General features: G+C 71.6%; 88 protein-coding genes and 3 pseudogenes (1 of these 91 running past the window's edge). 58 read left to right on the forward strand and 33 right to left on the reverse strand.

The window, feature by feature from the left end:
- Positions 1-4,703: type I polyketide synthase (locus P3T27_RS19560; protein WP_280680342.1), on the reverse strand; the 4,703-nt coding region annotated here is incomplete at its 3' end.
- 400 nt (positions 4,704-5,103) lie between these two features.
- On the opposite strand from P3T27_RS19560, the gene P3T27_RS19565 reads away from it, so the two are divergent.
- Together P3T27_RS19565 and P3T27_RS19570 are read left to right on the forward strand one after the other, a co-directional pair.
- Entirely contained in the window at positions 5,104-5,310 is a 207-nt protein-coding gene (locus P3T27_RS19565; RefSeq protein ID WP_280680344.1) for a ferredoxin, read from the forward strand.
- Between the two features lie 79 nt (positions 5,311-5,389).
- Entirely contained in the window at positions 5,390-6,877 is a 1,488-nt protein-coding gene (locus P3T27_RS19570; RefSeq protein WP_280680346.1) for an MFS transporter, read from the forward strand.
- 75 nt (positions 6,878-6,952) lie between these two features.
- On the opposite strand, the gene P3T27_RS19575 is transcribed toward P3T27_RS19570, so the two are convergent.
- Positions 6,953-7,762: a class I SAM-dependent methyltransferase gene (locus P3T27_RS19575; RefSeq protein ID WP_348534114.1), complete on the reverse strand. Its 810-nt coding sequence runs from the start codon at positions 7,760-7,762 to the stop codon at positions 6,953-6,955.
- Between the two features lie 374 nt (positions 7,763-8,136).
- Here P3T27_RS19575 and P3T27_RS19580 point away from each other — a divergent pair, with 374 nt between their 5' ends.
- On the forward strand, positions 8,137-9,261 hold the full coding sequence (locus tag P3T27_RS19580) for a cytochrome P450 (RefSeq protein WP_280680348.1): 1,125 nt from the start codon (positions 8,137-8,139) through the stop codon (positions 9,259-9,261).
- Between the two features lie 36 nt (positions 9,262-9,297).
- Positions 9,298-10,071 (forward strand): alpha/beta fold hydrolase, encoded by a 774-nt coding sequence (locus P3T27_RS19585; protein WP_280680350.1) that lies wholly within the window; start codon positions 9,298-9,300, stop codon positions 10,069-10,071.
- A gap of 323 nt (positions 10,072-10,394) precedes the next feature.
- Here P3T27_RS19585 and P3T27_RS19590 read toward each other — a convergent pair whose 3' ends face one another.
- On the reverse strand, positions 10,395-11,390 hold the full coding sequence (locus P3T27_RS19590) for a TauD/TfdA family dioxygenase (RefSeq protein WP_280680352.1): 996 nt from the start codon (positions 11,388-11,390) through the stop codon (positions 10,395-10,397).
- A gap of 964 nt (positions 11,391-12,354) precedes the next feature.
- On the opposite strand from P3T27_RS19590, the gene P3T27_RS19595 reads away from it, so the two are divergent.
- Positions 12,355-13,254, forward strand: a complete 900-nt coding sequence (locus tag P3T27_RS19595; RefSeq protein ID WP_280680354.1) for a nuclear transport factor 2 family protein — start codon at positions 12,355-12,357, stop codon at positions 13,252-13,254.
- A 76-nt stretch (positions 13,255-13,330) separates the two neighbouring features.
- Here P3T27_RS19595 and P3T27_RS19600 read toward each other — a convergent pair whose 3' ends face one another.
- From P3T27_RS19600 to P3T27_RS19625, 6 genes are all read right to left on the reverse strand, one after another.
- Positions 13,331-14,593 (reverse strand): MFS transporter, encoded by a 1,263-nt coding sequence (locus P3T27_RS19600; RefSeq protein ID WP_280680356.1) that lies wholly within the window; start codon positions 14,591-14,593, stop codon positions 13,331-13,333.
- 170 nt (positions 14,594-14,763) lie between these two features.
- Positions 14,764-16,176, reverse strand: a complete 1,413-nt coding sequence (locus tag P3T27_RS19605) for an MmgE/PrpD family protein (protein ID WP_280680358.1) — start codon at positions 16,174-16,176, stop codon at positions 14,764-14,766.
- A complete protein-coding gene (locus tag P3T27_RS19610) occupies positions 16,173-17,006 on the reverse strand; it encodes a CoA ester lyase (RefSeq protein WP_280680360.1) in 834 nt (277 codons plus the stop codon). Before P3T27_RS19610 ends, P3T27_RS19605 begins: the two co-directional genes overlap by 4 nt.
- Before the next feature lie 156 nt (positions 17,007-17,162).
- Positions 17,163-18,338: a cytochrome P450 gene (locus tag P3T27_RS19615; RefSeq protein ID WP_280680362.1), complete on the reverse strand. Its 1,176-nt coding sequence runs from the start codon at positions 18,336-18,338 to the stop codon at positions 17,163-17,165.
- A gap of 8 nt (positions 18,339-18,346) precedes the next feature.
- Complete coding sequence (locus P3T27_RS19620; RefSeq protein WP_280680364.1) at positions 18,347-19,177, reverse strand: cyclase family protein; 831 nt, start codon at positions 19,175-19,177, stop codon at positions 18,347-18,349.
- On the reverse strand, positions 19,174-20,079 hold the full coding sequence (locus tag P3T27_RS19625; RefSeq protein WP_280680366.1) for a CoA ester lyase: 906 nt from the start codon (positions 20,077-20,079) through the stop codon (positions 19,174-19,176). Before P3T27_RS19625 ends, P3T27_RS19620 begins: the two co-directional genes overlap by 4 nt.
- A gap of 240 nt (positions 20,080-20,319) precedes the next feature.
- On the opposite strand from P3T27_RS19625, the gene P3T27_RS19630 reads away from it, so the two are divergent.
- The 5 genes from P3T27_RS19630 (at position 20,320) to P3T27_RS19650 (ending at position 24,725) form a co-directional block, all read left to right on the forward strand.
- Positions 20,320-21,078 (forward strand): class I SAM-dependent methyltransferase, encoded by a 759-nt coding sequence (locus P3T27_RS19630; protein ID WP_280680369.1) that lies wholly within the window; start codon positions 20,320-20,322, stop codon positions 21,076-21,078.
- A 286-nt stretch (positions 21,079-21,364) separates the two neighbouring features.
- Positions 21,365-22,570: a cytochrome P450 gene (locus P3T27_RS19635; protein WP_280680372.1), complete on the forward strand. Its 1,206-nt coding sequence runs from the start codon at positions 21,365-21,367 to the stop codon at positions 22,568-22,570.
- Between the two features lie 23 nt (positions 22,571-22,593).
- Positions 22,594-22,788 (forward strand): ferredoxin, encoded by a 195-nt coding sequence (locus tag P3T27_RS19640; protein ID WP_280680374.1) that lies wholly within the window; start codon positions 22,594-22,596, stop codon positions 22,786-22,788.
- Between the two features lie 4 nt (positions 22,789-22,792).
- The gene (locus P3T27_RS19645) at positions 22,793-23,665 is read left to right on the forward strand and encodes an aminoglycoside phosphotransferase (RefSeq protein ID WP_280680376.1); all 873 of its coding nucleotides are present in this window, start codon (positions 22,793-22,795) and stop codon (positions 23,663-23,665) included.
- 10 nt (positions 23,666-23,675) lie between these two features.
- The gene (locus P3T27_RS19650; RefSeq protein ID WP_280680378.1) at positions 23,676-24,725 is read left to right on the forward strand and encodes an aldo/keto reductase; all 1,050 of its coding nucleotides are present in this window, start codon (positions 23,676-23,678) and stop codon (positions 24,723-24,725) included.
- Positions 24,726-24,739: 14 nt separating this feature from the next.
- Here the strand turns inward: P3T27_RS19650 and P3T27_RS19655 are convergent, their stop codons facing one another.
- Positions 24,740-25,585, reverse strand: a complete 846-nt coding sequence (locus P3T27_RS19655) for a methyltransferase domain-containing protein (protein WP_280680379.1) — start codon at positions 25,583-25,585, stop codon at positions 24,740-24,742.
- A gap of 187 nt (positions 25,586-25,772) precedes the next feature.
- On the opposite strand from P3T27_RS19655, the gene P3T27_RS19660 reads away from it, so the two are divergent.
- From P3T27_RS19660 to P3T27_RS19670, 3 genes are read left to right on the forward strand one after another with little or no spacing between them, the layout of a single operon-like run.
- Positions 25,773-27,041, forward strand: a complete 1,269-nt coding sequence (locus tag P3T27_RS19660; protein WP_280680380.1) for a cytochrome P450 — start codon at positions 25,773-25,775, stop codon at positions 27,039-27,041.
- A gap of 29 nt (positions 27,042-27,070) precedes the next feature.
- On the forward strand, positions 27,071-28,336 hold the full coding sequence (locus tag P3T27_RS19665) for an LLM class flavin-dependent oxidoreductase (protein WP_280680381.1): 1,266 nt from the start codon (positions 27,071-27,073) through the stop codon (positions 28,334-28,336).
- A complete protein-coding gene (locus P3T27_RS19670; protein ID WP_280680382.1) occupies positions 28,333-29,280 on the forward strand; it encodes an LLM class flavin-dependent oxidoreductase in 948 nt (315 codons plus the stop codon). Before P3T27_RS19665 ends, P3T27_RS19670 begins: the two co-directional genes overlap by 4 nt.
- Positions 29,281-29,347: 67 nt before the next feature.
- On the opposite strand, the gene P3T27_RS19675 is transcribed toward P3T27_RS19670, so the two are convergent.
- From P3T27_RS19675 to P3T27_RS19685, 3 genes are read right to left on the reverse strand one after another with little or no spacing between them, the layout of a single operon-like run.
- Entirely contained in the window at positions 29,348-30,148 is an 801-nt protein-coding gene (locus tag P3T27_RS19675; protein WP_280680383.1) for a tyrosine-protein phosphatase, read from the reverse strand.
- Positions 30,145-31,569, reverse strand: coding sequence for a carboxylesterase family protein (locus tag P3T27_RS19680; protein WP_280680384.1), 1,425 nt, complete (start codon positions 31,567-31,569; stop codon positions 30,145-30,147). Before P3T27_RS19680 ends, P3T27_RS19675 begins: the two co-directional genes overlap by 4 nt.
- 22 nt (positions 31,570-31,591) lie before the next feature.
- Positions 31,592-32,353 (reverse strand): class I SAM-dependent methyltransferase, encoded by a 762-nt coding sequence (locus P3T27_RS19685; protein ID WP_280680385.1) that lies wholly within the window; start codon positions 32,351-32,353, stop codon positions 31,592-31,594.
- A gap of 206 nt (positions 32,354-32,559) precedes the next feature.
- On the opposite strand from P3T27_RS19685, the gene P3T27_RS19690 reads away from it, so the two are divergent.
- From P3T27_RS19690 to P3T27_RS19700, 3 genes are all read left to right on the forward strand, one after another.
- Positions 32,560-33,732, forward strand: coding sequence for a CoA transferase (locus tag P3T27_RS19690; RefSeq protein WP_280680386.1), 1,173 nt, complete (start codon positions 32,560-32,562; stop codon positions 33,730-33,732).
- Positions 33,729-34,835 (forward strand): phenazine antibiotic biosynthesis protein, encoded by a 1,107-nt coding sequence (locus P3T27_RS19695; protein ID WP_280680387.1) that lies wholly within the window; start codon positions 33,729-33,731, stop codon positions 34,833-34,835. Before P3T27_RS19690 ends, P3T27_RS19695 begins: the two co-directional genes overlap by 4 nt.
- Positions 34,836-34,956: 121 nt before the next feature.
- On the forward strand, positions 34,957-35,718 hold the full coding sequence (locus P3T27_RS19700) for an alpha/beta fold hydrolase (protein ID WP_280680388.1): 762 nt from the start codon (positions 34,957-34,959) through the stop codon (positions 35,716-35,718).
- Here the strand turns inward: P3T27_RS19700 and P3T27_RS19705 are convergent.
- Both P3T27_RS19705 and P3T27_RS19710 read right to left on the reverse strand, forming a co-directional pair.
- Positions 35,712-36,170: a nuclear transport factor 2 family protein gene (locus P3T27_RS19705; protein WP_280680389.1), complete on the reverse strand. Its 459-nt coding sequence runs from the start codon at positions 36,168-36,170 to the stop codon at positions 35,712-35,714. The genes P3T27_RS19700 and P3T27_RS19705 overlap by 7 nt on opposite strands.
- A 419-nt stretch (positions 36,171-36,589) precedes the next feature.
- The gene (locus P3T27_RS19710) at positions 36,590-37,237 is read right to left on the reverse strand and encodes a LuxR C-terminal-related transcriptional regulator (protein WP_280680390.1); all 648 of its coding nucleotides are present in this window, start codon (positions 37,235-37,237) and stop codon (positions 36,590-36,592) included.
- 657 nt (positions 37,238-37,894) lie between these two features.
- Here P3T27_RS19710 and dnaE point away from each other — a divergent pair.
- Both dnaE and P3T27_RS19720 read left to right on the forward strand, forming a co-directional pair.
- Positions 37,895-41,497, forward strand: a complete 3,603-nt coding sequence (dnaE, locus tag P3T27_RS19715; RefSeq protein ID WP_280680391.1) for a DNA polymerase III subunit alpha — start codon at positions 37,895-37,897, stop codon at positions 41,495-41,497.
- Positions 41,494-41,877, forward strand: a complete 384-nt coding sequence (locus P3T27_RS19720) for a DUF6300 family protein (protein ID WP_280680392.1) — start codon at positions 41,494-41,496, stop codon at positions 41,875-41,877. Before dnaE ends, P3T27_RS19720 begins: the two co-directional genes overlap by 4 nt.
- 139 nt (positions 41,878-42,016) lie before the next feature.
- Here P3T27_RS19720 and P3T27_RS19725 read toward each other — a convergent pair whose 3' ends face one another.
- The gene (locus tag P3T27_RS19725; protein WP_280680393.1) at positions 42,017-44,134 is read right to left on the reverse strand and encodes an alpha-galactosidase; all 2,118 of its coding nucleotides are present in this window, start codon (positions 44,132-44,134) and stop codon (positions 42,017-42,019) included.
- 171 nt (positions 44,135-44,305) lie between these two features.
- On the opposite strand from P3T27_RS19725, the gene P3T27_RS19730 reads away from it, so the two are divergent.
- The 6 genes from P3T27_RS19730 to P3T27_RS19755 all read left to right on the forward strand — a co-directional run bounded on the left by P3T27_RS19730 (position 44,306) and on the right by P3T27_RS19755 (position 52,598).
- Positions 44,306-45,463: an ROK family transcriptional regulator gene (locus P3T27_RS19730; protein ID WP_280680394.1), complete on the forward strand. Its 1,158-nt coding sequence runs from the start codon at positions 44,306-44,308 to the stop codon at positions 45,461-45,463.
- Between the two features lie 175 nt (positions 45,464-45,638).
- Entirely contained in the window at positions 45,639-46,910 is a 1,272-nt protein-coding gene (locus P3T27_RS19735) for a sugar ABC transporter substrate-binding protein (RefSeq protein WP_280680395.1), read from the forward strand.
- Positions 46,910-47,896 (forward strand): sugar ABC transporter permease, encoded by a 987-nt coding sequence (locus P3T27_RS19740; protein ID WP_280680396.1) that lies wholly within the window; start codon positions 46,910-46,912, stop codon positions 47,894-47,896. The genes P3T27_RS19735 and P3T27_RS19740 overlap by 1 nt, the downstream gene beginning before the upstream one ends.
- A gap of 5 nt (positions 47,897-47,901) precedes the next feature.
- Complete coding sequence (locus tag P3T27_RS19745) at positions 47,902-48,747, forward strand: carbohydrate ABC transporter permease (protein ID WP_280680397.1); 846 nt, start codon at positions 47,902-47,904, stop codon at positions 48,745-48,747.
- Positions 48,748-48,844: 97 nt separating this feature from the next.
- The gene (locus P3T27_RS19750) at positions 48,845-50,806 is read left to right on the forward strand and encodes a cellulase family glycosylhydrolase (RefSeq protein ID WP_280680398.1); all 1,962 of its coding nucleotides are present in this window, start codon (positions 48,845-48,847) and stop codon (positions 50,804-50,806) included.
- Positions 50,807-50,843: 37 nt separating this feature from the next.
- Positions 50,844-52,598 carry a beta-galactosidase gene (locus tag P3T27_RS19755; RefSeq protein ID WP_280680399.1) on the forward strand — a complete coding sequence of 585 codons (1,755 nt, stop codon included), beginning with the start codon at positions 50,844-50,846 and terminating at the stop codon, positions 52,596-52,598.
- A 111-nt stretch (positions 52,599-52,709) separates the two neighbouring features.
- Here P3T27_RS19755 and P3T27_RS19760 read toward each other — a convergent pair whose 3' ends face one another.
- Positions 52,710-53,132, reverse strand: coding sequence for a hypothetical protein (locus P3T27_RS19760; protein ID WP_280680552.1), 423 nt, complete (start codon positions 53,130-53,132; stop codon positions 52,710-52,712).
- 756 nt (positions 53,133-53,888) lie between these two features.
- On the opposite strand from P3T27_RS19760, the gene P3T27_RS19765 reads away from it, so the two are divergent.
- Positions 53,889-56,561 carry a glycosyl hydrolase gene (locus P3T27_RS19765; protein ID WP_280680400.1) on the forward strand — a complete coding sequence of 891 codons (2,673 nt, stop codon included), beginning with the start codon at positions 53,889-53,891 and terminating at the stop codon, positions 56,559-56,561.
- A gap of 199 nt (positions 56,562-56,760) precedes the next feature.
- Here the strand turns inward: P3T27_RS19765 and P3T27_RS19770 are convergent, their stop codons facing one another.
- The 4 genes from P3T27_RS19770 to P3T27_RS19785 all read right to left on the reverse strand — a co-directional run bounded on the left by P3T27_RS19770 (position 56,761) and on the right by P3T27_RS19785 (position 63,027).
- On the reverse strand, positions 56,761-58,200 hold the full coding sequence (locus P3T27_RS19770; RefSeq protein WP_280680401.1) for an NAD(P)-binding protein: 1,440 nt from the start codon (positions 58,198-58,200) through the stop codon (positions 56,761-56,763).
- Between the two features lie 318 nt (positions 58,201-58,518).
- Complete coding sequence (locus P3T27_RS19775) at positions 58,519-59,190, reverse strand: TetR/AcrR family transcriptional regulator (RefSeq protein ID WP_280680402.1); 672 nt, start codon at positions 59,188-59,190, stop codon at positions 58,519-58,521.
- A gap of 292 nt (positions 59,191-59,482) precedes the next feature.
- On the reverse strand, positions 59,483-61,576 hold the full coding sequence (locus P3T27_RS19780; protein ID WP_280680403.1) for an alpha-galactosidase: 2,094 nt from the start codon (positions 61,574-61,576) through the stop codon (positions 59,483-59,485).
- Positions 61,577-61,995: 419 nt separating this feature from the next.
- Positions 61,996-63,027 carry a substrate-binding domain-containing protein gene (locus P3T27_RS19785; protein WP_280680404.1) on the reverse strand — a complete coding sequence of 344 codons (1,032 nt, stop codon included), beginning with the start codon at positions 63,025-63,027 and terminating at the stop codon, positions 61,996-61,998.
- Positions 63,028-63,345: 318 nt separating this feature from the next.
- Here P3T27_RS19785 and P3T27_RS19790 point away from each other — a divergent pair, with 318 nt between their 5' ends.
- The 6 genes from P3T27_RS19790 (at position 63,346) to P3T27_RS19815 (ending at position 71,955) form a co-directional block, all read left to right on the forward strand.
- Entirely contained in the window at positions 63,346-65,439 is a 2,094-nt protein-coding gene (locus tag P3T27_RS19790; protein ID WP_280680405.1) for an RICIN domain-containing protein, read from the forward strand.
- Between the two features lie 222 nt (positions 65,440-65,661).
- Positions 65,662-66,468 carry a DeoR/GlpR family DNA-binding transcription regulator gene (locus tag P3T27_RS19795; RefSeq protein ID WP_280680406.1) on the forward strand — a complete coding sequence of 269 codons (807 nt, stop codon included), beginning with the start codon at positions 65,662-65,664 and terminating at the stop codon, positions 66,466-66,468.
- A 275-nt stretch (positions 66,469-66,743) separates the two neighbouring features.
- Entirely contained in the window at positions 66,744-67,787 is a 1,044-nt protein-coding gene (locus P3T27_RS19800; protein ID WP_280680407.1) for a substrate-binding domain-containing protein, read from the forward strand.
- Between the two features lie 47 nt (positions 67,788-67,834).
- Positions 67,835-69,430 carry a sugar ABC transporter ATP-binding protein gene (locus P3T27_RS19805; RefSeq protein ID WP_280680408.1) on the forward strand — a complete coding sequence of 532 codons (1,596 nt, stop codon included), beginning with the start codon at positions 67,835-67,837 and terminating at the stop codon, positions 69,428-69,430.
- Positions 69,427-70,467 (forward strand): ABC transporter permease, encoded by a 1,041-nt coding sequence (locus tag P3T27_RS19810; protein WP_280680409.1) that lies wholly within the window; start codon positions 69,427-69,429, stop codon positions 70,465-70,467. The genes P3T27_RS19805 and P3T27_RS19810 overlap by 4 nt, the downstream gene beginning before the upstream one ends.
- Positions 70,468-70,770: 303 nt before the next feature.
- Positions 70,771-71,955, forward strand: coding sequence for an MFS transporter (locus tag P3T27_RS19815; RefSeq protein ID WP_280680410.1), 1,185 nt, complete (start codon positions 70,771-70,773; stop codon positions 71,953-71,955).
- A 144-nt stretch (positions 71,956-72,099) separates the two neighbouring features.
- Here P3T27_RS19815 and P3T27_RS19820 read toward each other — a convergent pair whose 3' ends face one another.
- A complete protein-coding gene (locus P3T27_RS19820) occupies positions 72,100-72,858 on the reverse strand; it encodes a DeoR/GlpR family DNA-binding transcription regulator (protein WP_280680411.1) in 759 nt (252 codons plus the stop codon).
- 49 nt (positions 72,859-72,907) lie between these two features.
- On the opposite strand from P3T27_RS19820, the gene P3T27_RS19825 reads away from it, so the two are divergent.
- Positions 72,908-73,297 carry a DUF4406 domain-containing protein gene (locus P3T27_RS19825; RefSeq protein ID WP_280680412.1) on the forward strand — a complete coding sequence of 130 codons (390 nt, stop codon included), beginning with the start codon at positions 72,908-72,910 and terminating at the stop codon, positions 73,295-73,297.
- On the forward strand, positions 73,294-73,971 hold the full coding sequence (locus P3T27_RS19830) for an NUDIX domain-containing protein (protein ID WP_280680413.1): 678 nt from the start codon (positions 73,294-73,296) through the stop codon (positions 73,969-73,971). The genes P3T27_RS19825 and P3T27_RS19830 overlap by 4 nt, the downstream gene beginning before the upstream one ends.
- Positions 73,972-74,168: 197 nt before the next feature.
- Here P3T27_RS19830 and P3T27_RS19835 read toward each other — a convergent pair whose 3' ends face one another.
- Positions 74,169-76,664 carry an ABC transporter permease gene (locus tag P3T27_RS19835; RefSeq protein ID WP_280680414.1) on the reverse strand — a complete coding sequence of 832 codons (2,496 nt, stop codon included), beginning with the start codon at positions 76,662-76,664 and terminating at the stop codon, positions 74,169-74,171.
- Positions 76,665-76,998: 334 nt separating this feature from the next.
- Here P3T27_RS19835 and P3T27_RS19840 point away from each other — a divergent pair, with 334 nt between their 5' ends.
- Positions 76,999-79,188: a DUF4157 domain-containing protein gene (locus P3T27_RS19840; RefSeq protein ID WP_280680415.1), complete on the forward strand. Its 2,190-nt coding sequence runs from the start codon at positions 76,999-77,001 to the stop codon at positions 79,186-79,188.
- A gap of 99 nt (positions 79,189-79,287) precedes the next feature.
- Entirely contained in the window at positions 79,288-79,851 is a 564-nt protein-coding gene (locus tag P3T27_RS19845; protein ID WP_280680416.1) for a YbaK/EbsC family protein, read from the forward strand.
- Positions 79,852-79,882: 31 nt separating this feature from the next.
- On the opposite strand, the gene P3T27_RS19850 is transcribed toward P3T27_RS19845, so the two are convergent.
- Positions 79,883-80,725, reverse strand: coding sequence for a LuxR C-terminal-related transcriptional regulator (locus P3T27_RS19850; protein ID WP_280680417.1), 843 nt, complete (start codon positions 80,723-80,725; stop codon positions 79,883-79,885).
- Positions 80,726-81,109: 384 nt separating this feature from the next.
- Here P3T27_RS19850 and P3T27_RS19855 point away from each other — a divergent pair, with 384 nt between their 5' ends.
- From P3T27_RS19855 to P3T27_RS19910, 12 genes are all read left to right on the forward strand, one after another.
- A complete protein-coding gene (locus P3T27_RS19855) occupies positions 81,110-82,738 on the forward strand; it encodes a nitroreductase family protein (protein WP_280680418.1) in 1,629 nt (542 codons plus the stop codon).
- A 45-nt stretch (positions 82,739-82,783) separates the two neighbouring features.
- The gene (locus P3T27_RS19860; RefSeq protein ID WP_280680419.1) at positions 82,784-83,977 is read left to right on the forward strand and encodes an acyl-CoA dehydrogenase family protein; all 1,194 of its coding nucleotides are present in this window, start codon (positions 82,784-82,786) and stop codon (positions 83,975-83,977) included.
- On the forward strand, positions 83,970-85,466 hold the full coding sequence (locus P3T27_RS19865; protein ID WP_280680420.1) for a class I adenylate-forming enzyme family protein: 1,497 nt from the start codon (positions 83,970-83,972) through the stop codon (positions 85,464-85,466). Before P3T27_RS19860 ends, P3T27_RS19865 begins: the two co-directional genes overlap by 8 nt.
- A complete protein-coding gene (locus P3T27_RS19870; RefSeq protein ID WP_280680421.1) occupies positions 85,463-85,771 on the forward strand; it encodes a phosphopantetheine-binding protein in 309 nt (102 codons plus the stop codon). Before P3T27_RS19865 ends, P3T27_RS19870 begins: the two co-directional genes overlap by 4 nt.
- Positions 85,768-86,835, forward strand: a complete 1,068-nt coding sequence (locus tag P3T27_RS19875) for a hypothetical protein (protein ID WP_280680422.1) — start codon at positions 85,768-85,770, stop codon at positions 86,833-86,835. Before P3T27_RS19870 ends, P3T27_RS19875 begins: the two co-directional genes overlap by 4 nt.
- Entirely contained in the window at positions 86,832-87,590 is a 759-nt protein-coding gene (locus tag P3T27_RS19880; RefSeq protein ID WP_280680423.1) for a dihydrodipicolinate reductase C-terminal domain-containing protein, read from the forward strand. Before P3T27_RS19875 ends, P3T27_RS19880 begins: the two co-directional genes overlap by 4 nt.
- A complete protein-coding gene (locus tag P3T27_RS19885) occupies positions 87,587-88,321 on the forward strand; it encodes a 4'-phosphopantetheinyl transferase superfamily protein (RefSeq protein WP_280680424.1) in 735 nt (244 codons plus the stop codon). Before P3T27_RS19880 ends, P3T27_RS19885 begins: the two co-directional genes overlap by 4 nt.
- 56 nt (positions 88,322-88,377) lie before the next feature.
- Positions 88,378-90,318: an AMP-binding protein gene (locus tag P3T27_RS19890; protein WP_280680425.1), complete on the forward strand. Its 1,941-nt coding sequence runs from the start codon at positions 88,378-88,380 to the stop codon at positions 90,316-90,318.
- Positions 90,318-96,077, forward strand: a complete 5,760-nt coding sequence (locus P3T27_RS19895; RefSeq protein WP_280680426.1) for a type I polyketide synthase — start codon at positions 90,318-90,320, stop codon at positions 96,075-96,077. The genes P3T27_RS19890 and P3T27_RS19895 overlap by 1 nt, the downstream gene beginning before the upstream one ends.
- On the forward strand, positions 96,070-96,993 hold the full coding sequence (locus P3T27_RS19900; RefSeq protein WP_280680427.1) for a 3-hydroxyacyl-CoA dehydrogenase family protein: 924 nt from the start codon (positions 96,070-96,072) through the stop codon (positions 96,991-96,993). The genes P3T27_RS19895 and P3T27_RS19900 overlap by 8 nt, the downstream gene beginning before the upstream one ends.
- Before the next feature lie 77 nt (positions 96,994-97,070).
- A complete protein-coding gene (locus tag P3T27_RS19905; RefSeq protein WP_280680428.1) occupies positions 97,071-97,337 on the forward strand; it encodes an acyl carrier protein in 267 nt (88 codons plus the stop codon).
- A 25-nt stretch (positions 97,338-97,362) separates the two neighbouring features.
- A complete protein-coding gene (locus P3T27_RS19910) occupies positions 97,363-98,547 on the forward strand; it encodes an acyl-CoA dehydrogenase family protein (protein WP_280680429.1) in 1,185 nt (394 codons plus the stop codon).
- 34 nt (positions 98,548-98,581) lie between these two features.
- Here the strand turns inward: P3T27_RS19910 and P3T27_RS19915 are convergent, their stop codons facing one another.
- Entirely contained in the window at positions 98,582-99,802 is a 1,221-nt protein-coding gene (locus P3T27_RS19915) for an RNA-guided endonuclease TnpB family protein (RefSeq protein ID WP_280680430.1), read from the reverse strand.
- Between the two features lie 155 nt (positions 99,803-99,957).
- Here P3T27_RS19915 and P3T27_RS19920 point away from each other — a divergent pair, with 155 nt between their 5' ends.
- The 3 genes from P3T27_RS19920 (at position 99,958) to P3T27_RS19930 (ending at position 102,647) form a co-directional block, all read left to right on the forward strand.
- Positions 99,958-101,037 (forward strand): HAD-IIIC family phosphatase, encoded by a 1,080-nt coding sequence (locus tag P3T27_RS19920; RefSeq protein ID WP_280680431.1) that lies wholly within the window; start codon positions 99,958-99,960, stop codon positions 101,035-101,037.
- Positions 101,034-101,888 carry an alpha/beta fold hydrolase gene (locus P3T27_RS19925; RefSeq protein WP_280680432.1) on the forward strand — a complete coding sequence of 285 codons (855 nt, stop codon included), beginning with the start codon at positions 101,034-101,036 and terminating at the stop codon, positions 101,886-101,888. Before P3T27_RS19920 ends, P3T27_RS19925 begins: the two co-directional genes overlap by 4 nt.
- A gap of 105 nt (positions 101,889-101,993) precedes the next feature.
- Complete coding sequence (locus P3T27_RS19930; protein WP_280680433.1) at positions 101,994-102,647, forward strand: LysE family translocator; 654 nt, start codon at positions 101,994-101,996, stop codon at positions 102,645-102,647.
- A 144-nt stretch (positions 102,648-102,791) separates the two neighbouring features.
- Here P3T27_RS19930 and P3T27_RS19935 read toward each other — a convergent pair whose 3' ends face one another.
- On the reverse strand, positions 102,792-103,820 hold the full coding sequence (locus P3T27_RS19935; RefSeq protein ID WP_280680434.1) for a LuxR family transcriptional regulator: 1,029 nt from the start codon (positions 103,818-103,820) through the stop codon (positions 102,792-102,794).
- 210 nt (positions 103,821-104,030) lie between these two features.
- On the opposite strand from P3T27_RS19935, the gene P3T27_RS19940 reads away from it, so the two are divergent.
- Positions 104,031-104,729: a G1 family glutamic endopeptidase gene (locus tag P3T27_RS19940; protein WP_280680435.1), complete on the forward strand. Its 699-nt coding sequence runs from the start codon at positions 104,031-104,033 to the stop codon at positions 104,727-104,729.
- Here the strand turns inward: P3T27_RS19940 and P3T27_RS19945 are convergent.
- Positions 104,726-105,844, reverse strand: a complete 1,119-nt coding sequence (locus tag P3T27_RS19945) for a bile acid:sodium symporter family protein (RefSeq protein WP_280680436.1) — start codon at positions 105,842-105,844, stop codon at positions 104,726-104,728. The genes P3T27_RS19940 and P3T27_RS19945 overlap by 4 nt on opposite strands.
- A 127-nt stretch (positions 105,845-105,971) precedes the next feature.
- Between P3T27_RS19945 and P3T27_RS19950 the strand changes: the two genes are divergently transcribed.
- The 3 genes from P3T27_RS19950 to gndA all read left to right on the forward strand — a co-directional run bounded on the left by P3T27_RS19950 (position 105,972) and on the right by gndA (position 108,791).
- Complete coding sequence (locus P3T27_RS19950; protein WP_280680437.1) at positions 105,972-106,850, forward strand: LysR substrate-binding domain-containing protein; 879 nt, start codon at positions 105,972-105,974, stop codon at positions 106,848-106,850.
- Between the two features lie 146 nt (positions 106,851-106,996).
- Positions 106,997-107,260 carry a co-chaperone GroES gene (locus tag P3T27_RS19955; protein WP_280680438.1) on the forward strand — a complete coding sequence of 88 codons (264 nt, stop codon included), beginning with the start codon at positions 106,997-106,999 and terminating at the stop codon, positions 107,258-107,260.
- A gap of 85 nt (positions 107,261-107,345) precedes the next feature.
- Positions 107,346-108,791 carry an NADP-dependent phosphogluconate dehydrogenase gene (gene gndA / locus P3T27_RS19960; protein WP_280680439.1) on the forward strand — a complete coding sequence of 482 codons (1,446 nt, stop codon included), beginning with the start codon at positions 107,346-107,348 and terminating at the stop codon, positions 108,789-108,791.
- A 67-nt stretch (positions 108,792-108,858) separates the two neighbouring features.
- On the opposite strand, the gene P3T27_RS19965 is transcribed toward gndA, so the two are convergent.
- A complete protein-coding gene (locus P3T27_RS19965; RefSeq protein ID WP_280680440.1) occupies positions 108,859-109,962 on the reverse strand; it encodes an NADH:flavin oxidoreductase/NADH oxidase in 1,104 nt (367 codons plus the stop codon).
- Positions 109,963-110,138: 176 nt separating this feature from the next.
- Here P3T27_RS19965 and P3T27_RS19970 point away from each other — a divergent pair.
- Positions 110,139-110,609, forward strand: a pseudogene (locus P3T27_RS19970) (5-methyltetrahydropteroyltriglutamate--homocysteine S-methyltransferase); the annotation flags it as partial.
- Between the two features lie 523 nt (positions 110,610-111,132).
- Positions 111,133-111,303 carry a hypothetical protein gene (locus P3T27_RS19975; protein WP_280680441.1) on the forward strand — a complete coding sequence of 57 codons (171 nt, stop codon included), beginning with the start codon at positions 111,133-111,135 and terminating at the stop codon, positions 111,301-111,303.
- A 7-nt stretch (positions 111,304-111,310) separates the two neighbouring features.
- Here the strand turns inward: P3T27_RS19975 and P3T27_RS19980 are convergent, their stop codons facing one another.
- Together P3T27_RS19980 and P3T27_RS19985 are read right to left on the reverse strand one after the other, a co-directional pair.
- Complete coding sequence (locus P3T27_RS19980) at positions 111,311-111,730, reverse strand: VOC family protein (protein ID WP_280680442.1); 420 nt, start codon at positions 111,728-111,730, stop codon at positions 111,311-111,313.
- Between the two features lie 10 nt (positions 111,731-111,740).
- On the reverse strand, positions 111,741-112,160 hold the full coding sequence (locus P3T27_RS19985) for a helix-turn-helix transcriptional regulator (protein ID WP_280680443.1): 420 nt from the start codon (positions 112,158-112,160) through the stop codon (positions 111,741-111,743).
- 134 nt (positions 112,161-112,294) lie between these two features.
- Between P3T27_RS19985 and P3T27_RS19990 the strand changes: the two genes are divergently transcribed.
- Positions 112,295-112,876 (forward strand): hypothetical protein, encoded by a 582-nt coding sequence (locus P3T27_RS19990; protein ID WP_280680444.1) that lies wholly within the window; start codon positions 112,295-112,297, stop codon positions 112,874-112,876.
- A gap of 345 nt (positions 112,877-113,221) precedes the next feature.
- On the opposite strand, the gene P3T27_RS19995 is transcribed toward P3T27_RS19990, so the two are convergent.
- Together P3T27_RS19995 and P3T27_RS20000 are read right to left on the reverse strand one after the other, a co-directional pair.
- Positions 113,222-114,448, reverse strand: a complete 1,227-nt coding sequence (locus tag P3T27_RS19995; protein ID WP_280680445.1) for a cytochrome P450 — start codon at positions 114,446-114,448, stop codon at positions 113,222-113,224.
- A 131-nt stretch (positions 114,449-114,579) separates the two neighbouring features.
- A pseudogene (locus P3T27_RS20000) lies at positions 114,580-114,717 on the reverse strand (TetR/AcrR family transcriptional regulator); the annotation flags it as partial.
- Here P3T27_RS20000 and P3T27_RS20005 point away from each other — a divergent pair.
- Positions 114,715-115,101 (forward strand): annotated as a pseudogene (locus P3T27_RS20005) (elongation factor Tu); the annotation flags it as partial. The pseudogenes P3T27_RS20000 and P3T27_RS20005 sit on opposite strands and share 3 nt — an antisense overlap.
- A gap of 114 nt (positions 115,102-115,215) precedes the next feature.
- Here the strand turns inward: P3T27_RS20005 and P3T27_RS20010 are convergent.
- Positions 115,216-115,343 carry the 3' portion of an FAD-dependent oxidoreductase gene (locus P3T27_RS20010; protein WP_280680446.1) on the reverse strand. The gene runs 1,483 nt beyond the window's last position, so only the last 128 of its 1,611 coding nucleotides appear in the window; the start codon falls outside the window, past its right edge; its stop codon occupies positions 115,216-115,218.

Raw genomic sequence — 115,343 nt, forward strand, 5'->3', positions numbered from 1 at the left:
TCGCGTAGGACGTCGGTGAGTGACCAGTCGACGAACGGGGCGAGGGCTTGCTCGCAGCGGTCGATCCATTGGGTGAACACCGCGGAGGTGCCGAGGAGTTCGGCTCCCATGCCGGGCCACTGCGAGCCCTGTCCGGGGAACACGAACACCACCTTGCCCGGAGCGGCGGCGGTGTCGCGGACGACGGCGGGATGCGCCGTGCCGTCGGCGAGCGCTGCCAACGCCTCGGTGCGTTCCGCGACGCTCGCACCGAAGACCCCGGCCCGGACCCCGAAGTGGTCCCGGGCCACCGCGAGCGTGTAGCCCACATCAGCGGGATCCGCGTCCGGTTGCGCGTTCAGCTGTTCGCGCAGGCGCCGTGCCTGATCCCGCAGCGCGCGCTCGTCGAGGGCCGACAGCAGCCACGGGGCGTCGAGGTGCTGTTCCTCCGTCACCTGGTTCCGGGTGTCGGTGGGGGGTTGTTCGAGGATGACGTGGGCGTTGGTGCCGCTGATGCCGAAGGAGGAGACGGCGGCGCTGCGGGGGCGGTCGTGGGCGGGCCAGGGCTGCTGTTCGGTGAGGAGGGAGACGGCGCCGGCGGTCCAGTCGACGTGCGGGGTGGGTTCGTCGACGTGGAGGGTGCGCGGGAGGATCCCGTGCTGCATGGCGAGGATCATCTTGATGATGCCGGCGGCGCCGGCGGCGGCCTGGGTGTGGCCGATGTTGGACTTCACCGAGCCGAGCCAGAGCGGCTGTTCGCGGTCCTGTCCGTAGGTGGCCAGCAGCGCCTGCGCTTCGATGGGGTCGCCGAGGCGGGTGCCGGTGCCGTGGGCTTCGACGGCGTCCACCTCCCAGGGCCGCAGCCCCGCGTTGGCGAGGGCCTGGCGGATGACGCGTTGTTGGGAGGGGCCGTTGGGGGCGGTGAGGCCGTTGGAGGCGCCGTCCTGGTTGACGGCCGAGCCGCGCAGCACCGCGAGGACCGGGTGGCCCAGGCGCCGGGCATCCGAGAGTCGTTCCAGGACGAGCAGGCCGACGCCCTCGCCCCAGCCGGTCCCGTCCGCGCCGGCGGAGAACGCCTTGCAGCGGCCGTCGGGGGAGAGCCCGCCCTGTCGGCTGAACTCCACGAAGATGCCGGGGGTGGACATGACCGTGACGCCGCCCGCCAGCGCCATGCCGCACTCGCCGCGCCGCACCGCCTCGGCGGCCAGGTGCACCGCGACCAGGGAGGAGGAGCAGGCGGTGTCGATCGTGACGGCGGGGCCCTCCAGCCCCAGGGCGTAGGCCACCCGGCCCGACGCGACACTCGTCGTGGCACCGGTCAGCCGGTACCCGTCGGTCCCGTCCGAGGGTTCGTGCAGCCGCGGGCCGTAGTCCTGGGCCATCGCGCCGACGAACACCCCGGTGGCGCTGCCGCGCAGGCCCCGGGGATCGATCCCGGCCCGTTCGAGCGCCTCCCACGAGGTCTCCAGCAGCAGCCGCTGCTGCGGGTCCATCGCCTGCGCCTCGCGCGGGGAGATGCCGAAGAACGCCGCGTCGAAGTCGGCCACGTCGTAGAGGAACCCGCCCCGGGACGTCGCCGAAGCGGTCATCAGGTCCGGGTCCCAGCCGCGGTCGGCAGGGAACGCCCCGACCACGTCGCGGTCGTCGAGGAGCAGCTGCCACAACTGTTCCGGCGTCGACACACCACCGGGAAGACGGCAGGAGAGCCCGACGACCACCACCGGATCGTCGTCGCGCGTCGCCGGCCGGTGGACCCGCACCGGCTCGGTGACCGTCGTGCCCCGCATGCGCTGCGCCAGGTGCTCGGCCAACGCGACGGGCGTCGGATGGTCGAACACCGCCGTCGCGGGCAGCGCCAGGCCAGTGGCCTTGGCCAGGCCGGCACACACCTCCGCGCCGCCGACCGAGGTCAGCCGCTGCTCCCGGAACGGCGTCGTGTCCTCGACCTCCGCCGGGGTGTCCAGGCCCAGCACCACCGCGGTGTGCCTGCGCACCAGGTCGAGCAGGACCTCGCGCAGATCCGCGTCGCCCTCCTGCCGCAACCGCAGCGCCAGCGCGGACTCCGCGCCGGCCGCCTGCGCGTCCACGGTGTCGAGCCAGTGCCGAACGCGCTGGAACGGATAGGTCGGCACGGGCACCCGGCGTGCGCCGGTGCCGTCGAACAGCGTGGTCCAGTCGACGGTCGTCCCCGCGGTCCAGGCCTCCGCGACCGAGGCCGTCAGCCGCGCGAGCGAGCCGTCGTCGCGGCGCAGCGTCCCGATCGCGGTGACCGCCGCCCCGGACCGGTCGGCGGCGTCCTGGACGTGCACGGTGAGCACCGGATGCGGGCTCGGTTCGATGAACACCTCGTGGCGGCCCATCAGCGCCTCGACGGTCGGATGGAACCGCACCGTGTGACGCAGGTTCCGGCACCAGTACGCGGCGGTGAGTTCGGTGCCCGCCAGCTCGGTACCCGTCACCGTGGAATGGAAGGCGAGCTCGCCCTCGCGCGGAGCGATCGGGGCCAGGGCCTCGATCAGCTCGTCGGTGATGGTGTCGACGGAGGCCGAGTGCGAGGCGTAGTCGACCGGCACGCGGCGTACCCGTACTCCGTCGCCCTCCAGCTGGGCGAGCACCCGCTCAAGCGGTTCGGAGGGGCCGCTGATCACGGTGGACCGCGGACCGTTGAGCGCGGCCAGGCTGACCTCGGGGTACCCGGCGAGGAGGTCGCGCAGATCGTCGGCCGGCAGTGCGACCGACGCCATGCCGCCCTTGCCGGCGAGGTGACGGGCGATGATCAGGCTGCGCAGCGCCACGACCCGGGCCCCGTCGGAACGGGACAGGATGCCCGCCACGGTCGCGGCGGCGATCTCGCCCTGGGAGTGGCCGACGACCGCGGCCGGCCGGACGCCCAGCGCGGCCCACACGTCCGACAGTGCGACCATCACCGCCCACAGGGCCGGCTGCACCACGTCGACCCGCTCCAGGTCGGCGGGGCGCCCGTCGCGCAGCACCCGGTCGAGCGACCAGTCCACGAACGGCGCCAGCGCATCCTCGCACCGGGAGATCGATTCGGCGAAGACGGGCGAGCTGTCGAGCAGTTCGGCGGCCATGCCGGCCCACTGCGACCCCTGGCCGGGGAAGACGAACACCGGACCGGCGGTGCCCGAGGCCCGCCCGGTCACCACCGACCCCGAGGGCATCCCGGACGCGATCGCGACCAGCCCGTCGCGCACCGGGCCGACGGCGGCGCGGTCCGTCCCGAGCACGACGGCGCGGTGCTCGAACTCCGAACGCGTGGTGACCAGCGACCACGCCACGTCGAGCAGGCCCGGGTCGCCGTCGAGGGCGGACGCGAGCCGTGCCGCCTGGGCACGGAGCGCGCCGGCGTCCGCGGCGGAGAGCACCACGGGCGTCGGGGACGGGCCTGCGCCCGGGCCCTGCTCGTCCCGACGCGGCTGCGGCGGCGCCGCTACCGCGATGTGGCAGTTGGTGCCCCCGAGGCCGAAGGAGCTGACGCCGTACACCGCGTCGGCGGGCGCCGCCTCGACCGAGGTCTGCACGCGGAGGTTCAGTTCCGCCAGCGCGATCCGCGGGTTCGGGGTCCGGAACCCGGGGGTGGGGACGAGGGTCTTAGCCCGCGCGCACAGCGCGGTCTTGATGAAGCCGGCGATGCCCGCCGCGGCCTCCAGATGACCGATGTTCGACTTGATGGATCCGACCCGCAGTGGATCGTCCGCCGCTCGTGCCGTGCCGAGCACCGAGCCGAGCGCGGTGGCCTCCACCGGGTCGCCCGTCGGCGTGCCCGTTCCGTGCAGTTCGACGTGCACGACCGCCGCGGGGTCCACGTGCGCCCGGCGGTACGCCGCCCGGATGGTCTCCGCCTGGCCGTCAGCGGTCGGTGTCACCAGCTGGTCGCCGCCGCCGTCGTTGGTGACGGCGCTACCGCGGATCACGCAGTAGACGTCGTCGCCGTCGGCGAGTGCGGCCGCCAGCGGCTTCAGCACGACGGCGCCGCCGCCCTCACCCTGGGCGAACCCGTTCGCGCGCGCGTCGAAGACGTGGCACCGCCCGTCCGGCGACAGGGCTCCGAGCCGGTTGGCGGCGATGGCGTGATGCGGGGTCAGCCGAAGTGCGACACCGCCGGCGATGGCGATGTCGGATTCGCCGCGGCGCAGGCTCTCGGCGGCGAGGTGGACCGCGACCAGTGACGAGGACTGCCCGGCGTCGACGATGAGGCTGGGCCCCTTCGCCTTCAGGAAGTAGGACACGCGGTTGGCCACGATCGAGCGCAGGGAGCCGGTGAACGTGTGCGCGGTGATCGCCTCGGCGCCCCGGGTACGGACGAGCGTGCTGTAGTCGTCCGTGGCGACGCCGAGGAACACGCCGGTGCGGCTTCCCGCCACCGACCGTCCGGTGAGCCCGGCGTCCTCAAGCGCCTCCCAGCTCAGCTCCAGCATCAGCCGCTGCTGAGGGTCCATCATCGCGGCTTCCCGGGCCGGCACCCGGAAGAATCCGGCATCGAAGCCGGCGACATCGTCCAGGAACGCGCCGCGCCGGATGACGTGGGCCTCTGCCTCCGACAGGCCCGCCAGGGCGTCGGGCTCCCAGCGTCCGTCGGGCAGCGGTGCCTCGACGGTGGTCCCGGCCGTCAGCAGTGACCACAGGGCGCCGGGGCCGTCCGCTCCGGGAAATCGGCAGGAGATGCCGACCACCGCGATGTCACCTTCGTGGCGCAGCGACATCCACATCCTCCTTCATAGGGCACCGCGCACATCGGACCGAGTGCGTGAACCGGTCAGCGGGCGTGCGGGCGAGCCCGCATGAACGGTGATTTCGACGGCGTAGCCGGGACCGGGGCGGTCGGCGTTTCGTGCCATTCACGGATCGACCTGAGCCGAAGGTCGGGATTGCCTCTGCGCACTATGCCCCGCACCTATTGTTTCTACAAAATCGACTCTGATATGTGAAGTGAACCTTGGTACACGGACGGCGGATGACCTGGGGAATCGTCTCGTACCAAGGTTCACTTGACGCCTGCGCGAAATATCGCGTAGAACAAATTTCAACATCGACCGAGTGCGTCGGAGGAGTCCGACGTGAGCGTCTTCACACGTGCGCATTCGATGGACATGGGGGTGCTGAGTGCGCATTGAGCTGGACACCGACAAGTGCCAGGGGCATCTGCGCTGCATGGACCTGGCTCCGGAGCTGTTCGACTGCAATGACCTCGGTTACGGAACGCTGCTGTCGACCGGGCCACTGCCCGAGGAGCTGGAGCCGGTCGCGCGTCGCTGCGTTGCCAATTGCCCGGAACGAGCGATCACTCTCCGCCCCGTGGATATCCGGTGATGGCCGTGCGAGTGGAGAGATCCGGCTGGCGGTCGGGACGAAGAAGCAAATCTGACAGTGTCGGGAAGGGGTCGGTGTGATGCCGAATCTGGAGAAGACGGGCGACAGACCGGAATCAGAGGTCCGGGACAGCGTGGTCCGGGGCCCGCTGTGGTACGTCGCGGCGATATCCTCTGTCGCGTACTTCATGGTTCAATTCGACAATTCGGTCGTGAGTATCGCGCTGCCGTCGATCCAGCGCAGTCTCAGCCTGGATGTCAGCGGACTCCAGTGGGTCGTGAACTCCTACAGCCTGGCGCTCGCCGGGCTGCTGCTGCTGAGCGGTCGCCTCAGCGACCTGTTCGGCCGGCGGGAGGTCTTCCTCGCGGGGCTCTGGCTGTTCACCTTCGGCAGCGTGCTGGGCGGGTTCGCGCAGAACGGCTGGGAACTGGTGGCGGCGAGGGCGTCGCACGGAGTCAGCAGCGCGATCCTGCTACCGTCCTCGCTCGGCTTGATCATCGCCGCCTACCCGGAGAAGCACCGGCGGAACCGCGCGATCTCGATCTGGGGCGCGGCCAGCATCATCGGCGGGGTCACCGGTGCGGTGCTCGGCGGTGTGCTCACCCACCACTGGGGTTGGCGTTCGACCCTGTTCTTCTGCCTGCCGATCGGCTGCGTGCTGCTGGCCTTCGGTACCCGGACGCTGACGCGCCAGGTGGTGGCGGCGCGCGCCGGGATTCCTTCCCTGGACCTGCCGGGAGCGCTCTGCGTGGTGAGCTCGGTGACCGCTGCCGTGTACGCCACCATCGGTCTCAAGGACCACGCGTGGCTGTCCGCCCACACGATCCTCTCGTTCGCCGTCTCGATCGTCTTCCTGGTCGCCTTCCTGCTGATCGAGTCGCGGTCGAAGCACCCGATGGTGCCGCTGGGCATCTTCCGCTCGCGGACGATCTCGATGGCGAACCTGGTGTCGTTCGTGGCCACCGTCGCGATGGCCTCCCAGGTCATCCTCGTCGTGCTCTACATTCAGAAGGTGCTGGGCTACGACCCGCAGGAGGCGGGACTGGCCGAACTCCCCGGCGGTCTGACCACGTTCCTCGTCGCCATCCTGACCGCACGGTTCGTGAAGCGGATCGGTGCGCGACCGATGCTGATCGTCGGGCTGCTGGTGTACGCCGCCGGTGTCGTGTGGATCGCCCGCGTGCCCGTTCACGGTGACTACTGGGGCGCCATCTTCTTCCCGATGGAACTGTTGTGCCTCGGCATGGGTCTCACCATGCCGTGCCTGACGATCACGGCCACCGCCGGAGCCCCCAAGGACAGCGCGGGCCTCTACTCGGGGGTGGCCACGACGACGCGTCAGATCGGCAGCGCCATCGGTGTCGCGATGTTCACGAGCATCGCCGCGACGGTCAGCATGAGCGCCACCGGAAGCAAGCAGACCGTGCTCGCCTCCGGATACCGCACGGCACTGCTCGGTTGCGCCGGGGTTGCCGTCGTCGCCGCCGTGCTGGCGCTCGCGATCCCCGGCGAACGCCGGCAGACGGCCCAGGCGGACGCCCGGGTGGACGTCCAGGCGAACGCCTAGCAGTGATCGACCCGCAGGGCCCACGACCTGGTCGTGGGCCCTGCGGGCGCTACGGCGACCCGGCCGGCCGCAGGGCTACCGGGGCGCCGTGGCGGAGAACAGGTAGGTGGCGAACGTCATGTCGAACGCTCCGCCGAAGCGGTCGATGGTGCTGCCGATCTCGTCGAACAGGTTCTGCCGCACCTCGGCCGGCAACGCCGTGTGGTCGGTGTGCGTGTAGAGCTCGTCGAGCCACTGGTCCCGGGTGTAGGTCGCACTCCACGGAACCGACCTGGCCGGCTCCTCCGTCATGTGCTGGAACGCGCGGGGGGACCCGGTCACCACGCTGAAGTCGAGCGGCAGGTCGCTGGACCGGCTCACGGCGTAACCGAGGGTCAGCTTGGGGGAGCCGGGCGGGAGGACCCGCCGGTAGGCGTCCGCCAGGGCGTCCGCGAGATCATCCGCAGGGAACCCCGCACTCCAGAACAGGCAGAGCCGGCCGCCCGGCCGGAGCACGGAAGCCGCCTTCGCCGCGCTGCTGAACGGATCCATCCAGTGCCAGGCCTGCGCGCAGGTGACCCGGTCGAACTCCCGGCCGGCCGGGTCCCAGGTCTCGAACGGGACGACTTCGGTGGAAATGCCGTGCCGTTCGGCGACGGTGCTCATCCCGACGCTCATGTCGAGTCCGAGGACCTGGGCGCCCCGCTTCGCCATCTGGCGCGAGGCGATTCCGGTTCCGGACCCCACGTCGAGCACCGAAAGGGTGTCCGCGGAGTCGCCCAGGATATCGTCGATGATGTCATCGGGATAGCTCGGCCGTGATCGATCGTACGCATCCGCCATCTGGTCGTACAGCTTTACCCGTTCCCGACGGTCCATTGATTTCCTCGCATCTCTATCGGGCATTCGACTATACGCCTAATTCACTCATATCAAATTGCATTCCATGATGTACATTGCACCTTGGTCCACTGGTGCGTTGCGCGCGGCGCGGGCACGATCGCCGTGTGTGCCTCCCCCGGAGGGTGCGATCCCTGCTTCGGAAATGTCCCTGTACGAATCCGAGGAAGATTGTCCAAAGCCGGGGGCGGCCGTGGTCGTGGTCGAGATTACGACGGAATGTCCGGATGCGGACGGAGTCCTGCGGCCCGCCTCGAAAAACCAGCGACGTGGACCGGGAGTAAGTGGTGACGGAAGCCAGCCAGGTAGTACCGGGTTCGGAAAGCGAAGAGGAATACTCCGCGCCGACGTCGGTCCGCGAGTTCTGGAGGGAGGCCCCCGTGCGGGAGGTGACCACCGCGGACGGCGGCAAGGCCTGGCTGATCAGCGGCATGGCGGAGGTGCGGACCGTGCTGTCCGACCCCCGGTTCAGCCGGGCCGAGGCGCACCGCCGGGGCTCGGTGACCGGCCGTGCCGCGGTCTTCTCCCGGCCCGGGATGCACGACCTCGACCCGCCCGAGCACACCCGGCTGCGCCAGGCCGTGGCATCGGCGTTCAGCGTCCGGCGGATCCGCGCGCTGCGGCCGCGGGTCGAACAGCTCACCGGCGAACTGCTCGCCGGGGTACATGACTCCGGGCCCCCCGCGGACCTCAGCGCCGCCCTGTGCTTCCCGCTGCCGGTCGCGGTGATCTGCGAGATCCTGGGCGTGCCCTTCGAGGACCGGCACCTGTTCCGCCCGTGGTCGGAACAGATCACCTCGACCAACGCCTACCCGCCGGAGCAGGCGATGGCGGCCCGGCGGGCGCTGGTCGCGTACATCGGCGACCTGGCCGCCGACGCGCACCGCTGCCCGGAGGGCAGCCTGTTGCGGGACCTGGTCACCGCGCGCGACGTGGAGGGCCGGCTGAACGCGGAGGAGGTCGTCCAGATCGTCTTCGGCGTGCTGGTCGCCGGGCACGAGACGACCGCCAACATGCTGGGCAAGGGCCTGGTGGCCCTGCTGGACCACCCGGACCAGTTCGCGGCGGTGCGCGCCGACCCCTCGTTGGTGCCCTCCGTCATCGACGAGGTGCTGCGGTACGTGGTCCTGAGCCCGACCACCGATCCGCAGGAGGGCCTGCACCTGGTGACGACGACCGAGGTCGAGCTGGGCGGTTTCACCATTCCCGCCCAGAGCGTGATCCTCGCCAGCCCCACCGCCGCCAACCTGGACCCGCGGGCCTTCCCGGAGCCGGACCGGTTCGACCTCGGTCGGGCCAACGCCGACGACCACGTGGCGTTCGGGCACGGCCCGCACCGCTGCCTGGGCGCCCAACTCGCCCGGCTGGAGCTGGAGGTGGCCTACACCGCGTTGCTCCGCGAGTTCCCCGGGCTGCGCCTGGCCGTACCGGTCGACGAGCTCGCCTACACGAGCGGGATGCTGCTCAAGGGACTGCGGGCGCTGCCCATCACCTGGGACGTCTGAGGCGTGTCCGACCCGACCCGAACCGGAGTGCCCCACGTGACCACGCGCGGTGCGGACCGGGATCTGTGGATCCGCCGCTACCACCCGGCCGACGAAGCGCGGGTACGGCTGCTCTGCCTGCCGCACGCGGGAGGCTCGGCAAGCTTCTACTTCCCGGTCTCCCGGGCCCTCTCGCCGCGGATCGAGGTGCTCGCCGCGCAGTACCCCGGCCGTCAGGACCGGCGGCTGGAACCCTGCATCGACAACATCCCCGAACTGGCGGACCGGCTGCTGCCGTTGCTCGTCGGGGAGTGGACCGACCGGCCGCTGGCCCTCTTCGGGCACAGCATGGGTGCGTCGCTGGCGTTCGAACTGGCCGGCCTGCTGGAGCAGCGGGCCGGGATCGTTCCGGTGATGCTGTTCGCGTCGGGTCGCCGGGCGCCGTCCCGGTTCCGGCCGGAGGACGACGTGCACCACCGGGGCGACGAGGCGCTGCTCCGCGACGTCAGGCAACTGGCCGGCACGGACAGCCGGGTCCTCGGTGACGACGAGGTGCTTCGCATGGTGTTGCCCGCGATCCGCAGTGACTACCGGGCGGCCGAGCTGTACCGCCCGGAGCGGGTGCACCGGGTGAGCTGTGCGGTGACGGCACTGGTGGGCGACGACGACCCCAAGGCGCCGGTGGACGACGTCCGGGCGTGGCAGGAGCACACGAGCGGTGCTTTCGCCCTGGAGGTGTTCCCCGGTGGCCACTTCTACCTCACCGAGCAGGCACCCCGGCTGATCAGGCGGATCGGGGACGTGCTGGCCGACGCGCCGGCGGACCGCTGACGGGACGGTACGACAGGAGCCGCGGGCCGACAACGGCCCGCGGCTCCTTGCGCTGTGCGGATCGGCCGAGGGTGAACCCCCACGGCCCCGGCCCCGACGGGACCGGTTCCCGGTCGCCAGGGACGTGGCCTGAACGGTCGGCGGGGCCGGAGTCCGCGCCCGGGGCGTGACCGGAACACCCGGGCGCCCAGCCGCGTCGCCACATGCCGCTGCCCCTGCCGGGAGACCGACAGGGGCAGCAGGCGTACCGTCACGGTGACCGCGCCGGCATCAGCGATGCCGGCGGGCGGGCGGTCGTTCGGGTCGGGTGGTCCGACCCCGGCTCAGGCCATCTGTTCCTTGGCCGCCCGGTCCCGACGGTCGAAGAACGTCGAGTTGAACACCGGCTCCGACCCGAGGCGGGGACCTTCGAGCGCCTCCGACTCACGGCCGTCCGGGCCCACCGGCACCTCGCCGACCAGCGTGACCCGGTGCAGCACCCGCTCCACGTCGAGGTGGTCGAGGTCGCGCGGCGGGATGTGGCAGGTGGCCCGGTTGTCCCAGAAGATGACGCTGCCCGGGGCCCAGCGGAACCGCACGGTGTACTCGGGACGGGCGATCTCGTCGAAGAGGTAGCCGAGGACGAGGCGGCTCTCGATGGGCGACAGGCCGACGATGTGGTCGGTGTAGATCGGGTTCACGAACAGGGCCTTCTGCCCGGTCCGCGGGTGCACCCGGACGAGCGGGTGGTGGGAGACGAGGGCGTTCTCCTCGACGCGCTTCTGGAAGCCGGCCACGCTGGGCTGCGGCATGCCGGACCAGTTGGCGCCGTACCGGTGCTCCGCGCGCAGCCCGTCCACGAACTCCTTGAACGGCTCGGACAGGCCATCGTAGGCGGCCACCAGGTTCGTGTACTGGGTGTCGCCGCCGTAGTTCGGCAGCACCTCGGCACGGAGGATGGCACCGGCCGGCGGGTTGATGAACGGGGTGAGGTCGGAGTGCCAGCCGTTGTTGCCGGCGTAGGCGTACTTGCGCAGCTCCCGGGTGGCGTCGCCGCCGAGCTGCTTCTCGAAGCGGCGGTGCTGGATCGTGTAGATCTCCGGCGCGTCCTTGGGCGGCTCGTGGTGGGGGTGACCGTAGGTCAGCTCGCCGAACTGGCGGCCGAACGCGATCTGCGTCGCGTGGTCGAGCTGCTGGTTCCGGAAGATCACGACCTTCCACTCGTCAAGCGCCTGCTGGATGGTGCTGATCTGGTCGGCGTCGAGCGGGCGGGAGATGTCCACGCCCTCGATCTCGGCGCCGATGCGCCCGGCGGCAGGGTTGACGGTGATGCCAGTCATTCTGCGGTACCTCCGTGAGTGTGGCGGCGAGACGGGTCTCCGCTGCCGCGCTGTAGAGCGGGACGGCACTGTCGCCCGGACGGACGCCCACACCGGCCTTCGGCTGGGAGATCGCGGTGGCACCCAGACCCGGTCGGCGGAGATTCCGAGGTGTCGACGCGCAGCCGAAGCGAGGTCCCGCTCCTGGCCGCCGAAGTCAAGGGATGCAGAATGCGATGTCGGGAACCGAATTCGGTTCTTCTCTGCGGACAGTGAGTTCCCCGGAGGCCGGGGAATCGCTGCGCGCGCGTCCGAACCGGAGCCGGTGCGCCTTCCCGCGTTGAGCCGGTGACCTCCATATTCCCGCCCTATGGAATTCACCGTACAAAACCACAGCGTACGGCGTCCGGGGATACGGCGGGAATGGAACCTTCGTACATGTGACGTGCGGTGACATCGGTCGGAGGGGCGCCGAGCGGGAGCGGTCCCGGGCAGGGGGAAGACGGTCGTCCGGTCTGGCTTGAACAGGTACCCGTCAAGCGAGGAGTAGCGGCTGGGTCGGGCTCAGAAGGGCGCCACCGAGCCGGAGTTCGCGAGAGACGGGATCGCGGGCCCGGGATTTTCCGGCGGCTCGCTCCCGCTGTGCGGTGACTCCCATCAGCGGAAATGCCGACGGTGGGCCGTTCGTTCGGGTGGGGACGGTCCGTCGGGTCCGAGCTCGGCGGAGTTTACCGTCGACGTCTTTCGCACAAACGCTCCATTCGGCCAGCTTGCCGACTACGCTGCTACGCACCGAACTTCGGCTGGATCCCGCCGGTTGGGGGGAAACCGCCGCCGGGATCCGTCGCGTCCTGAAGCGCACCCGATCAGCCGAGGTACGCCCAACCGTTTCCTCATTCCAGAGATTGAGATCGTCATGCCGAGAACGACTTCGCTGGCCCGGAGAACCGCTGTCGCTCTGCTGGCCGCAGCGAGCTTCGCGACGGTGTCCGGAATCACGCCGGCTTCCGCCGCCACCGTCTCCGCGCCGTCCCGCGACGGTCTGACCGCCGTTGACGTCCAGCGTTCAAGTGTCGCCCTGGAGCGCAACAAGCGCATCGCCGTCGACGTCCTCACCCAGCTCTTCGAGAAGGGCGACGTCAAGGTCGCGGACCAGCATGTCCGCGCCGACTTCATCCAGCACAGCCCCACCGTCCCCGACGGCCGCGACGCGCTCAAGGGCCTCGCCCGTGACCTGCACGCGCGCTACCCGGGGCTCACGTACAACGTCAAGCGGGTCCTCGCCCAGGGCGACCTGGTCCTGGTGCACTCCAATCCCATCCAGGAGCCCGGGACCCGCGGCGACGACGTGATGGACATCTTCCGTTTCGACGGGAACGGCAGGATCGCCGAGCACTGGGACACCCGCGAGGGCGTGCCGGCGACCACGGTCAACGGCAACGACATGTTCGGCACGGTCAGCAACCCGAACACGAACCAGCCGAGCGGGCCCTGCTGGGAGACGCCCCTCAGCCAGAAGGTCGTCCTCGACTACTTCAACACGCTCCTCGTCGAGAAGAACCCCGACGCCGTCAGCTACCTCATGCCGGAGTACTACCAGCACAACCCCTCCGTTCCCAACGGAACGGTCGGCATGCGCGAGGGATTCGCCGAGTTCTTCCGACAGTTCCCGAACGTGACCGCGGATCTGAAGCGCACCATCGCCGACCGGGACTATGTCGCCGTGCACTTCCGCTACCGCCTCCACCCCGAGGACAGCGGGCAGGCGATCATGGGCATCTTCCGCGTGGAGAAGCAGGCGAACGGAGAGCTGAAGATCATCGAGCACTGGGACGTCATAGAGAACATCCCGGCCACCTCCGCCAACAACAACACCATGTTCTGACCCCTCCCCGGATCCCGCCGGGGGTCCTGCGCGTGGCCCGCCTCCGGTCCGGTGGCGGGCCACGGGCTCGTGGCGCCTACTGACGATGCGTCAGATTCGCCACCTGGCCGTCCTGTTCGACGGCCGTCGCCGGCGGAGTGTCCGGCTTTCGGGGCAGGAGGAGCGGGCTGGTGAGGATGGCGAGTCCGGCGACCGCGAGCGCGATGCGCGGGCTGGTGGCGTCGGCGAGCAGCCCGGCCAGCGCGGTGAAGACCGCGATCCCCGCCTGCTGGCCGATCAACCATGCCGAGAGCGTACGGGCGACGCGTTGTGGGGGAGTGTGTTCGAGCCGGTAGGTGGCGACCACCGGCGTGAAGAGACTCATGTTCAGGATGATCGCCAGCTCCACGGCGATCACCGTCACGAGGCCGACGGTACCGGGGCGGACGAGGACGAGGCCGATCAGCCAGACCACACGCAGGGTGCCGGCGACGCGCAGGACGCGGTGCTGGCCGTACCGGGCCACGACACGGGGCGCCAGCCGGGAGCCGATCAGCCCGCCGACGCAGGGGGCGGCGAAGGCGAGGCCGTACTGCCAGGGGGCGAACCCGAGGTCGCGCAGCAGGATCACGGCCAGCAGCGGCTCGGTGGCCATGATGAGCCCGGAGACGAGCATGTTGTTGAGGAAGAGCGCGCGCAGACCGGGATGGGCCATGATGTGCCGCCAGCCGTCCAGCAGGTCGCCGGAGCGCAGCTGTTTCCCGCCGGACCTGTGCGGGGGCTCCTCCCGGCCGCGGATCGCGGTGATGCCGAGCGCGGAGAGCAGGTAGCCGGCCGCGTCGGCGACGACGGTGGCGACCGGTCCGAAGATGCCGATCGCCGCGCCGCCCAGCGGCGGCCCGATCGCGATGGAGCTCCAGTTCGTGGACTCGAACCGCGCGTTCGCCACGAGCAGGTGCTCCGGCCGGACGATGGTCTGGAGGTAGGCGCCGCTGGCCGAGTTGAAGGCGATCTTGGCGGCGGCGACGATGGCCGAGGTGATGAGCAGTTGGGCGAAACTGAGCCAGCCGAAGGCGTAGCACACCGGGACGGTCAGGATGACCGCGCACCGGGTCAGGTTCATGGCGATCATGACCGGCCGCTTGCGGTGGTACTCCACCCAGGGCGCGAGCGGCACCGCGATCAGCGCGCCCACGGTCGGCGCCACCGCGGAGAGCGCGGACACCTCCGAGGTGCTGGCGTGCAGCGCCAGCACGGCGATCAGCGGGAACGCGCCGAACCCCAACCCGGACCCGTAGGCACTCACCGCATAAGACGCCCACAGCCAGCCGAACGGCCGGCCCAGGGATCGTTTCGTCATGGAGCCTCGTGCCCTCTCCTTCCCGTGGCGGCCGTCGCCGCGGGATCTCCGGGCATCAAATCAAGGCTGCGGAAGGAGGAGCAAACAACCGATCAGACAGGGAACCCCAACCATGCGTTGTGTCTTCGGCGGAGGGTGAACCGTCAGTTGGGCGGCGCGCGACCCGGTGATCAGACCGGCCGGCTGCGCAGGGCCGTGGTCAGCGCGGTGAGATCCGGTGCGCTCGGCAGTCCGGCCGTCAGTTCGGCGACCTGCTCGGCCTGCACGGGGGAGATCGTCCGTTCGGCGTTGATCCGAAACTTGGTGATCAGTTCCGCGGGCGTGAGCGGGTTCTCCGGGCCGCCCCGGTTCACCTCGACCCGTTCGACGTGCCGGGAGCCGTCGACGAGTTCGGCCGTCAGCACCGCGGGGAACTGGTGCGGAAAGATGCTGGTGCACCGCGCGTCCGGGACCACCCGGACCTTCTCGGCAAGGGCCAGCCGGTCCGCCGACCGCACGGCGGCATCGGTGAAGTCCGCATGGGACACGCCCAGCCCGCCTCCGCCCAGCAGCGCCGCCGCGATCGTGAACGGACCGCTGAACGCGCCGTGGTACCCCGATCGCGGCCGGATCTTGGCCGCGTGGGGTTCCCCGATGGTGTGCACGACCGGCGCCGGAACCCCGAGGGTGAGTGCCGTGACGGCGCCCGGATCGACCCCCTTCGCCCGCAGCCGCAGGGCGGCGTCGATGCCGGCATGGGTGAAGTGGTTGCACGGGTAGGGCTTGACGAACAGTCGTCGGGCCTCCCAGCGCGTCCCGAGACCGTCGGTGAGCTGGCCGGCGTCGGCGCGATCACCGCAGAACGCGGTGAGGAAGCCGAACCGTCCCTCCAGCGCCGTCGTCGGCCCGGTGATCCCGTGCCGGGCCAGCTCGGCGGCGACGACCCCGGCATGGGCCGACCAGCCGCAGTGCGTGCGCTTGACGGTGCCACCGGTCCGGTTCGCCTCGATGATCCCGGAGCCCATGCTGCAGGCGATGCCGATGACCGAGGTCAGTTCCTCCTCGTCGAGCCCGTACAGCATTCCGGCGGCGACGGCGGCGCCGACCGTGCCGCAGATCGCGGTGGCGTGCAGGCCGCGGTCGAAGAAGATCGAGTTGTTCGCCGCCGGGTCGTACCCGGCCATGCCGAGCCGGCAGGTGACCTCGACGCCGATCGCGGCGGCGTCGAGCAGCGCTGCGCCGGACGCCCCCACGGTCTCGGCGACGGCGAGCGCGGCCGGCAGCACCGCCGCGGACGGGTGCAGCACCGAGGGCAGGTGGGTGTCGTCGAAGTCCAGGCCGTGCGCGAGCGTTCCGTTGACCAGCGCTGCCGCGGGAGCGGGCAGCCGCCGGTCGGCCGCGATCGCCGTGGCCTGCGGTGCACCGCCCCAGGATCCGGCCATGGCGGCCACCGCCGCGGCGACACCGGTCGGCACGGCGGCGAGGCTGTTCCCGAGGAGGTCCAGGACCCGCCCGGCCATCTCCTCGCGGAAATCCCGGGGCAGACCGGTGTGGGCGGTGGTGTGGGCCAGCTGTGCCAGCCGTTGCGCGGGAGTGGGGGTCATGCGCCGGCCTCCCTTCGGGCGAGCGCATCGGCGAGGTCGACCAGCCACCTCGCGTTGGCCAGGAGCGCGGCGTCGACGAACCGGCCCTGGTCGTCGAGCCACGCGGCGGCGCCCCGCCCCACCTGGTCGGCAAGGCGTGCCAGGGCCGCGGCCACCTCGTCGGGATCCGGTGTGAAGATCCGGTTCACCACGCTCACCTGTGTGGGATGCAGGACCGATCGGCCGAAGAAGCCGCGCTTTCCGGCGGCGAGGGTGTCAGCGCTGAGGCCGGCCACGTCCGCGACGTCAGTCCAGGCGGACAGCGGCGGACTGGGCAGCCCCGCGGCTCGGGCGGCGTTGACGATGCGCTGGCGTGCCCAGTCCAGTGCGCCGATGTCGCCGAGCCGGAGATCCGCCATGAGGTCGGCCTCACCGAGGGAGAGCAGGGCGACACCGGAGTGGGCAGTGGCGATCCGGTACGCGTTCTCCACGCCCAGTGCCGATTCGATGATCGCGTGCACGGGCAGACCGGTCTCCACCGCCGCTGCCCGGACGAGCTCCGGATCCTCGACCTTGGGCAGTCGAAGTCCGGCCGCGGCGGTTCCGGTCAGGGCCGCCAGATCGGCCTCACCCCACGGTGACTCGAGCGAGTTGACGCGCACCCAGACCGGCTTGGGCCAGTGCTCCGTCAGGGCCTCGATCACCTGGTCGCGGGCAAGCCGCTTCGCGTCCGCGGGCACCGCGTCCTCCAGGTCCAGCACAACGGCGTCGGTCTGCCCGGCCATGGCCTTGCCGAGCAGATCGATCCGGTGGGCGGGAACGTAGAGCCAGCTGCGAATCGGTTCCATCATCACCACTCCCCAGGGGGACGTCCGGTGCTCAGCGGCCTTTCGCGACCGCCGAGCACCCGTCCCCGTCGTCGATGCCCGCGCGCCGACCGGCCGGGGCGGCGTTGCCCGGCGTCGGGCAACGTGGATCTCCGGAGGCGATCCCGGTCCTCGCCTTCCTTACGCCTCGGCCGCTCCGAGCAGCAGGTCCAGCCGGCGCGGCCCCCAGACGTGCCCGGTCGACCACTTCACGGCGTCGCCGGGTGCGAGCGTGAACTCCGGGATCGCACGAAGCCATTCCTCCAGGGCGATGCGCATCTCCATCCGGGCCATGGAGGAACCGATGCACCGGTGGATGCCGACCCCGAAGGCCAGGTGACGGTTGACCTCCCGGCCGATGTCGACCCGGTCCGCGGACGGGAACTCCGCGCTGTCCCGGTTGGCCGACGGCATCCCCAGCAGGATGGAATCACCCGCGCTGAGCTGCGCACCGTGGAACTCGGTGTCCCGGGTGACCACACGGGCGATCTGGACGGGGGAGAAGGCGCGCAGGAACTCCTCGACGGCGGTGGGGATCAGCTCGGGCTCGGCCACGAGCCGCTTGCGGTCCTCCGGGTGACGGGCCAGGTGCCACAGACTGCTGCCGAGGGCGCTCCACGTGGTGTCGATGCCCGCGGTGATGATCAGCACCAGGGACCCGATCAGCTCGGGGCCGGTCAGTTTGCGGCCGTCGATCTCGGCGGACAGCACGCAGCTCACCAGGTCCTCGCCGGGCTCCCGGCGCCGCTGCTCGATCAGGTCGTCGAGGAACGGCTGGGTCTGCGCCATCGCGGCCTGGATCTCCTCCATCTCGTTGGCCTCGAGGAGGGCGCGCATCTGCTCGGCGAACTCGTCCTGACGGTCGTCGTCGCAGCCGATCATCCGCGCCATGAAGCGCGACGGGATCCTCTTGGCGTACTCGGCCGCGGCGTCGCAGCGGTCCCGGCCCGTGATCCCCGCCAGCAGTTCGCGGGCGTGTTCGCGGACCGACGGCTCCAGCGCCTTGATCTGCCGGGGGCTGAAGGCGGGGAGCAGCGTGCGTCGGAACGCGCCGTGCCGCGGCGGGTCCAGGGTGATCGGCGGCCGTTCGGCGAGGTCGTCGCCGAAGGCGTTCTTGGGCACGCTGATCGAGACCGAGGAGAACAGCTCGGGGTCCTTGGCCACGTCGTCGACCGCTTGGTAGCTCGCCGCGATCCAGTAGCCGCCGTGCTTCTCGCTGTGTGCCACCGGACAGCCGCCGCGCATGTCGTCGTACACCGTGAAGGGGTTCTCCGCGACGGGCGGGGAGAACAGGTCGAAATCGTTCTCGTAGGGCATGGTCGTGCTCACCTGCTCAGGAGTGCGAGGGGGCGGACGGGGGATCCGGTGCCGCCGACGATCCGCAGCGGCGCCAGTACGAAGCCGAATTCCACTGCGGCACGACCGGCGAGTCCGTCGAACCGCATGTTCTCCACGATGTGGATGCCGGCGTCGACGAGCATGATCCGGTGTACCGGCATGATCGTGTGACCGCGTCCGGCCGGGATCTGCTCGAAGGCCGTGGTGTCGGTGCCCGCGGCGCGGATTCCCCGCTCCACCAGCCACCGTGCGGCGTCCGGGGTGATTCCGGGGACGCCGGTGTCGAACCCGAGGTAGGCCTGCGGGTCGCTCCACCAGCGGCTCCAGCCGGTGTTGATCAGGCAGACCTCGCCCGCCCCCGGCTCGACCCCGGCCTGCCGCGCCGCGGCGGCCAGCTCCGCGGCGGTGATGCCGTGGCCCGCGGGCAGGCAGTCCGTGCCGTGGAGCGCCGCGATGTCGAGGAAGGTCGCCCGGCACACCATCGGTTCGACGGTGTCGATGCCGTGCACGGAGAACGCACCACCGCGCTGGGCCTCGGCGCTGTCCCGGCCACCGTGCAGGAGGCCGTCCTGGGAGACGTGGGAGAGGGCGTCGATGTGGGTGCCGACGTGACCGCCGGTGGTGATGATCTCGCTGGCCGACGAACCGCCGTCGGAGCGGACCGCGTCGCCGTGCCGTCGCGCCAGCGCCATGCGGAACCCCGGATGGTTCGGCGAGCACGGCATCCCGTTCGCCAGGGGTTGGGCCAGGTCCACGACCTCCACTCCGCTCGACAGTGCGGCGAGCAGGCGGTCGGGGGTGGCGGAGGATTCGGTCATGACACGTCCGGGAGGAGTTCCAGCGCGTGAGCCAGTTCGAGTACCCGGCGCGCGTTGGCGACGATCGGTGGTGCGACCAGCCGTTGACGGTCCGACACCACGACCGAGGTGTCCTGCTGGTCGGCACGGTCGGCCGCCTCGCAGATGTCGACCGCCTCGGCGATCTCGTCGGGCGTCGGCCGGTAGACCTGGTGGATGATCGGCAGTTGGCCGGGGTGAATGGCCATGCGCCCCAGGAAGCCGAGCCGCTTGCCGTGCAGGCAGCTGTCGCGCAGGCCCTCGGGGTCGCGCACCTCGGCGTAGACGCTCTGGCAGGGACTCGGCAGTCCCGCCGCGCGGGAGGCCGTGATCACCCGGATGCGGGCGGCGTCCATCGTCCGTCCGTCCAGTTCGCAGCCCAGGTTCACCCGGAGATCCGATTCACCCAGCCCCAGCATCGTCACGGCGGGCGACGCCGCGGCGAGCGGGTAGGCGACCTCCAGCGCGGCGGCCGATTCGATGAGGAGCTGGACGCCGGCCGGATGGCCGAGCTCGGCGAGCAGCCCCGTGACGTGGGCCAGATCGTCGAGGCCGCGCACCTTCGGCAGCCGCAGCCCGCTCAGCGCGGGGCCGGCGACGGCGAGCACGTCATCGGTGCACAGTCCGCTCGCGACGGAGTTCACCCGCACGAACGTCGGCTTGGCGACGGCGCCCGAGACGACATCGGAAACCAGCTCGCGAGCGTATTGCTTTTTCGAATCCGGTACGCCGTCCTCCAGGTCGAGCACGACTGCGTCAGCGTCGGAGGAATATGCGCTTCCGATTCGCTTCAGGTGGTGACCTGGTACGTAGAGGTAGCTCAGGAACAGTGAGCGGGTGCTCGCGGACTGCCCTGTGGAATGGTGTGGTTTGGAAAGTTGCACTACACCCCCAAGGCGGGTATCGTGGCGGCGTCAAAATTCGACATTCAAAATCCTTTAAATGTCGAATAATTTTTACGCAGGATGCGTCGGGGGAGTAAGTGGACCTTGGTGCAGGGCAAAAATTGTGTACCAAAGTCCACTTCACCTGGATCATCCCGTGTGGTAGGACTCAAGGCTGTCGTGCCGAGTCGTCGGCAAGTGGGTGCGCACAATGCGCGAATGCGGTGAATGGGATGGTTCATGAGTAATTCGGGCGATGAGCAGCAGGGGACGTCGTTCGGGTCGAACGCGGCCGGGTACACCGAGCACCGGCCGGATTACCCGCGCGAGGCCATCGAGTGGGCGCTCGTGCCGGTCGCGGACCGGCCGCAGCTGACGGTCCTCGACCTGGGCGCGGGGACCGGTCAGCTGACCAAGGGGCTGCGGGCCGCCGGGATCGCGGTGGTCGCCGTGGAGCCCGACGCGCGCATGCGGGACGAGCTGGTCCGCAACCACCCCGGGGTCGAGGCTCACATCGGATCGGCGGAGAGCATCCCGCTGCCCGACGCGTCGGTCGACGCGGTCCTGGCCGGCAACGCCTTCCACTGGTTCGACCAGGAGAAGGCCTTCCCGGAGATCGCTCGGGTGCTGCGCCCGGGCGGGGTGGTCGCCGCACTGTGGAACGACGACGACGCGCGCGTCGACTGGATCGCCGGGCTGGCGCGGATCTTCGGCTGGGACAGCACGACGTCGCCCACCGACCGGCTGCGGCAGCACCCGCTGTTCACCGACCTGGAGCACGCCGACTTCCGGCACGGCCAGCGCTGCACCACCGACTCGATGGTCGCCCGGATGGGGACCCTCTCCCCCGTCCTGGCGCTGCCGGAGCAGGAGCGCGGTGAACTGCTGGGCCGCATTCGCCGGCACCTGGACGAGCACCCGGACACGCAGAAGGGCGAGTTCGATCTGCCGATCCGTCTCACGGTGACCCGGGCGGAGCTGCGCGGGGCGGGCGAGTAGCGGATATCCGAGGAATTCTGGCGGCGGCTGCGGACATCCGGCGAACGGGTGTCCGCAGCCGCCGCCATTTAATTCTGCGCGCCGTTTCCTGAGGTCATTTCACGGGGTGTTTTTCCGGTGCCGGCGCGACCGTGTCGGAATGTGCGCCCGAGCCGTGGGAAATGCGCTTCTGGTCGGGTTCGGGTGCCGCGTGTCGTGAATCCGCGGGTAAACCTTCGTGTGAGAAAAAGTGTGATGTACCAAGGTTCACTTTACGCATATCCACCGGCTGGGTGAAACTGAAGGCATGTCAACCCAGCTCGAGGATCCATTTTATCCGATGGACCGGACGCCCGGGTGCCCGCTCGATCTGCCGGTGAAACTCCGTGAACTCGCCAAAACCGCCCCGGTATCCCGGGTGCGGATCTGGGACGGCAGCACCCCCTGGCTGATCACCGGGTACGCCGAGGCCCGGGAGGTGCTGACCGATCCACGGGCCAGCTCCGACCAGAGGCTGCCGGGATACACGTTCGCGGCTCCGCAGGCGAAGGCGTTCCACACCCGCAACCGCTCCATGCCCACCGTCGACGACCCGGAGCACGCGTACCTGCGGCGCATGGTCACCGCGGACTTCTCGAACCGGAAGGCGGAGGCCCTGCGCCCGGTCTTCCAGCGGACCATGGACGAGCTGGTCGACGCCATGCTCGCCGCCGGGAACACCGCGGACCTGTTCGCCGACCTCGCCGTGCCGATGTCGTCCAAGGCGATCTGCGAAGTCCTCGGCGTGCACCACAGCGAGGGCGAGCGGTTCGCCGCGCTCGGCAGGATCATGGCGGTGCCCGGTTCGCCCGACTCGGTGCACGCCCGGGTCGTCGAGGACATGCGCGCGTTGCTGAGTTCGCTCGTGCAGCAGGCCCACACCGATCCGAGCGACGGCGTGATCGGGCACCTGGTGCGTGCCGGCGAACTGCCCGACGAGGAGATCGTCGCCACCGCCCTGCTGGTGATGGCCGCCGGACACGGCGCGACCGCACACATGACCACGCTCGGGACGATGGCCCTGCTGACCCACCCCGACCAGCTTGAGCTCGTCCGGGAATCGCGCGATCCGGTGTTCATCGCGAACGCCGTCGAGGAGCTGCTGCGCTACCTCAGCGTCGCGCACCTGGGCAGGCGCCGGGTGGCCAAGGAGGACCTGGAGGTCGGCGGTGTGCTCATCCGCAAGGGCGAGGGCATCATCGTCGCGACCGACACGGCGAACCACGATCCGCGGGCATTCGACGGGGATCCCGACGCACTCGATCTGCACCGTGACGCCCGGCATCATCTCGCTTTCGGGTTCGGTGTGCACCAGTGCCTCGGACAGCAGCTCTCGCGGGTTCTGCTACAGGTGGTGTACGGAACGCTCTACCGGCGCATTCCGACCCTCGAACTCGCGATCCCGGTGGACCAGATCTCGTACAAACTCGATCTGGCCATCTACGGGGTGAATGAACTTCCGGTGAAGTGGTGACCGTCGACGCGGGGAGAGGCTTCGTGCGCATCAATCTGGACAGGGAAAAATGTATCGGTTCCGGCCAGTGTGTCCTGGCCGCGCCCGATTGGTTCGACCAGGACGAGGACGGAATCGCCATCGTCCTGGAGGGCACGGCATCCGAGGAGGACTCGGAAGACGTGCACCAGGCGGCTTACACCTGCCCGGCGCTGGCCATTTCGTTGGACTCGGAATAACAGGATGACCGTGGAGCCCGTAGCCGGCGATCTCGCCGACCTGTCACCCAGCGCCGTCTCCCTGAGAGGCAGTTGGGAGGACCTGCCCGCGGCCGTCGTCGCCGCGATCGAGTCGAACGTCGGACCCGTCGAGCGGGTTCAGCCGGCACGGGACGGCTACAGCAGCCACGTCGCGGCCACCGTGTGGAGCGGCCGGGACCGCGTGTTCGTCAAAGGGCTGCGCACGGACCACCCGGCGGCGCTCGCCCAGGGCTGCGAAGTGGCGGTCAACCCGTTCGTCGTTCCGCTCGGGCCGCAACTGCTGTGGCGCATCGAGACGGACGGCTGGGACGTGCTCGGCTTCGAGTACCTGGAGGGCCGCCGCGCCGATTACCACGCCGGATCCCGCGACCTGCCGCTGGTGGTCGACGTGATGGCGGAACTCGGCGCGGTCGCCGGCCAGGACGCCCCGGTTCCCCGGGCCGAGCAGCGTTGGGCGCCGTACCTGGACGACCCGGCGTCGGCCCGGATGCTGCACGGGGACACCCTGCTGCACACCGACTGGCACCACACGAACGTGCTCGTCACGCCGTCCGGGCAGGCCCGCCTGGTCGACTGGGCCACCGCCATCCGGGGCGCGGCGTGGATCGACCCGGCCTGCTGGGTCGTGTGGCTCGTCTACGCCGGCAACTCGCCGCGCACAGCGGAACAGTGGGCCGCCCGGGTCCCCGCCTGGCGGTCCGCGGAGCCCGGCGTGCTCGACGCCTTCGCGGGCGTGCTGGCCAGGTACTGGCAGTACGTCGCGGTCCACCATCCGAACCGCATGACCGGCGAGCTCCGCGACGCGAGCGCGCGATGGGCGGCATACCGCCGGTCCGCCGGCCCGGCAGGTCAGTGAGGACGAACCCATGAAGTATGTCCCCCTCGGCGCGAGCGGACTCGCCACCTCGATCTACGCGCTCGGCACCGCGACCTTCGGGGGCAGTACCGACGAGTCCGAGGCGATCCGGATGCTGGACGTCTTCGCCGACGCCGGTGGCCTGCTGATCGACACGGCGGACGCGTACGCCGACGGCCAGGCCGAGGTGCTCGTCGGCCGGTGGCTGCGCACCCAGACGGCGGAGGTGCGCGAGCGGATGCTGCTGTCGACGAAGGGCGGCGGCTTCACGACCACGGCGGGCCGGAACCAGTGGGGCAACACGCGGCACAACCTGACCCGCGCGCTGGAGGCGTCCCTGCGCAACCTCGGCGTCGACTGCGTGACGCTCTACCAGGCGCACACCTGGGACCCCCTGACGCCGCAGGAGGAGACCCTGCGGTTCCTCGACGACGCGGTGCGCGCCGGAAAGATCCGCTACGTCGGCATCTCCAACTACACCGGCTGGCAGCTGCAGAGGGCCGTCGGCCTGGCCGACTCCATGGGGCTGGCCAGGCCGGTCACGTTCCAGGCGCAGTACAGCCTGCTGTGCCGGGAGGTCGAATGGGAGATCGTCCCGGCGGGCCGGGCCAACGGCCTGGGGCTGCTCGCGTGGTCGCCGCTGTCCGGGGGCCTGCTCAGCGGCAAGTACGCACCGCACGCCGCGCCGGACGGCCCGGCGAGGTTCGCCGACCAGCGCGAGCGCGGGAAGATGCACGCCGCCTACGTCAACGCCCTGTACCGCTCGCACGCCGCGAGCGACCGCACGTGGGAGATCCTGAAGATCCTCGACGAGATCGCCGTCGCGCGGAACGTCACCCCGGGCGCCGTGGCGCTGGCGTGGGTGACGGCCCGACCGGGCGTCAGCGGGGCCGTCCTGGGCGCGCGGAACGCGCAGCAGCTCGCGGACAACCTCCAGGCCCGGTGGATCACCCTGGCGGACGACGAGGTCGCTCGCCTCACCGAGGCGAGCGACCCGCGGCCGGCCGGCTACCCCTACGGCGCCTTCGGCGCGATGCAGCGGAGCCGGACGATCGAATGAACCGACCGGACGGGTCAGCCCAGCGTCGCGCAGACGAGGACGTAACCGAACTCCGGAGTGTTGGAGAAGTCGCGGGTCGCCGTGATCAGGGCGTCGACCTTGTCCGAGTTCCCGTCCTCCACCAGCTGTTCCCGCACGTCCTCCCAGGCGTCGGCGAGGAGGTTCCCCGTGCGCGCCACGTTGTCGCTGATGTCCAGGACGTCGAAGCCGGTGAAGCCGTGCGAGGACAGCTGGGCGAGGTAGTCGTCCAGGGGGCCGACCGTGTGCACGCCGAAGGTCTCGCAGATCCGCTGGACGGCCTGCAGGCCCTCCTCGCTGATCGGCGTCCGCAGCACGAAGTCCGCGATCACGAACCGGCTCTTCGGCCGCAGCACCCGCGCCGTCTCGGCCAGCGCCCGGTCCCGGTCCGGGACGTGGAACAGCGATTCCAGCGCCCACGCGGCGTCGAACGAGTCATCCGGGAACGGCATCCGCTGCGCGTCCGCGTACTCGAACGTCGCACGGTCCGCGAGACCCGCCTCGGATACGCCGGCCCGGGCCTGCGCCACCTGGGACTCACTGATCGTGATCCCGACCACGTCCACCGGGTGGGTCCGGAGCAGCCGGGTCGCCGGCTTGCCGATGCCACAGCCGATGTCGAGCACGCGCTGTCCGGGCTGCGGGGCCAGGCGCTCGATCATCAGATCGGTGAGCCGGTCCGTCGCCACCTCCGGGGGCGCGTCGTCGTCATCGTCGTGCCAGTACCCGTTGTGCAGGTTACCGCCCCAGCGGTCTCGTATCTTTCCTGCTACGCGAACTTTTCCACTGCCGTTGTAGAAATTCGCGACGTCGCTGTTCGCGCCGGATGGTCCGACCGTCATGGCGTCACTTCCTTGCGAGATTCGGATACGTCTGAGGTCTCGGTAGAATTTAATGGCCCCGGGGAGCGACCATAAGTGGACCTTCGTACACGCGCACATATATGTACAAAGGTATGATTCACCCCGCCTGTGCGGATCCGATAGAACCGAATGAGTATTCCGGCGTGCCGGGTGGAAGGATGGGGCGATGTCCGAAGAGCGGACTGAAACAGATTTCGATCATCACTCGGCGGAGTACGCCGCCGACCCCTGGGCCGCGAACATCGCGATGAACACCCATTGCCCGGTGTCCTACAGCCGGAAGCACGGCGGCTTCTGGCTGGTCTCCGGATTCGAGCAGGTGTCCCGGGTCGCGCACCAGCCCGAACTGTTCTCATCCGCGCACGAACTTCCCAATGTGCCGGGCCGGCCGCAGGGGACCGTCGTTCCGGCGTCGTCGTTCCGCGGTCTGCCGCTCGAAATCGACCCGCCCGAATACACGGAATGGCGCAAGGCGCTCAACACCTTCTTCTCCCCGCCGGCCGCTCGACGGCTGCGCCCGCGCATCCAGCAGTACGCCACCTGGTGCGTCGACAAGTTCATCGAGAGCGGCGAGATCGACCTGGTGCTCGACCTGTCGAACCCGGTGCCCGCGCTGATCACCCTCGAACTCGTGGGACTGCCGATGGACGACTGGCGGGTCTACGCCGACGTCCTGCACGCGCTGGTCTACACCCACCCGGGAACCCCGGAGTTCGACCGCGTGGAGGCCGACTTCGCGCGGCTGATCGAAGAGGTGCGCGCCCTGGTTCCGAAGCGCCGCGCCCACCCGGGCGACGACTTCATCAGCTTCCTGACCCAGGTCGAGATCGGGGGGGAGAAGCTCTCCGACGAGGACGTCGTCGGAGTCTGCAACGCCGTCATCCCCGGCGGGGTCGACACCACGACCGCCCTGCTCGCCTCAACCCTCGACTACCTCGACCGCAACCGGGACGCCCGGAAGACGCTCGTCGACTCGCCCGAGCGGATCCCCGAGGTGTGCGACGAGTTCCTGCGGTACTTCACCCCGGTCATGGGCGCCGGACGCACCGCGATGGCGGACACCACGGTGGACGGCTGCCCGATTCGCAAGGGCGAACGCGTGCTGCTGTCGTGGGCCGCGGCCAACCTGGACGCCAAGGTGTTCCCGCAGCCGGAGGTCATCGACCTGGACCGGGACGCCGGCCGGCAGGCGGCGTTCGGCGTCGGCATCCACCGGTGCATCGGACGCCACATCGCCCGCATGGACTTCGAGGTCGTGATCGGCGAGGTCCTGGCGCGCATGCCGGACTACCAGATCATCACGGGCGAGGCCGAGAAGTACCCCACCGTGGGCCAGATCCACGGCTACCTGCGGATGCCGGTGCGGTTCACCCCCGGCGAGCGCATCGGCTCGGAATCGGCGAGCAACCCACTGCCGGCGGCACTGTCCGAGTGACCGGCCGGAGAACACCTGCGGGAGGCGACATGGCACGGCAGCCCAGAGTGCTGCGGCTGGGAGCGATCATCGACGGTCCAGGAGGGCACATCGCCGCCTGGCGGCATCCGCTGACCCGACCTGACGCCCAGCTCGACTTCGAATTCCACCGCCGCAACGCGCGCACGCTCGAACGCGCGGTGTTCGACTGCCTCTTCGTCCCCGACGTCGTGGCGTTGTGGGGCACCGACGTGGAGCATCTGAGCAGGACCGCGCGCAACGAGCACTTCGAGCCGCTCTCGCTGCTGTCCGCGTTCGCGGCGGTCACCGACCACATCGGTCTCGCCGCGACCGCGACCACGACGTACAACGAGCCCTACGACATCGCCCGCAAGTTCGCCTCCCTCGACCACCTCAGCGGTGGCCGGGCCGGATGGAACGTGGTGACCTCGGCCGCGCCCTGGGAATCGCGCAACTTCGGCTTCGACGAACACATGGAGCACGATCTGCGCTACGTCCGGGCGGACGAGTTCATCTCGGTGACGAACCGGCTCTGGTCCAACGGTCGCGAACCGGTGGACCACACGGGGCGGTTCTTCAGCGTGCGCGGCCCGCTCGACGTGCCGTCCCCGCCACAGGGCCGACCGGTGATCTTCCAGGCCGGCGCGTCCCCGGTCGGGCGGGACTTCGCCGCCCGGCACGGCGAGGTGCTGTTCACCCGGCACACCAGGCTGGCGGACGCCCAGGAGTTCTACGCCGACCTCAAGCAGCGCGCGGCCGCGTACGGCCGTGATCCCGAGTCGATCCAGATCTGGGTCGGTCTGCAGCCGATCGTCGCCGACACGGAGGCCGCCGCCCGGGACCGGTTGCGGGAGCTGCAGGAGCTGATGCCCGACATCGTCGCGCTGCGGGCGCTCCAGGACCAGCTCGGCGACGTGGACCTGACCGGCTATCCGCTGGACGGACCGGTGCCCGACCTGCCGGTGTCCAACCACTCGCACAGCACCGCGCAGCGCTGGATCGAGCTGGCCCGGCGGGAGAACCTGACGCTGCGTCAACTCTCCCTGCGCACGGCCGGCGACATCGTCGCCGGCACCCCCGAACAGCTCGCGGACCACATGGAGTCCCTGTTCACCCAGGGAGCGGCCGACGGGTTCATCGTCGACTTCCCCTACCTGCCGGGATCGTTGGACGACTTCGTCGACCACGTCGTGCCCGAGCTGCGCCGGCGCGGCCTGGTGCGCACGGCCTACACCGACGGCACCCTGCGGGACAATCTCGGTCTGACCACCGCGTCACGGGTAGGTGTGAAATGACGATCGCGCTGTTCACCCCGCTGCCCGCCGGCCCCAACGGGGACGGCGGATTCGCGCAGGCGCGCGACCGGGCACGCGCCGCGCAGGACGGCGGCATCGACGCCCTGATCCTGCCGGACCGGCGCTCGGTCGGCCCGGACGGCCCGGACGGTTTCGAGGCGGGCACGCTCGCCGCGGCACTGGCGGTGGCGACCGAGGGGATCGGCCTGGTGCCCACGATCGCGACCGAGTACTCGGCGCCGTACCACGTCGCCCGGCTGCTCGCGACGATCGACCAGTTCGCTGGCGGCCGGGCGGGATGGGCGATCGCCCCGCCCGCGGTGGCGGCGGACGCCGCGAACCACCACACCGACGCTCCCGCCCCGCTCCCGTCGCAGCGGGCCCGCGCGGACGAGTTCGCCCAGGTGATGGCCGGGCTCTGGGACAGCTTCCAGGACGACGCCTTCCTCCGGGACCGCGCATCGGGCGTGTACTTCCTGCCCGAGCGGCTGCGCAGCCTGGACCACCGCGGCGAGTACTTCACCGTGGCCGGCCCGCTGAACATCGCCCGCCCGCCGCAGGGACACCCGGTGCTGGTCCGGCGCGTGTCCTGCGCCGAGGACGCCGCCTCCGCCGCCGCGTTCGGCGACCTGGCGATCGTGCCGCTGGAGGTCTCCGATGCCGCGGCGGATGTGGCGCGTGCGTTGAACGACGCGTGCGGTGCGGCCGGGCGGCGCCGGGAGGACGTGCGGCTGCTCCTGGAGCGGAGGGCCGACACCCCCGTGGACGAGCTGCTGCGCGAGGCGGAAGCCGGACCTGCGGACGGATTCGTCCTGGTCCCGTCCGCCGACGCCGGGTTCGAGACTGTCCTGGAGACGGCCCGCGCGGTGCGGCAGGAGTTTCCCCAGGGCTCCGGTACCACGCTGCGTGCCCGCTTGGGACTGCCACGCCCGGCCGGCCGCTGACCGACCGATGATGGGCCTGACCGCCACCGAGGTGGAGGTCAGGCCCATCGCGCAGGTCACCCGTCGCTCAGTCGAGCAGGCGGCCGGCCAGTGCCCGCTGATCGTCCTCCGTCCAGCCGTGGGAGTTGAGCCACGCGCGGACGCCGCCGAACCGGTCGTCGAACGTGTCGAGCAGATCCTGCAGGTAGGCGGGGCGCGGCAGCAGGCTCGTGAACGGCCGGGAGCTGATGTCGGCGGCGTACAGGGGGTTGTCGCGCAGCCGCTCCACGATCTCGGCCATCTGCTCGCCGGAGCGCACGTAGTCCGCGACGACGGCCTCCCTGCTCACCCCGATCGCGTCGAGGGCCAGCGCGCACACCACCCCGGTCCGGTCCTTGCCCATCGCGCAGTGCACCACGGTCGCTCCCGTGCTGTGCGCGATGACGCGCAGCGCCGTCACCACGGAGTCCGGCCGTTCGGCGCAGTAGCGGAGGTAGTGCCCGGTCGAGCCCGCGGGCTTGGACCGACCGTCCGCGCCCGCCCGGTTCCAGGGCATCGCCCGCTCGGTGTCCACCCGGTCCGAGCCCTGGGCCGAGCCCGGGGGAGACTCGGCGAGCAGCGACAGGTTGTGGATCGTGACACCGGGCACCCGGGCCAGCGGCCCGGGTGCCTCGCGCCGTACCTCAGCGGTGCTGCGCAGGTCGATGACCTCGCGGACGCCCAGCGTCCGCGTGAGGTGTTCGACGTCCGCCGGGGTGAGGTCCTGGAGGCCGCCCGACCGGATCAGCCGGCCGAACCGGGTGACGCCGTTCGTCGTGGTGGTCAGTCCGCCCAGGTCACGGACGTTCAGCGCGCCCGCCAACGCGATCCGCCGGGTGCTCGAGCTCATCGCGCAACCTCCGCACTCTCGGTCAGGGGCAACGGCCGCAGGTCGGCGCGGCCCGTGGAACGCGGTCCGATCCAGCGGGCGAGGGGTGCCTGCGAGGTGTACGCCGGCCAGCCCGGATCACCGTCGCGCGCCAGGCGCACGAGCCCGCTCTGCTCCTGGGCCCCGACCGCGCGGTCGGTCTCGGTGCCCTCCGGTCCGTCCGTGTCGCAGAACAGCGCCGCGGTGTCGGCGGCGTGCACGGCGCGGCGGGCGATCCCGGGGTACCCGGCCAGATGCGACGTGGTCGGGTGGTAGTCGAACACCTGGGCCCAGCAGGGCTCGCTGCCGCCCGCACCCGGGTCCGGCGTGTTCAGCGCGGACAGCAGTCGCTCGGCCGGACGGACGTAGAGCTCGTCGGACAGCCGGCTGACCTTCTCCCCGCGGGTCGTGCCGTCGGGGCCGCCGATCAGCCGGGAGTACTTCGCGTCGACGGCCGCCCCCTCCTCGACGATCTCCAGGATTCCCGCTTCCTCCGAGGTGACCGAGACCAGCACGGGAATCGGTTCCGCGCGATCCGCCACCGCCGGAAGCGGCGGCCGCGGGATCAGGTCACCGTCGACCACCGCGTGGTACCGGACCTGTCCGGCGCGCAGGGTCTGCGAATGCGCGTACCGCAGCGCCACGTTCGACAGCTCGGCAAGGGCGCCGGCGTCGTTCGCGAGACTGCCCGCGGCGTTCAGGAAACGCTCCGCGAGCCCGGCCGCTTCCTCCCGCGACTGCGCGAGTTCGGCGTTGCCGCTGTAGATGGCGGCCTTGTGGAACAACCCCACGGCCGAGGGGACGCCCAGCAGGGTCGCCACGTCGGTTCCGCCGGTCGACAGCCCGAAGATCGTCACGTTGCCGGGGTCCCCCCCGAAGGCGGCGATGTTGTCCCGAACCCAGCGCAGGATCAGCAGCTGGTCGCGCACCGCGAGGTTGGTGCTGTCGGCGAATTCCGGGTCGAGGTCGGCCAGTGACAGCCAACCCCACGGCCCCAGGCGGTAGTTGGCCGTCACGATGACCAGGTCGTGCCGGGCCGCGTAGGCCCACGGGTCGACGGTCCGCATCGTTCCGCCGACCATGTGCCGGCCGGGGTGGAACCAGACCAGCACCGGCTGGGGATCGGGGCGTTCCGGCCGCGCGGACCAGATGTTGAGGTTGAGGCAGTCCTCGTGCTGCACGGCGTCCGGGTACAGCGGACTCCAGCGCTGCGGCGTCGGGGACATGGGCACCTGCCAGCTCACCGGGCCCCACCGATCGGCGTCGACGGGGTCCCCGGCCGTGGCCGGGAGGGCGGGGCGGAATCGGCCCGGAATCCGCCCGTACGGTATTCCGCGCCAATTCGGGACGCCGCGATCGAGGAATCCGCGGACAGGTCCGGAGGTGGTCTCGATCGCTAACACGCTGTCTCCTCGTCTGCCGAACTCACACGCGTCGAGCCAACTGAAGGAATGTGCCCGAGGTGGTGCGGACGGTTCCGCCGCGGCTCTCGATCACCTCGCGCACCCTGTCGAACAGGGCGGACCGGTCCGTGGGCGCCATGCGGTGATGGTCGCTGAACGTACTGATCAGCCCGATCCATTCGTCCGCGTTCAGGGCGAGGCTCCACCGGTAATCCCGCTGGGCCACCGCGACGAAGTCCTCGCCGTCCGCCAGCGGATCCCGGACACCGGCCGTGCTCTTCTGCCGGGCGCCGCCCACCTGGACTCCGGGGGCGTGCTTCCGGTAGACCCCGTCGAGTTCCTCGAGTATCGGGTCGTCCAGTACGTGGAAGCTCCAGAAACGGGCGATGTGCCCGCCGGGCGCCAGGATCTGCGCGGCCTTCCGGGCACCCTGCGCCGGGTTCACCCAGTGCCAGGCGTCCGCGCTGATGATCAGGTCGAACCGCCGCCCGCCCGGATGCCAGGCCTCGAACGTCGTGGTCTCGACGGGCAGGCCCCGGCGCCGCGCGACGTGGGCCATGCGGTCGTCAGGCTCGATCCCGGATACGGACAGCCCCCGCGCGGCCAGTGCCGCGGACGCCTTCCCGGTGCCGCACCCGACGTCGAGGACGTCCGTCGCGCGCAGGTGCACGAGGTCGTCCACCAGGTCGACCGGGTACTCGGGGCGGTAACGATCGTAGTCCTCGGCCGTGGCGCCGAACGATTCGGCACGTGCACGGTCGAGATGACGTGTGCTGAAGGACATGGTATTTATTTCCCCCCGCCACTCGGACCGGCTGAAGTTCGGCAGTCAGTATGCCGAGGTTCCCCATGTAACCGGTATCGCTGTGGGAGGTGAAGTGAACCTTCGTGCAGAACCACCGGTGTACCAAGGTCCACTTCACACCGGCGTCGGACGATCGATAGAAGTGGGCAGTGTCCAGTATTCTGCCGATGCCGGAGGATGGTTCAATGCCGGAGCAAGAGTTGGTGCCGGACGGTGCTCCGGCGCCCCTCGCCGATGTGAAGGTCATCGACATCGGGACTTTGCTGGCGGCTCCGTTCGCGGCGGCGATGCTGGGTGATTTCGGTGCCGACGTGATCAAGATCGAGCACCCCACCGGAGATCCGCTCCGCAGGTACGGCTACCAGTGCGACGACGTTCCGCTGCTGTGGAAGGTCGTGAACCGCAACAAGAAGAGCGTCGTCCTGGATCTGAAGGACCCACAGAACCACGACCGCTTCCTCGAGTTGGTGGCGGGTGCCGATGTCCTGATCGAGAACTTCCGGCCCGGCACGCTGGAGCGGTGGGGGTTCTCCCCCGAAGTGCTGCAAAAGGCCAATCCGGACCTGGTCGTGACGCGAGTGACCGGGTTCGGCCAGGACGGCCCGTACGCGAGCAGGCCCGGATTCGGCACCCTCGCGGAGGCGATGAGCGGTCTCGCGGCGATGTCCGGAGACCGCGACGGTCCGCCGCTGCTCCCGGCGTTCCCGCTGGCGGACGTGATGGCCGGTCTGCAGGCCGCCTGCGCGACCTTGATCGCCCTGCACGCCCGGCAGCGGATCGGCCGGGGGCAGGTGGCCGACGTCTCGATCACCGAGGCGATGATCGCTGCGATGGGCGCCCAGGTGACCGCCTACGACAAGCTCGGGGTCAAACCCCGGCGGGTCGGAAGCGGCTCGGACAACAACGCGCCCCGCAACGTCTACCGGTGCGCCGACGGGCGGTGGGTGGCCGTGTCGGCGCCCGCCCAGTCGGTGGCCGAGCGGGTGGTCCGCCTGGTGGGCCGGCCCGAGCTGGCCGACGAGCCGTGGTTCGCCTCCGGTCGTGGCCGGGTGTCACGCCGTGAGGTGCTGGACGACGCACTCGGACAATGGATCGGCGGCTTCCGCCGGGACGAGGTGATCGTCGCGTTCGAGGAGGCCGGGGCCGCGGTCGCGCCGATCTACGAGGTGGACGACGTACTGCAGGACCCGCACTTCCGGGCGAGGCAGGCCACGGTGACCGTACCCGACAGCGAACTCGACAGCGTCTGCATGCCGAACGTGGCATTCCGGCTCTCCGAGACACCGGGGCGGATCCGCTGGCCGGGCCCGCAACTGGGCGAGCACACCGACGACGTCTTGAACGGAGACCACCGATGACCACGACCGTCGAGGACCAGCGCTGGAACGTGCTGGACCCGTCAACCGATCCGACCGACCCCGACGCATACCTGCGGACCGCGGTCCGCTGGCACTTCGGTGCGGAGACCGGGTCCCCGTTCTGGCTGCGGCGCATGGGGCAGCTGGACTTCGATCCGCTGACGGAGGTGCGGACCTACGACGACCTGCAGCGCTTCCCGAACGTGGTGGACGAGCTGCGCAGCGTGCCGGTCGAGGACCTGATACCGCGCGGCTACGGCCCCAACCCGCCCGCCCCACGGGTCTTCGAGAGCGGCGGGACGACCGGCGCGCCGAAGCGGGCGATCTTCATGCCGGACTGGATCGCCGACTCCGTGGACCGGATGCTGAAGGGGCCCCAGTTCGCGGACCGGGAGCCGTCCAACATTCTGGTGCTCACACCGACTGGACCGCACAAGATCGGCTGCATGTACGACTACATCGCCGAACGCCAGAACACGATCAAGTTCTGCATCGACATGGATCCTCGGTGGGTCAAGAAGGTCATCGCGAGCAAGCAGGCGGACCAGGCCGAGGCGTACGTCGAGCACATCCTCGACCAGGCGGAGCACATCCTGGCCACCCAGCGGGTCGGGCTCCTGGTGGTCACCCCGCCGGTGCTGCGCGCGTGCGCGCGCCGGCCGCGGCTGGTCGAGCTCATCAACGCCAAGGTGGAACTGATCTTCTGGGGCGGCGCCCACATGACCGTCGACGAGCGGTTCGTCCTGCGCCACGAGCACTTCCCGAACGTACGCATGATCAGCCGGTACGGCAGTCTGATGATCCTGGAGAGCGCCACCGAGCGCCCGGGGCTCAGCCCGGACGAGGACATCGTGTACGACCCGCGGAGCCCCGTGGTGACCTTCCGGGTCGTCAACCCCGGTACGGGCCAACCGGTGGGGTACGGCGAACGCGGGCAGATCGTGATGAACCACGTCAGCAAGGGCATGTTCCTGCCCAACAACCTCGAACGCGACACGGTGATCCGAGTGCCGGGACGGACCGGACAGATCGGCGATTCGGTGTCCTCCCCGGCTCCGGTCGACACCTTCGCCGGCGAGCAGGTCATCGAGGGTGTCTACTGACCCCTCCCGTGCGCACCGGTCCGGGCGGCCCGACGGCCGATCCGGGGTACCGGACGATACGGCGAGGTCCGCCGCTGCCCGGGCTCGGGCGGTGGCGGACCTTTGGGGTACCGTCGACGACATGGCCGATCTTCCGGTGCGTCACTTCCCCGGCCGGGACGGAACCAGGCTCGCGTACCGGGAGTCGGGCACCGGGCGGCCCTTCGTGCTGCTGCACGGCTTCTTCTCGTCCGGGACCCAGAACTGGGTGCGGTCCGGGTTCTCCGCAGCCCTCGCCGAACGTGGTCACCGGCTGATCATGCCGGACCTGCGGGCCCACGGCGACAGCGCCGCACCCCGCGACGCCGCCCGCTACCCACCTGACGTGCTGACCGACGACGCCTTCGCGTTGATCGAGCACCTGGAACTCACCGACTACGACCTCGGCGGCTACTCCCTGGGCGCCCGCACCGTCGTCCGGATGCTGGTGCGGGGTGCGGTGCCGGGCCGGGCGGTCATCGCCGGGCAGGGGCTGCGCGAGGTCACCGGTCACGGCGGCACGGTGGCCCGGTACCTGCGGCACGTCTTCGGCCATCTCGGCACGTTCGAACCCGGCTCGGCCGAATGGAAGGCCGAGCAGTGGCTGATCTCGACCGGTGGCGATCCCCGGGCGCTGCTGCACGTCCTGGACTCGGTCGTCGACACCAGCGCCGGCACCCTGACCGGGATCAGGGTGCCGGCGCTCGTGGTGGTGGGTGCCGACGACGATCGTGACGGCTCCGCGGACGCCCTGGCCAGGGCCCTGCCCGACGGAACGCACGCGGTGGTGCCCGGGAACCACACAACCGCGATCACCGCGCCGGAGCTGGCGGAGACGGTCGCGGGCTTCCTCGCGGATCAGTAGCGACGCTCTCCGTTGCCGTCGACCGGCGACCACCACTGGGTGTAGTTCGTCCCGCCGTCGCCGAAGATGCCGCCGTACCCCTCGACCACCTTGCCGTTCTCCCACTTGAGCATCTGCACGCCGGAGATGTCGAGCACGTCGAACGGGGAGGTGCTGCCCTCCGGAGCGCCCTCGCGCACGGCGTGGATCTTGTTGGCGTCGACCGAGTAGCCGTCCTCGTCGTTGATGAGCAACGTGACGGGCTGCATGGTCCATGAACCGCCGGACGCCTTGAGCATGTCCTGCACGTAGGACAGGAAGTCGTCAAGCCCCACTCGCCAGCCGGATCCGGCGTGGCTGCCCGGTGCGAAGAAACGCAGGTCCTCGGACCAGTACAGTGCGGTCTTTTCCCGGTCGCCGCACGTCACCGCCTCGTACGCGGCAGCGACCAGTTCCGGAGTAATCTCAGCCATGTATCCTCCGCTTGCGCATAGCAGACTTCACGATTTTCGTCGTTGTGTGATCCGGTCGCACCGTCGAAATCGATTCGCGCGGCGCTGTCGACCGGCAGCCACGTGTAGAGATGCCGCCCATCGGGAGCGGATTCTATCGGACCCATTTCTATGCAGAATCCGCCAGCGGCGAAAGCTGCACCTTCGTACAGGTGAATAGGTGGCGTGTACGAAGGTGCAGTTCCCCGGTCGACTTCCGAATGGTAGAAGGAGTGCGGGGAGTTTTCGGTGAACTTGCTGCGGTCAGGGGTGGGTCGGAATGTCTTCATGCCCGGGCGGACCGGTGCAGTAGCCCGTCCTGCGGCGACCCCTGCGCTTTCGGCCGTGAGGCGTTGCCGGTCCCGGGCTCGGGGATCACCGGCCGAGCGCCGGCGCCACGATCACCTGGAGCGGAGGGCGCCCACGGGAACGGGGTCCATGGTGTTTTCTGCGCGCTCCCCGAATTCGGCCATGCTCCTCACCTGATGCGCATCGGAAGCCGTCGCACCCGGTGAGGCCTTCTGGTAGGCGTACGCGGCCAGCCCGGCCTGGAGCCGGGACTCCACGCCGATCTTGCTCATGATCCGGGCGACATGCGCCTTGACGGTCCGCTCGGTGATCCCCAACTTCGTCGCGATCGTCCGGTTCGAGGATCCCACGCCGAGCAGGAAGAACACTTCGATCTCTCGGGGTGTCAGCAGTACGGCCCTTTCCGTTTCCCTGTCCCAGGTGCGCGGTTTCACGGCTTGCCCGCGGGCCTCTTGCTGAACCTCGGATACCTGCCACACCGTGCAGGACAGCTCCTGCTGAATAGTGGACGCCATCGGGTGCTTGGGTGCACCGCATATTTCGTCCATGCGCTCATCGATGGTCGCGGGTCGGACCGGAGACTGCTCCAGGGTATCGGCCAGGTTGCCGAACCCCCTGCTCCGGCGGACGACGTTCAGGAACTTGGCCAGGGCTTCCTTGTCTTCCCAGAGCTCTTGCACGGTGCTGATGATCAGCGACTTCAGGTAATCCGACTCGGACACTTTCCCGTCCGTGGCCACATCTGTCCCCCTCCTGGCGATCGGAAGGTCAGCCAATCAACCGACGGCCGTGACCCGCAAGACCCATGGTCGGGCCACGTCAGTGATCCACAGGGCCAGATTTGCCGTCATATGACATGACAAACCCTCAATGCCTGCTCGGACGGCAGTGACGGGTCGCACAGCCCTCCGGAGCCGGGATGGCCGAAAACCTGTCCAGGCAACCAGTGTGATGGGGGCTTGATCTGGGAACCGCACTGATCGACTTTCCGGACAGCGGGAGAAGTGCGGTTCGGGCGCTCCGAACGGTCTTCGGAGGGAAGGTCGGGAACGCACGTCCCCCGAGGCGGAAGCGGTCCCACCGCTTCCGCCTCGGGGACGTGGCGGTCCGGTACGGATCCCTTGACCGGTCGAAGTGAACCGTGTCGGCGTCGGCCACGTTCCGGTGCGTGCAGCCGAGGGCGGATGCGGCCGATGTGTTTCGGCCGATCTCGTCCGACCTGCCGGTTTCGGCCCCGGGCCACCCGTTGCACCGCCTGGATCGCCTCGTCGGAACACCCGCTCGTTCGCCGGGTGTTGACCCGGGATCAGCACTGCCCCCGACCGATCTGGCTCGCCGTCAGAAGCTTCGATGGGGCTAAGCTGAGGCCTTCAGCCACGCCCGGAGGTGCCTCAGTCGTGTCGGATTCGTTCGTCCATCTGCACAATCACACCGAGTACTCGATGCTTGACGGTGCGCAGCAGATGAAGCCGATGTTCGAGGAGGTGGCCCGTCAGGGGATGCCGGCCATCGCCATGAGTGACCACGGCAACATGTTCGGTGCCTACGAATTCCAGTCAGTTGCCAAGGGGTTCGACGGAGTCAAGCCGATCATCGGCATCGAGGCGTACGTTGCTCCGTCCTCGCGGGGGATCCGGAAGCAGGAGTTCTGGGGGCCCGGCGGCCAGCGGGCGATGGGTGAGAACGGGGAGGGTTCGAAGGACGTCTCCGGCGGTGGCCGGTTCACCCACATGACGATGTGGGCGGAGAACGTCCAGGGCCTTCGCAACCTCTTCTATCTCTCCACCGAGGCGTCCTACACGGGCCAGTTCCCGTCCGGCAAGCCGCGCATGGACATGGAACTGATCAGTGGCCATGCGCAGGGGATCATCGCCACCACCGGCTGTCCGTCGGGAGCCATCCAGACCCGTCTGCGCCTGGGTCAGTACGACGAAGCCCGCGCGACCGCCGGCGCGTACCAGGAAATCTTCGGCCGGGAGAACTACTTCCTCGAATTGATGGACCACGGCCTCTCCATCGAGCGCGAAGTGCGGGACGGACTGCTCCGGCTCGCCAAGGAACTGAGCATTCCGCTGCTCGCGACCAATGACGCCCACTACGTCCGTCCGACCGATGCGGAGGCCCACGACAACCTTCTGTGCATCGGCGTCGGCAAGAACAAGGACGACCCCAACCGATTCAAGTTCCAAGGCACCGGGTACTACCTGAAGACGGCGGCCGAGATGCGCGAGCTCTTCTCGGAATTGCCGGAGGCGTGCGACAACACCCTGCTGATCGCCGAGCGAATCGGCTCGTATGACGACGTTTTCGACTACGTCGACGAGATGCCGCACTTTCCTGACGTCACCGAGGGCATGACGCAGGAGGCCTTTCTGCGCAAGGAGGTCCTCAAGGGGCTCGCCATGCGCTACGGCGACCCGATCCCCGATCACGCCATGGAACGGTTCGAGACCGAGATGGCCGTCATCGGTCCGATGGGCTTCTCCTCGTACTTCCTCGTCGTCGCGGACATCTGCCGGCACGCACGCGACAACGGCATCCCGGTCGGGCCGGGCCGAGGATCGGCGACCGGCTCCATCGTCGCCTACGCCACGCGGATCACCGAACTGTGCCCCTTGGAGCACGGGTTGCTGTTCGAACGGTTCCTCAACCCGGAGCGCATCAACCCGCCGGACGTCGACCTCGACTTCGACGACCGCCAGCGTGACCAGATGGTCCGCTACGTCACCGAGAAGTACGGCGACCCGTACACCGCCATGGTCAACACATTCGGCAAGATCAAGGCGAAGAACGCGATTAAGGACTCCTCGCGCATCCTCGGCTACCCGTTCTCCCACGGTGAGCGGATCGTGAAGGCACTGCCGCCGGACCAGGGGGGGAAGACCATCCCCCTGTCGGGCATCTGGGACTCCTCCCACCCCCGGTACGGCGAAGCCGGCGAGGTCCGGGCGCTGTACGAGAACGACTCCGATGTGAAGAGGGTCATGGACACCGCCAAGGGTGTCGAAGGCCTGATGCGCGGCACCGGTGTGCACGCGGCTGCGGTGATCCTCTCCAAGACCCGCCTGACAGATCGCATTCCCCTGCACATGCGCGCCTCGGACGGCGTGAAGATCACGGGATTCGACTACCCCAGCTGCGAGTCCATGGGCTTGATCAAGATGGACTTCCTGGGACTGCGGAACCTGGGCGTCATCGATCAGGCGATCCAGAACATCCGGGAGAACCGCGGCATCAAACTGGCGACGGTCGATCCGATGGACGGCGACCCGGAGACGGTCGTCATCCCCCTGGACGACCCCAGGACGTACCAGCTTCTGTCGGACGGCAACACCTTCGGTGTGTTCCAGCTCGACGGCGGCGGCATGCGCGCCCTGCTGAAGCTGATGCAGCCCACCCGATTCGAGGACATCGCCGTAGCGCTCGCGCTCTACCGGCCCGGGCCGATGGCCGCCAACGCCCACACCAACTACGCGCTGCGGCAGAGTGGCAAGCAGGAGCCCGCACCGATCCACCCGGACCTGAAGGAAGCACTCGACCCGATCCTGGGATCCACCCACCACCTGCTGGTCTATCAAGAGCAGATCATGGCCATCGCCCGACAGCTCGCCGGATACACGCTGGGCGGCGCCGACATGCTGCGCCGGGCCATGGGCAAGAAGAAGCCCGAGGTCCTGGCCGCCGAGTGGGACAAGTTCTCGGGCGGCATGCGCACGAACGGCTACGCGGAAGAGGCGATCAAAGCCGTCTGGGACGTCATGCTGCCGTTCTCCGGCTACGCGTTCAACAAGTCCCACACCGCAGGCTACGGTCTGGTCTCCGCCTGGACGGCCTACCTCAAGGCCAACTATCCGGCCGAGTACATGGCGGCGCTGCTGACATCGGTCGGGGACGACAAGGACAAGGCCGCCGTCTACCTGGCCGATGCCCGCGCGAACGGCGTCCGGGTCCTCCAGCCCGACGTCAACGAGTCGACGGCCGAGTTCACCGCCGTCGGCGACGACGTGCGGTTCGGGATGCGGGCCGTGCGCAACGTCGGCGACGCGGTGATCGAGGCGGTCGTCGCCGGACGACGCTCCAAGGGCAAGTTCATCTCCTTCGCCGACATGCTGGACAAGTGCGAGCTGCCGGCCCTGAACAAGCGGGCCATCGAGTCGTTGATCAAGGCTGGTGCCTTCGACTCCCTTGGGCACTCCCGGCGCGGTCTGGTCGAGATCCACGAGGCCGCGATCGACGCCGTCGTGCCCGTCAAGAAGGCCGCCTCCTACGGACAGGACGACCTGTTCGCCGGGTTGGGGGGCAGTGACGACGAAGGCTCCGCGCCCGGGTTCGGTCTCGACTTCTCCGTGGAGGAGCAGGAGTGGCCCCGCTCCCAGCTCCTCGCGGTGGAACGGGAGATGCTGGGCCTCTACGTGTCGGCCCATCCCTTGGACGGCGCCGAGCACATCCTCTCCGGGGCCAGGGACACCACGGTCGCCGAACTCCTGGCATCAGGACGTACGAAGGGCGACGTTCAGCTGGCCGGCCTGATCACCGGCGTCCAGCGGAAGATGACCAAGCAGGGCAACAACTGGGCGATCGTCAACTTCGCGGACCGTGACGGGTCCATCGAAGTGCTGTTCTTCCCGGCGGTCTACCAACTCGTCTCTCATGTGCTGACCGAGGACACCGTCATTTCGGTGAAGGGCAAGATCGAGGACCGTGACGGCACCCTGAACATCTTCGGCAGGGAGCTGTCGGTGCTGGACGTCTCCAGCGCCGAGCACGGTGGCAAGCCTCCGGTGCGCCTGGCTCTGCCCTTCCACCGGGTGTCCGAACAGGCCGTCGCGGATCTGAAGCGCATCCTGCACGCGCACCCCGGCGACAGTCCCGTGCACCTCAGCGTGCGCGGCCCGCAGAAGACGACCGTCTACGCCCTGGCGGCACAGGTCGACGCCTCCTCGCTGGCATCCGACATCAAGGGCACCTTCGGACCGGATGCCTGGAGCGGTGTGGCGTGACGGAGGAGGCCCCGACGACTGTCGCTTTCGAACTCGTCAGTGACGATGAGTTATGCATCGCCATCGCCGATGTGCCGGCATGTCCGGCGTGCGGCACTTCAGGGCTGCTGCTGGTCCGCTATCAGCACTCCTGGAAGAACCAGAGCGGTGACGACGTGGTCGGAATCCGCGAGACCTTGCTCTGTCCTCAGTGCGCTGCCGGCAACAGGGCCGCAGCCGAGTTGATCGCGTTCTTCGCCGTGGAGGAAAGGGCGAGTCCCGAGAACGTCGATGTCTTCGGCGAAATGGTCGCCGCGTGGGTTGAGTCGCTGCGCCGGGCACACGTTGACGAAGAGCTCCTTACCGCTGAGTACGACCGGTGGCTGCGAGGGGTCCTCTGATCGTCTTGGGACCGGACCGACCGGCCAATGGATCATTTGAGGCGGCGGTGGTGGGGCGCGTCGATGCCGACGACCAGGACGCGGGGTGTGGCCATGTGCTCCGGTCCTTCGTGCGGAGGGTGAACGAAGGGGGCGGGGGTCAGATCGTCCGGCGCAGCCGGATCAGGCGGCTGGCGTAGTCGCCGGCGGGCAGCCGGAGGTCGATGCCCCGCCGGGCCAGGACGGCGCCGCTGTGGGTGGTGCCCTCGTCGACGTCGAGGTAGCGGGCCGCCGGGTCCAGGGCCGGCAGGGCGAGGCCAGGGGGCTGGTGGCCGAACCGGGTCGCGGGGCGCCAGGCGAGGACGGCGTGTTCGGCGCCGTCCTGGGACGCGTAGTGCACGGCCGTCACTCCGCCGGGGCCCGTCAGGCGGTGTTGGCGGCCGTGCTGGACCAGCGGGCGGATCTCCTTGTAGCGGGCGACGAATGCGGCGGCCTCGTCGAGTTCCTCCTCGGACCAGGCGGTGAGGTCCGCGCCGAGGCCGAGCGCGCCGGCCATGGCGACGTGGAAGCGGAACCGCAACGGGGTGGTGCGGCCGGTGGCGACGTTGGGGCTGTCGGTCACCCAGGCGGCCATGGCCTGGGCGGGAAAGAGCTGGCTGAAGCCGTGTTGGATGCCGATCCGGTCGACGGGGTCGGTGTTGTCCGAGGTCCAGACCTGGTCGGTGCGGGCGAGGATGCCGAGGTCGGCCCGTCCGCCGCCGCCCGCGCAGGCCTCGATGCGCAGGCCCGGATGGTCGGTGCGGAGGCGGTCCATGATCCGGTGGACGGCGCGGGTGTGGTCGATCCAGAGCCGGTCGGGGTCCGGGTGGCCGGCCCATCCGGCTTCGGTGACGACCCGGTTGGCGTCCCACTTGAGCCAGTCGACGTCGTTCTCGCGCACCAGTCGGTCCAGGGTGCGGTGGGCCCAGGCCTCGACGTCGGGGCGGGCGAAGTTCAGCATGAGCTGGTTGCGCAGCTCGGTGGCGTCCAGGGTGGGGGAGTGGACGACCCAGTCGGGGTGGGCGCGGTGGAGCTCGCTGTCGCGGTTGACCATTTCCGGCTCGACCCACAGTCCGAAGGCCATGCCCAGGCGGTGCACCTCGTCGGCCAGTGGGCGCAGCCCGTCGGGGAACGCCTCGGGCCGGGGTGTCCAGTCGCCGAGGCCGGCGCGGTCACTGGTACGGCCGCCGAACCATCCGTCGTCGAGGACGAAGAGTTCGGCGCCCAGGCGGGCGGCCAGTCGGGCCAGGCGCAGCTGGCCGGCCTGGCCGACGTCGAATCCGGTGGCCTCCCACGAGTTGTAGACGACGGGTCGGTCACGCTCGGGGTCGGGCAGGACGGCGGTGCGGACGTGGGTGTGCCAGGCGCGGCTGGCGGCGCCGAAGCCGTCGCGGGTGTGGAGGCCGGCGAAGACGGGGGTGTGCAGGCGCTCGCCGGGTCCGAGGGTCCAGGTGAGTCCCTCGTGACCGAAGCCGCCGGTCCAGGTGGTCCGGCCGACCGGGTCGCGGTGCACGGTGATGCGCCAGCTTCCGCTCCAGGCCAGGGCGGTGCTCCAGACCTCGCCGTGTTCCTCGTCGGCGGTGCCGTCGTCGAGGGCGAGCCAGGGGTTGGCGTGGTGGCTGGTGATGCCGCGTCGGCTGGTGAGCACGGTCTCGGCGACCGGGAGCCGGTCGCGGTGCAGCTGGAACTCGCTGTTCCAGCCGCCCACGAGGTGGCTGAGCCGGTAGTCGGGCAGTGCCGGCGCCGTCCAGGAGGCCGAGTCCAGCCGGTCGACGCTGATCGGGCCCGAGTCGTCGGCACCGGTGTGGGTGAGTTCCACCCATCGTTCGATGACGTCGCTGTCGGGGCGGACGCGGTAGCAGAGCTCGGCGGCCAGCGGGTGGCGGCGGTCCGCCAGGCGCAGGCGCAGCTCCCCGCCGTGGACCGTGTGCCCGGTGAAGGACCACTGTGCGCCGCGGGTGCCGTCGGCGAATCGCACCTGGAGGCCGGCGGGCCCGAACCGCGCACCGGTCTGCGGGGCCAGCTCGTCCGGCGCGGGGTCTGCCTCGAAGCTGCTCGCGGCGGGTGAGGCGGCCGCCGGCAGTCCACCGAGGGCGTCGGTGTCGAGCGGTGCCCCCCAGTGCAGATGCCGGGGGCTGCCGTCAACGCCGATGCGTACGGCGTAGACGCTGTTCGGGGTCCGTAGGACCGCCAGCCCGCGGGCGGGGTCGAAGGAAGCGGATGAGGGCGTGGTAGGCACAGGAGGTCCTGAGGGGTGTCGAGCGACGCTGGGGGTCAGGCGCGGACCGGAAACAGCCGGTCGCCATGGTGAACGACGCTGGAAGCGCCCGGAGTTGGGCCAGAGCGTAGGACCGCCCGGAAGGGAAATCAATACTGGACGAAGTTATTTATTTACCGGTAGGTTGCCGCCGTGTTTCCAAACCACTCGCGGCCACTGGTCACCGCACCGGCCGAAACCGCCGTCCTCGCCCTGCTGCTGGCCGAGAGCCCGCTCAGCCGGGTGGAGCTGGCCCGCCGGACGGGCCTGTCCTCGACCGCTGTGACCAAGGCCGCGCGACCACTCATCGACGACGGCTACCTGCACGAGCTCCCCCCGGAGCGCACCGCTCCAGGGGCCGGACGTCCCGTCAACCCGCTCGCCGTCACTCCCGACCGGGAGTTCTTCGTCGGTGTGAAGATCAGTGCCGACACCCTCTTCGGCACGGTCTGCGACCTGCGGGCCCGGATGCGCACCACCGCCGTCCGGCCGCTGGGCGAGCGTGACCCTGCCGCCGTGTGCGCGCTACTGACCGACCTCGTCGGTGAACTCCTCGACGCGAGACCCGAGTACCGGGCCCGCACCCGGCACCTGGGCATCGCGGTCTCCGGCGACGTGGACCGCCCCAGGGGGCGCGTCCGCTACTCCGTGCTCCCCGGCTGGCGCGACGTGCCGCTGGCCGAGACCGTCGCCGCGGAAACCGGCCTGATCGTCACCGTGGAGAACGACGTCAAGGCCCTCACCGCCGCCGAGCACTGGTACGGGGAGGGCATCGGCACCGAGTACTTCGCGCTGGTCACCATCGGAGCCGGGATCGGCTCGGGGATCGTCGTCAACGGTGAGCTGGTCACCGGCGCCTACGGTGTCGCCGGCGAGATGGGGCACATCAGCATCGACCCGGTCGGGCCGCGGTGCCACTGCGGCCAGGTCGGCTGCGTCGAGGCGGTCGCCTCCAGCGACGCCATCCTCGCCACCGTCCGCCGCGCCACCGACGACCCGGACCTCGACTTCGACGGCGCCGTCCAGCTCGCCCGCAGCGGAGAACCTGCCGCCCGCGACGCCTTCGCCCGGGCCGGCCACGCGATCGGCACCGGCATCGCCACCCTGGTCAACCTGCTCGGCCCCGAGCGCGTCGTCGTCACCGGCGAAGGACTCGACACCTACGACCTTTTCGGAACGCACATCAAGGAGGCCTACGCCGCACACTGCTTCAAGGCGGCGGCGAGGTGCCCGCTGACCCTGCGTCCACTCCCCTGGGAGGAGTGGGCCCGCGGAGCCGCCGTCGTCGGCATCCAGGCCCTCCTGCCCTGAAGGCCCCTGACGAATCGCCACCACGTCGCCCCCGGGCAACCCGGGATCCGCCGATCACCAACCCGAGCCTCCGGCACGACCGATGTCCGTCACCGCCTGCCAGTCGTGAACGTCGGACACCGGCCACGCCGGACAACCACCCGCACCTCCACACCCTCAGCCCGAAGGATGCGAAGTGAGCGCACAGACATCCCAGCTTAGCCGCAGAGGATTCCTCGGCGGATCCGTCCTGTTCGTCGCCGGAGCAGCGGTCGGCTGCACCAGCAACCCGACCGGCGGGGCCTCCGGCGGGGCGAAGACCACCCTGAACGTCTGGTCCCACGCCTACGGCGAGGCCGGCACCCAGCAGGCCCTCACCCGCTACGCGGCCGAGTTCACCAAAGCCAACCCGGACATCGCGGTCAAGGTCACCTGGACCCCGGGCGACTACGCCGGCAAGCTCAACGCGACCCTGCTCACCGACGCGGCCCCGGACGTCTTCGAGATCGGCGACTTCAACGACAGCCTCGCCTGGCACGGCCAGATAGCCCGGCTGGACGACCTCTACGGCAGCGCCAAGCCCGACTTCAACCAGGGCGACCTCGACACGGCGACCGTCGACGGCAAGCTCTACGGCGTCAAGATGATCGACGACGTCATGATGCTCTACTACCGCAAGAGCGCGCTGTCCAAGGCCGGCATCACCCCGCCCGACACCTTCGACGCACTCGTTGCCGCGGCCAAGGCCCTGACCACCAAGAACACCAAGGGCCTGTTCCTCGGCAACGACGGCCTGGGCGACAGCGCCATCATGGCGGTGTGGTCCAACGGCGGCGACCTGGTCGCCGACGGCAAGGCCGTCTTCGGCTCCCCGCAGGCCGCCGAGGCCGTGGCCGGCCTCAAGCGTCTTCACGACGACCAGTCCCTGCTGCTCGGCTTCACCACCGACTGGTGGGATCCCGCCGCCCTCGTGCAGAACGTCGTTCCGATGCAGTGGGGCGGCCTCTGGTCGATGCCCGCCATCAGGACCGCGCTCGGCGACGACTTCGGCGTCCTGCCCTGGCCCGCCTACAAGCCGGGCGGCACGCCCGTCGTGCGCGTCGGCGGCTGGACCAGCTGCGTCAACGCCAAGGGCAAGAACGTCGACGCGGCCAAGAAGTTCGTCCAGTGGCTCTGGATCCAGCAGACCGACCTGCAGAAGGACTGGTCGGAGAGCTACGGCTTCCATATTCCGCCGCGCAAGTCCGTCGCCGCCTCCGCCGACAAGGTCGCCCAGGGCACCGCCAAGGAGACGGTCGAACTGGCCGCCAAGTACGGCCGGCACAACCCCGGCGCCTGGAACAGCGCGGTGAGCTCCCTGTTCAACGCCGCCGCGGCGAAGATCGTCAGCGGGCAGGGGGATGCGTCCTCGCTTCTGGCCGACGCGGCCAGGCAGGCCCAGAGCGAGATCGACAAGCAGCGCGCCTGATGAAGCCCGTACCCTCGACCACGCTGCACGACGAGCGTGCCCGGCGCCCCACGGCCCGGCCGCGGGGCGCCCCCACCCGCCGGCCCCGCACGGATTGGCGTGCCTGGGGAGCGTTCGCACTCCTCGCCGGGCCCCTGCTGATCGGCGTGGGCCTCTTCAAGTACGTCGCGATCGGCTGGAGCTTCCTGCTCAGCCTCAGCGAGGCCCGCGGCACCATCGCCCTGGGCCACTGGGTCGGCCTGGACAACTACCGGGCGCTGCTCTCCGACGCCGTGTTCCGCACATCGCTCGTCCAGATCCTGCTGTTCACGCTGTTCATCGTGCCGGTGACGTTCGCCGCCTCGCTGGGACTCGCGCTGCTGGTGCACCGGATCCGGCGCGGCCGGGCCCTGCTGCGCACCGCCTTCCTGATCCCGGCCGCCGTCTCCTACGTCGCGGCGTCCCTGGTGTGGAAGATGTGCCTGTTCAACGGTCTGCCGGCCGGGATCGCCAACACCGTCGGCGGATGGTTCGGCATGTCCGCCGTCCCGTGGCTGCAGACCACGTCGCCGCCGCTGTACTGGGTCGTCCTCGTCACCCTCCGCCTCTGGCTCCAGGTCGGCTTCTACATGGTGCTCTTCCTGGCCGGCCTCCAGGGCATCCCCAAGGAGATCCACGAGGCCGCCGCACTCGACGGCGCCACCGGCCTGCGCCTGCTGCGCAGGATCACCCTGCCGATGCTGCGCAACACCTCGGTGGCCGTCCTGATGCTGCAGTTCATCGCCGCCTTCCAGGCGTTCGACGAGTTCTACAACCTGTTCAACAGCGGGCTGTCCGGGGCGGCGACGGCCCCGGTCCGAACCCCGCTGGTCTATCTCTACGACACCGCGATGGGCGCCCAGAACTACGGTCTCGGATCGGCCGGAGCCTTCGTGCTCACCGCCCTCATCGTCGGGGTGACCCTGCTCCAGGGCCGGGTCACCGGCTTCGGCAAGGGTGAGGAGTGAGCGGAATGAGAAGCACGCGAGAGCTGTCGCAGGTACTTCGCCGGTGCGCGCGGGGGGCGCTGGCGGGCCTGCTGACGGCAGCGTTCCTGGCCCCCTTCTACCTGATGCTGCGCAACGCGCTGATGGACGCCCGGGGCCTGACGTCACCGCGGTGGACCTGGTGGCCGTCGGCCATGCACTGGGAGAACTTCAGCTCGCTCTTCAGCGACCCCGCCCTGCACATGGGCCAGGCCCTCGGCAACTCGCTGCTGATCGCCGCGATCACCGCCCCGGTGTCGACGATCCTCGCCTCGGCCGCCGGATACGCCCTCGCGCGGATACCGGTGCCCGGACGCGGCGTCCTGCTCGCCCTGGTGGTGGCCACGCTGATGATCCCCGGCTCGGTGACGTTCGTGCCCACCTTCGTCCTCGTGGGCTCCATGGGCGGGGTCAACACGCTGTGGGGAATCATCGCACCCGGGCTGTTCAACCCCTTCGCCGTCCTGCTCTTCCGCAACTTCTACCTCCAGTTCCCCACCGAGATCGAGGAAGCCGGACGCCTGGACGGGCTCGGCTGGTTCGGCCTCTACCGCCGGATCGCGTTGCCGTCGTCCGGAGCGATGCTGGCCTCGCTCGGCGCGCTCGCCTTCATCGACAGCTGGAACTCCTTCCTGTGGCCGCTCGTCATCGGTCAGGACCCGTCCGCGTGGACGGCCCAGATCGCCCTGTCGACCTTCCTCACCTCACAGACCGTCAACCTGCCCGGACTGTTCGCCGGAGCCGTCGTGACCATCACACCGCTGGTGGCCATGTTCCTGGTCGCCCAGCGCTACATCGTCGAAGGCATCGCCACCAGCGGACTCAAGGGCTGAGTCGCCCCCGGTCCGCCCCCCCTTGACTCCGGACCGTCCGGTCCGGGCCGCACCACCTGAAGATCCGAGGCCCCACCCCACCCCTGGAGGGGAAACCATGAGATCAGACAGTTCGCCTCCCACCGTCCGAAGCTCCTTCGTCCGAATCCTGCCCGCCGCGGCCGCCGCGGTGACCCTCGTCCTCGGGGGAACATCCGCTTCCTCCGCAGCGCCCCTCACCACCGCCTCGACCACCGCGTCCGCCATGACGGGGACGCAGCTCGCGGCTTCGTGGACCGGTCCGCTGAGCACCCGGGGCCGGTACATCGTCGACGCCAACGGCGACCGCTTCAAGCTGAAGGCCGGCAACTGGGCCGGCGCCCAGGGCACCTGGGAGGGCAGCGGGGACGTCAACGATCCCGCCAACAACCAGGCGGGACAGGTGTCGCACAACATCCCGCTGGGCCTGGACCGGACACCGATGACGCAGATCCTGGCCGACTTCCACGGCCTGGGCCTCAACAGCATGCGGCTGCCCTTCGCCAACGCGCTGATCCACGACACCAGCACCGTGCCGGACGCGGCGGTGGCCGCCAACCCGCAACTGAAGGGCAAGACCCCGCTGCAGGTCTACGACGCGGTGGTCGCCGCGCTGACCGCCGACGGCTTCGCGGTCATCCTCAACAACCACACCACCACCTACCGCTTCTGCTGCGGCCTGGACGGCAACGAGCGGTGGAACAGCAGCCAGTCCACCGAGCAGTGGGAGGCGGACTGGCTGTTCATGGTGCAGCGGTACCAGGCGAACAAGCGTGTCGTGGGCGCGGACCTGCGCAACGAGGTCCGCCGTGACACCTGGGACAACCCCAACTGGGGCTGGGGCGACTCCCACGACGAGTACGCCGCCTTCGAGGAGGCGGGCAACCGGATCCTGGCTGCCGACCCCGACCTGCTGATCGTCATGGAGGGCATCAACTGGTCCGGGATCCCGACCGCGATCACCTGGCACGAACGGCCGATGCTCACCCCGGTGCGCACCCTCTCGAACACGCTGGTCCGGTCGGACAAGCTCGTCTACGCGGCCCACTTCTACGCCTACACCGGGCCCGCCAACACCGGGGCGGAGAGCGGCCCGGGCTCCACCAGCGACCCCCGCTACCAGGACTTCACCCCCGAGCAGCTCGCCCAGGTCGTCAACGACGAGGCCCTGTTCGTCACCCAGTCCGGCCAGCACTTCACCGCGCCGGTGTGGATCAGCGAGTTCGGCGCGGCGGGCCGCGGCTCGACCAACGCCAAGGAGCAGGCCTGGTTCCACAACTTCACCGACATCCTGGTGAAGAACGACACCGACTTCTCCCAGTGGCCGGTCGTCGGCTGGAGCGACGCCAACGGCAACCCGCAGGACAACTGGGCCCTGCTCTCCTACGACGCCACCGGCAAGCGGCTCGGTCTGGGCGACTCCGGCGACTGGCGGGCCGCCGACTGGAACAAGCTGATCAACGCGCCGAGCCTCACCGGCCCGGTGGCACCGGTCCAACACTGGAACATGCTCGACCTCGACTTCGGCGACCAGAACGCCTCCACCCGCATGCTCGCCCAGGGCGACTGGTCCAACGGCAACCGCAAGGGCAACTGCCCCGACACCGAGCGCCTGGTCGGCCTCGGCCGCGGCGACAGCCGTGGCCTGTGCACCGACGCCGGCCAGCCCGCCGCCGGAGCCGGCGACTGGGTGACCGTCACCGACGAACGCTACGTCACCCACGGTGACTGGGCCCCGGGCTACAACAAGCTCCAGTGCCCCGACAACACCTACGCCGTCGGCTACAGCGCCCACAGCAACGCGATGTCCGCCCTGCTCTGTGCGCCGGCCGCAGCTCCGCTGTCGACCACCGGGCGCAACGCCTGGTTCGACCACGGCGACAACCGCCCCGCCACCGGCGGCTCCACCGCCAGCGACTGGGCACCCGGCTACTACAAGGGCCAGTGCGCCGACAACGAGTACCTCGCCGGCGTCGCCTACACCTGGAAGTGGAACCACGGCGGAGTCCCCGACGCCCTGCTCTGCCGCCCGCTGAGCTGACCTGACAACCGTCTCAATCGCAAGGAGCACCACGGCAATGCCACGACTGGAGATCGCCGCAGACGGCTTCCGTCTCGACGACCGACCGCTGCGGATCATCTCCGGCGGGCTGCACTACTTCCGCGTCCACCCGGAGCAGTGGGCCGACCGGCTCCGCAAGGCGCGCCTGATGGGGCTGAACACGGTCGAGACCTATGTCCCCTGGAACCTCCACGCGCCCCGGCGCGGGGAGTTCCGGCTGGACGCAGGTCTCGACCTGCCCCGATTCCTCGACCTCGCCGCCGCCGAAGGCCTGCACGTGCTGCTCCGCCCCGGCCCGTACATCTGCGCCGAGTGGGAGGGCGGAGGCCTGCCCTCCTGGCTGCTCGCCGACGAGGACATCGAACTGCGCAGCCGCGACCCGCGCTACCTGAAGGCGGTCGACGCCTACCTCGGCGCCCTGCTACCGCCCGTTCTCCCGTATCTCTCCACCCGCGGCGGCCCGATCCTCGCCGTCCAGCTGGAGAACGAGTACGGCGCGTACGGCGACGACTCCGGCTACCTCGAGGACCTGGCGGAGATGCTGGACCGGCACGGAGTCGACGTGCCGCTGTTCACCTGTGACCAGCCCTCCGACCTGGCCCGCGGCGGCCTCGACGGCGTCCTGCGCACCGTCAACCTCGGCAGCCGGGTGGACGCCGGGCTCGCCGAACTGCGCACGCGACAGCCGTCCGGGCCGCTGATGTGCAGCGAGTTCTGGATCGGCTGGTTCGACCGTTGGGGCGGCACCCATGTCACCCGCAGTGCCGCCGACGCCGCGGCGGACCTCGACCGGCTGCTCGCGGCCGGCGCGTCGGTGAACATCTACATGTTCCACGGCGGCACCAACTTCGGCTTCACCAACGGCGCCAACGACAAGGGCACGTACCGCCCCACCGTCACGTCGTACGACTACGACGCGCCGCTGGACGAGGCCGGCGACACCACCCCCAAGTACACCGCCTTCCGCGAGGTGATCGCCCGGTACGCACCCGTCCCCGAGGAGCCGGCACCCGGGCCCGCCCCCAAGCTCGCCCCGACCACCGCCGAACTCACCGCCTGTGCAGGCCTGCTGGACCAGCGCGAGCGGCTCGGCGACGCGGTGCACGCCGACCGACCGCAGACCATGGAACAGCTCGGCCAGTCCGTCGGCTTCGCCCTCTACGAGACGGCACTCCCGGCGGCCGGACCGGCCGTCCTGCACATCGCCGAGGTACGGGACCGCGCCCAGGTCTTCGTCGACGGCCAGCCGGTCGGCGTCCTGGAACGCGAGAGCCACGAGCACACGCTCTCCTTCCACGCCCCCCGCCGCGGCGCGCGGCTGTCCGTACTGGTGGAGAACCAGGGAAGGGTCAACTACGGCCAGGGCATGCACGACCGCAAGGGCCTGCTCGGCGAGGTCACCGTCAACGGGCGGGCCCCGGAGAGCTGGGACAGCCGGCCGCTGCCGCTCGACGAGCTGGGCGGACTGTCCTTCACCGCGTTCGAGCCCGCCGCGCCCCCGGTCGGTCCGGCCTTCCACCGGGGGCACCTGGACATCGAACAGCCGGCCGACGGCTTCGTCTCCCTGGACGGCTGGACCAAGGGTCAGGTCTGGATCAACGACTTCGCACTCGGCCGGTACTGGTCCCGGGGCCCGCAGACCACGCTCTACGTCCCCGCACCGGTCCTGAAGGCCGGCTGGAACGAGATCACCGTTTTCGAAATGCACGGCTCCAGCACCCGCACGGTCGAACTGCGGGGCACTCCCGACCTGGGCCCCACCGAGGACTGAGGCCGACGACGCCCTGGATTCCGCACCTCGCCCGACGACCGGCCCGCCGTCCGACGAGCCCACGACCGCGGTGCCAGGCCCGCAGCTGTGTGGGCCCGGCACCGCGGGCGGCTACCTCTTGCCCTGCTTGTTCCAGTTGTCCCAGGTCGGCCGGTTGCCGAACACCGGCGTGATGGTCCCGCTGGTGAGGAGAAGCAGCGGCCCGGTCGTGCCGCGAGAACTCGCCCGCCACACGGATCGCCCGAGGCCGCCGCCAGTCGACCGCCTCCGGCACCTCGGCACCCAGGCGTCTACGCACCAGCGCCTCGACCCCTTCCTTGCCGCCAGCCACTCCCGCAGGAAGCTCGCGACGGTGGTGCGGCGGTCCTCGGGGACCCCGCGCAGCTCACCGTCCAGCACCGCCTTCATCTCCCGGGCCGCCTCGGCCCGGCCGGCGAACCCGCCCCGACGGCGGGTACGGCGCCAGCCGTCCTCCCGCGCCAGGTCGACGGCGTACGTCCACCTGCCGTGATCCGGCTCCTCCGACAGGCGCACACACCACGGACTCAACTGCCTCCCACGCCCGTCCGAGCAGCCACACCGCTGGCCGGGCGAGTGGGCGAGGCGGCGGAGTCGTGGACCAGGTCGGTCGGGTTCTCGACGTCGAGGGACGGCATCGGCGCGGGCGACGAGGTGGCGGCCGCGGGGGGTGGAGTCTCGGTGCGGGGCGGCGCGGTGGCGGCCGGGGCCGTTCGGGGCGGTGCAGGGGTGGCCGTGCCCGGAGCCGCCGGGGCGCTCGGCGAAGCGGCCGTCGTGGTGGACGCTTTCGTCTCAGTGGCCGTCGGGGACACGGTCGAAGGCGTTGCCGTGGCGGCGGTGGTAGGAGCCGTGGTCGGGCTGGCGGGCTGGTTGTCGCCGCCCTCGTCCGCGTCGCAGGCCGAGGCGGTTCCGAGCGCGGCGAGGATGAGGACGACGATTCCCACGGCTCTGTGTCGGTGCATGCGGTGGGATCTCCCGATTCTGGCGGACGGTGTGGCCGTGAGACGACCTCCCTGCGCAATCGGTTCCGTCGGCGCGGCCCCAACCCTCCCCGGTCGGCGATGCCTTGACCACCAACTGCCGGCCGACATTCCGTTGTCCTGAACTGATTTCACAGAATTGGCTTTAATCATTCGTTACGCCGATTCCCTTCCCAGCGTGCCATTGCACCGGCCAGGCTTCGGTCTGCTCAAGTCGGGGCGCGCGACCGCGCATCCCGGACGCCCAGGGGAGGACGCACCCGTGCCGAACAGGCAACGACGACGGCTGCTCATGAGCGCTGTCACGCTCACCGCGCTCAGCCTGACCACCACTCAGGCCATCGCCGCACCCACCGCACAGTCCGGGACCCAGCCGGTCCCGGTACAGCACCTGACCGAGATCGGCCAGAAGCACGCGCAGAAGGTCAAGGGCAAGACGGCGACCGGTCAGGCCTCCTCCGCCAAGGCCGAGTCCGGAGCGGACGAGGGCGGCGAGGCGGAGAACTCCGCCGAGGGCACCGCGCAGTACACCGAGGCCCGCACCGCCCCCGGCGTGGTCGCACCCGGCGCCTACGGCGCGGCCTGGGCCCAGCTGCAATCGCTGCCGCACGCCGGCGGCAGCTGGGACCACGTCACGGACAAGCCGTACAACGGGGACGACCCGCGCTACCGCGACGTCAACTCCAACTCCAGCGGCGGCGCTGGCTACGTCACCGGCCGGATCACCGGCCTGGCGGCCGACAGCGACGGGTACGTCTACGCGGGCGGTGCGAACGGCGGGGTGTTCCGCTCCCGCACCGGTGGCGGGCACTGGGAGGCGATCGCCGACAAGCTGCCGACGCTGTCCACCGGCACCCTGAACCTCGACGGTGGCGGCCGGCTCTGGTACGCCACCGGTGAGTCCAACACCGGTGCGACCTCGTACGTCGGCACCGGCGTGTACGTGCTCTCCGACCCCGAGCACGGCGAGTTCCAGCCCGGGAACCGGGTTGGCGGGGCCGAGCTGGAGTCCACCACGATCCACCAGTTGCGGTTCGCCGGGGACAAGGTGTGGGCGGCCACCAACCGGGGCGTGTGGAGCCACTCCACCACCACGCTGTCGGGCCCGTGGACGCTGGAGTTCGCGCCCAACCCCGACTACCTGCCGGGTGGTTCGAAGGCGGCCGACCCGTCCGCGCCGTACAAGAACATCGCCAACGACGTCGCGATCGACCCCAAGGACCCGTCGAAGGTGATCCTTGCCGTGGGCTGGCGCGGCGGCGACACCTACAACGGCTTCTACAGCAAGGCCACGGACGGGAGTTGGCAGCGCGTCGGTTCGCTCGGCGACCTGCCGACGGACGCGGCGAATGTCGGCAACGTGACCTTCGCGCGCTCGGCGGACGGCTCGCGCTACTACGCCATCGACCAGTCCCCTGACGTCATGGCGCACAACCCCGACACCGGCCTCAAGGGCGTCTACGTCTCCAAGTCAGGCTCCCCGGCCGGCCCGTGGACCCTGGTCGCGGACAAGGACAAGCTCAAGGGCTCCGGCTCCGCGCTCCAGGACGCGGGCTACCAGCCCGGCATCCAGTCCTGGTACAACCAGTTCCTCCAGGTCGACCCGGCCAACCCGGACCACGTCTGGGCGGGCCTGGAGGAGGTCTTCGAGACCACCGACGGCGGCGCCAAGTGGGCCACCATCGCCCCGTACTGGAACAACCCGTTCCCGTGCTGGAGCATCGACCCCACCAAGCAGACCGGCGACTGCTCGCCGACCACGCACTCCGACCAGCACGCCGTCGCCATCGGCAGCAACCACGGCCAGGCCTCGGTGTACGTGGGCAACGACGGCGGCATCTACACCCGCCCGGTCAACGGCCAGCTGGACGCGGGCGGCCACGCCAAGGACTGGAAGTCCCTCAACGACGGCACCATCGACACCCTGCAGTACTACTCGGTCGGCGTCGGCAAGGACCCCGCCGACCGCTCCGGCAAGGGCGTGATCGTCAGCGGCGGCCTCCAGGACAACGGCGAGTCCATCCTGCGCGCCCACGACAAGGTGATGGGCTCCAACTTCGGCGGCGACGGCGCCGACACCCTCGTCGACCCGGCCAACGGCTGCAACATCGCCGAGGAGTACGTCTACCTCGACATGTGGGTCACCCAGAACTGCGCCGTCAACAACGGCGGCTGGACGAAGGACCCGAGCAAGGCCACCTCCTACGAGGTGGCCCCGCCCGACAAGGATCTCGGCGGCGCCGGGGCCCGCTTCATCGCCCCGATCACCGCCGACCCGAAGGACGGCAACACCTGGATCGCCGGCGGCCGGCACGTCTGGGTCCAGCACAAGGGCTACGCGATCCGCAGCGGCAGCGAGTGGACCAGTGCCTACGACCTCGGTGAGGGCCACGTCGCCACCGCCGTCGCCACCGTCAACGGCACCGTCTACGCGGGCTGGTGCGGCCCCTGCAACAACCAGGGCTTCAGCCGCGGCATCGCCGTGGGCAAGACCGACGGCACCGGCTGGCACCAGCTCAACCTGCCCGTCGACGGCACCCTGCCCAACCGGTACGTCTCCTCCTTCGCGGTCGACGAGAACGACGCCCAGCACGTCTTCGTCTCGTTCAGCGGCTTCTCCCGCAGCTGGACGGAGGGCCCCGGCGCCGGGATCGGCCACCTCTTCGAGACCCACGACGGCGGCACGACCTGGACCGACGTCTCGGCCAACCTGCCCGACGTGCCGGCCACCTCGATCAAGCTGCTGCCGAACGGCGGCCTGGCCCTCGGCACCGACCTCGCCGCGTTCTACCGCGCGCCCGGCACCACCGACTTCAAGGTGCTCGGCAAGGGCCTGCCCACCACCTCGGTGCAGCAGCTCAAGATCGGCCCCGACGGCAAGCTCTACGCCGCCACCTTCGGCCGCGGCATCTGGTCCTTCGACCTGCGCCGCCTCGGCCGAGGCCATGGGTTCGACGAGGACTGATCCTTTTCGCCTCGCTGCGCGACACCGCCGGTGTGCGGTCCGGTCATCCGACCGGTTCGCACACCGGCGGTTCGCATCTCGGGCAGTGGAGCCCGACGGCGTGCGGAGGGCACACCGTCTTCCCACGTGGCCCGGCGGCTGGTCAGCGGGAGCGCCGGAGCCGTGAGATCGACTGACGGTCAACGGCGGGCGGCGGCCGTCAGGCCGGCCAGGGCGAGGAGCGTCCAGGCCGCGAGGTAGGTGAACGCGGTGCCCGGGGAGCCTGGTGCAGCAGATCTTCCAGCTTCAGTTTCTGGGCCTGGAACACGGGGAGGAGTGCGGTCCGCTGCTCGGGTGAGAACTCGGGGAGCCGCCGTCCCAGGAGCCTGCAGGTGCGGAGCCATTCGACGAGTGCGGGGTCGGCGGTCCATTGCACGATCCGCTCCTGGATGTCGCCGAAGGACCGTATCCAGTCCAGGGCGGAGTCGGGGTGCTGCGAGGGTGCGCACAGCGCGTTCTTGGTGTCGTCGTCAGCGTAACTCGCCTCGACGTGGGCGGTGACTGCGGCGCTGAACACTTGCTGGCAGGGAATCACCGCCTGCAAGGTGATGCGCGCTCGGTCGAACACCGGCACCTTCGGCCGTCGCTCCAGACCGTCGGCGGTGCAGTCGATGTAGAGGGTGCCGGCCTGCGCGGGAATGGTGGCCTGGTCGAGTTCGACCGCGGTCTCGTCGATGCGCTTGACCCTGCCGTGGCGGACGATGTCGCCGATGCGGCGCAGCTGGTCGAGTTCGGCGCGGGCGACCGTCGCGCAGCGGTAGGCGGTGGGCTCGACGTCGGGCGACAGCCGCAGCAGCAGGCCGCGGTCCTCCAGCCGGGTGAACAGCTCTTGGATCGTGTCAGCGCCGGCCACGGCCTCGCGACGGGCTGCTTCCGTTTCGCCGTCGGAATTCCCCGGCTGCAGGTTGGCGCGGTCGAGCAGCCACGAATCGCGCGGCATGATCCAGGTGATGTCGGCCGGATCGGTGCCGCGGCTGAGCAGCCACAGGCAGGCGTCGATGCCGGTCTTCCCTGCTCCGACGACGGTGTAGTGGGACGGCTGGTGCTGCAGGGCGGGCAGCTGGTTGGGGGTGATCAGGCGGACGCCAGGGGCGACTTCGTACGTGGGCGCCACCATGGCCGGCACCGTGACGTTCATGTAGGTGGCGTCCACGGTCCGCCGTTTGACGGTCACCTCGAACTCGGCGCCGCTGACGGTGGAGTGGAAGCGGTGGACGTCGGGCCGCTGCGGATCGGGGCCGTCGTAGCACGACTTGGGGAAGTAGGAGACACGTCCGGTCGGCAGGAGTGTCCTGCGCATCACCTGGTCGAGGTAGGTCAGGATCTCGCCGGCCGAGGCCAGTTCGTGCATTCCGGCGTTCCAGCCGTCCTGGTCCACCGCGCCGCTGCCCAGCTCGCTGGAGTTGACGCCGTAGAAGGCCGACGGCTGGTGCAGGCGTACGAAGGGGTAGGCGACCGTCCAGTGACCGCCGGGCTGGTCGTAGCGGTCGACGATGGCCACCGTCGCGTCGGTTTCGGCGACGAGGGTGTCGGCGAAGGCCATGCCCATGGCCCCGGCGCCGATGATCAGGTAGTCGACCTCGAGAGCTGTCGGATTCAACGGATGCCGTCCTTCCGTGGTGCTTTTCGAAGGTGGGAGCCGACCGTGCCCGGCGCGGCCCGCGGTTACTGGTGGAACGCCGCAGCAGAGCCACGACGGGTGAGGACGTCTCGTTCGCGCGATGTCCGGCCGTCAGGCCCGGCGCACGAGGCGGACCCGGTGGACAGGACCGCAGCGAAAAGGCATGACAGCAGGGGCCGTTGACCGCACGCGGTGGCTCGGCACACCGCTGCGATCACGGCCACGCGCGGATCCCGGGCCCTATGAGGAGCGGGCCATCGGGCCCTGCGAGGAACACCTCGGGGTTGACGGAAAGGCTCAGGAACTGGAGGGGGTCACGCCGGCGACTTGCTCCTCCTCGGCGGCCGTGAGGGCGACCACCGGCATGTCCGTCAGCCCGGGGCGCACCCGCAGGCCGTCCAGGACGATCGTCAGCTGGCGCCTCCACACCGTGCTGGAGACCGGCTGGGTGTGCTGTATCACGCAGCTCAGCATGTAGAAGACGAGTTGCATGTCGGTCGTCGCCAAGTCCGGCCGCAGCAGGCCGGCGTCCTGGGCGCGACGTATGACCGCCTCGGCTGCGGGCACGAACCTGCGACGAGCCTGCGCCACCAGCGGACGGCCTCCGACCTCGGAGAACACGACTTCTCGCAGTCCGCGGTCGGCCGCCATCTGCTCCAGCGCCATGGTCAGCAGGCCGACGACCCCGTCCCAGGGGTCGTCACTGGCCAGAGCCTGCTCGGCTGCCATCGTCAAGGCTTCGACACGCTCTTCGAACAGCTCGTTGATCAGTGCTTGCTTGTTGCCGAAGAGCCGGTAGGAAGTCGCCACTCCGACGCCGGCATGGCGAGCGATGTCGTCGAGGTTCACCCCCAGCCCCCGCTCGGCGAACACCTCCCGAGCGGCCTGGAGCGTGCGCTGCCGATTGGCCTCGGCATCGCGTCTCAGGCGCCGTGCGCCACGGGGTGCGGATGAATCCGTTCCGTCCATGAACCCACACTAGCACCATTTGGAGTTGGCAACTCCACTTATGTTGTGCCGCCTTGTCCTCCCGAACAGCGGATGCGCGGCGGGAGCGTGACGGACGGTCAGGCGGACCATTCGTGGTCGTCGACGTCATCACCGGTCGCCCGGCCGGGTCGCCAGTTCGGTCGCCGCAGCTGCCGCTCAGGGCGACCCGGATCGACGCCGATGGAGTGGAGGCCGCCGAGAGGCGTCGTGCGGGCGTGGCCGGGGCCGAAGCGGAGGCGTCTGCCGCTCCGCTTCGGCCCCGGCCACGTGCTCAGGACAGGACGGTCCAGCTCTGTCCGGCCGCGGTGGAGCTGGCCGGGTCGGTCATCACGGTCGAGCCCGCGCCGGTGCCGGAGGCGTCCAGGGTCAGGCCGTTGCCGACGTTGGTGATGGTGAGTGCGCCGGAGCCGTTCTGGGTGACCTTCCACTTCTGCCAGGGGTTGTTGGCCGAGGGGTTGAGCAGGTACGCGCTGCCGACGCCGCCGCCGGCGGCGAGGACGGTGTGCACCTGGGTGCCGGTGGTGCAGTTGTCGGTGATCTGGACGGTGCCGTCCGCGTTGGGCGTGAAGAGCCACTGCTCGGCGGGCTGGCCGTTGGCGTAGGTGTTGACGACGGCGTTGCCGCCCACCGCCGCGCTGCAGGTGCCCTGCACCTGGAGTGCGAGGCCGCCGGTGCCGCTCGCGCTGATCGCGTGGTAGCGGCCGTCGCCGACGATGCCGGTCTGCGTGTTGCCGCTGCCGCCGTTACTGCCGCTGCCGCCGCCGGTGATCCGGTAGAGCGCGGTGCCGTGGGCGGGGATCCAGTTGCCTCCGATGGTGCCGGTGGTGGTGCCGGTCGCGCCGCTCCAGATCTCGCGGTAGGTGTAGGAGCTGCCGGTCAGCCCGAGATCGGCGAAGGTGGCGCTGGGCATGGCCCAGTTGTTGGGGTCCTGGTTGACCAGCGCGACGGCGAGGTCGCCGTTGGCCAGCCGGCGCTTGAGAATGACCGGGGCGGTGGCGGAGGAGGGCGGGTTGCCGACCAGGGTGGCGGGCTTGGCGAGACTGTCCTGGTCGATGGCGATCACGTCGGGGTTCTTCATGATCGCCAGGGCGGAGGCGCTGATGCCGGTGGACCAGGTGTAGCCGTTCCCGGAACGCTGGGAGTCCGCGGTGGTGCGCAGGTCGGCCCCGGAGATGAGCGGAGCGGCCATCATCGACAGGATGGACAGCTCGGTGCGGGACTCGTCGTCGGTGAACGGCTTGTTGCCCTTGTAGGTGTCGGTGACGCCCCAGATGCCGTTGACGTCCTGCCAGCCGGCGAACATCATGTCCAGGTCGTTCCAGCTGCCGGGGTGGACGTTGCCCGGGTACTTCAGGGCGGTCTGCAGCTGGCCGTTGTAGAGGACGCCGTCCAGTTCGCTGTCCCGGTCACCGCCGATGCGGCACATGTTGGCGACCTGGCCGCACCACACGCCGGTGGGCGAGTAGCCGGGCGCCTGGTGCGGCTGGGTGCCGGCGGCCTGGATCAGCGGGTCGGTGCGAGCCGGGTCGTTGGCGCTCAGCAGGTACGGGATGCCGGTGTGCGCGGGCTGCGCGGACAGGCTGAGGGTGACCTTCGGCTTGCCCTGGGCGGCGGTGGCGGCGTCCAGGGCGTGCTGGAAGGTCTGGGTGCGGGCGTAGATGGACTGGGTGAGTTCCTTGCCCTCGCCCTGCGGGTAGTAGGCGTAGCCGTCGGGGCCGGTGATGGTGGGGCCGTAGGGGCAGTCGTCGTACTTGACGAAGTCGACGCCCCAGGAGACGAAGTCGGTGGCGTCGGTGGCCTCGTGGCCCAGGCTGCCGGGGTGGCCCTGGCAGGTGGTGTACGTGTCGGTGGCGTACAGACCGAGCTTCATGCCCTTGCTGTGGGCGTACCAGGACAGGTACTGGATGCCGTTCACCGTCGCGCCGTTGACGGCCTGTGCGGGAAAGTTGTGCGGGTCGGGCGCCAGGTGTCCGCTGGTGGTGTCGTTGCCCGTGCCGTCGGTGCCGGAGACCGGGTTGCCGTTGTTGTCGTAGAGCTGCATCGCGTTGTCGGCGGTCTTCGCGAAGTCCGCGCTCTGGCCGTCGCGGTGGCGCATCGACCAGCCGTCGTCGATCGTGACGGTGTTGTAGCCCGCCTGCACCAAGCCGTTGGCGGACATGAAGTCGATGGTCTGCTTGACCTGTTGCTCGTTGACCTGGGTGCCCAGGCTGTTCCAGGAGTTCCAGCCCATCGGAGGGGTCAGGGCGTTGCCGTTGCCGAGGGCGGCGGCCGAAGTGGCGCCGCTCAGGGTGAGGGCGCCGAGACCGGAGGCGGCCAGCGCCATGGCGGTCAGGGCACCGGCGAAACGGTGAACGGGGATGCGCATGTGGGGGCTCCAACGTGGGGGATCTGGCCGGGCGTTCCCTTGCGCGTGCCGGGCCAGGAGGGGCGGGATTCCTCGTGCGCTGAGGCGTCGTCGATCACGGCGCGACTCCGGAGAGGGGGGCGAGTCGCATGCGCTCGAAGCGGGTGTCGGGTGACCGGCCCCGAATCGGCACCTGCCGGTACGGCCGGATGTGGCGGGGTCGGGCGAGCCGACAGTGCTGCTTCGCGGGGCGTCGCAGCCGACGGGGCACAGCACGAGGGTGGTTGGGCGTGCCGACGAAACGTCAGCGGTAGTGCCATACGATATTGCACTGGTGGATGGTCAACAAGAGTCAACACAATCAATCGACTTCGATCAGGATTCCCCGTGGCTCGGCCGAGGTGATCCGCGGTGCGCATGCCACCAGGCCCGCCGGCACGTCATGTGCAGAGTGCGCCGGAGGCCTGCCAGTTGGAGGGGTCCACCATGATGGCGGGGACGATGGTCTCGCGCGGGAGGTCCTTGTGGCCCTTCAGCCGGTCGACCATCTGCTGGACGGCGAGTGCGCCGACGTCGGTCCCCTTGATGAGCAGCGCGGCCCGCATCGCGCTGGGCTTGCCGGGCAGCCAGTCCTTGCAGGCGAGGTACGCGCCGATGCCGATGCCGATGACGTTGTCCGGTCCGAAGCCCGCGTCGCTCAGGGCCTTGATTCCGCCTTCCACGTTCTCGTCGTTGCAGCCCCAGACCACCCAGTGCTTGACGCCGGGGCTGGAGGCGAGGGCGTAGGCGGTTCTGCGGCGGGCGTCCTCGACGGTGTTGGCCGTCCCGACCTTCGTGTTCTTCAGCACCGCACCGGCGTGGACGGAGAACGCGTCCGCCGCCGCGTTCACGCGGTCCCGGCAGACGGGGATGTCGTTGTTCCAGATCGAGAGCATCGAGGTGTCGGCGGTCTTCCAGCCCGCTCTGGCGTACTCGGTGGCCGCGCGTTCGCCGACCGAGGCGCCCATGGTGGCGCCGTTGAACCCGACCCGGGGCACCAGTCCGTTGGGGAAACAAGCGCTGGGATCGGGGTAGTCGGCGCAGATCTGGTCGTCGGTGGAGAGCAGCGGGATGCCGGCCTGGCGGGTGAGGGCGACGAGTTCGGGGCCCACGGACGGGTCGGGCACGACGGCGATGAGGCCGCGCGCCTTCTTGGCGACGGCGGTCCTGGCCTCCTTGAGCGCGCGGTCGCGGTCGTTGCCGAGGTCCACGACGGTCAGGTCGACACCGAGTTCGGCGGCCTTGGCCTTGGCTCCGGCCGCCTCGTCGATGAAGTACCCCTGGTCGCCCTGCTTCTGCAGGAAGGTGATGGCGAGCGGGCCCTGGCTCGTGGTGCCGGGCCCCTCGGCCGAGCACCCGGCCAGCGCCAGGGCGAGGGCGGTCGCACCGGCCGTGGTGAGGGGGGCGACCCGGCTGCGACGGCGGAAGAACACGGAAACGCTCCAAGGGCAGGACAAGAGCCTGAGTGTTTGAACGTTCAAAACACCCAGAACCGAACGGAGTCGAACGCGATGGTGACAGGAAACGCCACGTTCACCCGGCGGTCAAGATCTGGCGGCCCGCAAGCTGCGGGCCGATACCCGCTCGTTACGGGCGCATGTCCGACGACTTGAGTCGGCCGGGGCGAGCCACTAGCCTGCGCCTGCTTCTGTTGAGTCCTGTGCAGGTTCTGTCAATATCCGACATTACCGAACATCTCGCACCAGGGGCTCGCTCTGGCATCCCCCACTGCCCTCCACTGTGGAGCACCCATGCGCCTACGCCTGCGCCCATCCCCTCGCGCCCTCGCCGGCGCCCTGCTGTCGCTCGCCCTGGCGAGCTCGAGCCTCGGTGCCGTCGCGCTGAGCACGGCCACCCCGGCCGCCGCCCTGGACAACGGCACCGCCCGCACCCCGCCGATGGGCTGGAACTCCTGGAACTCACTCGGTACCAACGTGAGCGAGCAGCAGGTCAAGCAGACCATCGACTTCATGTCCGCCAACGGCCTGGTGGCGGCCGGCTACAACACCGTCACCATCGACGACGGCTGGTCGCTCTGGCACCGCGACGGCCAGACCACCGACCTGGTGCGAACCTCGTACGGTTCGATGCAGCTCTACGACGCCGCCGGCAACCCGGTCGCCGGCACGGACGGCACCGGCAACGACCCGACCTCCGGCCACCTGATCCCGCGCCCGGACACCTTCCCCTCGCAGACCGTCAACGGGCAGACCGTCAACGGCATCCAGTACCTGGCCTGGTACGCCCACAGCAAGGGCATGAAGTTCGGCCTGTACGGCACCGACACCTACCTGACCTGCCAGATGCACCCCGGCAGCCTCGGCCACGAGTCCACGGACGCCGCCGACTTCGTGTCCTGGGGCGTGGACTACGTCAAGTACGACGACTGCCCGTACGGCCCGCAGATCGTCGGCCCGGACGGCCACAACTACGGGACCCAGGGCGAGGGCAGGGAACTCACCCAGTCCATGTACGCCCGAGTGCAGACCTTCCAGCGGGCGCTCGACGCCGCCTCCGCCGCCCAGGGCAGGCCGAAGGTCGCGCTCAGTGTCTCGGCCCAGCCCGTGCACACCGGCGTGCCGTACCTGCTCAACGCCAGCGACCCGGCCCGCACCGACCCGGTGATCCGGGCCGCCGGCACCCCGCAGTACCAGTCCCCGGGCTACGCGCCGACCGGCGTCTGGTGCGGGCAGGTCGCCAACCTGTGCCGGATCGGCGGTGACCGCGCCAGCGACCTGAACGGCGTGCTCTACGGCGGGCAGCTGCAGACCGCGCTGCAGTACCCGGGCAACGTCCGCCCGGGCAGCTGGAACGACCTGGACATGATGTTCGCCGGCTGGCAGGACGTCTACGGCTCCTGGGGCGTCACCGACACCTGCGCCTGCCACAAGCCGTTCACCGACGACGAGTCCCGCACCGAGATGTCCATCCTGTCGATGATGGCCTCGCCGCTCATGTCCGGCGCCGACCTGCGCAACTCCGCCGACGCCCAGCACACCGACGGAGGCACCACCTGGTCCACCGGCATCACCGCCTCCAGCCTGGCGATCATGAAGAACGCCGACGTCATCCGGATCGACCAGGACGCGCTCGCCAAGCCCGCCACCCTGGTCGGCGCCGCGCCCAGCAGCAGCACCGCCCCGGTGATCCTCAAGCGCCAACTCGCGGGCGGCGACACGGCCGTCCTGCTGGTGAACCAGGACCCGAACAACTGGCAGACGATCGGCAGCAGCCTCGCCTCGCTCGGCCTGACCGGCAACGGCTACACGTACAAGGACCTGTGGACCGGCGCCACCGGCACGGTCGCCGCAGGCGGCACGGTCGGCGGCACCTGGGTCGCCGCGCACGGCGTCGCGATGTTCCGGCTCACCCCGCAGGCCGCCCCGGTGACGGCGGTGATCGGTGACGGCACGTACCACGGGATCGGCGCGGGCGGCACCGGCGGCGAGGCCCTGGAGGTCCAGGGCACCTGCAGCGCGGCGGACGGTGCGATCGTCGACGTCAACACGTGGTGGAACACGCACACCTCGGAGCAGTGGAAGTTCGCGGCGAACGCCGACGGCACGGTGCACGTCACCGACAACTGCGACACCGGCACGCAGGTCCACGGCACCCTCACCGCACCCGGCTCGGCCGGCGCGGCGGCGTACGTGACCAACGGCTACGACCCGAACAACGCCTACCAGAAGTGGCGGGTCGTCCAGAACGCCACCACCGGCGCGCTGACCGTCACCAACGTCGCCACCGGCCTGGTGCTGGACTCCCCGCACTCGGCGGCCACCTCCGCGGTGGTCACGGACCAGCCCAACTCCGCTGCGGGGCAGGCCTGGACGATCCTGTCCTGACCCGACACCGCCACCGTCCACACCCCGCTGGGTGGGCCCGGCCCCGGTCGTGTCCACCCAGCGGTCACGGGTCGACCACCCGTCGAGCACCAGGAGAAGGACAACGACTCGCACACGTATAGTCACAAGTTCCACCACCAACAGACGCACCCGAACGGTCGGGCCGTCGGGCCGTGCCGCCTGCGGACCGGCCGCGTCCGCGTGCGTACCTAGGAGTGCCACGTGACTGACAACGCACAGCTGCTGGCGCGGCAGCGGCGCGAGATGATCCTCGAACGGCTCCGGCAGCGCGGCGGGGTGCGGGTCAACGAACTCACCCGCGAGCTGGGCGTCTCGGACATGACCATCCGCCGGGACCTGGACGCCCTGGCCCGGCAGGGACTGCTGGACAAGGTGCACGGCGGTGCCGTCCCGGCCGGCGCCCCGAGCAGCCAGGAGCCGGGCTTCGAGGCGAAGTCGTCCTGGCAGCTGTCGGCCAAGCAGGCGATCGCCCGGGCCGCCGCCGAACTGGTCCTGCCCGGAATGGCCGTGGGCCTGGGCGCGGGCACGACCACGCACGCCGTCGCCCGGGAGCTGGCGTCGGTGGACGGGCTGACCGTGGTGACCAACTCCCTGCGGATCGCCGAGGTGTTCGAGCAGGTCGGCCCGGGGGCGGGGGTCGGGACCACCGTGCTGCGCACCGGCGGGATCCGCACGCCCTCCGACGCCCTGGTGGGCCCGCTCGCCGACCAGGCGATCCGCTCACTGCACGTCAACGTGCTCTTCCTGGGCTGCCACGGCATCTCCGTGGAGGCCGGGCTGACCTCGCCCAATCTCGCCGAGGCGGAGACCGATCGGGCGTTCATCGGCTCCGCGCGCCGGGTGGTCGTGGTCGCGGACAACACCAAGTGGGACACCGTCGGACTGGCCACCTTCGCAACCCTGGACCAGGTCGACGTGCTGGTCACCGACGACGGGCTGTCCGCCGAGCGCCGGACCGCCGCGGGCGAGCGGGTGGGCGAGGTGATCGTGGCGGAGGCCGTCAACTGATCATCGCATGAAGGAAGTTGGGAAATCGACTCCAGGCCGGGAGAGCGGGTGGGGCGGAGCCGCATAGCTCCGATGGATAACGGGAACGTCTCGAATTGACGCGAGCGCAACGAAGGCTCTTGACGAACGCCCGGCTGGGGAGTTTCCTGTGCGAGCACGTTGGATCAAGTTCGGTTCTGATCGATTGTGTTTGATTCAATCCGTGCCAGTTCCGCGGGATCCGCCGCGGGATCTTCTCCCACCCTCTTCTCCTTACCGGGAGCTTTTGCATGTTCATGCGTCGTCGTAGTCGGGTTCTGTCGGTCGCCCTGCTGGGCTGTGTGTCCCTCGTGGGCGCGGTGGGGTGCTCGACGGGTCAGCAGTCCTCGTCGGGTGCGGGTGACACCGCAAAGGTCGACGGCAAGGTGTCGCTGACGTACCTGCAGAAGCAGGGGGACCAGGAGTACTTCGTCGGCGAGGCGGCGGGCGCGAAGGCGAAGGCGGCGGAGCTGGGGGTGGACCTGAAGGTCGTGAACCTGGGCAACGACGCCAACAAGACGGTCGGCGAGGTGCAGTCGGCGATCGCCCGCAAGAGCAACGGGCTGATCGTGGTCGTGCCGGACCCGGCGGTGGGCCCGCAGGTCGTGCAGACCGCAAAGGACGCCAAGGTCGCCCTCCTCACCTCCGACGACCAGATCTGCGCCTCCGGCCCGGCCCCGGGCGCCTGTGCGAAGGGTGATCTGGTCGCCCGGGTCGGGTTCAGCGGCGAGCAGATGGGTGGAGAGGTCGGCAAGCGGGCCGCCGCCGAGTACAAGAAGGCCGGCTGGAACGCGGCCGACACCCGGATCATCTCCGCTTGGAAGCAGGACGTCACCGTCTGCGGCGACCGCGTCAAGGCCGCCAAGGACGCCTTCGCCCAGGCCGCGGGCGACGGGGTGAAGAACATCGACGTCGCCACCGACAACACCCCCACCGGCGCCCAGGACAAGACCGCCGCCACCCTGACCGCCAACCCCGGCGTCAAGCACTGGATCGTCTGGGGCTGCAACGACGAGAACGTCCAGGGATCCGTCACCGCCCTGCAGAACGCCGGCGTCAGCCCCGACGACATCGCCGGCGTCGGCCTCGGCGCCTACCTCGCCTGCAAGGACTGGACCAGCGGCAAGCCCACCGGCATGAAGGCCGCGCTCTTCATCAACGGCAAGGACGTCGGCGCACTGGCCGTCCAGACCATGTACGACAAGCTCAAGAACAGCAAGGACTTCCCCGCCGAGGCCTTCGCCCCCACCACCATGGTCGACGCCGCCACCTGGCAGGCCACCGGAATGACCTGCAGCTGACGGTCCCGCACCAGAACCGTCCGATCCGCACCTCCAGCGAGGCACACATGACCGCACCCGAGTCCCCGCCCGGCGCCGGACCGTCCCCGCAACCCGCCCTCGGCCTGGCCGCCGAGAACGTCGGCAAGACCTTCGGCAGCGTCCGGGCCCTGCACGGCGTCACCGTCGCCTTCCCGCCCGGGCAGGTCACCGCCCTGATGGGCGAGAACGGCGCGGGGAAGTCGACCCTGCTGCGCATCCTGAGCGGCGATCACCGCCCCACCGAGGGCGAGGTCCTGCTCGACGGCGTCCCCCTCGACCTCTCCTCGCCGACCGACGCGCGCCGCGCGGGCATCCGGATCATCCCCCAGGAGCCGGAGATCATCCCGCACGTGTCGGTCGCCGAGAACGTCTACGCCGGCAGCCTCCCGCGTCGAGCCGGCCGCCGCCTCGACCGCGCTGAACTACGCCGCAGGATCACCGCCGATCTCGCCGCACTCGGCTTCGACCAGGTCCTCGACCCTGACCTGCTCGGATCCGAACTCACGGCCGCACAGCGCCAGTTGGTCGAGATCATGCGGGCGATCACGGGCACCGTACCGCCCCGGGCGATCGCCTTCGACGAGCCCACCTCCTCCCTCTCCGAGAACGAGGTGGAGGCGCTGTTCGCCCTGATCGGCCGGCTGCGCGACCAGGGCATCGCGATCGTCTACGTCTCGCACCGGATGAAGGAGATCTTCCGGCTCGCCGACCGGATCGCCGTCCTGCGCGACGGCACCCTCACCGGCGTCCTGCCCGCCGCCGAGACCGACGAGCGCGAGCTGGTCCGGCTGATGGTCGGCCGAGACCTGGCCGGCCTGTTCGTCCGTCAGGACGTCGCCACCGACCGGGTGGTGCTGGATGTCCGCGGCCTCACCACCGACGACGTGCACGACGTCAGCCTCCAGGTCCGGGCCGGCGAGGTGGTCGCCCTCGCCGGGCTGATCGGCGCCGGCCGGTCCGAACTGGCCCTCGCCCTCGCCGGCGACGCGCCGGTCCGCTCCGGCGAGATCCTCCTCGGCGGCCGGGCGGTGCGACTGCGCTCCCCCAAGGACGCGATCCGGGCCGGCCTGGGTCTCGCCCCCGAGGAGCGCAAGGCCCAGGCGCTGTTCCTGCACCGCTCCATCCGGGACAACACCTCCCTGGTCAGCCTCGACCGGCTGCGCCGCCGACGCTTCGTCAAGCGCACCGCCGAGAAGCAGCTCGCCCAGGAGTACGCGGACCGGCTGCGGGTGCGCGCCCCCTCGATCGAGACAGAGGTCCGCACGCTCTCCGGCGGCAACCAGCAGAAGGTGGTGCTCGCCCGCTGGCTCGCCCGCCGCCCCGAGCTGCTGATCCTGGACGAACCGACCCGCGGCGTCGACATCGGCGCCAAGGCCGAGATCTACCAGATCATCGCCGACCTGGCCCGCGACGGCGTCGCCGTCCTGGTGATCTCCTCCGAACTGCCCGAGGTCCTCGGCCTGGCCGACCGGATCCTCGTCATGCAGAACGGCCGGGTCACCGGCGAGCTCGGCCGCGCCGAGGCCTCCGAGGAGGTCGTCCTCGCCCTGGCCATGACGGACGACCTCGCCACCGGCCCCCGTACCACCGACACCGACGCCACCACCGGAGTTGCCCGATGACCACCCCCTCCGCCACCGCCGACCAGCGGCCGCAGGCCCCGGCCGGGCGCGCGCGGCCGACTGGTCCGCGGGCGCTGCTCGACGCCGTCGGTGGCCAGAACCTCATCCTGCTGCTGGCCCTCGCGGCTGTGCTCGCCCTGTTCGGCTCGCTCAACCTCAACTACCTGAGCTGGAACAACATCCAGGTGATCGCCGAGGCGGCGACCATCGCCGGGCTGCTCGCCGTGGTCCAGACGGTGGTGATCATCTGCGGCGGCCTGGACATCTCGGTGGGCTCCCAAGCCGGCCTCGCCTCCGTGGTGAGCGCGATGGTGTTCACCTCCACCGGCTCCAGCGCGCTGCTCGGCATGGGCGCGGCCGTGCTGGTCGGCGCCGCCGTCGGCCTGCTCAACGGTGCCGTGATCATCTACGGCCGGGTCAACCCGACCATCGCCACCCTGGCCGGACTGGCCGCGTACAAGGGCGTCGCCCAGCTGATCTCCGACGGACGCGCCCAGGGCTACGTGCTCGGCGACCCGCTGTTCGTCTTCCTCAGCCGCGGCAGGATCGCCGGCCTGCCGACGATGGTGTGGATCCTCCTCCTGATCGCCGCCGCCGTGCACGTCCTGCTCACGTACACCGACATCGGGCGCAACATCTACGCCCTCGGCGGCAACGACACCGCCGCGCGACTGGCCGGCATCAACCTCAACAAGTACCTGCTCTCGGTGTACGCGCTCACCGGCATGGTCGCGGCCGTCGCCGGCGTCCTGCTCACCGCGCGCACCGGCTCCGGACAGCCCACCTCCGGCAGCGAGGGCCTGGAACTCCAGGCCATCACCGCCGCCGCCCTCGGCGGCTGCGCCCTCAAGGGCGGCAAGGGCGGTATCGGCGGCACCCTGCTGGCCGTCGCCCTGCTCGGAGCCCTGCAGAACGGCCTCACCGTCCAGGGCATCAACACCTTCTGGCAGAACGTCGCCCAGGGACTCCTGCTGGTCGCCGCCGTGGTCATCCAGCAGCGGCGCGGACGCGAGCGGGCCGTCGGCCTGCCAGCCTAAGGAGTCTCCGACAGTCCGCGCCGGGCGAGCGACGCCGGGCGCGAAGTGTCGGACACGCCCCAGCCACCCCCCTGGAGGCCGCCTCCGCCCCCCACCGGAGGCGGCCTCCGCCATGGGCGCCGCCGACCTCCACGTGGACAGTGACGTGCCCAGCGGCGGCGGCCTGTCTCCTTCGCGGCACTGGAGGCCGCAGTCGCCCCGCTGCCGGTGCCCACCGCCTGCGCTGAGCCCGCGCCGTCCGGTGCGGCGTGCGGCCGCTCATGCGCCGCGCCGGACGGCGCGCCCGACCCCGATGGAGCAGACGTGTCCACCGCGCAGACCGCCCGCCCCGCCCAGGTGCTCTTCAGCCGGACCGCGGTCGTCGCGTCCTGCCTGGGCTTCGTCCTGATCGGAGCACTACAGGCGCTCTACGGGCCCTCGATCCCCGCCCTCCGAACACGCTTCGGCCTCAGCGAATCCGGTGCCGGGCTCGGCCTGGGCGCGCACTTCGTCGGCGGCGTCAGCGGCGTGCTCATCTTCGACCGGCTCCACGGCCGCGTCGGCAACCGGACCGTGCTCGGCGCCTCCTACGCCCTGATGGCCGTCGGCGGCCTGGGCTTCGCCCTCGCTCCGACCTGGCCGCTCGCCCTGGTCGCGGCGCTGGTCACCGGGCTCGGCTTCGGAGGCATCGACTACGGCCTCAACCAGCTGTTCGCCGTCGGGTTCGGCCCGCGCAGCACGGCCATGCTGAACCTGCTCAACGCGCACTTCGGGGTCGGAGCCATCGCGGGCCCCGCGCTGATCGGCGTGTTCGGCGGCGACCGCCACCCGGCGGTGTTCGCCGCGCTCGCCGCGCTGTCCGCCGGGCTCGTCCTCACCGTACGCGGCGTGCGCGACGACCGGCCCGAGCCGGCCGCGCCGCAGGGCGCCGCGCCCGCGACCGGCCGCCGCGCCACCGCGGTTCTCGCCGTCTTCGTCCTCCTCTACGTCCTGCACGTCGGCGTCGAGAGCGCGATCGGCGGCTGGGAGCCCACCCACCTGGAGGCCGTCGGCCACCAGAGCGAGATCGCGGTGGCCGCCACCTCCGGTTACTGGCTGATGATGACGGTCGGCCGGTTCCTCGTCGCCCCGCTGGTCTCGCGCTGGTCGGCACCCGTCGTCGTCACCGCCGGCTGCGCGGGCATGACCGCCTGCCTCGCCCTCGCCCCGGTGTCCGCACTCGCCCCCTACGCGTACGCCGGAGCCGGCCTCTTCATCGCGCCGATATTCCCCACCGGACTGTCCTGGCTCAACCAGGCCGCCCCCCGGGCGAGCAGGGCCGGCGCCTGGGTCATCGCGGCCTCCATGGTCGGCGGCGTCGCCGCCACCCCCGCCCTCGGCACGGCCATCGACCACCTCGGGATCACCGCCGTCCCCGTGCTCCTGACCGCGCTCTCCGCCCTCTGCCTCGCCGCCGCCTGCTGGCTCACCCACGCCACTCGGATCCGGCCCGACACTGCCGTTGCCTGACGACGTCAAGCGCTCGCGGTGACGTCGGAGGGGCGCGGTCGTCGGCCCGGTACGCATCCTTGGGCGGGGTTGTCCGATCATGCGCGACTGGGGGCGGTGGTGCCTTGAATCTCCGGTGATCCCCTGCTGTTCGGCCCGTAGCTTTCAGCCGGCTGCCAGGACTTCCACACCGCGCGCCGTAAGCGACTCGACGACGGCGTGGTGGGGGTCGGCGTCGGTGATCAGTCCGCTGATGTCCTCCCAGGGCAGGACGCGGAACCGTGATGCCGTGCCGATCTTCTCGGACGAGGCGAGGATGTAGGTGTCCGCGGCCCGTGCGGCCAGGGTGCGCTTCATCGCGGCCTCCTCGGCGTCGCCGGTGGTAAGCCCCGCGTCCGGGTGGACGCCGGTGACGCCCAACAGGCAGAGGTCGGCGGAGATGTTCTGGGCGGCCTCGACCGCGGCCGTGCCGCAGGCGACCGCGGAGTGCTTGAAGATGCGGCCGCCGAGCAGGAAGACCTCGGCCTGCGGGTGCTCCAGCAGCGCGACCGCGACGGTCGGGCTATGGGTGATCACGGTGCAGTCCAGGTCCGGCGGAAGGGCCTGGGCCACAGCGAGGGCGGTGGTGCCGCCGTCCAGGATCAGGGCGCTGCCCGGCCGCACCAGCGCGGCGGCCACCGCGGCGACCTTCTGCTTGCCGTCGGGGGTAACCGTCTTCCGGGCGGTGTAGTCCGCCACGGCCGGGGAGACGGGCAACGCCCCGCCGTAGACACGCTGGCACAGTCCCTCGGCGGCCAGGTCGCGCAGGTCGCGACGCACGCTGTCCTCGGAGATGCCCAGGTCTGCGGCGACGTCCTTGGCGACGATCCTGCCCTGTCGGGCGAGCAGGTCCAACAGGTGAGTACGTCGTTGAGCGGCCAGCATCCACACTCCTTCATGGTTTTGCACGTTTCTGCATGTATCGTAGCGCGCCATGACCGACAAACCGATGCTCATCCTCATCGCCGGGCCCTACCGTTCCGGCACCGGCGGCGACCCGCGGGCCATGGCCGCCAACCTTGCCCGCCTCGAAGCGGCAGCGTGGCCGGTCTTCGCCGCCGGCCACGTGCCCGTGATCGGGGAGTGGGTGGCCCTGCCCGTCCTGCGCTCGGCCGGCGCGGGCCCCACGGACCCACTCGCCGACCAGGTGCTCTACCCGACCGCCGAGCGCCTGCTCGCCCACTGCGACGCCGTGCTCCGGCTCCCCGGCGACTCCACCGGAGCCGACCAGGACGTTGCCACGGCCCGCCGTCGCGGCCTGCCCGTCTACCACGACGTGGCCGAGATCCCGCGCCGCAACCCGAAGGAAGGCACGGCCTCGTGATGGCCCGCCCCGGCATCGACACCCCAGACCACCGCGGCCGCACCGGCCTCGACCGGGACGGTCGCGGCCTGGACCGCAACCCCGACATCGTGGTCCGCGACGTGGAGCTCACCTCCCAGGGCTGGCACGTCCTGCGTCGTACGACCTTCGACTACCGCCGCCGCGACGGGCGTTGGGAAACCCAGCAGCGTGAGACGTACGACCGCGGCAACGGCGCGGTCGTCCTGCCGTACGACGCCGAGCGCGGCCGCGTGCTACTCACCCGTCAGTTCCGCTACCCGGCCTACGTCAACGACCACCCGGACGGCATGCTCGTCGAGGCCGCCGCCGGACTGCTCGACGGCGACGACCCGCTCGCCGCCATCCGGCGCGAGGCCGCCGAGGAACTCGGCGTCACGCTCGGCCCGATCGCCCACGTCCTCGACGCCTATATGAGCCCCGGCTCGGTCACCGAGCGCCTGCACTTCTATGCCGCCCCCTACGCCCCGGCCGACCGCACCGGAACCGGCGGCGGTCTCGCGGAGGAGGGCGAGGACATCGAAGTACTCGAACTGCCCTTCACGGAGGCTCTCGCCATGATTCGCGACGGACGCATCGCCGACGGCAAAACGATCCTGCTCCTGCAATGGGCTGCCCTGGACGGACCCTTCGCCCGCGCCGCCGGCACAGGCTGACACCGCCGCCCTCGGTCGGCCCTGCCTTGGGCACGCCCCTGAGCTCCGTCACCCACCGCGAACGCGGACCACGTGCCGGTCTCCGAAGGCGAGCGCCCGCAGTTCGGCGGCCCGATGCGCTGCGAGGTGTCCTGGCAGCGAGTCCCGGTGCTCGGCGGGGACACGCCCTGGCCAGGTGGGTGCGGATCATCTCGGGGCTACGCCGTCCGCATCGCGGCCACGATGGTCATCCGCCGTACCCGTCGGGCCGGCAGTACGGCCGCGCCCAGCCCGATCAGCACGGTCAGCGCCAGCACGCCGGCCACCGGGAGGAGCGGCGGCCCGCCCACCGTGCCCGCCGTCGAGGTCACCGACCGCGCCGCGACCCACCCGTACCCGAGCCCGAGCACCGTCCCGACCAGCGCCCCCGCCAGCGAGAGCAGCAGGGCCTCCAGGGTGAGCATCCGTCGCAGTTGCTGCCCGGACAGACCGATCGCGCGCAACATCCCGATCTCCCGCGCCCGTTCGCTGACCCCGAGCATCAGCGTGGCCGCCACCCCGATCCCCGCGATGGCGACGGAGAAGCTCAGCAGCGCCATCGTGATCAGCATCATCCGGTCGAGCAACGAGCGCAGCGTCTGGGCCTGCACCGTCGTATCGGTGACCTTGACCTGGGAGTAGCCGGCCAGTGCCCGGTCCATCAGCTGCCGGGCGGCGAGCCGGTCGGTGCCCTCCGCAGGGCCGACCCACGCCGTGGTGACGGCCGCGTCCGGCGCCAGCCGGTCCAGGGTCGTCGGCGTCACGTACAGCACGGCCCCCGACTGCAGGGCGAACGGAAGCCCACTGCGGCCGTCCTCGAACCGCAACACGCCTGCGGGGCGCCCGGCCGACGTCACCCGGTGCTCGCCCGGATCGCCGCCGAGCCCGTTCAGCGCCGCGCCGTCCGACAGCCCACGCGCTCGCGCCACGCCTTCGGCGGCGGGGTTGAGCGCTGCGGGATCGGCGGTGACCACGAGCGTGCTCCGGCCGTCGACCTCCACCGTGGCCGAGCGGACGGGCGTGACCCGGAGCCGGCGCTCGCCGGCCAGTGCGCCGAGCGCCCCGGCAGGCACCGGTCCCTCCTCGGCGGCCACCGAGAAAACGGCCGGCTGCCGGGCCGAGACCAGCGGCACCAGCGAGTTGCCGGTGATCCCCAACGCGGTGACCGCGCTGACCATCACCGTGACCCCGAGCAGCAGCGCCGCACCGGTCGCGCCGGTCCGCCCGGGGTTGAGCCGCAGCTGCTGCGTCGCCAGCCGCCCCGCCGTCCCGCAGAGCCGCCGTGCGGGCACCCCGAGGACGCCGACGATCGGCGGCAGCAGCCGATGGCTCAGGCGCAGCACGCCGAAGAAGCTGGCGATGGCACCGATCGTGGCGGCGAGCAGGGACAGCGGCGGCCCGGCCAGGGCCCCGGCGGCCAGCATGGCGCCGCCGAACACCAGCAGCAGCCCGGAGAACACCGCCTTGCCCAGGCGCTTCGGCCGGTCGGCGGCCTGGTGCGCGCCGCCGAGCGCGGCGATCGGCGGCACCGCCGAGGCGGCCTTCGCCGGGCCGCGTACGGCCAGGACGGTGAGCAGGACGCCGAACAGCGCGGCCAGCGCGCAGGTGGCCGGAGCCGGGGTGAGCGAGATGTGCACCGGTCCGAGGTCCGCCAGGCCCGCCAGCGCGGTACCCGCCGCGCACAGCGCCGTACCGAGCAGCACCCCGGCGGCGGAGGCGCCGGTGCCCAGCAGCAGGCCCTGACGGCGGATCACCCGTCGCACCTGCGCGCGGTCGGCGCCGATGCAGCGCAGCAGGGCGAGCTGGCGGGTGCGCTGGGCGAGGACGACCGAGAAGGTGTTGCTGACGACCATCCGGGCGACGGCGAGCGCGATGAGTACGAAGGACAGCGCGGCGATCAGCACGACCCCGTAGACGGTCCGGCTCTGCCTGGTCGCCTCGGCGACCGAGGCGTCCCTGGTGCGGACCTCGGCCTGCCCGTCGAGCGCCTGGCGCAGGGCCTCGGCGGTCCGGGTGCGGGAGGCGCCGGGGGCGAGCCGGAGGTCGAGCTGGGTGCCGGTGATCCGGGTCGCGTACCGGTCCACCCGGTCGGCCGGGACGCCGATGACGGGACGGCCGGCGAAGCCGGGCGCGCCCCGGCCGTCCAGGGTGCCGACGAGGACGGCGTCGTCGGTGCTTCCGTCGGCCCGGGCCAGCCGGACGCTGCTGCCGGGGCGGGCGTCGATCCGCCGGGCGGTGTCGGCGTCGAGCAGCACCTCGCCGGGTGCGCCCGGCCACCGGCCGTCCTTCAGCAGCTGCCAGCGCAGGGCGGGGTCGGCGGCGATCGAGCTGACCACGGCGGCGTCATCGAGCGGGCGCCCGGCCGGGGTGAGGACACCGCCCTGGCCGACCAGCCGCAGCGATGCGGCCGCCACGCCGGGCACCTGGCGCGCGCGGGCGGCGGTGGCGTCGCTGAGGGGCTTCGGCACGGACCGGCCCTCGGTGGCCGGGACCGCCTGGAGATCCCCGGGGCCCACCTCGGCGGCGGCCGTCTGGCTGTAGGAGTCGACCAGGGCACCGCTTCCGCTGACCGACGCGATCAGGAACGCCACGCCGACCGCGACGGCCAGGCCGGTGAGGAGCAGCTGTCGTAGCTGCCCGCGCAGCTCGGCCACGGTGTACCTGTATGTCGTCATCGTTCCTCGCGCTCACGTCTCCTGATCGGATACGCACCGTCAGGACTGCTCGTCAGCCTAGGAACGGAAGGAGCGATTCCCGTCGGCGCGCAGTCGGGTTTCCGGCTCGGCCTGCAGTAGTACGCACCCGATCCGCCCTCCTCCTCCGGATGTATGACGACCCTGATCGAACGAGCCGGCCGCCACGCCGTCCCGGGCCGTCGGGCTGCCCGATCGGGCAGCCCGGATTGCGCCGCCGTCTGCCCGCTGCGCTCTTCCGTCGCGACGCTTCCTGCGGCATGGTCGCTCCCAACTCCCAAGGCGATGCAAGAGATCTCGTTCGAACGGATCCTTCATGCGGCAGATCACCGAGTCCCAACGGAACGCCGGTTCCGACCGCGAACGGGCCGAGCCCCGCGGTGCCGGTCGGACGGCCGGCACGCGGACGGCCGGCACGGCCGCCGCCGGACGCGGCAGGCCGCTGCGGGCGGGTGCGCCGGGTGTCCTGCAAGGGTCGATCGGGAACGCGGCCGTCGCGCGCATGGTCGAGCGCGAGCGGCACGGGCACGGCGCCGACCCCGGCCACGGCGCCGTGCAGCGCTCCGGGGGCGGCGAGGCGGGCGCGTCCGACGCCGTGCGGGAGGCCGCGAGATCGGCCGGGCGCGGCGGCCATCGGCTGCCGGGCGATGTGCGCCGGACCATGGAGAACGCCTTCGGCACCAAGCTCGACCACGTCAGGGTCTCGGTCGACGAGCAGGCCGCCGCGGGCATCAACGCCAAGGCGTACACCGTCGGCGACAACATCGTCGTCCAGAGCGCGAGCGTCCTGCGCGACGTCGAGACGATGGCCCACGAGATCCACCACACCACCCAGCGCGACGCCCCCGCCGGCCTCAGCGACCCCGACGACAGGTGGGAGCGCGAGGCGGCCGACATCGGCGCCCGGGTCGCCCGCGGCGAGAGCGTCCAACGCTGCGCCGCCGACGGCGAGGAGCACGACGGCGCCGGGCCGGGCGCCGCGATCCAACGCCGCGTCGGCTTCGAGTTCGAGTCGCAGTGGCGGGTACGCGACCACGACAACCTCACCGACGAGGACGAGCAGGCGTACCAGGACGAGGTCGCACGGCGTGACGGCCTCCTCGGTGCGAAGATCCTCATGAACATGGCCCGCAAGCAATACGGCGATCTCCTGGACCAGACCGAACTGACCAGGACCCCCGACGAGCTCCAGAACGAGTGGCTCACGGCCCTGCCGCGGACGGGGCCGACCGACGCCCCTCGGTTCGCGGCCACCGCCGCGGGCCGGGCACGGCTGGAGCGGGCGCAGCAGGAGAAGCCCACCGAGTACGCGAAGTGCGTGGAGGACGCCGCCTACCCGCTGATGGCGAACGGCGAGATCCGGGAGACTCCCATCCGCGGCCGTGACGTCCCCAAGATGGGTGTCGTCGGCCGGGGTGCGGACTACAAGCTCACCTCGGACGTCAGCCCGACGGGCGGCTCGGCCCTGGAATGGGTGACCGAACCGCTCACCACGAAGGACGAACTCCTCCACGTGATGGGCGAGATCACCCGGGTCTCGGCGGCCCTGGACGCCAGGAAGGACCAGGAGTCCTTCCCGCTCCAGGAAGTGGAGCTCGGGGGCTTCACGGCGGACCCCGGGATCATGGTGTTCCCGCTGCGCGGTGAGATCGTCTACGCGCCGCAGATGACCGGCGGTTTCAAGCTCGACGAGCTGCCCCGGCTGCTGAAGTACCTCAACGTGCCGGCCAAGCGCCCCTGGCACACCTTGGGCTCCGCCTTCGACCGGCGGAAGGAGGCCGGCGGGGACCTGCACGTGGACACCCTCGTCGAGGTCGACCGCGTCCGCCGGCAGGCCGAGAAGCAGGCCAAGGGCCTCGGCAAGGAGGTCACCGGCGGTGAGCCCACGGCCGCGCTGGTCGGACTGACCACGCTGGTCGGCAGCTACCTGGTGTACGGCAGCAAACTGGGGCCCAGGTCGAACTCGAAGTCGATCGCGGGCGGTCTGATGTCCCGCACGTCCTTCGCCCACAACTTCACGCTGCTGCCCCTTCCGTTCCGGATCCACTACCGCGCGCACCCGGAGGAGTTCGCCGCGTTCATCCTGCGGGCGGCCGGCTTCGACCCGACCGACCGGCAGGCCCGGGTGTACCCCGAGACCGTCGAGCACGGGGACGCCGGCGATCGCCGGGAGCGGGCGATCCCGCTGACCCGCCACCAGTGGCTGATGGGCATGCCGGCCGGCAAGGACCTGCTGCGGAAGTACACGCACCTGACCGAGGTGGAGAAGGCCGAGGTCACCGAGGAGGACTGGGTGCACATCCACGGCTCCCTCGGCGCGCTGGGCTCGGTGGACGACCAGGTGGGCGGGCTCGGCAAGGAGGAGACCGCCTTGGTGGCCGAGCTGCGCCGGATGAAGGACGAACTGCGCACCCCGAACCTCATGCCGCTCGCGGTCGCGGCCTTCGACCTGGTCCAGCGGTTGAACGAGGGGAAGTCGATGACGTACAAGAAGGAGAAGCCGTAGCGCCGGCCGTCCGGGGAGTGGGACCGGTCGGTGTCGCCACTCGGCCGCCGGCCGGGGCGGATTCGGGTGGGGGAGGCGGGAGTTCGCTAGAGTCGGCCCATGAGTGACCACGTGAACCCGCCGTTCGGGAACTTCCCGCTCGCCCGCCTGGCGTTGGACGCCTGTGACGAACTCGCCGCTCCGGTGGTCGACGCGCTCAAGAACTGGGACGCGCGGGAGGCGGCCCGGTCGGTGGTCTACGTGGACACCGATCCCGAGAAGGCGGACACGGCGGCGTTCTGCCAGGCCTACGACGCTCCGCTGGAGTTCTCCGCGAACTGTGTGGTGGTCGCCGCCAAGCGCGGCGGGGAGGTCACCCTGGCGGCCTGTGTGGTGCTCGCCACCACCCGGCTGGATGTGAACCAGGCCGTCCGGAAGCACCTCGGGGCGCGCAAGGCGTCGTTCGCGTCGATGGACACGGCCGTCGCCGAGACCGGCATGGAGTACGGCGGCATCACCCCCGTCGGGCTTCCCGGCACCTGGCCGCTGCTGATCGACGCGGCGGTGGCCGCCGCCCCGCACGTGCTGGTGGGCAGCGGGCGGCGCCGGGGCAAGCTGATCCTGCCGGGCGCCGCGCTGGGCCGGCTCCCGGGGGCCGAGGTGATCGAGGGCCTGGCGGGCTGAGGGCCTGGCCGGGCGAGGCTTCGGGGGCCGGTCAGTCGGGTGGCCGGGACAGCCAGCCACGCGACTGGACGGCCATGCCCGCGCTGAACCGGCTGCTCGCGTCGAGCTGTTCGTAGAGCGCCGCGACGATCCGCCGCATGGTGCGGGAGGAGACCCCGATCTCCCGGGCGATCGCCTCGTCCTTGTACCCCAGCCGCATGAGCCGCAGCACCTCGTACTGGCGCCTCGTCGGCTGCCCGGGGCGGGAGGTGGTGGCGCTCTCGGCCGGGCGGGCGCCCTGCCAGCAGAACTCGAAGAGCTGCTCGAAGAGTCGTACCAGATCGGGGCTGCGCACCACGCCCACCGCGGGCTCGGTCCCCTCGTCGTTCCCCAGGGCCGGGACGAGCGCCAGGCTGGAGTCCAGCACGAGGAGGCGGTAGGGCAGGGTGGGGGCGGTGCGGATCTCGGCGCCCGCGGTGCGCAGCGCGTTCAGGTGGGCCCGGCCGCGTGGCACCCGGAGCATCGACTCGCTGTGGATCGTCCGGATCGCCACCCCCCGGCCCAGCGCCTCCTCGCCCCGGCGCTGGTCGGCCGCGAGGAGCGGGGCCGGTAGCGGTGTGCCGGGATACATGCTGAGGATCCGGTTGGTCACCATCGCGGTGGCGTCCTGCAGGAGGACCCGCACGTCCGCCGCGCCCCGGAAGACCTCCACGGCCTGGCTGCCCTGACGGTCGAGCTGCGCGGGCAGCGCGTCGGCGTGGAAGCCGGCCAGCTCGCGGTCCAGTTCGCTGACGGTGCTGGCGAGTTCGTGGATGGTCCGACGCGCCGAGTCGAGGATTCTGCCCATCCGCGCCTCGGGTATCAACGGCTCGCGCCGCTCGTGTTGCACCTGCACGCGTCCCCCAATCCCTTGAGAATCCCGCGCCGCACGCCGCTCGGGCCGGACGGATTGCCTACGGTCGGGATTCCCTCCGGTACGGACTGCAACCCCATCGTCCGTCAGGACCCCCTCGTCCGGAAGCCCGCATCTCAGCCAGCGGACGCGATCATGACAGGCGCCGCCTCCCCGGCCGCCGGTCGCCGCAGACCGAGCCGCCCGCGTCGGCCGGGCGAGGCCATGGCCGGAGTGTGCCAATGGCATTTGCTGGACAGGCCCGACGGTCGGCTGATTGCTTTGCGACTGTCGGCGATCAGACCTCTGATCCGGGCCGACCTCCCATTTCCCGAGATCTCCCGCCACCGATCCGAGAACGCGAGAGGACCCATGGGTGTCGAAGAGTTGACCAATCCTCTGCTCGCCAACTTCTGGAACGAGACCCGCCTGCGGTCGAGCCTGGCGACCGTCCCCAGCCCGGCCGACGCGCCGGATCCGGGCGTGAGCATCGTCTGGAGGCGGGTCGCCGAGGTCCTCGGGCTGGGGTACGGGGAGCGCTCGGGCGCGGTGATCACCAAGGGGAAGACCCTGATGCGGGCCCGGACGACCCCGTCCGCCGGCGCGCTCTACCCCTTCGAGGTGCTGGTGGCCTTCCAGGGGGCCCACGACTACGTGCTCTACCAGTACGACGTGGCCGGCTGCAGCCTGCGCCGGATGACCGCCGTCGACCGCCGGGAGATCGCCGCCGTGCTGGCGACCGAGGCGCCGGCGACCGACGAACTGCCCGCCGCCGTGGTGGCCGTGGTGGGCCGACCGTGGCACGCCATGCGCAAGTACGGCCGGCGGGGCTACCTCTACACGCACCTGGACGGCGCCCATGCCGCGACCAACATCGCGCTGGCCGGTGCCGATGCGGGGTTCGCCGCCGTCGTCCGGCTGCGCTTCGACCGCGGCGAGGTCTCCCGGGTGTTCGGGCTGGAGGACCTGTGCCGGGAGCCGCAGGCGCTGGTCACCCTGGACGCTTCGGCGCAGCGCGGGCCGGCGGGCAGCAGGCCCGCGCAGGGCGGGGCGGGCGGTGTCCGGACCGCGAACCCGTTCGCGCTGCCGATCTGGCGGCACGACAGCGGCTCGCACCTGGAGGAGCCGGACCCGTCCGAGCGCGAGGCCTGGGGCCTGGTCAGTCCCGTCAGCACCTACCACCAACCCCGGGTGCTGCCCCTGCGGTTCGGCCGCACCGCGTCGGTGCGGCCGAGCGGCGGGCCTCGGGGCGGCGGGTTCCCGGGCGACGCGGCGCCAGGCGGTGCGGTCGACGGGTCCGCTGCGCCGGTGGCCCTGGCCGGGCGGGACGGGGGCCTCCCCGAGGACCTCGGCCCGGTCGTCCTCGGCCGGCAGTCGGCCAAGGGCTTTCTGGCGAAGCCGCTCGACGCCGACGCGCTCGGACGGGCGCTGGCGGCCGTGCGCGGCGGGGTGACGGTGGACTGCGCGGACGGGCCGCTCGCGGGCCTGCGCCTGCTGGTCCGCAGCGTGGACGGCGTGCCCTCGGGCGCCTACGAGTACGACGCCGAGGGCCACCGTCTGCTGCCGGTCGGCGGTGACGGCGGATCGGAGCAGGCGGTCGTCGCGTCGTGCATGAACCAGGGCGTGGCGGCGAACTGCGCGGTCGTCCTGGCCCTGCACGCCCCGGTGGGCCAACTGCTGGGCGAGCGCGGTCAACAGGGCCTGGCCGAACTCCACTTCCACGCCGCGAGCATCGCGCAGCGGTTGTCCCTCGGGGCCGCCGCACAGGACTTCGGCATCAGCTGCCTCGGCGGGTTCGACGCCGGGCGGATCAGTGACCTGGCCCGGCTGGGGGCCGAGGAGGAGGTCATCTACGTCCTGGTGGCCGGAACGCCCGACGAGAACGCCGTCAAGTGGGACCGGGCGCCGATCGCCTACAGCCACCAGAGCGTGCACAGCCCTCGGAACGTCGACCACACCTCTCAGAACGTCGACCACACCCCTCAGAGCACCCGCGGCCCGCAGCAGCCGAGCTGAACGCCGAGCCGAGGCCCGACCACAGGGAGCAGCGTGGATTCCATCGTGAGCAACAGCGTCCTGTCCGCGCATCTGACGGACAGTCACCGTGATCTTCAGGCCCGGGCGGTGGGCTACTTCACCCCGGAGTGGCTCGACAAGTGGCGCACCACCGCCGGCGGGCCGCTCCGCCGGGAGGCCTGGCGGGAGTTGGCGGCGAGCGGCTACCTGGGCGTGTCGGTCCCGCGCGAGCGGGGCGGGCAGGGGTTGGGCCTGCTCGGCTCGCTGGTGCTCGGGGAGGCGCTGGCCGGTGTCCGCGACGGCGGCATCGCCCTCGCGATGCACGTCCAGAACGAGATCGCCTGCGACTGGCTGGTCTCCGCCCGGGATCCCGCGCTGCGGGACCGCTACCTCCCGGGGCTGCTCTCGGGCGAGCTGGTGGCCTGTCAGTGCGACACCGACCCGTCCGCCGAGGAGCCCGCGACCGCGACCACCGCGGGGGCGGGGCTCGTCCTCCGGGGTCGCAAGAAGTTCGTGATCAACGGTGCGACCGCCGACCTGTGTTTCGTCAGCGCCCTCCTCGATGGCGCGCCCGCCATCCTCGCGGTGGAGAAGTCCGCCCCGGGCGTGCGGGTGACCGAGGTGTACGACAAGTTCGGTACCCGCGCCGTCGATTCGGCCCTGGTGGAGTTCGACGGCGTGCGGCTCTCCACCGACCAGGTGGTGGCGCGCAGCGGGGTCAGCCAGTTGATGCGGTGGAACCGCGTGATGTCGCGGATGCGCCTGCTGATCGCCGCCGACGCCTTCTTCACCCACCGCGCGCTGCTGGAGCACATCACCGGGTACGTCCGCGGCCGTAGCCTCGGCGGCCGTCCGCTGGGCGCCTGGCCGGTCAACTCCCATGCGCTGGCCCGTGCCCGGGCCCGCCAGGAGCTGATGGAGGCGGGCATCGCGGACGCCTACCTGCGGGTGACGTCCGGTGGCAGCACGGTGCCCGAGATCGCCGAGCTCAAGTGGTTCTGCGTCGAGAAGGCCAATGAACTGGCCGCGCTCTGCACCGACTTGGAGGGCGGCGCGGGCTACATGTGGGACAGCGTCTCGCTGCGGGCCCACGCCCAGGTGCGCGGCTTCCGGATGTCGGGCGGGAGCCAGACGACGATGCTGACGATCGCCAACCACAGCCTGGCCTGCCGGGCGGAGCTGGAGCTCGACCCCGCCGGCCGCGCCGGCCACGCCGGGGAGGGGGTGCGTCGTGGCTGACGGACGTGCGCTCGGCGAGGTGTTCCTGGCGGCGTGCGCCGAGCACGGCGACCGCCGGGCCGTGGTCGGCGGCGGTGCGGAGCTGACGTACGCCGGCTTCGCCGCCCTCGTCCGCGAGCGGGCCCGGACGCTGGACGCGCTGCTCGGACCCGGCCTGGTCAACGTCGGGCTGTACGCCGGCAACAGCGCGGAGTACCTGGTCTCCTACTACGCCCTGCTGGTCGCCGGGCGGCTGCCCTTCCTCGCCGACGCGAAGTTCGGCGCCGCCGAGCTGGAGGGCATCCGGACGAGCTGCGGCGTCTCCGCCTTCCTCCACGACGGGGCCGGGCCGTTCCCGCTCGACAACCGGGCGACGGCCGTACCGGGCAGCTCGCTGACCCTGGCCCTGCTGCCCGCGACGGCCACCGGGGCCCCCGCGCCCCGAGCGGCCACCGCGACCTGCCGGTTCACCTCCGGCAGCACGGGCCTGCCGAAGTGCCTGGAGTTCACCGCGCAGGCCGTCGTCTCGGCGGCCCGCACCTGGGTGGCCGGCACCGGGCTCGGCCCGGACGACCGGGTGCTGTGCCTGGCCGGGTTCACCAACGGGCTCGCGTTCAACACCTCGCTGCTGCCGGTCTTCCTGACCGGTGCCGAACTGCACCTCTACCAGGGCGTGCCCACCTCCGGCGGTATCTCGCGAGCCGTCGCCCGCGCGGCGGCGACCCGGCTGGTCGCCTTCCCGCTGGCCTACCGGCTGCTCGCGACCGCGTCCCGGCCGGACCTCGGCGCGTTCGCGACCGTGACCCGGGCCGTCTCCGCGGCGGCGGTGCTCGACCCCGGTGTCCGGCGGGAGTTCGAGGAGCGGTACGGCGTGCGCATCGCCGACTACTACGGTGTCGCCGAGACGGGCCCGTGCACGTACGAACGGGACCCCGGCCGCACCGAGGGGCTGGGCAGCGCGCTGCCGGGCGTCTCGGTCACGGTGGTGGAACTGCCCACCGGCGAGTCCGAGGTGCGGGTGCGGACGGCCTCGATGGCGGCCGGCTACCTCAACGCGCCGGGGGCGTTCGCGCAGCGGCTGGACGCCGACGGCTACTACCGCACCGGCGACCTCGGGCGGCTGACGGACGGCCGGCTGTTCATCACCGGCCGGCTCGGCGGGCCGATCAACCTGGCCGGCCGGAAGATCGACCCGACCGAGGTGGAACGGATCCTCCTCGCGCTCGACGCGGTGGCCGACGCCGTGGTGTTCGCTGACGCCGACGCCAACGGCGAGACGGTGCTGCACGCCGCGCTGACCGCCGCCGGGCGGATCACCCGGACCGAGGTCCTGGACGCCTGCCGGGCGGACCTCGCGCCCTTCAAGGTGCCCGGACGGGTGACGTTCCTGCCCGCGATCCCCCGGTCGACCGTCGGCAAGGTCCGGGTGACCGAGCTGCGGCGCCTGGTCGCGGACGCCCGGGCCGGCGGAGCCGACGGCCATTCCCCTGAACTGGAGAGCAACGGATGAGCACAGTCAACGACGCCGCCCGGGCCGACACGGGCCTCCCGGACGTCCCGGACCTGCGCGAGCAGATCGAGCAGATCGTGGAGACGGCCACCGGACGGGTCGTCACCGTCGCCGACCTGCGGGCCGCCGGGGGCGAGCTGGACCGGGCCGGGGTCAACTCCATCGGCTACATCAACCTGTTGGAGGTGCTGGAGCAGCGGTACGGCGTCGTGCTCGACCCCGAGGCCGACCCGGAGCACCTCACCTCGGTCGACTCCATCGTGCGCTTCGTCAGCGCGCGGCTCGCCGAAGGGGGCGGCGCATGAGCTCCGAGCTGCGGGCCCTGCACGGGCTGCTGGCCTGCCGCGGCCTCGACCTTCCCGCGGGCGGCGTCCCCTCGGGCGGTGTCCCCTCGGGTGACCTCGCCTCGGGCGGTGTCCCCTCGGGCGGCGTCGAGGAGGCGCTGGACGAGGTCTGGCAGCGGCACCCCTTCGCGCTGGCGGCGGCGCTGACCGAGCACGTCCACGGGGTGCTGCCGCTGCTCGACGCCTTCGACGCCGTCGACACCGTCGACGCCGCGGCGGAGGCCGACGGCGTCCGGACCGGCCGGCTCACCGCGGCCCTGGGCCTGTTCACGCCGAACGCCCTGTTCAGCCTCGCCGCGCCCACCGTCCGGGCCACCCTCCGGGCCGCCGAGGACGGCGGCCGGGTCGTCCTGCACGGCCGCTACCGGTACGCGACCGAGGACGCCGATCTGTCGGTGGTCGGCGTCGCGCTGGACGGGGAGGCCAGGCTGGCGCTCGTCCGGCACGACGCCCCGGGCGTGCGGCTGCACGGCGCCGGACGGGCCACGGGCTGGGGCTGGGCGGACCTCGACGGGGTCGCCCTCGCCCCGACGGCCCTCTCCCGGCCCGTCGACTGGTCCCCGACCGGCCTGCCGGCGGCCGTCCTGGACGGCTACGCCTGGGCGTTCGTCCGCCGGGCCCCGGCCTGGCCGGCACGCGTCGTGGCCGACCTGCGCCGGGTGCTGGCGACGACCGGCGAGGGCGTCGAGGCGCTGTCCACCTCGCAGGAGCTGGCCCACGAACTGAGCCGGCTGGAGATCGAGATCTCCCTCGCCGCGGCCGCCGCCCGGTTCGGGCCGGGCTTCAAGGCCGGGCAGCCGGGCGGCCAGGCCGCGCTCGCGGTCCTGCTGAGCTGTGTCGACCTGGCCCGCCGGGCGGCCCGGTTGGCGGAGGACCTGGCGACCGAGCTGGGCCTCCCGAACACCCCGGTGGACGCCGCCGACTGGCCCGCCGACGCCGTCCAGGCCCTGTTCGGGGGCCGACGCGTCGTCGAGGGCGAACTGGCCCGGCGGATGGGCCTGATCCCGGCGGAGGTCGCGTCGTGACCGTTCCCGTGGTCGTGTCCGGTCTGACCGGGCGGATGGCGGGCCTCGTCCGCCAGGCCGTCCTCGACGCCCCGGACCTCGACCTCGCGGCCCGGTTGTCGCTGCGCCCCGGGGCCGGCGGTGGCCCGGGCGAGGGCGGGGCCGGGGACGTGGGCGCCCCGGTGGTGGGCCGGCTCGCGGACGTCAAGGACGCGGACCCCGTCGTGGTCGACTTCACCGCCGAGGAGGCGACCGCCGACCTGCTCGACCAGGCCCGCTCGGTGCCCTGCGCGCTGGTCATCGGCACCAGCGGCCTCGGCGACCGGCACCACCGGCTGCTGGCGGAGGTGGGGCGGCAGCGGTCCGTCGTCGTGGCGGCCAACTTCAGCCTCGCGCTGCTCGCCGTCACCCGCTTCGTCCGGGACCTGGCCGCGCTGACGGGCGAGGGCTGGGACGCGGGCGTCACCGATCTGCACTTCGTCGGCAAGCGCGACCGCCCCAGCGGGACGGCCCGCCACCTGGCCGCGGCCTGGCAGGGCGCCCGCGCTCCGGGGGCGCCCGCCCCGGACATCGCGTCCTTCCGCCTGGGGGACGCCGTCAGCGAGCACCGGCTGGTGGCGGCGGGCTCCGGCGAGCACGTGGAGGTCCTGCACCGGGTGGCGGACCGACGGGCGTTCCTCCCCGGCGTGCTGCGCGCGATCCGCTACGCGGCCGCCGCCGGGCCCGGGGTGCGCACGCTGGAGGACGTGGTGCACGGCCACGTCGCGGTGCCGTGAGCGGCCTCCGGCTGCTCTGGGCCCCGGTGCGGCCCGGCGCGGCGGCCGAGGCCGTGCGGGCCGGGCGGCTCGGGGCGGGGGAGTCCGGGCTCGGCGGCTTCGTCGGCCAGGCCCGGCAGGACCAGTGGTACGCGGCCCGCCACACGCTCAGGCGCGGCCTGCTCCGGCTCGGCCTGGTCCCCGACCTGCCGGGCGCGTACCGGCGGATCGGCCTGGCCGATCCGGACGCGGTGCGGCTGGTCAGCTGGGACGGCGCCGCCCTCCGGCCCGCGGTGCAGTTCTCCGTGGCGCACACGGCCGAGCAGGTGGTGGTCGCCGTGCGGTGGGCCGACCCGGCGCCGGCGGGCCAGGGCGGCGGGGCCGGGCCCGGGGCCGAACGCGGGGCGCCGGACGGGCTGGGCGTCGACGTGGAGACCGAGTGGTCCACCGCCGAGCGCGGCCTGCACCGGTTCGGCACGGACGCGGAACTCGCCGCGCTGCGCCGGGCCTGCGGATCCGTCCGCCCGCTGCACCTGTGGTGCGTGAAGGAGGCCCTGGCCAAGGCCTCCGGACTCGGGTTCCGGGTGCCGCCCCTGCGCTACCGCCTACGGCCCGGCACCGGCGCACCGCACCGGCTGGCCGTACGGATCGACGACGGGGAGCCGCGCCCCGCCCGGGTCCGGACCGGCACCCGGATCGCCGCCGACCGGCCGCCGGCCGCCTGGGCCGTGGTGGACCTGCCGGCGCGGTGAACCCCGCCGGTGAACCCCCTCCCGGGGACCCCCTACCGAGGAAGTGGACAGCGAAGATGACCGTGACCGAGGACGCACCGACCACCGGCCTGAGCCGGTTGATCGCCGACCAGGCGGCGGCCCGGCCGGACGCCGTCGCCCTGCTCGCACCCGACCGGAGCCCGCTCGGCTACCGGGCGCTCGCCCACCGGATCGAGGAGATCGGGCGGGCGCTGAACTCCTTCGGCATCGGCCGCCGGCACCGGGTGGCCATCGTGCTCCGCAACGGCCCCGACCTCGCGACGGCCTTCCTGGGCACGGCCTCGTACGCGCAGAGCGCCCCGCTCAACCCCGCGTACCAGCGGCGGGAGTTCGCCTTCTACCTCGACGACATGCGGGCCGACGCCCTCCTGGTCGAGCGCGGCGACGACTCGCCCGCGGTGGAGGTGGCCCGCGAGCGCGGCCTGCGCGTCATCGAGCTGAGCAGCGAACCCGGCACGCCCGCCGGCGAGTTCACGCTCGACTGCGCCGACCTGGGCGGCCCGCTGCCCGCCGTCGAGGGCGGTCCGTCCGGCACCGACGAGACCGCGCTGATCCTGCACACCTCCGGGACGACCGACCGCCCCAAGCTGGTGCCGCTCACCCACGCCAACCTGTGCGTCGCCGCCCGCAACACCGGCGCGGCGTTCGACCTCGGCGAGGGCGACCGCTGCCTCAACGTGATGCCGCTCTTCCACGCCCACGGCCTGACCAGCACCCTGCTGGCGACGCTCGTCCGCGGCGCGGGCATCATCTGCCCCCCGGGCTTCAGCGACACCGGCTTCTTCTCCTGGCTGGAGCAGTTCGGCCCCACCTGGTACACGGCGGTGCCGGCCATGCACCAGGCCCTGCTCTCCGTGGCCGACGACCACCGTGACACCCTCGCCGCGGCCCGGCTCCGGTTCATCCGCTCCGCCTCCGCCCCCCTGCCGGGCCCGGTGCTCACCGCGTTGGAGACCACGTTCGGGGCCCCGGTCATCGAGGCGTACGGGATGACCGAGGCCGGCTCGCTGGTGACCAGCAACCCGCTGCCCCCGGGCCGGCGCAAGCCGCGCTCGGTCGGCCTGCCGGTGGGCGGTCCGGTGGTGATCCTGGACAAGGCCGGCCGCGAGGTGCCGACCGGCGAGGCCGGCGAGATCGCCATCCGGGGCGCCAACGTGATGGCCGGTTACGAGGCCAACCCCGAGGCCAACGCCCTTGCCTTCGCCGGTGGTTGGCTGCGCACCGGGGACGAGGGGCGGCTGGACGAGGACGGCTACCTGTACGTCGTCGGGCGCAGCAAGGAGATCATCAACCGGGGCGGCTCCAAGGTCGCGCCGGCCGAGGTCGACGACGTCCTCACCGGCCACCCGGCCGTCAAGACGGCCGTGGCCTTCGCGCTGCCCCACCCCACGCTGGGCGAGGACGTGGCGGTGGCCGTCGTCCCGCGCCCGGGAGCGGACGTGGTCGAGCGGGAGCTGCGCGAGTTCGCGGCGGCCCGGCTCGCCGACTTCAAGGTGCCCAGCCGGGTCTTCGTGGTGGACGACGTCCCGCGCAGCGCGACCGGCAAGGTGCAGCGCCTGCGGCTCGCGGAACTGCTGGCCCCCGCCCCGGCGGCCGCCGCCGCACCGGCCCCGGCCCCGGCCCCGGCCCCGGCCGCGTCCGACGACCCGCTGGAGCAGCGGATCGCGGCCCTCTGGTCCGAGGTGCTCGGCGCCGAGCGGGTCGGCGTCGACGACAACTTCTTCGACCTGGGCGGCAACTCGCTGCTGCTGAGCCGGGTCGCCGCCCTACTGGGCGAGCAACTCGGCCGGGACGTCCCGCTGGTGGAACTGACCATGCGCCCCACGGTGGGCGCCCTCGCCCGGTACCTCGCCGAGGACGGTGGCGGAGCGGCGCAGCCCGAGCCCGGCACCCGGGAGCGGTACGACCGGGGCCGCAACCGGCTGCGCCGACAGCTCGGCCAACAGCGGGCGGGCGCACGGAAGGAGAACGGCTGATGGAGCGCGACCCCGCCGAGGCGGACGGCACGACCGGCCTGGAGATCGCCGTCATCGGACTCGCCTGCCGCTTCCCCGGCGCCTCCGGCCCGGAGCAGTACTGGGAGAACCTGCGCACCGGCACCGAGTCGATCACCTTCTTCTCGCCCGGGGAACTGGCCGCCGCGGGCGTCCCCGAGGCGCTGCGCACCGACCCGGACTACGTGGCGGCGCAGGGCGTCCTGGCGGACGCGGACCTCTTCGACGCGGACTTCTTCGGGGTGAGCCCGAAGGAGGCCGACCTGATGGACCCCCAGCACCGGGTGCTGCTGCGGTGCGCGTGGGAGGCGCTGGAGGACTCCGGCCACGATCCGAGGTCGGTGCCGGGGCAGGTCGGCGTGTACGCGGGCAGCTACTACAACAGTTACGTCGACCACGTGGACGCCCGGATCGACGCCACCGACCCGGGCGAGGTCTTCGCCCGCAACGTCGCCAACGAGAAGGACTTCCTGGCGACCAGGATCGCCTACAAGCTCGACCTCTCCGGCCCCGCGCTCACCGTCCAGTCGGCCTGTTCCACCTCGCTGGTCGCGGTGCACCTGGCCGGCCAGGCCCTGCTCAGCGGGGCGTGCGACCTCGCGCTGGCGGGCGGCGCCACCGTACGGGCCCACCAGAGGCAGGGCTACCTCCTCCAGCCCGGCGGGATCTTCTCCGCGGACGGGCACTGCCGCCCGTTCGACGCCACGGCGCAGGGCACCGTCGCCGCCAACGGCGCGGGCATGGTCGTGCTCAAGCGGCTGGAGGACGCGCTCGCCGACGGCGACCCGATCCGGGCCGTGATCCGGGGATCGGCGGTCGGCAACGACGGCGCCGAGCGGATCGGCTTCACCGCGCCCGGGGTGGCGGGCCAGGCGCGCGTCATCCGCGCCGCGCTCACCATGGCCGAGGTCGACCCGGCCACCGTCTCGTACGTGGAGGCGCACGGCAGCGGCACCCCGCTCGGCGATCCGATCGAGGTGGAGGCGCTGACCCAGGTGTTCCAGGGCCTCGCGCCGGGCAGCTGCGCGATCGGGGCGGTCAAGGGCAACATCGGCCACACCCACGCCGCGGCCGGCGTCGCCGGGCTGATCAAGACCGTCCTGGCGCTCCAGCACCGGCAGATCCCGCCGAGCCTGCACTTCGACGTCGCCAACCCGGCCATCGACTTCACCGCCGTGCCGTTCCGGGTCAACACCCGGCTGACCGACTGGCGCGGCGACGGCGGGCCGCGCCGGGCCGGCGTCAGCTCCTTCGGCATGGGCGGCACCAACGCCCACGTCGTCCTGGAGGAGGCCCCCGCGCCCGAGCGGCGGCCCACCGGGCGCGCCCGCCGGCTGCTGCCGCTCTCGGCGCGCACCGCCACCGCGCTGGAGACCGCCACGGACCGCCTCGCCGACCGCCTCGACCGCCCTGCCGAGCGCTCGGGCGGCGGCGCTCCGGACCTCGCCGGGGTCGCGCGGACGCTCCAGACCGGTCGGCGCCACTTCGGCCACCGCCGCTTCGTGATCGCCGAGGACGCCGCCGAGACCGCACGCGCCCTGCGCGAGCGCGACCCGCGCGCCGTCCGCGGCGGCCAGCACGACGGATCGCCCCGCAAGGTCGCCCTGGTCTTCCCCGGCCTGGGCGAGCAGCGGGTCGGCATGGGACGCGAGGTCCACGCCGGCGACCCGGTCTTCCGCCGGGAACTGGACCGCTGCGCCGAGGGGTTCCGGGCGCACCTCGGCGTCGACCTGCGCGACCTGCTGTACCCCGCGGACGCACCGGACGGCGGGACGGGCGGACCCGACCTGCGCCGGATGCTGCGCCGCGGCACCGCCGACGGCCCGCGCGGCGAACTCGACCGCACCCTGTACGCGCAGCCGGCGACCTTCGCGGTCGAGTACGCGCTGGCCCGCCTCTGGGAGTCCTGGGGGATCCGGCCCACGGCCCTGGCCGGCTACAGCATCGGCGAGTACGTGGCGGCCCACCTCGCCGGGGTGCTCTCGCTGGACGACGCGCTGCTGCTGGTCGCCCACCGGGCCCGGCTGATCGAGGGACTGCCCGGGGGCGCCATGCTGGCCGTGCCGCTGCCCGAGGAACGGGTCCTCGGCCTGCTGGACGAGCACCTCTCGCTGGCCGCCGTCAACGGGCCCGCCCTGTGCGTGGTCGCCGGGACCGGCGAGGCGGTCGGGGCGCTGGCGGCCCGGCTCGGCGAGGAGGGGATCGCGGCCCGGCCGCTGCGCACCACCCACGCCTTCCACTCGCACCTGATGGACCCGATCGCCGCGGAGTTCGCCGAGCTGGCGGCGGGCGTGACGCTCCACCCGCCCCGGATCCCGTACATCTCGAACGTCACCGGCGACTGGGCCGACGCCGGCCTGGTCACCGACCCCGGGTACTGGGTGCGGCACCTGCGCCTGCCGGTCCGCTTCGCCGACGGCGTCCGCCGGCTCTGGGAGGACCCCGGGCGGGTGCTGCTGGAGACCGGCCCCGGCCAGTCGCTGACCAGCCTGGCCCTCCAGCTGCGGCCCCCGTCCGCCGCGGCGGGGGTGGCGGTCGCCTCGCTGCCCGGGGAGTTCGACCGGCAGCCGGAGGAGCGGTTCCTGCTCGGCGCCGCCGGCCGGCTCTGGGTCGCCGGCGTGGACCTGGACTGGTCCGCCGTCAGCGGCGGCAACGACGCGCCCCGGGTGGCGCTGCCGACGTACCCGTTCGAGGAGAGCCGGCACTGGATCGACCCGGCGCCCCGCACCCCCGCCCGGCCCGCGCCGTCCCTGGCGAAGAAGGCGGACCTGGCGGACTGGTTCCACACGCCGGTCTGGGAGTCGGCGCCGCCCCGGCCCGTGCCCGGTGGCACGGATCAGCCCCGGTCCTGGCTGCTGTTCGTCGACGACGAGGGCGTGGGCGAGGCGCTCGCCGCCCGGCTCGCGGCGGACGGCCACCGCGCCGTCACGGTACGGGCTGGCACCGGCTGGCGCGAACTCCCGGACGGCTGCTACGAGATCGCGCCCGGCAGCCTCGCCGACCACCAGCGCCTGGTGGCGCGGATCGGCCCCGACGGCGGCCTGCCCGATCGGGTGGTGCACCTGTGGTCGGTCGGCCCGCGCCGGTCGGCGGCGCAGACGCTGGAGCGGGGCTTCCACAGCCTGCTGTGGCTCAACCGGGCGGCGGCCGACCACGCCCCCGGCGCGCCGCTGGACATCTCGGTGGTCTCCAGCGACGCCTTCGCGGTGCTCGGGACGGAGCCGGTCGCCCCGGAGAAGGCCACCGTCACCGGGCCCTGCCTGGTGCTGCCGCTGGAACAGCCAGGCACGCTCTGCCGGGCCGTCGACCTCTCGCTGCCGGTCGGCCGGAGCTGGTCCCCGGCCGACGGCGAGCAGCTGTACGAGGAACTGCTCGACCCGTCGTCAGGGCCGCTGACCGCGCTGCGCGGCCGGCGCCGCTGGCGGCGCGCGCACCGGCCGGTGCGGGTGGAGGACGCGCCGGGCGCCCGCACCCCGCTGCGCGAGGGCGGCGTCTACCTGATCACCGGCGGCTTCGGCGGCATCGGCCTCTCGCTCGCCCGCCACTTCGCCACGGCCGCGCGGGCGCGGCTGGTCCTGGTCGGCCGCAGCCCGCTGCCGCCCCGGGAGGACTGGGCGGGCCTGCTCGCCGACAGCCCGGCGCCCGGCGAGCCCGCGCCGCCCGGCCGGACGGTCGAGCGGATCCGGGCCGTCCTGGAGCTGGAGCGGCTCGGCGCGCAGGTGCTGGCCGCGGCCGCCGACGTGGCCGACTCCGCCGCCATGCACCGGGTCGCCGACCAGGCGCTGGAGCGGTTCGGATCCGTCGACGGGATCGTGCACGCCGCCGGGGTGCCAGCCGCCGGGCTCGCCCAGCTCAAGACGGCCGAGGCCGCGGCCCGGGTGCTGGACCCCAAGGTCCACGGCGGCCTGGTGGTCGACGCGCTGGCCCGCCGGCTGTCGCCCGACTTCACCGTCCACTGCTCGTCCAGCCTCGCGCTGACCGGCGGCGTCGGACAGGTCGACTACGTCGCCGCCAACGCCTTCCTCGACGCCCTGGCGCAGCACGCCGAGGCGACCGGCGGCCCGTACACCGTGTCGGTCGACTGGGACGGCTGGCAGGAGGTCGGCATGGCCGTCCGCACCGTCGGCGCCGCCGACCCGGGCGACGCGGACGGGAACCGGACCGGCCCGGTCGACCACCCGCTGCTGGACGCCTGCCTGCGGGACGACGAGAGCGCCGCGGTGTACTCCGTCTCCCTCGCCGTGGCCACGTCCTGGCTGATCGACGAGCACCGCATGGCGGGCAACGCGGTGGTGCCGGGCACCGGCCACCTGGAGCTCGCCCGGGCCGTCCACGAGCACCAGAGCGGCGACGCCCGGGCCGTGCTGAGCGAGGTCACCTTCCTGTCCCCGGTGGTCGTGGGCGAGGACCAGCGCCGCGAGCTGCGGGTCGTCCTGGAGAAGCGGCACACCCCGGCGCGCTTCGCGGTGGTGAGCCGCCCGGCCGATGCCGCCGGGGACGGGCGGGCCGAGGAGGAGGGCTGGCAGGTCCACGTGACCGGCGCGGTCGGCCCGGTGCCGGACGGCACCGCCCCACCGCGGCGGCACGACATCGCGGAGCTGATCGCCGCGGCCGGCATGCGCGACCTGGGCGCCGTCACCCACACCGGGCCGATGGGCTTCGGCCCGCGCTCCCGCTGCCTGCGCCGGGTGCACCTGGGCGAGACGGAGGCGCTGGCGGAGCTGGAACTCCCGGAGGAGTTCGCCGCGGACCTGGAGCGGATCGCGCTCCACCCCTCGCTGCTCGACCTGGGCGCCGGCTTCCACGGGATGAACCTCGCCGAGGAGTTCCGGATCCCGCTCGGCTACGGGAGCCTCACGTTGCTCGCGCCGCTGCCGCGCCGCGTCGTCAGCCACCACCGCTTCCGGGCGGCGGACCGGCGCGGCAAGGAGACCTTCACCGCGGACTTCACGCTGATGGACGCGTCCGGCCAAGAGGTCGCGCGCGTCGAGGACTTCGTGCTCAAGCGGGTCACCGACCTGGAGACCAGGCTGACGGCGCTGCGGGACGGCACCTCCTCCGAGGTCGCCGCCTACCGCTTCCCGCCCGCGGCCGCCCGGCGCGGCGGGCCCGGCCCGCTGCGGGAGCACCTCGACCAGGGCATCCGGCCGGAGGAAGGCGTCGAGGCGCTGCTGCGCCTGCTCGGCGCGGGCCTCGGCCCGCAGGTCGCCGTGGTCGCCAAGGACCTGGACGCGGTGTTCGCCGACATCCACCGGCACCGCGTCGGCGCTCCGCCGGACGGCCGGTCGGACGATCCGTCGGGCGGCCCGCAGGCGGGCGCTGCCGCGGCGCACGGCGTCCACCCGCGTCCGGGCGTCTCCACCGCGTACGCGGAGCCCGGGGACGAGACGGAGGCGGCCCTGACGGCGCTGTGGGCGGAACTGCTCGGCCTGGAACGGGTCGGCGTGCACGACGACTTCTTCGAACTCGGCGGGCACTCCCTGCTCGGGCTCCAGCTCTCGGCCCGGATCCGGCGGCGGTTCGGCGTCCACCTGCCGCTGAACACCCTCTTCGAGTCGCTGACCGTGGCGGAGCTGGCCGCCGCGCTCCGGAAGCGGCCGGGCACCACCCCGGACGGCGCCACGCCGGACGGCACCCCCAGTGACACCACCCCGAACGACGACACCACGCAAAGCGACACCACCCCCAGCGACACCACCCCGGACGACGGAACCGAGAAGCGGAGCACGGCACATGTCTGAGATCCACACGGTCGGCGTGGTCGGCGCCGGCGTCATGGGCACCGGCCTGGCACAGGCGCTCGCCCAGACCGGCCATCAGGTCCTCCTCGTCGACCGGACCGAGGAGATCCTCGCGGCCGCCGAGCGCACGATCCGCGAGGGCCTGCGGTTCGCGCGGCTGCTGGGCGCGAAGGGACCGGCCCGGCCGGCGGACGACCGGCCCAAGGAGGACCGGCTTAAGGAGGACCGGCCCAAGGAGGACCGGGAGACCGTCCTCAAGCGCATCACCCTCACCACCGGGTACGAGGGCTTCGAGGAGGCCGACTTCGTGATCGAGAACATCACGGAGGACTGGGGCCTCAAGCAGGGCGTCTACCGGCGCCTGGACGCCGTCTGCCCGCCGCGCACCGTGTTCGCGGCCAACACCTCCGTCATCCCGATCACCCGGATCGGCGCGGCGACCTCCCGTCCGGCCCAGGTGCTCGGCATGCACTTCATGAACCCGGTGCCGCTCAAGCCGGTGGTGGAGATGATCCGCGGCCACCACACCTCCGCCGAGACGGTGGCGACCGCCCGCACCCTGCTCGCCCAACTCGGCAAGGAGGGGATCCTGGTGGAGGACTCGCCCGGCTTCGTCACCAACCGGGTCCTGATGCTCACCGTGAACGAGGCCGTCTACCTCGTCCACGAGGGGGTGGCGGGAGCGGCCGAGGTCGACCGGATCTTCAAGACCTGCTTCGGCCACACCATGGGCCCCCTGGAGACCGCCGACCTGATCGGCCTGGACACCATCCTGCAGTCCGTCGAGGGCCTGTACGCGGCCTTCAGCGACAGCAAGTACCGCCCCTGCCCGCTGCTCGTCCGGATGGTCGACGCCGGGCTGCTCGGGCGCAAGAGCGGCCAGGGCTTCTACGACTACGCCACCACGGCCGCCTGACCGGCCCCCACCTGGCTCACCCGGTCCACCCGGTCCACCCGATGGTTCACCCGATCGAGAAGAAGGAACCACGCGCCATGACGACGGCCGACCACAAGCCGCAGATCTTCGCCTTCCTCGCCCGCTACTTCGGTGAGCACCGGCTCGCCGAGGACGAGGACATGTTCGCCACCGGATTCGTCAATTCGCTCTTCGTCATGCAGCTCGTGCTGTTCGTCGAGGGCGAGTTCGACATCACGGTCGAGGACGAGGACCTGGAGATCCGCAACTTCAACACCGTGCGGGCCGTCGACGCGCTCGTCACCCGCAAGCTCGCCGTGGGTGCCGCCGACCGGCGCCCGTGACCACCGCTCAGGCAAGGGAGGGCAGATGGCCATCAGAGTGCAGCTGAGCCCGCGCCAGGCCGAGGCGCGGGAGGAGTACGAGTCCTTCGCCCGGGAAGCGGTCGCCCCGTCCGCGAACGGGTGGGACCGCGCCGAGCGGCTCCCCGAGGAGTTCCTCAAGGACTTCGCCGACCGCGGCTACCTGGCGTCCGCCGTACCGCCCGAGTACGGCGGCGCCGGGCTGGACGCGATCACCTTCGGCCTCCTCAACGAGGAGCTGGGGCGCGGGTGTTCGTCCGTCCGCAGCCTCGTCACCGTGCACGGCATGGCCTGCCAGGCCGTCGCCCGGTGGGGGACCGCGAGCCAGCGCGCCGACTGGCTCCCGAAGCTCGCCTCGGGCGAGGCGATCGGCGCCTTCGCGCTCACCGAGCCGGGCGCCGGCAGCGACGTCAAGGCGCTGGCCACCACCGCCCGGCGGGTCGGCGACGGCTTCCGGCTCGACGGTGCGAAGCGGTGGATCACCTTCGGCCGACGTGCCGACGTCTACCTGCTGTTCGCCCGCCTCGACGGCCTGGAGACGGCGTTCCTGGTGCCGCGCGACGCCCCCGGGCTGGAGGTCCGGCCGATCACCGGCGTCCTCGGCACCAGGGCGTCGATGCTCGCCGAACTGGACCTGGCGGACTGCCGGGTGGCCGGCGACGCGCTCCTCGCCCGCCCCGGCTTCGGACTGAGTGCCGTCGCCGCCGGCGCGCTGGAGCTGGGCCGCTACAGCGTCGCCTGGGGGTGCGTCGGCCTCTCCCAGGCCTGCCTGGACGCCAGCCTCGACCACGCCGACCGCAGGGAGACCTTCGGAGTCCGGCTCCGCGACCACCAACTCGTCCAGCGCATGATCGCCGACATGGCCACCGGCACCGCCGCCGCCCGGCTGCTGTGCCAGCAGGCGGGCTGGCTGCGGCAGGCCCGCTCCACCGAGAGCCTGTACGCCACCTGGCTCGCCAAGTACCACTCCTCCGTCACCGCGTTCCGGTCGGCCTCGGACGCCGTCCAGGTGCACGGCGCTCACGGCTGCGGCGGTGACTACCCGGTGCAGCGCTACCTGCGGGACGCGAAGGTCATGGAGATCATCGAGGGCAGCACCGAGCTCCAGCAGACCACGATCGCCGAATCGGCCTACCACGCCCGCCCGCGGGCCACGGCCCCCACCAGCCCCACCGGAGAGGTGACGGCTTGACTTCCTCCCCCGGCTGAAGGCCGGGGGATTCCCCTCAGCCTCGCGACTGAGCCGCTGCGCGTGTGCGCTGCGGTGGGACGACTTCCTGCTTCGCCGACGACTGCCCGCCCGGAGTGCTCCGTTGAGGTCTTACACCGTCTCCACAGGCTGTCACCGCCAGTCCGGCGGCCAGGATGTTGCGTGCCGCGTTCACGTCCCGGTCGTGCCGCGCGCCGCAGGCGCATTCCCACGCGCGGACGTTCAGGGGCATCCTCGCGGCGATCACGCCGCAGGCCGAGCACAGTTTCGAGCTGGGGAACCACCGGTCGATGGTCACCAGGTCCCGGCCGTACCACTGGGCCTTGTACTCCAGCATGGACCGCATCTCGGTCCAGCTCGCGTCGCTGATGGCGCGGGCGAGCGTGTGGTTCCCCAGCATGTTGCGGACGGTCAGGTCCTCGATCACGACCGTTTGGTTCTCACGGACGAGTCGGGTGGTGAGCTTGTGCAGGAAGTCCCTGCGGCGGTCGGCGATGCGCGCGTGCACCTTCGCGACCTTGAGCCGGGCCCTGGCCCGGTTGTTGGAGCCCTTGGCCTTGCGGGACAGCTCCCGCTGGGCCCTGGCCAGGCGTTCCCGGTCCTTGCGCTCGTGCCGGGGGTTGGTGATCTTCTCCCCGGTGGACAGCGTCACCAGACTGGTGATCCCCGCGTCGATCCCGACCGCCGGGTTCACGGGTGCGGGCATCGTCGGGCGGTCCTCGCACAGCAGGGCGACGAACCAGCGCCCCGCGCTGTCCTGCGACACGGTCACCGTGGACGGCGCCGCGCCCTGCGGCAGCGGCCTGGACCACACAATGTCCAGCGGCTGATCCATCTTCGCCAGCGTCAGCCGGCCGTCCCGGAACCGGAACGCGGAGGACGTGTACTCGGCGGACCTGCGGGACTTCTTCCGGGACTTGAACGTCGGGTACTTCGCCCGCTTCTGCCAGAAGTTGGTGAACGCCCCCTGCAAGTGCCGCAGCGCCTGCTGCAACGGAACCGACGACACCTCGGACAGGTAGGACAGTTCCCCGGTCTTCTTCCACCCCGTCAGCATCGCGCTGGTGGTGTTGTAGTTGACCCTCTCCTGACGCAGCGTCCACGCCTCCGTGCGGGCCTGCAACGCCATGTTGTAGACCTTCCGCACACACCCGAAGGTGCGCGACAGCTCAGCCGCCTGCGCATCCGTCGGATAGAAGCGGCACTTGAAAGCCCGCTTCACGTGAGGCCTGATCATGCGTCACAAACTAGCGTGACTACAGGTAACGATCAAATCTGCGGGTCGGAGCACAGCGGTCCGCCCTGGCGGCGAAACGCTGCCCGCTGTCCCGCTCCGCAGGAGTTTCGCTTCCTCCCCTGGCTAAAGCCGAGGGCATCCACGAAAGGAATCCGATGACCACGCACGAGACCACCGACCCTGCCGAGCCCGCCCCGACCGTCAAGTGCGTGGTCTGGGACCTCGACAACACCGTGTGGGACGGCATCCTCCTGGAGGACGGCGAGGCGCAGCTGCGCCCCGGGATCCGGGAGGTGATCGTCGAGCTGGACCGCCGCGGCATCCTGCACTCGATCGCCAGCCGCAACGACCACGACGCCGCCGTGGCCGAGCTGCGCCGCCACGGCCTGCTCGACTACTTCCTGTACCCGCAGATCAACTGGAACGCGAAGTCCTCCTCCGTCCGCTCCATCGCGAAGTCCCTCAACCTGGGCCTCGACGCGTTCGCCTTCGTCGACGACGACGCCGTCGAGCGCGGCGAGGTCGGCTTCGAGATCCCCGAAGTCCGGTGCATCGACGCCGCGGAGGCCGCCGAGCTCGCCGAGCGGCCGGAGTTCTCCCCCCGGTTCGTCACCGAGGACTCGGCCAGGCGGCGCGAGATGTACCTGGCCGACCAGGAACGCAACCGGGTCGAGCAGGAGTTCACCGGCCCGCAGGACGCCTTCCTCGCCACGCTGGGCATGACGCTCACCATCGTCCCGGCCCAGGAGGAGGACCTGTTCCGGGCCGAGGAGCTGACCGTCCGCACCCACCAGCTCAACACCACCGGCTACACGTACTCCTACGAGGAGCTCGACGCCTTCCGGCGGGCCGACACCCACGAGCTGCTGGTCGCGCGCCTGGAGGACCGGCACGGGCCGTACGGGACGATCGGTCTCGTCCTGGTCGCCAAGGACGGCGATCTGTGGACCCTCAAGCTGCTGCTGATGTCGTGCCGGGTGATGTCCCGGGGCGTCGGCGGCGTGATGATCAACCACCTCCGCCGGCGCGCCCGGGACGCGGGGGCGCGGCTGCGGGCCGAGTACCTGCCCAACGGGCGCAACCGGATGATGCTGGTCACCTACAAGTTCACCGGCTTCCGGCAGCTTCCGGGCGAGGACGGGCCGACGGTCTTCGAGGCCGACCTCGCGGACGTGCCCGACGACCCGTCGTACCTGAAGGTGGAGGTCCTGCCCGGAACGGACCGGGCTCGATGAGCCGGGACACGGCGGTCGGCAGCGCATGGGTGGTCCGGCCGGCGCCCAGGCCCGACGCCCGGCTGCGGCTGATCTGCTTCGCCTACGCCGGGGGCGGGAGCTCCGCCTTCGCCGAGTGGCCGCGCGCGCTGCCCGCGGACGTCGAGGTGTGCGCGGTCCGGCTCCCGGGCCGCGAGTCGCGGATCTTCCAGCCCGCGTACCGCGACGTCGACGAGCTGGTGCCCGTCCTCACCGAGGTGCTCGCCGGGCCCTGCGAGGCCCCGTTCGTGCTGTTCGGGCACAGCATGGGCGCGCTGATCGCCTTCGCGCTCGCGCGCCGGCTCCGCGCCGAGGGCCGGCCCGCCCCCGAACACCTCGTCGTCTCCGGGCGCCGGGCCCCCCAGCTCGTCCACAACCGGCCGCTCATCCACCACCTGCCCGACGGCCAGTTCGTGGAACGGCTCCGGGAGCTCGGCGGCACTCCGGAGGAACTGCTCGCGGACGCCCGGGCGATGCGACTGGTCCTGCCCGGGCTGCGGGCCGACTTCCAGCTCAACGACACCTACAGCCACCGACCGGAGGAGCCCCTGCCCGTCCCGGTCACCGCCTTCGGCGGCCGGGCCGATCCGCACGTCGACCCGGAGGGCGTCGCGGCCTGGGCCCGTCAGAGCACCGGCCGGTTCACCATGCGGATGTTCGACGGCGGCCACTTCTTCCTGCACTCGGCCCGCCAGGAGGTGCTCCGCGAACTGGGCCGCCTCCTGCGCCGACCCGCCGATCCGATCGCCGACCCGGTCATCGACCCGGTCGCTGATCCGATCATCGACACGGTCGCGCGCTGCGGCAACTCCCGTCCATCCCAGGTGATATGACAGGGATTCGAATCGTTCCCGGGAAACCGGGCACCACTGCGGTGGACACCGGATACTGTGCGACCATCGCGACCGCGGAGTCACGGACGAAAGGAATGGGAACCCGTGCCTGCCCTGTCCAACCTGTGGTGGTTCTTCACAGCCTCCCTGGTCCTGCTGCTCATCCCCGGCCCGTCCGTGCTCTACGTGACCGGCCGCACCCTCGACCAGGGCCGCCGGGCCGGACTCCTGTCCACCCTGGGCCTCGCCTGCGGCGACGTGGTCCAGGTGATCGCGGCCGTGGTGGGCCTGTCCGCCCTGGTGGCCTCCTCCGAGACGGCCTTCTCGGTGGTCAAGTACGTGGGCGCCGCCTACCTCGCCTGGCTCGGCATCAAGCGGCTGCGCACCCCCGACCCCGACCCCTCCGTCGAACGGGCCGAGACGCCGCCCGCCCGCACCGCCCGGATCTTCTCCGACGGACTGGTCGTCAACGCCCTCAACCCGAAGAGCACCCTGTTCTTCCTCGCCTTCCTCCCCGCGTTCATCGACGGCGGCAGGGGAGCGGTCTGGTCGCAGACCCTGGTGTTCGGTCTGATCTTCGTGGTGGTCGGCATGGTGACCAACGCCGGGTGGGCCCTGCTGGGCTCACTCCTGCACAAGAGCGCCCGGCGCAGCCGCACCTTCCTGCGCGTGGAACGCTACGTTGTGGCCGGGGTCTTCTTCCTCCTCTCCGCCGCCACCCTCGCCACCGGCCTGACCGACCACCGCCGCCCCGCCTGACCGGTCCGGTCCCGCCCGGCCCGGCCCGCCGCCGCCCCGCCTGACCGGTCCGGTCCCGCCCGGCCCGGCCCGCCGCCGCCCCGCCTGACCGGTCCGGTCCCGCCCGGCCCGCCGCCGCCCCGCCTGACCGGTCCGCGGACCGGTTCAGAGCAGGTCGGCGCGGGCGGCCTGGATACCGGCCTGGAAGCGGGTGCGTGCGCCGAACCGGTCCATCAGCTCCCGTACCCAGCGCTGCACCGTCCGGGTGGAGACGACCAGTTGACGGGCGATGCTCTCGTCCGTCAGGCCGGAGGCGAGCAGCGCCAGCAGCCGGTGGTGCCGGTCCTCCGGCTCGTCCGCGGTGTCCGGCGCGGGGAAGTGCATCGCGTGCGACCAGTGCAGCTCGAACAGGCCGATCAGCGCGTCCAGCAGCGAGGACGGCCGGACCAGCAGGACGTGTTCCAGCTCGGTGCCCGCGCTCACCGGAAGCAGCGCCCAGCGGGCGTCCACCACCGCCAGCTTCAACGGCAACTCCGGTAGCACCCGGGCCCGTTCGCCGAGCCGGATGAAGGAGCGGATCTCGGCCGTGCGCTCCGGCTCGCGCAGCACCCGGCTCTCGTAGACCGCCCGCATCTCCACCCCGCGGCCGAGCAGGGCGAGTTCGGTCTCCGGGTCGCTGCGCCGCACGTACGGCGGTTTGTCCAGCACCCGCACCTGCTCGCGCACGCCCAGCTGGAGGCTGCGCCAGAGCTCGGCGATCGCCCCCCGGCCGGTGATCACCTCGACCAGTTCGGCCATCCCGGCCTCGGCCGGGCTGCGCCGGTAGGTGCGCATCAACTCGTTGATCCGGCCGCGGGCCCGGCGCAACTCGACCTCACGCCTGAGCAGCAGCTCCTCCAGCGCGACGTCCGGCGCGGCCGCGGTCCACTGCTCCCGGCCCGGCGACGGCCGTTCCACCAGGCCCTGCGCGACCAGTGATTCCAGCACTGCGGCGGCCCGTTCCGCGGCCAGGCCGCACCGGGCGCCGAGCTGCCGGGCCGAGGCGCCACCGTCGGACAGCAGCCGCAGGTACAGCTCCTCCTCCGCCGCGTCGAGGCCCAATCCGGCGAACCTGCCTGCGCCCGACTCCGGCACCGGGCACCCCCATTCCCGGCCGAGCCGGCGCCGGCCCTGTGCCGGCAGGCCGTCCGTCATCGGACCGTGCCCTCGGACTGTCTGCCATCGGCGGGGTGAAATCAAGGATCCGCAGGAAGACATGTACCCGCCATGGCGGAATCCTGACCGGCCCATAACCTTCCGGGCCCCACCGGCGGCGCGCACGCTGGGGCGACAGCGCGTTGCCCGCCGCCGGCCCCACCCGGCGGCCGCAAGGTCATCCCCCATACCCCCACCGGGAGTTCACCCATGTCCGCGTTCCGTCTCGCCCGTACGGCCACGGCCGTCCTGCTCGCCGTCTCGGGTGCCGCACTCGCCGCCGGCCCGGCCGACGCCGCGACCCCCGCGGCCGCCAGTGCCTCCGCCCACCACTACGGCCACTCCTACGACGGCGGCGTCTGGGGCGGTTACGTCGCCCAGGGCAGCGGCTTCCGTTCGGTGTCCGGGTCCTGGACGATGCCTCAGGTCCAGTGCAACACCGCCAACGACCTGTTCGCCCCCTGGGTCGGCATCGACGGCTACGGCTCGCAGACGGTCGAACAGACCGGCGTCCAGGTGGACTGCTCCAGCGGCTCGCCCGTCTACTCCGGCTGGTACGAGATGTACCCGGCCCCGCCGCAGTACTTCAACGACCCGGTGGACGCGGGGGACAGCTTCACCGCCGGGGTCGTCGCCAACGGCGGCGGCTCGTACACCCTGACGCTGACCGACACCACCAAGGGCTGGACCGAGACCACCCGCCAGCGGCTCAACGCCCAGAACGTCAGCGCCGAGGCCGTGATCGAGTCGCCCAGCCAGAGCTACCCGTCCTTCACCAGCCTGGACTTCTCCGGCATCACGGTGAACGGCCGGAGCTTCGACGCCTACAGCCCGCAGGCCATCGACAGCGGCCAGTACACCGAGACCGCCCTCCAGAACGGCGCCTTCTCGATCGTCCCGGCGAGCTAACCCGGCCCGGCCCGGTCTCGCCCGGTACCCCGTCGGCCCACGGCCGCCGGCGTACCGGGCGCCCGGTCCCCCGGCGAACGGCCTGGTGCGGGCATGGTCGGTGCCGGGGCCGGTGCGGTCTGGGCCTGCGTGCCCCAGCGGCGGGCCAGGACGGCGCAGACCATCAGTTGCAGTTGGTGGAAGAGCATCAGGGGCAGCACCATCAGACCGGCCGCCGCGCCCGGGAAGAGGACGGCGGCCATCGGGACGCCGCTGGCCAGGCTCTTCTTGGAGCCGCAGAAGACGATCGCGATCAGGTCGCCCCGGTCGAACCCGAGCCGGCGGCCGGCCAGCAGCGTGGCGGTCAGGATCAGTGCCAGCAGCGCCGACTCCACCACGAGCAGCGCCGCCAGCCGGGGCAGCGAGAGCGTGCCCCACATCCCGCCCACCACGGCGGCGCTGAAGGCGCTGTAGACGACCAGCAGGATCGAGCCGCGGTCGACCAGTCCGAGGACGGAACGGTGGCGGGCCATCCGGGCGGCGATCCAGCGGCGCAGCAACTGGCCTGCGGCGAAGGGGAGGAGGAGTCGCTCGGCGATCTCCAGGACGGTGCCCGCCGAGATGCCGCCCCTGGTGTGCAGGAGCACGGCGGCGAGCAGCGGGGTCAGGAGGATGCCGAAGAGGCTGGAGAAGGTCGCGCTGCAGACCGCGGCGGCGGTGTTGCCGCGGGCGATGGCGGTGAAGGCGATCGAGGACTGCACGGTGGAGGGCAGCAGGGTCAGGAAGAGCAGGCCCTGGTAGAGCTGCGGTGACAGCACGTCCGGCACCAGCAGGCGGGCGGCCACCCCGAGCAGGGGGAAGAGGCCGAAGGTCACCGCCAGCACCGTGCCGTGCAGCCGCCACTGTTTGAGCCCCTCCCAGGCCTCCCGGGCGGAGAGCCGGGCACCGTAGAGGAAGAACAGGGCGGCGACCGCGCCGGTGGCGGCGTCCGAGACGGCCGGTGCGGCGGCGCCGCGGGCGGGGAGCAGGGCGGCCAGTGCGACGCTGCCCAGCAGGGAGGCGATGAAGGGGTCGACCCGGAGCCGGGTGGGGCGTCGGGACCTGCGGGAGCGCGGTGATCGCTTCGGGCGGGGCATGGTTCTCCGCGGTGGCGGTGCGGTCGGGGGGCCACCTCAGCCTGCCGCCCGGCCGGGTGATTGTGAATCCCTCTGGCCGTGCTCACTGTCATCATGGTTCGTGATGGCGGCGGGTAGGGTGGGCCGGGTGTTCGATCCGGTCCAGTTGAGGTCCTTTCTCGCAGTGGCCCAGACCGGCGGCTTCACCAGGGCCGCCCAGCGGCTGGGGTTGCGGCAGTCGACGGTCAGTCAGCACGTGCGGCGGCTGGAGGAGGCTGCCGACCGGCGGCTCTTCCTGCGCGACACCCACTCCGTGCAGCTCACCAGCGAGGGTGAGGCCATGCTCGGCTTCGCCCGGACGATCCTGGAGGCGCACGAGCAGGCGGTCGGCTACTTCGCGCAGACGCAGGTGCGCGGGCGGGTGCGGTTCGGCGCCTCGGAGGACTTCGTGCACACCGAGCTGCCGCAGATCCTGCGGGGCTTCCGGCGGAGCAACCCCCAGGTCGACCTCGAACTCACCGTGGGCCTCAGCGCCGTGCTCTACGAGCAACTGGCCGACGGGCGGCTCGATCTGGTGCTCGGCAAGCGCCCGCCCGGCGGCGGCTCGCAGGGACGGCTGGTCTGGCGGGACGAGCTGGTGTGGACAGGGGCGGAGGACGTCCGGGTGGACCCGGCGGAGCCGCTGCCGCTGATCGTCTACCCGCCGCCCAGCTTCACCCGCGCCCGCGCCCTGGAGGTCTGCGAACGCGGTGGGCGGCCGTGGCGGATCGCCTGCACCAGCACCAGCCTCTCCGGAGTACGGGCCGCCGCGCTGGCCGGCCTCGGGGTGGTGCCGCATGCCCGGAGCCTGGTCCCGGCGGGCCTGCGGGTGCTGCCGGACCAGCCGGGCCTGCCGGATCTCGGCACCACCGAGTTCGCCCTCACCACCGGACGCACCACGGCCCGCGGGCCGGCCCAGGTCCTGGCCAGAGCGGTCCTCGCGGACGCGTTCCGCCTGCAACGCGCGCCGGAGCGGTCGGAGCCGTGACCGGCGGGTGGCGCTACCCCGGTGCGGGCGGCGGTACCTCCAGGAGGCCGAAAGCTCCGTCCCACGCGGTGCGGGAATCGCGAACCTCGGCAGAATCGATGTGTGGGGCGGCCGCGCCGCAGGCGCCTACGTGAGAGGACCATGCCATGCCCGACTTCCACCCGAAGCACGACCGTCTGATCGTCAAGCCGATCGGGGCGCCGACCGCGCAGGACCCGGAGACGTGGAAGGGCGAGGTGGTGGCGGTCGGGCCCGGCCGGCCGCTGGAGAGCGGCAAGCCGCACCCGGTGGACGTCAAGGTCGGCGAGAAGATCCTCTTCAACAGGCGCTCCGGATCGGAGATCGAGGTGGAGGGGGAGTCGTACGTCGAGCTTCCCGAGGACGAGGTCCTGGCACTCTCCGCGGAGTAGCGAGCGGAGCAGGGCCCGGCAAGCGGAGTAGCAAGCGGAACAGCAACAGGACTTCGGCCCCTGAGAACCCCTGGAGACCCCTGCCATGACCAAGCACTCGCCGGCCCGGATCGGCGTGACCGGACTGGCCGTGATGGGCCGCAACCTGGCCCGGAACTTCGCCCGCCACGGATACCGCGTGGCCGTGCACAACCGCACCCAGGCGCGGACGACGGCCCTGCTGGAGGAGTTCGGTCACGAGGGCGACTTCGTGGCGACCGAGACCACGGAGGGTTTCGTCGCGGCCCTGGAGCGCCCGCGCCTGATCGTGATCATGGTGAAGGCCGGAGCGCCGACCGACGCGGTCATCGACGAGCTGGTGCCGCTGCTCGACAAGGGCGACGTGGTGGTCGACGGCGGGAACGCGCACTTCCTCGACACCAGGAGGCGGGAGGCGGCCCTGCGGGAACGCGGGCTGCACTTCGTGGGCAGCGGGATCTCCGGTGGTGAACAGGGCGCGCTGGAGGGGCCGAGCATCATGCCCGGCGGTACCCCCGAGGCGTACCAGGTCCTGGGACCCCTGCTGGAGGACATCGCGGCCAAGGTCGACGGCAAGCCCTGCTGCACCCACGTCGGACCCGACGGCGCCGGCCACTTCGTCAAGATGGTCCACAACGGCATCGAGTACGCCGACATGCAGCTCATCGCCGAGGCGTACGACCTGCTGCGGCACGGATCCGGCCTGCAGCCGGACGCGATCGCCGAGGTCTTCCGGGCCTGGAACGGCGGGCGCCTGGAGTCCTACCTGATCGAGATCACCGCCGAGATCCTCGCCCACACCGATGCGGCGACCGGGAAGCCCTTCGTCGACATCGTGCTGGACCAGGCGGAGCAGAAGGGCACCGGCCGCTGGACGGTCCAGAGCGCACTGGAGCTCGGCGTGCCCGTGAGCGGGATCGCCGAGGCGGTCTTCGCGCGGGCACTGTCCGGCGGTGTGCCACTGCGGCAGGCGGGGCGGGGGCTGCCCGGCCCCACCGAGACCTGGCTCGACAGTGCGGCGTCCGACCGGTTCGCGGACGACGTCGAGCAGGCCCTGTACGCCTCCAAGATGGTGGCCTACGCCCAGGGCTTCAACGAGATCCAGGCCGGCAGCGCGGAGTACTCCTGGCAGGTCGACCCCGGTGAGATGGCCGCGATCTGGCGTGGCGGCTGCATCATCCGGGCCCGGTTCCTGGACCGGATCAGGGCCGCCTACGAGGCGGACCGGGAACGTCCCACGCTGCTGACCGACGCGCACTTCCGGGAGGCGCTGGGCGCCGCGCAGTCGGCGTGGCGGCGGGTCGTCTCCACGGCGGCCCAGCTGGGCGTGCCCGCCCCCGGCTTCGCGACCGCGCTCGCCTACTACGACAGCCTGCGGGCGGAGCGGCTGCCGGCCGCGCTGGTGCAGGGGCAGCGGGACTTCTTCGGCGCGCACACCTACCGCCGGGTGGACCGGGAGGGCACCTTCCACACGCGTTGGGAGGCCGACGGCCGCCCGGAGGAACGGCGCTGAGTCACCCGTCCGGCCCCACCCGGCGCCACCTCCGACAGCCCTGGAGGCACCCGCCCGGCCGACAGCCTTAGGCGAGGTGGTACTGGTCGGGGGAGGAGACCTGGCCGCCGAGCGCGGCGGCGGCCTGGCGCGCCCAGTACGGGTTGCGCAGGAGCTCGCGGCCGAGCAGGACGGCGTCGGCCCTGCCGGAGGCGAGGATGTCCTGGGCCTGGACGGGATCGGTGATCTGGCCGACGGCCGCCACGGGCATGCCGGTCCCGTTGCGTACCGCCTCGGCGAAGGGCACCTGGTAGTCGGGGCCGGCTTCGATCCTGGCGTCGGGGACGAGGCCTCCGGTGGAGACGTCCATCAGGTCCACGCCGTGGGCCTGGAGTTCCTTGGCCAGCCGGACGGTGTCCTCCGACGTCCACCCCTCGCGGCCGTCCTCCGGATTCTCCGTGAGCCAGTCCGTCGCGGAGACGCGGAAGAGGACCGGCAGCTCCTCGGGCCACTCCGAGCGGACGGCGTCGACGACCTCCAGCGCGAAGCGGATCCGGCCCTCGAAGGAGCCGCCGTACGCGTCGGTGCGGTGGTTGCTGTGGGGGGAGAGGAACTGGTGGATGAGGTAGCCGTGGGCGCCGTGGATCTCGATGGCCTGGAAGCCGGCGTCGAGCGCGCGGCGGGCGGCCTCGGCGAACTGGCCGGCGATTCCACGGATCTGATCCACAGTCAGCTCGTCGGGCCTGGTCCGCGTCGACGTGAAGGGGATGGCGCTGGGGGCGACCGGCGTCCATCCGTGGGCTTCGTCCGGGGCGAGGGCGCGTCCGCGGTCGACCCAGGTGCGCTCGGTGGACGCCTTGCGGCCGGCGTGGGCGAGCTGGATGACCGGAACGGTGCCCTGCGCCTTCAGGAAGGCGGTGATCCGCCGGAAGGCCGTGACCTGGGCGTCGTTCCAGATGCCGAGGTCGTAGGGGGTGATGCGGCCTTCGGGGCTGACGGCCGTGGCCTCCGTGATGATCAGCCCCGTGCCGCCGGTGGCGCGTGCCGCGAGGTGGGCGAAGTGCCAGTCCGTCGGCACGCCGACCGCGTCGCCGTCCGGCGCGGCGCTGTACTGGCACATCGCCGCCATCCAGATGCGGTTGGGGGCGGTCAGCGTCCTCAGGCTGCAGGGGGTGAAGAGGGTGGTGCTCATGGCGGACTCCTGGTGGGGCGGATGGGCGGCATCCGGCCGTGCGGGGGCGGGGCGCCGGTCGTGAGGAGCGCGGGAGGTGTGGTGGGACACCCTCGCGAATGCTTGCAGGTGCACTTTGAATGACTCGACAATAGTTGCACACACCGATTAATTGCAAGCGCGGCGTATTGTTCGGGCCGGCCCTGCGCGAGACCCTGCCGTTGCGCGCCGCCGACCGCCCGGCCTACCTCGACTGGGCCACCGAGTCCTTCCGCCTGGCGGCCTCCGGGGTCCGCGCGGACACCCAGATCCACACCCACATGTGCTACGCCGAGTTCGGCGCGATCATGACGGCGATCGACGAGCTCGACGCGGACGTCATCTCGCTGGAGGCCACCCGCTCGCACATGGAGGTCGCCGGGGAACTGGCCGAGGCCGGCTACCCGCGCGAGGTCGGCCCGGGCGTGTGGGACATCCACTCGCCGCGCGTCCCGAGCACCGAGGAGGCCGTCGAGCTGCTGCGCGCCGGGCTCGCGGCGATCCCCGCCGAGCGGCTCTGGGTCAACCCCGACTGCGACCTGAAGACCCGCGGCTGGCCCGAGAACCGGGCCTCCCTGGAGAGCCTGGTCGGCGCCGCCCGGCGACTGCGCGCCGAGCTCGCCGGCTGACCTGACGAAGACCGGGGCCGGGCGCGGCCCGAGCGCCGTGCCCGCCCCCGGTCACCGGGGCACCCCGCGCGGCCCACGAACGGGACGACGCGACCGTGGCGGCCAGCGGCCGGAGCCACCGCCGCCAACGCCAACAGCACCGGTCTGGCCACCGAGGCGCTGCTCGACGCCGGGCGCCTCGGGGCCGGGCTCAAGGGCTGGGGCCGGCTGGTGAAGTTCCAGCAGGGCTGCTCCGCCGGCCCCGCCGTGCGCGGCGCCGTGGCCTACGACGCGACCGGGTTCAACCAGGCCACCGCCGTACGGGCCACCGCCCAGGCCGTGCTGGGCCTTCGGCGCCGGCGCCCAGCCGGGCGTCACCGCGCCCTGACCCGATCCGGACGATCCGGACGGGCCGATCGGCCGATCGGCCCGTCCGGGTGGCGCTGGACGAGGAGCCGTGGTGCGGCTCGCCCCGGCTTGCGGCTCTCCGGGGCGAGCGTTTGAGTGGGGGTGGTACCGCCGGAATCGGAGACGAGGAGGCGCCATGTCGCACCACAAGTCCAACAAGGACGTCGAGGGGAACCCGGACACCGGCCACGGGCGCGGCCTGCCGCGCCGCCCCGACGAGGAGGAACTCGAAGAGCGCACCGAGGAGGACCGCGAGGAGGTGGGCCTGCCCCCGGACCCGGACGCCCCGCCCGAGGACGAGCAGTAGACCCAGGTCAGCCCTGCTTCCGCGGCTGGCTGAAGCGCACCATGTTGCCCGCCGGGTCGCGGAAGGCGCAGTCCCGGACGCCGTACGGCTGGTCCACCGGCTCCTGCAGGACCTCGGCGCCCGCGGCGCGGATCCGCTCGAAGGTCGCGTCGCAGTCGTCGGTGCGGAAGATCACCCCGCGCAGCAGGCCCCTGGCCATCAGGTCGGTCACCGCCTGCCGGTCGGAGTCGGCGGCGTTCGGGTCGGCGACGGGGGATTCGAGGACGATGTCCAGGTCCGGCTGCGCGGGCGAGCCGATGGTCACCCACCGCATGCCCGCGTAGCCGACGTCGTTGCGCACGTCGAGACCCAGCGCGTCGCGGTAGAAGGCGAGCGCCTTGTCGTGGTCGTCGACGGTGATGAAGCACTGTGCAAGCGTGATGTCCATGCCCATCACGCTACGGACCGGTGGGACCGCCGGCTTCTCCGTTCCTGATCGGTCGGGTGTAGACCTTGGCGACGCAGGCCGGGACGGCGGCGTCCGGCTCGTGGTCCCGGGCCCGGTACGCGCTCGGGGTCTCGCCGACCAGCTGGGTGAACCGCGAGCTGAACGAGCCCAGCGAGGTACAGCCGACCGCCATGCAGACGTCCGTCACGCTCAGGTCGCCGCGCCGCAGCAGCGCCTTCGCCCGCTCGATCCGGCGGGTCATGAGGTAGCCGTACGGGGTCTCGCCGAACGCCGCGCGGAAGCTGCGCGAGAAGTGGCCCGGCGACATCAGGGCGGTCCGGGCCAGCGCCGGCACGTCCAGTGGCTGTGCGTAGTCGCGGTCCATCCGGTCACGGGCCTGCCGGAGCCGGACCAGGTCGGGAAGGGGCACTCGGGACACCTGGGACACGCCTGCCACGGTACCGGCCCGGTCGGACACGGTCACGACGGTGCGGCGGCCACCGCGTGCGGTCGACGCGGCACTCGGCGTGCTCGGATGCCCTGGCCTGCCCCTATGCTGGCGCGATGTCCAACAGCACAACCCCGACCCTGCTCTTCGTCATCGGCCCGGCCGCGGTCGGGAAGATGACCGTGGGCGGCGCGATAGCCGAGCGCACCGGTTTCAAGCTCTTCCACAACCACCTGACCATCGAGCCGCTGCTGCGGTTGTTCCGCTACGAGTCGCCGCAGTTCCAGCGCCTCAACCACGCCTTCCGCGAGCAGATCTTCGCCGAGGCCGCTGCCAGTGACCTGCCCGGCCTGGTGTTCACCCTCGTCTGGGACTTCGACGACCCCGAGGACGCCGCCCTGGTCGAGCGCTACGTGGCCCCGTTCCGCGAGCGCGGCGCGCGGGTGCTGTTCCTGGAGCTGTCCGGCGACCAGGCCGTCCGGCTGGAGCGCAACGCCGGCGAGTCCCGGCTGGCGGAGAAGGCCTCCAAGCGCGATCTGGAGTGGTCCAACGGAAACCTGGTCGGCATGGACGCCAGGTACCGGCTCAACTCGGTCGACGACTTCGCCCACAGCCCCGATGCGCACCTGCTGATCGACAACACCCACCTGGAGCCCGACGAGGTCGCCGAGCGGGCCGTGGCGCACTTCGGGCTCTGACCCGGATCGAGGCCGTTCCGGGCCGGGGGTGCAAGGGGGCGTCTTCGAGCATCCCGGCCCGCGCGGCGCGATCCGGGCTCGTATGCGAAACCGCGCGCTGAGGCCCGTCTGTGGACCCCCGTCTGCGCGCCGACGCTGGGGCACGCGCCGCGCCGCGCCGCGTTGTCGTCGGTCGCCGTTGGCCCTCGGCCTTCGGGCGGGAGACCGCCTTGCGGTGCGCGCTCCCCGACGCCGCCACGCCCGCGCTCCGGGCGGGCGGTGGGGGTTTGAGGACGAGCCCTACGGCCCTTCCGGCGCGGGGCGGCGGGAGGGCCGGTGCGGGGGTCTTCCGGGGGTGGCCAGGGGTTACCAGGCGGCCGGTAGGTGGGCGGGGCTGCGGGTGGTGGTGCCGAGTTGCCAGGTGAGCCGGTCGACGGGGGTGGTGAGGCGGAGACGGGGGAGGGCGATGGCGAGGCGGTGGAGGGATTCGCGCATTTCGAGGCGCATCCGCCAGGCGCCGAGGCAGTAGTGCGGGCCGGCGCTGAAGGCGAGGGTCGGGGCGGGCAGCGGGTGGTCGAGGTCGGTGTCGAGGCCGTCGGGGAAGACCGCGGGGTCGCGGTTGGCGCTGCCGAGGCTGATGGCGAGGACGGCGCCGGCGGGGATGCGGACACCGCCGAGGTCGACCGGGTGGGTGGCACGGCGGGTGGTGGCCTCGTCGTCGCCGAGCGGGATGAAGTGGAGGAGGCGTTCGGTGACGCGTTCGGTGGTGTCGGGGTCGGCGAGGCGGGGCCAGTGGTCGGGGCGTTCGCCGAGCAGGTAGACGAGGGCGTTGCCGAGGGCGCCGGTGACGCTCTCGTTGCCGCTCGCGGTGAGTCCGCAGACCAGGTGGACGAGTGATTCCTCGGGAACGCCGCCGTCCTGGTCGGCGGCCTGGACGAGGCGGCTGACCAGGTCTTCGCCGGGGGCGCCGCGGCGGCGGGCGATCAGTTCGGCGGTGTAGGCGGCGTATTCGGCGAGGGCGTCGGCGGGGTCGTCCGACAGGTCGTCGCCCGGGCCGGGAGCGGCCGGGTCGCCGCCGTCCGGGGTGCCGTCGGCGAGGACGGCGCGGGTCCAGCGGCGGAGCCGTCGTTCGTCGAGGCGGTCCGGGCCGTCCCCGTCGAGCCCCATCAGGCGGCTGGTGACCGCGAAGGGCACCGGCTGGGTGAACCCGGCGACGAGGTCGGCGGGGGCGCCGTCGGCCGCGAGGGCGTCGACGGCCTGCTGGACGCTCTCCGCGACCCAGGGTTGCCAGCCGGCGATGGCGCGGGCGGTGAAGGCCCGCTGGACGGTGCTGCGCAGTCGGCGGTGGGCGGGGCCGTCCTGGTTGAACATCGACGCCGGGTTGCTGGCCACGTCGGCGCCGCCGCCGGGGGTGCCGACGGTGTGCAGGTCGCCGCGGGTGAAACGGGGGTCGGTGAGGGTCTGCCGGACGTCGTGGTAGCGGGTGACCAGCCACGCGGGGGTGCCGTCGGGGAGGGTGGTGGGGTGCGGCGCCTGGACGGGGGTGACGGGCAGTCGGTGCAACGGGGGGAGGGCGGGTGCGGCGGTGGACATGAGGCCCTTCGGGGTCGGCGGTCCGGCGTGGAGTGAGAATCCAACTATCGTAATTTCATGGGGAATTGGACGCTTCTGGTGCTTTTCCCATGGCTTCCGATGGTAGCGATTTCACCGTTCCCGGGAGGGGCTCATCCGAGCCGGTCGGGCGCCGGATCGGCGGGCAGGAGCGGCCGGAGGGCGCCCAGGACGGCGCCGATGCAGACGTCGCGCAACTCCTCGCGCGTGCGGGTCTCCTCGGTGAGCCAGTCGACGACCAGCACCCGGACGAGGGCCAGGCCGACGAGAACGTCGGACTGCTGCTGCGCGGCATCAAGCGCGAGGACGTCGAGCGCGGCCAGTGCATCATCAAGCCGGGTTCGGTCACCCCGCACACGGAGTTCGAGGCCACCGCCCACATCCTCTCCAAGGACGAGGGCGGGCGGCACACTCCCTTCTTCAACAACTACCGGCCGCAGTTCTACTTCCGCACCACGGACGTGACCGGCGTGGTGACTCTCAAGGAGGGCCTGGAGATGGTCATGCCCGGCGACAACGCGGAGATGAGCGTCACCCTCATCCAGCCGATCGCGATGGAGGAGGGCCTGCGCTTCACCATCCGCGAGGGCGGCCGCACGGTCGGCGCCGGCCAGGTCACCAAGATCACCAAGTAGGCGCCGGAGCCGGACCCGGGGAGAGGGGGCAGGTCGTCCGAGCACACCGAGAGCCGGCGTTCTCGGACGACCTGGCAGCGTGGCGGGTCAGCCGCCGCTCGCGGACGGACTTCCTCAGGACGGGCAGGGCAGGGCCGCCGCGTCGGAGCCGACCCCGTACGTGCGCAGGTGGGCGGTGAGTGCGGCCGGGTCGGCCGTGCCCGCGGTGAGCCAGACGTGGCCGTCCGGGCGGACCAGTACGA

It is taken from the genome of Kitasatospora sp. MAA19 (assembly GCF_029894125.1).
In the GTDB taxonomy this organism is placed as follows: domain Bacteria; phylum Actinomycetota; class Actinomycetes; order Streptomycetales; family Streptomycetaceae; genus Kitasatospora.

Bases quoted from the DNA above. Each gene is read 5' to 3' on its own strand.
- gndA (WP_280680439.1), top strand. From the start codon at position 107,346: ATGACCAAGCACTCGCCGGCCCGGATCGGCGTGACCGGACTGGCCGTG.
- P3T27_RS19575 (WP_348534114.1), bottom strand. From the start codon at position 7,762: ATGCCCGATAGAGATGCGAGGAAATCAATGGACCGTCGGGAACGGGTA.
- P3T27_RS19775 (WP_280680402.1), bottom strand. From the start codon at position 59,190: ATGGACGGAACGGATTCATCCGCACCCCGTGGCGCACGGCGCCTGAGA.
- P3T27_RS19685 (WP_280680385.1), bottom strand. From the start codon at position 32,353: ATGTCCTTCAGCACACGTCATCTCGACCGTGCACGTGCCGAATCGTTC.
- P3T27_RS19910 (WP_280680429.1), top strand. From the start codon at position 97,363: ATGGCCATCAGAGTGCAGCTGAGCCCGCGCCAGGCCGAGGCGCGGGAG.
- P3T27_RS19755 (WP_280680399.1), top strand. From the start codon at position 50,844: ATGCCACGACTGGAGATCGCCGCAGACGGCTTCCGTCTCGACGACCGA.
- P3T27_RS19840 (WP_280680415.1), top strand. From the start codon at position 76,999: ATGCGGCAGATCACCGAGTCCCAACGGAACGCCGGTTCCGACCGCGAA.
- P3T27_RS19845 (WP_280680416.1), top strand. From the start codon at position 79,288: ATGAGTGACCACGTGAACCCGCCGTTCGGGAACTTCCCGCTCGCCCGC.
- P3T27_RS19890 (WP_280680425.1), top strand. From the start codon at position 88,378: ATGACCGTGACCGAGGACGCACCGACCACCGGCCTGAGCCGGTTGATC.
- P3T27_RS19810 (WP_280680409.1), top strand. From the start codon at position 69,427: ATGACCACCCCCTCCGCCACCGCCGACCAGCGGCCGCAGGCCCCGGCC.
- P3T27_RS19940 (WP_280680435.1), top strand. From the start codon at position 104,031: ATGTCCGCGTTCCGTCTCGCCCGTACGGCCACGGCCGTCCTGCTCGCC.
- P3T27_RS19675 (WP_280680383.1), bottom strand. From the start codon at position 30,148: ATGAGCTCGAGCACCCGGCGGATCGCGTTGGCGGGCGCGCTGAACGTC.
- P3T27_RS19825 (WP_280680412.1), top strand. From the start codon at position 72,908: ATGACCGACAAACCGATGCTCATCCTCATCGCCGGGCCCTACCGTTCC.
- P3T27_RS19655 (WP_280680379.1), bottom strand. From the start codon at position 25,585: ATGACGGTCGGACCATCCGGCGCGAACAGCGACGTCGCGAATTTCTAC.
- P3T27_RS19915 (WP_280680430.1), bottom strand. From the start codon at position 99,802: ATGATCAGGCCTCACGTGAAGCGGGCTTTCAAGTGCCGCTTCTATCCG.
- P3T27_RS19955 (WP_280680438.1), top strand. From the start codon at position 106,997: ATGCCCGACTTCCACCCGAAGCACGACCGTCTGATCGTCAAGCCGATC.
- P3T27_RS19740 (WP_280680396.1), top strand. From the start codon at position 46,910: ATGAAGCCCGTACCCTCGACCACGCTGCACGACGAGCGTGCCCGGCGC.
- P3T27_RS19925 (WP_280680432.1), top strand. From the start codon at position 101,034: ATGAGCCGGGACACGGCGGTCGGCAGCGCATGGGTGGTCCGGCCGGCG.
- P3T27_RS19980 (WP_280680442.1), bottom strand. From the start codon at position 111,730: ATGGACATCACGCTTGCACAGTGCTTCATCACCGTCGACGACCACGAC.
- P3T27_RS19605 (WP_280680358.1), bottom strand. From the start codon at position 16,176: ATGACCCCCACTCCCGCGCAACGGCTGGCACAGCTGGCCCACACCACC.
- P3T27_RS19835 (WP_280680414.1), bottom strand. From the start codon at position 76,664: ATGACGACATACAGGTACACCGTGGCCGAGCTGCGCGGGCAGCTACGA.
- P3T27_RS19635 (WP_280680372.1), top strand. From the start codon at position 21,365: ATGTCAACCCAGCTCGAGGATCCATTTTATCCGATGGACCGGACGCCC.
- P3T27_RS19975 (WP_280680441.1), top strand. From the start codon at position 111,133: ATGTCGCACCACAAGTCCAACAAGGACGTCGAGGGGAACCCGGACACC.
- P3T27_RS19780 (WP_280680403.1), bottom strand. From the start codon at position 61,576: ATGCGCATCCCCGTTCACCGTTTCGCCGGTGCCCTGACCGCCATGGCG.
- P3T27_RS19800 (WP_280680407.1), top strand. From the start codon at position 66,744: ATGCGTCGTCGTAGTCGGGTTCTGTCGGTCGCCCTGCTGGGCTGTGTG.
- P3T27_RS19700 (WP_280680388.1), top strand. From the start codon at position 34,957: ATGGCCGATCTTCCGGTGCGTCACTTCCCCGGCCGGGACGGAACCAGG.
- P3T27_RS19870 (WP_280680421.1), top strand. From the start codon at position 85,463: ATGAGCACAGTCAACGACGCCGCCCGGGCCGACACGGGCCTCCCGGAC.
- P3T27_RS19820 (WP_280680411.1), bottom strand. From the start codon at position 72,858: ATGCTGGCCGCTCAACGACGTACTCACCTGTTGGACCTGCTCGCCCGA.
- P3T27_RS19905 (WP_280680428.1), top strand. From the start codon at position 97,071: ATGACGACGGCCGACCACAAGCCGCAGATCTTCGCCTTCCTCGCCCGC.
- P3T27_RS19995 (WP_280680445.1), bottom strand. From the start codon at position 114,448: ATGTCCACCGCCGCACCCGCCCTCCCCCCGTTGCACCGACTGCCCGTC.
- P3T27_RS19670 (WP_280680382.1), top strand. From the start codon at position 28,333: ATGACGATCGCGCTGTTCACCCCGCTGCCCGCCGGCCCCAACGGGGAC.
- P3T27_RS19705 (WP_280680389.1), bottom strand. From the start codon at position 36,170: ATGGCTGAGATTACTCCGGAACTGGTCGCTGCCGCGTACGAGGCGGTG.
- P3T27_RS19690 (WP_280680386.1), top strand. From the start codon at position 32,560: ATGCCGGAGCAAGAGTTGGTGCCGGACGGTGCTCCGGCGCCCCTCGCC.
- P3T27_RS19945 (WP_280680436.1), bottom strand. From the start codon at position 105,844: ATGCCCCGCCCGAAGCGATCACCGCGCTCCCGCAGGTCCCGACGCCCC.
- P3T27_RS19665 (WP_280680381.1), top strand. From the start codon at position 27,071: ATGGCACGGCAGCCCAGAGTGCTGCGGCTGGGAGCGATCATCGACGGT.
- P3T27_RS19590 (WP_280680352.1), bottom strand. From the start codon at position 11,390: ATGACTGGCATCACCGTCAACCCTGCCGCCGGGCGCATCGGCGCCGAG.
- P3T27_RS19750 (WP_280680398.1), top strand. From the start codon at position 48,845: ATGAGATCAGACAGTTCGCCTCCCACCGTCCGAAGCTCCTTCGTCCGA.
- P3T27_RS19630 (WP_280680369.1), top strand. From the start codon at position 20,320: ATGAGTAATTCGGGCGATGAGCAGCAGGGGACGTCGTTCGGGTCGAAC.
- P3T27_RS19805 (WP_280680408.1), top strand. From the start codon at position 67,835: ATGACCGCACCCGAGTCCCCGCCCGGCGCCGGACCGTCCCCGCAACCC.
- P3T27_RS19615 (WP_280680362.1), bottom strand. From the start codon at position 18,338: ATGCCCTACGAGAACGATTTCGACCTGTTCTCCCCGCCCGTCGCGGAG.
- P3T27_RS19620 (WP_280680364.1), bottom strand. From the start codon at position 19,177: ATGACCGAATCCTCCGCCACCCCCGACCGCCTGCTCGCCGCACTGTCG.
- P3T27_RS19900 (WP_280680427.1), top strand. From the start codon at position 96,070: ATGTCTGAGATCCACACGGTCGGCGTGGTCGGCGCCGGCGTCATGGGC.
- P3T27_RS19765 (WP_280680400.1), top strand. From the start codon at position 53,889: ATGAGCGCTGTCACGCTCACCGCGCTCAGCCTGACCACCACTCAGGCC.
- P3T27_RS19895 (WP_280680426.1), top strand. From the start codon at position 90,318: ATGGAGCGCGACCCCGCCGAGGCGGACGGCACGACCGGCCTGGAGATC.
- P3T27_RS19600 (WP_280680356.1), bottom strand. From the start codon at position 14,593: ATGACGAAACGATCCCTGGGCCGGCCGTTCGGCTGGCTGTGGGCGTCT.
- P3T27_RS19875 (WP_280680422.1), top strand. From the start codon at position 85,768: ATGAGCTCCGAGCTGCGGGCCCTGCACGGGCTGCTGGCCTGCCGCGGC.
- P3T27_RS19745 (WP_280680397.1), top strand. From the start codon at position 47,902: ATGAGAAGCACGCGAGAGCTGTCGCAGGTACTTCGCCGGTGCGCGCGG.
- P3T27_RS19660 (WP_280680380.1), top strand. From the start codon at position 25,773: ATGTCCGAAGAGCGGACTGAAACAGATTTCGATCATCACTCGGCGGAG.
- P3T27_RS19645 (WP_280680376.1), top strand. From the start codon at position 22,793: ATGACCGTGGAGCCCGTAGCCGGCGATCTCGCCGACCTGTCACCCAGC.
- P3T27_RS19790 (WP_280680405.1), top strand. From the start codon at position 63,346: ATGCGCCTACGCCTGCGCCCATCCCCTCGCGCCCTCGCCGGCGCCCTG.
- P3T27_RS19650 (WP_280680378.1), top strand. From the start codon at position 23,676: ATGAAGTATGTCCCCCTCGGCGCGAGCGGACTCGCCACCTCGATCTAC.
- P3T27_RS19965 (WP_280680440.1), bottom strand. From the start codon at position 109,962: ATGAGCACCACCCTCTTCACCCCCTGCAGCCTGAGGACGCTGACCGCC.
- P3T27_RS19920 (WP_280680431.1), top strand. From the start codon at position 99,958: ATGACCACGCACGAGACCACCGACCCTGCCGAGCCCGCCCCGACCGTC.
- P3T27_RS19695 (WP_280680387.1), top strand. From the start codon at position 33,729: ATGACCACGACCGTCGAGGACCAGCGCTGGAACGTGCTGGACCCGTCA.
- P3T27_RS19990 (WP_280680444.1), top strand. From the start codon at position 112,295: ATGTCCAACAGCACAACCCCGACCCTGCTCTTCGTCATCGGCCCGGCC.
- P3T27_RS19935 (WP_280680434.1), bottom strand. From the start codon at position 103,820: ATGACGGACGGCCTGCCGGCACAGGGCCGGCGCCGGCTCGGCCGGGAA.
- P3T27_RS19570 (WP_280680346.1), top strand. From the start codon at position 5,390: ATGCCGAATCTGGAGAAGACGGGCGACAGACCGGAATCAGAGGTCCGG.
- P3T27_RS19610 (WP_280680360.1), bottom strand. From the start codon at position 17,006: ATGATGGAACCGATTCGCAGCTGGCTCTACGTTCCCGCCCACCGGATC.